This is a genomic window from Paraburkholderia sp. DD10 (genome assembly GCF_049177125.1).
In the GTDB taxonomy this organism is placed as follows: domain Bacteria; phylum Pseudomonadota; class Gammaproteobacteria; order Burkholderiales; family Burkholderiaceae; genus Paraburkholderia; species Paraburkholderia terricola.
Genome location: NZ_CP185393.1, coordinates 1146726 through 1262068 on the forward strand (window position 1 = coordinate 1146726; position 115343 = coordinate 1262068).

At 64.6% G+C, this 115343-nt stretch carries 96 protein-coding genes and 6 pseudogenes (2 of these 102 cut by a window edge); 56 read left to right on the forward strand and 46 right to left on the reverse strand.

The annotated features are described in order from the left end of the window. Positions 1–51, reverse strand: partial view of a hypothetical protein gene (locus tag ACOCG7_RS20565; RefSeq protein WP_143326606.1) — the beginning only. Its footprint begins 174 nt before the window's first position; the window shows 51 of its 225 coding nt (coding positions 1–51); the start codon lies at positions 49–51; the stop codon falls past the left edge of the window. Between ACOCG7_RS20565 and nirB the strand changes: the two genes are divergently transcribed. From nirB to ACOCG7_RS20590, 5 genes are all read left to right on the forward strand, one after another. Continuing rightward, positions 28–2568: a nitrite reductase large subunit NirB gene (gene nirB / locus ACOCG7_RS20570; protein ID WP_421379761.1), complete on the forward strand. Its 2541-nt coding sequence runs from the start codon at positions 28–30 to the stop codon at positions 2566–2568. The two genes, ACOCG7_RS20565 and nirB, sit on opposite strands and share 24 nt — an antisense overlap. A gap of 45 nt (positions 2569–2613) precedes the next feature. Next, on the forward strand, positions 2614–2967 hold the full coding sequence (gene nirD / locus ACOCG7_RS20575) for a nitrite reductase small subunit NirD (RefSeq protein WP_073432585.1): 354 nt from the start codon (positions 2614–2616) through the stop codon (positions 2965–2967). A gap of 55 nt (positions 2968–3022) precedes the next feature. Next, positions 3023–7249, forward strand: a complete 4227-nt coding sequence (locus ACOCG7_RS20580) for a bifunctional nitrate reductase/sulfite reductase flavoprotein subunit alpha (protein WP_347143828.1) — start codon at positions 3023–3025, stop codon at positions 7247–7249. A 241-nt stretch (positions 7250–7490) separates the two neighbouring features. After that, positions 7491–8858, forward strand: a complete 1368-nt coding sequence (locus ACOCG7_RS20585; RefSeq protein ID WP_073432583.1) for an MFS transporter — start codon at positions 7491–7493, stop codon at positions 8856–8858. A gap of 97 nt (positions 8859–8955) precedes the next feature. Further along, a complete protein-coding gene (locus ACOCG7_RS20590; protein WP_083083733.1) occupies positions 8956–9630 on the forward strand; it encodes a type IV pili methyl-accepting chemotaxis transducer N-terminal domain-containing protein in 675 nt (224 codons plus the stop codon). A gap of 112 nt (positions 9631–9742) precedes the next feature. Here ACOCG7_RS20590 and ACOCG7_RS20595 read toward each other — a convergent pair. Further along, positions 9743–10500 (reverse strand): IS5 family transposase gene (locus ACOCG7_RS20595; protein ID WP_421379767.1). Its coding sequence is split into 2 segments (ribosomal slippage): positions 9743–10185 and positions 10185–10500, totalling 759 coding nucleotides; the frame shifts between segments, so codons are not numbered across the junction. Positions 10501–10566: 66 nt separating this feature from the next. On the opposite strand from ACOCG7_RS20595, the gene ACOCG7_RS20600 reads away from it, so the two are divergent. The 3 genes from ACOCG7_RS20600 (at position 10567) to ACOCG7_RS20610 (ending at position 14790) form a co-directional block, all read left to right on the forward strand. Further along, positions 10567–11028, forward strand: coding sequence for an SRPBCC family protein (locus ACOCG7_RS20600; RefSeq protein WP_347143826.1), 462 nt, complete (start codon positions 10567–10569; stop codon positions 11026–11028). A gap of 121 nt (positions 11029–11149) precedes the next feature. After that, positions 11150–11464, forward strand: a complete 315-nt coding sequence (locus tag ACOCG7_RS20605; RefSeq protein WP_073432588.1) for an ArsR/SmtB family transcription factor — start codon at positions 11150–11152, stop codon at positions 11462–11464. Positions 11465–11700: 236 nt separating this feature from the next. Continuing rightward, positions 11701–14790: an acetoacetate--CoA ligase gene (locus ACOCG7_RS20610; RefSeq protein WP_416448135.1), complete on the forward strand. Its 3090-nt coding sequence runs from the start codon at positions 11701–11703 to the stop codon at positions 14788–14790. 7 nt (positions 14791–14797) lie between these two features. Here ACOCG7_RS20610 and ACOCG7_RS20615 read toward each other — a convergent pair whose 3' ends face one another. Then, entirely contained in the window at positions 14798–15163 is a 366-nt protein-coding gene (locus ACOCG7_RS20615; RefSeq protein ID WP_073432579.1) for a hypothetical protein, read from the reverse strand. Between the two features lie 158 nt (positions 15164–15321). Beyond that, positions 15322–16152 (reverse strand): oxidoreductase, encoded by an 831-nt coding sequence (locus ACOCG7_RS20620; protein ID WP_347143825.1) that lies wholly within the window; start codon positions 16150–16152, stop codon positions 15322–15324. Between the two features lie 249 nt (positions 16153–16401). On the opposite strand from ACOCG7_RS20620, the gene ACOCG7_RS20625 reads away from it, so the two are divergent. From ACOCG7_RS20625 to ACOCG7_RS20640, 4 genes are all read left to right on the forward strand, one after another. After that, the gene (locus ACOCG7_RS20625) at positions 16402–17346 is read left to right on the forward strand and encodes an AraC family transcriptional regulator N-terminal domain-containing protein (protein WP_416448134.1); all 945 of its coding nucleotides are present in this window, start codon (positions 16402–16404) and stop codon (positions 17344–17346) included. 154 nt (positions 17347–17500) lie between these two features. Next, the gene (locus tag ACOCG7_RS20630) at positions 17501–17755 is read left to right on the forward strand and encodes a hypothetical protein (RefSeq protein WP_073432577.1); all 255 of its coding nucleotides are present in this window, start codon (positions 17501–17503) and stop codon (positions 17753–17755) included. 124 nt (positions 17756–17879) lie between these two features. Continuing rightward, positions 17880–18503 (forward strand): glutathione S-transferase family protein, encoded by a 624-nt coding sequence (locus ACOCG7_RS20635; RefSeq protein WP_347143823.1) that lies wholly within the window; start codon positions 17880–17882, stop codon positions 18501–18503. 192 nt (positions 18504–18695) lie between these two features. Next, positions 18696–19322, forward strand: coding sequence for a TetR/AcrR family transcriptional regulator (locus ACOCG7_RS20640; RefSeq protein WP_347143822.1), 627 nt, complete (start codon positions 18696–18698; stop codon positions 19320–19322). Positions 19323–19366: 44 nt separating this feature from the next. Here ACOCG7_RS20640 and fabV read toward each other — a convergent pair whose 3' ends face one another. After that, on the reverse strand, positions 19367–20563 hold the full coding sequence (gene fabV, locus ACOCG7_RS20645; protein WP_347143821.1) for an enoyl-ACP reductase FabV: 1197 nt from the start codon (positions 20561–20563) through the stop codon (positions 19367–19369). Positions 20564–20737: 174 nt separating this feature from the next. Between fabV and ACOCG7_RS20650 the strand changes: the two genes are divergently transcribed. Next, positions 20738–23281 (forward strand): penicillin-binding protein 1A, encoded by a 2544-nt coding sequence (locus tag ACOCG7_RS20650; RefSeq protein ID WP_347143820.1) that lies wholly within the window; start codon positions 20738–20740, stop codon positions 23279–23281. Between the two features lie 117 nt (positions 23282–23398). On the opposite strand, the gene ACOCG7_RS20655 is transcribed toward ACOCG7_RS20650, so the two are convergent. Next, a complete protein-coding gene (locus ACOCG7_RS20655) occupies positions 23399–23653 on the reverse strand; it encodes a hypothetical protein (protein ID WP_347143819.1) in 255 nt (84 codons plus the stop codon). Between the two features lie 291 nt (positions 23654–23944). Here ACOCG7_RS20655 and ACOCG7_RS20660 point away from each other — a divergent pair, with 291 nt between their 5' ends. Further along, the gene (locus tag ACOCG7_RS20660; RefSeq protein ID WP_347143818.1) at positions 23945–24220 is read left to right on the forward strand and encodes a hypothetical protein; all 276 of its coding nucleotides are present in this window, start codon (positions 23945–23947) and stop codon (positions 24218–24220) included. Between the two features lie 30 nt (positions 24221–24250). On the opposite strand, the gene ACOCG7_RS20665 is transcribed toward ACOCG7_RS20660, so the two are convergent. Both ACOCG7_RS20665 and ACOCG7_RS20670 read right to left on the reverse strand, forming a co-directional pair. After that, complete coding sequence (locus ACOCG7_RS20665; RefSeq protein ID WP_347143817.1) at positions 24251–24673, reverse strand: cupin domain-containing protein; 423 nt, start codon at positions 24671–24673, stop codon at positions 24251–24253. 59 nt (positions 24674–24732) lie between these two features. After that, on the reverse strand, positions 24733–25170 hold the full coding sequence (locus tag ACOCG7_RS20670) for a carboxymuconolactone decarboxylase family protein (protein WP_347143816.1): 438 nt from the start codon (positions 25168–25170) through the stop codon (positions 24733–24735). A 366-nt stretch (positions 25171–25536) separates the two neighbouring features. Between ACOCG7_RS20670 and dacB the strand changes: the two genes are divergently transcribed. Beyond that, complete coding sequence (gene dacB / locus ACOCG7_RS20675; protein ID WP_347143815.1) at positions 25537–27171, forward strand: D-alanyl-D-alanine carboxypeptidase/D-alanyl-D-alanine endopeptidase; 1635 nt, start codon at positions 25537–25539, stop codon at positions 27169–27171. 21 nt (positions 27172–27192) lie between these two features. On the opposite strand, the gene ACOCG7_RS20680 is transcribed toward dacB, so the two are convergent. After that, positions 27193–28848, reverse strand: coding sequence for a D-alanyl-D-alanine carboxypeptidase/D-alanyl-D-alanine-endopeptidase (locus ACOCG7_RS20680; protein ID WP_421379780.1), 1656 nt, complete (start codon positions 28846–28848; stop codon positions 27193–27195). Positions 28849–29190: 342 nt separating this feature from the next. On the opposite strand from ACOCG7_RS20680, the pseudogene ACOCG7_RS20685 reads away from it, so the two are divergent. The 4 genes and pseudogenes from ACOCG7_RS20685 (at position 29191) to ACOCG7_RS20700 (ending at position 34496) form a co-directional block, all read left to right on the forward strand. Beyond that, a pseudogene (locus ACOCG7_RS20685) lies at positions 29191–31889 on the forward strand (type VI secretion system Vgr family protein). A 19-nt stretch (positions 31890–31908) separates the two neighbouring features. Then, the gene (locus ACOCG7_RS20690; protein WP_310132611.1) at positions 31909–33066 is read left to right on the forward strand and encodes a DUF2515 family protein; all 1158 of its coding nucleotides are present in this window, start codon (positions 31909–31911) and stop codon (positions 33064–33066) included. Between the two features lie 106 nt (positions 33067–33172). Beyond that, positions 33173–34018, forward strand: a complete 846-nt coding sequence (locus tag ACOCG7_RS20695; RefSeq protein WP_310132608.1) for a hypothetical protein — start codon at positions 33173–33175, stop codon at positions 34016–34018. Positions 34019–34070: 52 nt separating this feature from the next. Then, positions 34071–34496: an SRPBCC family protein gene (locus tag ACOCG7_RS20700; RefSeq protein ID WP_347143813.1), complete on the forward strand. Its 426-nt coding sequence runs from the start codon at positions 34071–34073 to the stop codon at positions 34494–34496. 115 nt (positions 34497–34611) lie between these two features. Here ACOCG7_RS20700 and ACOCG7_RS20705 read toward each other — a convergent pair. Then, positions 34612–35124 (reverse strand): annotated as a pseudogene (locus ACOCG7_RS20705) (DUF1348 family protein). On the opposite strand from ACOCG7_RS20705, the gene ACOCG7_RS20710 reads away from it, so the two are divergent. Beyond that, positions 35033–35302, forward strand: coding sequence for a hypothetical protein (locus ACOCG7_RS20710; protein ID WP_347143830.1), 270 nt, complete (start codon positions 35033–35035; stop codon positions 35300–35302). The pseudogene ACOCG7_RS20705 and the gene ACOCG7_RS20710 sit on opposite strands and share 92 nt — an antisense overlap. Before the next feature lie 292 nt (positions 35303–35594). Here the strand turns inward: ACOCG7_RS20710 and ACOCG7_RS20715 are convergent, their stop codons facing one another. Together ACOCG7_RS20715 and ACOCG7_RS20720 are read right to left on the reverse strand one after the other, a co-directional pair. After that, positions 35595–36995, reverse strand: a complete 1401-nt coding sequence (locus ACOCG7_RS20715; RefSeq protein WP_421379785.1) for an ISNCY family transposase — start codon at positions 36993–36995, stop codon at positions 35595–35597. A gap of 315 nt (positions 36996–37310) precedes the next feature. Then, the gene (locus ACOCG7_RS20720) at positions 37311–38327 is read right to left on the reverse strand and encodes an IS110 family transposase (protein ID WP_176035837.1); all 1017 of its coding nucleotides are present in this window, start codon (positions 38325–38327) and stop codon (positions 37311–37313) included. A 271-nt stretch (positions 38328–38598) separates the two neighbouring features. Between ACOCG7_RS20720 and ACOCG7_RS20725 the strand changes: the two genes are divergently transcribed. Further along, positions 38599–38808 (forward strand): type II toxin-antitoxin system CcdA family antitoxin, encoded by a 210-nt coding sequence (locus ACOCG7_RS20725; RefSeq protein WP_154873825.1) that lies wholly within the window; start codon positions 38599–38601, stop codon positions 38806–38808. 38 nt (positions 38809–38846) lie between these two features. Here the strand turns inward: ACOCG7_RS20725 and ACOCG7_RS20730 are convergent, their stop codons facing one another. The 16 genes from ACOCG7_RS20730 to tssJ form a co-directional block, all read right to left on the reverse strand. Beyond that, positions 38847–43427, reverse strand: coding sequence for an RHS repeat-associated core domain-containing protein (locus tag ACOCG7_RS20730; RefSeq protein WP_244744179.1), 4581 nt, complete (start codon positions 43425–43427; stop codon positions 38847–38849). A gap of 20 nt (positions 43428–43447) precedes the next feature. Beyond that, positions 43448–44716: a hypothetical protein gene (locus ACOCG7_RS20735; protein ID WP_421379790.1), complete on the reverse strand. Its 1269-nt coding sequence runs from the start codon at positions 44714–44716 to the stop codon at positions 43448–43450. A gap of 14 nt (positions 44717–44730) precedes the next feature. Beyond that, positions 44731–46932, reverse strand: a complete 2202-nt coding sequence (locus tag ACOCG7_RS20740) for a type VI secretion system Vgr family protein (protein WP_244744176.1) — start codon at positions 46930–46932, stop codon at positions 44731–44733. A gap of 16 nt (positions 46933–46948) precedes the next feature. Continuing rightward, on the reverse strand, positions 46949–48058 hold the full coding sequence (tssG, locus tag ACOCG7_RS20745) for a type VI secretion system baseplate subunit TssG (RefSeq protein ID WP_244744174.1): 1110 nt from the start codon (positions 48056–48058) through the stop codon (positions 46949–46951). After that, a complete protein-coding gene (gene tssF, locus ACOCG7_RS20750; protein ID WP_244744172.1) occupies positions 48022–49887 on the reverse strand; it encodes a type VI secretion system baseplate subunit TssF in 1866 nt (621 codons plus the stop codon). Before tssF ends, tssG begins: the two co-directional genes overlap by 37 nt. Positions 49888–49892: 5 nt before the next feature. Then, positions 49893–50444, reverse strand: a complete 552-nt coding sequence (gene tssE / locus ACOCG7_RS20755) for a type VI secretion system baseplate subunit TssE (protein ID WP_154873831.1) — start codon at positions 50442–50444, stop codon at positions 49893–49895. Between the two features lie 16 nt (positions 50445–50460). Further along, positions 50461–50952 (reverse strand): Hcp family type VI secretion system effector, encoded by a 492-nt coding sequence (locus ACOCG7_RS20760; RefSeq protein ID WP_154873832.1) that lies wholly within the window; start codon positions 50950–50952, stop codon positions 50461–50463. Positions 50953–50983: 31 nt separating this feature from the next. Further along, a complete protein-coding gene (gene tssC / locus ACOCG7_RS20765; protein WP_244744170.1) occupies positions 50984–52483 on the reverse strand; it encodes a type VI secretion system contractile sheath large subunit in 1500 nt (499 codons plus the stop codon). Continuing rightward, positions 52476–53039, reverse strand: coding sequence for a type VI secretion system contractile sheath small subunit (tssB, locus tag ACOCG7_RS20770; protein ID WP_244744169.1), 564 nt, complete (start codon positions 53037–53039; stop codon positions 52476–52478). The genes tssC and tssB overlap by 8 nt, the downstream gene beginning before the upstream one ends. A gap of 90 nt (positions 53040–53129) precedes the next feature. After that, on the reverse strand, positions 53130–54191 hold the full coding sequence (tssA, locus tag ACOCG7_RS20775) for a type VI secretion system protein TssA (RefSeq protein ID WP_244745017.1): 1062 nt from the start codon (positions 54189–54191) through the stop codon (positions 53130–53132). 39 nt (positions 54192–54230) lie between these two features. Next, entirely contained in the window at positions 54231–56333 is a 2103-nt protein-coding gene (locus ACOCG7_RS20780; protein WP_244744167.1) for a serine/threonine protein kinase, read from the reverse strand. 93 nt (positions 56334–56426) lie between these two features. After that, entirely contained in the window at positions 56427–57137 is a 711-nt protein-coding gene (gene tagF, locus ACOCG7_RS20785) for a type VI secretion system-associated protein TagF (RefSeq protein WP_244744166.1), read from the reverse strand. After that, positions 57119–60757, reverse strand: coding sequence for a type VI secretion system membrane subunit TssM (gene tssM, locus ACOCG7_RS20790; protein ID WP_244744164.1), 3639 nt, complete (start codon positions 60755–60757; stop codon positions 57119–57121). Before tssM ends, tagF begins: the two co-directional genes overlap by 19 nt. Beyond that, a complete protein-coding gene (locus tag ACOCG7_RS20795) occupies positions 60754–62079 on the reverse strand; it encodes a DotU family type VI secretion system protein (protein WP_244744162.1) in 1326 nt (441 codons plus the stop codon). Before ACOCG7_RS20795 ends, tssM begins: the two co-directional genes overlap by 4 nt. 34 nt (positions 62080–62113) lie before the next feature. Continuing rightward, positions 62114–63484 (reverse strand): type VI secretion system baseplate subunit TssK, encoded by a 1371-nt coding sequence (tssK, locus tag ACOCG7_RS20800; protein ID WP_244744161.1) that lies wholly within the window; start codon positions 63482–63484, stop codon positions 62114–62116. Then, positions 63481–64014 carry a type VI secretion system lipoprotein TssJ gene (gene tssJ / locus ACOCG7_RS20805; protein ID WP_421380510.1) on the reverse strand — a complete coding sequence of 178 codons (534 nt, stop codon included), beginning with the start codon at positions 64012–64014 and terminating at the stop codon, positions 63481–63483. Before tssJ ends, tssK begins: the two co-directional genes overlap by 4 nt. Before the next feature lie 522 nt (positions 64015–64536). Here tssJ and ACOCG7_RS20810 point away from each other — a divergent pair. From ACOCG7_RS20810 to ACOCG7_RS20830, 5 genes and pseudogenes are all read left to right on the forward strand, one after another. Next, positions 64537–64929, forward strand: a complete 393-nt coding sequence (locus ACOCG7_RS20810) for a TssQ family T6SS-associated lipoprotein (RefSeq protein ID WP_374709922.1) — start codon at positions 64537–64539, stop codon at positions 64927–64929. A 51-nt stretch (positions 64930–64980) separates the two neighbouring features. Further along, entirely contained in the window at positions 64981–66366 is a 1386-nt protein-coding gene (tagH, locus tag ACOCG7_RS20815) for a type VI secretion system-associated FHA domain protein TagH (RefSeq protein WP_244745012.1), read from the forward strand. A gap of 12 nt (positions 66367–66378) precedes the next feature. Next, positions 66379–67134: a PP2C family protein-serine/threonine phosphatase gene (locus tag ACOCG7_RS20820; protein ID WP_244744159.1), complete on the forward strand. Its 756-nt coding sequence runs from the start codon at positions 66379–66381 to the stop codon at positions 67132–67134. Positions 67135–67422: 288 nt separating this feature from the next. Then, positions 67423–69561, forward strand: coding sequence for a hypothetical protein (locus ACOCG7_RS20825; RefSeq protein ID WP_416448067.1), 2139 nt, complete (start codon positions 67423–67425; stop codon positions 69559–69561). Positions 69562–69620: 59 nt separating this feature from the next. Then, a pseudogene (locus ACOCG7_RS20830) lies at positions 69621–69890 on the forward strand (DDE-type integrase/transposase/recombinase); the annotation flags it as partial. A 240-nt stretch (positions 69891–70130) separates the two neighbouring features. Here the strand turns inward: ACOCG7_RS20830 and ACOCG7_RS20835 are convergent. Both ACOCG7_RS20835 and ACOCG7_RS20840 read right to left on the reverse strand, forming a co-directional pair. After that, positions 70131–70276, reverse strand: a pseudogene (locus ACOCG7_RS20835) (transposase domain-containing protein); the annotation flags it as partial. A gap of 145 nt (positions 70277–70421) precedes the next feature. Beyond that, positions 70422–70890 (reverse strand): annotated as a pseudogene (locus ACOCG7_RS20840) (universal stress protein). Positions 70891–71144: 254 nt separating this feature from the next. Here ACOCG7_RS20840 and arcD point away from each other — a divergent pair. The 7 genes and pseudogenes from arcD to ACOCG7_RS20875 all read left to right on the forward strand — a co-directional run bounded on the left by arcD (position 71145) and on the right by ACOCG7_RS20875 (position 78213). Next, positions 71145–72626, forward strand: a complete 1482-nt coding sequence (arcD, locus tag ACOCG7_RS20845; protein WP_244744157.1) for an arginine-ornithine antiporter — start codon at positions 71145–71147, stop codon at positions 72624–72626. Between the two features lie 24 nt (positions 72627–72650). After that, positions 72651–73868 (forward strand): arginine deiminase, encoded by a 1218-nt coding sequence (locus tag ACOCG7_RS20850; protein ID WP_347142912.1) that lies wholly within the window; start codon positions 72651–72653, stop codon positions 73866–73868. Positions 73869–73905: 37 nt separating this feature from the next. Then, entirely contained in the window at positions 73906–74904 is a 999-nt protein-coding gene (gene argF / locus ACOCG7_RS20855; protein WP_114162456.1) for an ornithine carbamoyltransferase, read from the forward strand. Between the two features lie 10 nt (positions 74905–74914). Continuing rightward, entirely contained in the window at positions 74915–75823 is a 909-nt protein-coding gene (arcC, locus tag ACOCG7_RS20860; RefSeq protein ID WP_244744154.1) for a carbamate kinase, read from the forward strand. Positions 75824–75844: 21 nt separating this feature from the next. Then, positions 75845–76609, forward strand: a pseudogene (locus ACOCG7_RS20865) (type VI secretion system Vgr family protein); the annotation flags it as partial. A gap of 7 nt (positions 76610–76616) precedes the next feature. Beyond that, positions 76617–76976, forward strand: coding sequence for a hypothetical protein (locus ACOCG7_RS20870; RefSeq protein WP_244744153.1), 360 nt, complete (start codon positions 76617–76619; stop codon positions 76974–76976). Positions 76977–77055: 79 nt separating this feature from the next. After that, positions 77056–78213, forward strand: coding sequence for a glycosyl hydrolase (locus tag ACOCG7_RS20875; RefSeq protein WP_244745011.1), 1158 nt, complete (start codon positions 77056–77058; stop codon positions 78211–78213). A 205-nt stretch (positions 78214–78418) separates the two neighbouring features. Here the strand turns inward: ACOCG7_RS20875 and ACOCG7_RS20880 are convergent, their stop codons facing one another. Next, positions 78419–79108, reverse strand: coding sequence for a CBS domain-containing protein (locus ACOCG7_RS20880; protein WP_244744152.1), 690 nt, complete (start codon positions 79106–79108; stop codon positions 78419–78421). 231 nt (positions 79109–79339) lie between these two features. Between ACOCG7_RS20880 and adhP the strand changes: the two genes are divergently transcribed. After that, positions 79340–80365, forward strand: coding sequence for an alcohol dehydrogenase AdhP (gene adhP / locus ACOCG7_RS20885; protein ID WP_073431475.1), 1026 nt, complete (start codon positions 79340–79342; stop codon positions 80363–80365). Between the two features lie 122 nt (positions 80366–80487). Here adhP and ACOCG7_RS20890 read toward each other — a convergent pair whose 3' ends face one another. From ACOCG7_RS20890 to ACOCG7_RS20910, 5 genes are all read right to left on the reverse strand, one after another. Further along, positions 80488–80754, reverse strand: coding sequence for a UDP-glucose 4-epimerase (locus tag ACOCG7_RS20890; RefSeq protein WP_244744151.1), 267 nt, complete (start codon positions 80752–80754; stop codon positions 80488–80490). A 94-nt stretch (positions 80755–80848) separates the two neighbouring features. After that, positions 80849–81499, reverse strand: coding sequence for a BON domain-containing protein (locus ACOCG7_RS20895; RefSeq protein WP_244744150.1), 651 nt, complete (start codon positions 81497–81499; stop codon positions 80849–80851). A gap of 213 nt (positions 81500–81712) precedes the next feature. Next, complete coding sequence (locus tag ACOCG7_RS20900; RefSeq protein ID WP_244744149.1) at positions 81713–82273, reverse strand: hypothetical protein; 561 nt, start codon at positions 82271–82273, stop codon at positions 81713–81715. A 224-nt stretch (positions 82274–82497) separates the two neighbouring features. Next, positions 82498–83295, reverse strand: coding sequence for a potassium channel family protein (locus ACOCG7_RS20905; RefSeq protein ID WP_244744147.1), 798 nt, complete (start codon positions 83293–83295; stop codon positions 82498–82500). A gap of 13 nt (positions 83296–83308) precedes the next feature. Then, a complete protein-coding gene (locus ACOCG7_RS20910) occupies positions 83309–83443 on the reverse strand; it encodes a hypothetical protein (RefSeq protein WP_280519481.1) in 135 nt (44 codons plus the stop codon). 299 nt (positions 83444–83742) lie between these two features. On the opposite strand from ACOCG7_RS20910, the gene ACOCG7_RS20915 reads away from it, so the two are divergent. The 3 genes from ACOCG7_RS20915 to ACOCG7_RS20925 all read left to right on the forward strand — a co-directional run bounded on the left by ACOCG7_RS20915 (position 83743) and on the right by ACOCG7_RS20925 (position 86298). Next, the gene (locus ACOCG7_RS20915; RefSeq protein WP_244744145.1) at positions 83743–83982 is read left to right on the forward strand and encodes a hypothetical protein; all 240 of its coding nucleotides are present in this window, start codon (positions 83743–83745) and stop codon (positions 83980–83982) included. 47 nt (positions 83983–84029) lie between these two features. After that, positions 84030–85499, forward strand: coding sequence for an MBL fold metallo-hydrolase RNA specificity domain-containing protein (locus tag ACOCG7_RS20920; protein ID WP_244744144.1), 1470 nt, complete (start codon positions 84030–84032; stop codon positions 85497–85499). 112 nt (positions 85500–85611) lie between these two features. After that, the gene (locus tag ACOCG7_RS20925) at positions 85612–86298 is read left to right on the forward strand and encodes a nitroreductase family protein (RefSeq protein WP_244744142.1); all 687 of its coding nucleotides are present in this window, start codon (positions 85612–85614) and stop codon (positions 86296–86298) included. A 325-nt stretch (positions 86299–86623) separates the two neighbouring features. Here the strand turns inward: ACOCG7_RS20925 and ACOCG7_RS20930 are convergent, their stop codons facing one another. Continuing rightward, entirely contained in the window at positions 86624–87097 is a 474-nt protein-coding gene (locus ACOCG7_RS20930) for a universal stress protein (RefSeq protein ID WP_073431482.1), read from the reverse strand. A gap of 48 nt (positions 87098–87145) precedes the next feature. After that, positions 87146–87490, reverse strand: a complete 345-nt coding sequence (locus tag ACOCG7_RS20935; protein ID WP_073431522.1) for a hypothetical protein — start codon at positions 87488–87490, stop codon at positions 87146–87148. A 345-nt stretch (positions 87491–87835) separates the two neighbouring features. Here ACOCG7_RS20935 and ACOCG7_RS20940 point away from each other — a divergent pair, with 345 nt between their 5' ends. From ACOCG7_RS20940 to fnr, 7 genes are all read left to right on the forward strand, one after another. Beyond that, positions 87836–89467, forward strand: a complete 1632-nt coding sequence (locus ACOCG7_RS20940) for an oleate hydratase (RefSeq protein ID WP_244744140.1) — start codon at positions 87836–87838, stop codon at positions 89465–89467. A gap of 117 nt (positions 89468–89584) precedes the next feature. Then, complete coding sequence (locus ACOCG7_RS20945; RefSeq protein WP_244744139.1) at positions 89585–90433, forward strand: universal stress protein; 849 nt, start codon at positions 89585–89587, stop codon at positions 90431–90433. A gap of 37 nt (positions 90434–90470) precedes the next feature. Beyond that, complete coding sequence (locus ACOCG7_RS20950) at positions 90471–90986, forward strand: universal stress protein (protein ID WP_244744138.1); 516 nt, start codon at positions 90471–90473, stop codon at positions 90984–90986. Positions 90987–91246: 260 nt separating this feature from the next. Next, positions 91247–92593, forward strand: a complete 1347-nt coding sequence (locus tag ACOCG7_RS20955; protein WP_244744137.1) for a PAS domain-containing sensor histidine kinase — start codon at positions 91247–91249, stop codon at positions 92591–92593. Further along, the gene (locus ACOCG7_RS20960) at positions 92590–93237 is read left to right on the forward strand and encodes a response regulator (RefSeq protein WP_114162470.1); all 648 of its coding nucleotides are present in this window, start codon (positions 92590–92592) and stop codon (positions 93235–93237) included. The genes ACOCG7_RS20955 and ACOCG7_RS20960 overlap by 4 nt, the downstream gene beginning before the upstream one ends. A 238-nt stretch (positions 93238–93475) precedes the next feature. Further along, entirely contained in the window at positions 93476–93907 is a 432-nt protein-coding gene (locus ACOCG7_RS20965; RefSeq protein ID WP_244744136.1) for a response regulator, read from the forward strand. Next, positions 93900–94694: a fumarate/nitrate reduction transcriptional regulator Fnr gene (fnr, locus tag ACOCG7_RS20970; RefSeq protein ID WP_244744135.1), complete on the forward strand. Its 795-nt coding sequence runs from the start codon at positions 93900–93902 to the stop codon at positions 94692–94694. Before ACOCG7_RS20965 ends, fnr begins: the two co-directional genes overlap by 8 nt. A gap of 84 nt (positions 94695–94778) precedes the next feature. On the opposite strand, the gene ACOCG7_RS20975 is transcribed toward fnr, so the two are convergent. Together ACOCG7_RS20975 and ACOCG7_RS20980 are read right to left on the reverse strand one after the other, a co-directional pair. Next, positions 94779–95765: a zinc-dependent alcohol dehydrogenase family protein gene (locus ACOCG7_RS20975; RefSeq protein ID WP_244744133.1), complete on the reverse strand. Its 987-nt coding sequence runs from the start codon at positions 95763–95765 to the stop codon at positions 94779–94781. Positions 95766–95864: 99 nt separating this feature from the next. Further along, a complete protein-coding gene (locus tag ACOCG7_RS20980) occupies positions 95865–96149 on the reverse strand; it encodes a DUF1488 domain-containing protein (RefSeq protein WP_244744131.1) in 285 nt (94 codons plus the stop codon). Between the two features lie 238 nt (positions 96150–96387). Here ACOCG7_RS20980 and ACOCG7_RS20985 point away from each other — a divergent pair, with 238 nt between their 5' ends. Both ACOCG7_RS20985 and ACOCG7_RS20990 read left to right on the forward strand, forming a co-directional pair. Further along, positions 96388–96720 carry a c-type cytochrome gene (locus tag ACOCG7_RS20985; RefSeq protein WP_244744130.1) on the forward strand — a complete coding sequence of 111 codons (333 nt, stop codon included), beginning with the start codon at positions 96388–96390 and terminating at the stop codon, positions 96718–96720. 69 nt (positions 96721–96789) lie between these two features. Next, a complete protein-coding gene (locus ACOCG7_RS20990; protein ID WP_244744129.1) occupies positions 96790–97164 on the forward strand; it encodes a DUF3564 domain-containing protein in 375 nt (124 codons plus the stop codon). Between the two features lie 78 nt (positions 97165–97242). Here the strand turns inward: ACOCG7_RS20990 and ACOCG7_RS20995 are convergent, their stop codons facing one another. Further along, positions 97243–97674, reverse strand: coding sequence for a DUF2964 domain-containing protein (locus ACOCG7_RS20995; RefSeq protein ID WP_416448068.1), 432 nt, complete (start codon positions 97672–97674; stop codon positions 97243–97245). A 488-nt stretch (positions 97675–98162) separates the two neighbouring features. On the opposite strand from ACOCG7_RS20995, the gene ACOCG7_RS21000 reads away from it, so the two are divergent. The 4 genes from ACOCG7_RS21000 to pqqD all read left to right on the forward strand — a co-directional run bounded on the left by ACOCG7_RS21000 (position 98163) and on the right by pqqD (position 103446). Further along, positions 98163–100427 carry a LamG-like jellyroll fold domain-containing protein gene (locus ACOCG7_RS21000; RefSeq protein WP_416448069.1) on the forward strand — a complete coding sequence of 755 codons (2265 nt, stop codon included), beginning with the start codon at positions 98163–98165 and terminating at the stop codon, positions 100425–100427. A gap of 281 nt (positions 100428–100708) precedes the next feature. Next, positions 100709–102691: a sigma-54-dependent Fis family transcriptional regulator gene (locus ACOCG7_RS21005; RefSeq protein ID WP_244744128.1), complete on the forward strand. Its 1983-nt coding sequence runs from the start codon at positions 100709–100711 to the stop codon at positions 102689–102691. A gap of 311 nt (positions 102692–103002) precedes the next feature. Continuing rightward, the gene (gene pqqA / locus ACOCG7_RS21010) at positions 103003–103077 is read left to right on the forward strand and encodes a pyrroloquinoline quinone precursor peptide PqqA (protein WP_073431525.1); all 75 of its coding nucleotides are present in this window, start codon (positions 103003–103005) and stop codon (positions 103075–103077) included. 87 nt (positions 103078–103164) lie between these two features. Next, a complete protein-coding gene (pqqD, locus tag ACOCG7_RS21015; RefSeq protein WP_244744127.1) occupies positions 103165–103446 on the forward strand; it encodes a pyrroloquinoline quinone biosynthesis peptide chaperone PqqD in 282 nt (93 codons plus the stop codon). Positions 103447–103671: 225 nt separating this feature from the next. Here pqqD and ACOCG7_RS21020 read toward each other — a convergent pair whose 3' ends face one another. From ACOCG7_RS21020 to ACOCG7_RS21035, 4 genes are all read right to left on the reverse strand, one after another. Further along, on the reverse strand, positions 103672–104913 hold the full coding sequence (locus ACOCG7_RS21020) for a c-type cytochrome (protein ID WP_244744126.1): 1242 nt from the start codon (positions 104911–104913) through the stop codon (positions 103672–103674). A gap of 90 nt (positions 104914–105003) precedes the next feature. Beyond that, positions 105004–106743, reverse strand: a complete 1740-nt coding sequence (locus tag ACOCG7_RS21025) for a methanol/ethanol family PQQ-dependent dehydrogenase (RefSeq protein WP_073431497.1) — start codon at positions 106741–106743, stop codon at positions 105004–105006. A 500-nt stretch (positions 106744–107243) separates the two neighbouring features. Next, complete coding sequence (locus ACOCG7_RS21030) at positions 107244–107651, reverse strand: Hsp20/alpha crystallin family protein (RefSeq protein ID WP_244744125.1); 408 nt, start codon at positions 107649–107651, stop codon at positions 107244–107246. A 29-nt stretch (positions 107652–107680) separates the two neighbouring features. Next, complete coding sequence (locus ACOCG7_RS21035) at positions 107681–108118, reverse strand: Hsp20/alpha crystallin family protein (RefSeq protein WP_073431498.1); 438 nt, start codon at positions 108116–108118, stop codon at positions 107681–107683. Between the two features lie 343 nt (positions 108119–108461). Here ACOCG7_RS21035 and ACOCG7_RS21040 point away from each other — a divergent pair, with 343 nt between their 5' ends. Continuing rightward, complete coding sequence (locus tag ACOCG7_RS21040) at positions 108462–108848, forward strand: hypothetical protein (protein WP_244744123.1); 387 nt, start codon at positions 108462–108464, stop codon at positions 108846–108848. Here the strand turns inward: ACOCG7_RS21040 and ACOCG7_RS21045 are convergent. Then, positions 108838–109149: a hypothetical protein gene (locus ACOCG7_RS21045; RefSeq protein WP_244744121.1), complete on the reverse strand. Its 312-nt coding sequence runs from the start codon at positions 109147–109149 to the stop codon at positions 108838–108840. The two genes, ACOCG7_RS21040 and ACOCG7_RS21045, sit on opposite strands and share 11 nt — an antisense overlap. Positions 109150–109292: 143 nt before the next feature. On the opposite strand from ACOCG7_RS21045, the gene ACOCG7_RS21050 reads away from it, so the two are divergent. From ACOCG7_RS21050 to ACOCG7_RS21070, 5 genes are all read left to right on the forward strand, one after another. Next, the gene (locus ACOCG7_RS21050) at positions 109293–109553 is read left to right on the forward strand and encodes a hypothetical protein (RefSeq protein WP_347142932.1); all 261 of its coding nucleotides are present in this window, start codon (positions 109293–109295) and stop codon (positions 109551–109553) included. Positions 109554–110006: 453 nt separating this feature from the next. After that, positions 110007–111689 (forward strand): ATP-binding protein, encoded by a 1683-nt coding sequence (locus tag ACOCG7_RS21055; protein ID WP_244744120.1) that lies wholly within the window; start codon positions 110007–110009, stop codon positions 111687–111689. A 375-nt stretch (positions 111690–112064) separates the two neighbouring features. After that, positions 112065–113090: a cytochrome c oxidase subunit II gene (gene coxB, locus ACOCG7_RS21060; RefSeq protein ID WP_416448075.1), complete on the forward strand. Its 1026-nt coding sequence runs from the start codon at positions 112065–112067 to the stop codon at positions 113088–113090. Continuing rightward, positions 113087–115036, forward strand: coding sequence for a cytochrome c oxidase subunit I (gene ctaD, locus ACOCG7_RS21065; RefSeq protein ID WP_244744119.1), 1950 nt, complete (start codon positions 113087–113089; stop codon positions 115034–115036). The genes coxB and ctaD overlap by 4 nt, the downstream gene beginning before the upstream one ends. Further along, positions 115033–115343, forward strand: partial view of a cytochrome c oxidase subunit 3 gene (locus ACOCG7_RS21070; RefSeq protein ID WP_347142915.1) — the start only. 376 nt of this gene lie beyond the right edge of the window; only the first 311 of its 687 coding nucleotides appear in the window; its start codon is at positions 115033–115035; its stop codon lies off the right edge, out of view. Before ctaD ends, ACOCG7_RS21070 begins: the two co-directional genes overlap by 4 nt.

Consider the following 115343-nt stretch of genomic DNA (forward strand, 5'->3'; position numbering starts at 1 on the left):
GCCCAGCACATTGAGGAAAGCGCGGTCATGAAAATCATCGTTATCGGTCACGGGATGGTCGGTCACAAACTGGTCGAATGCCTCGCGCAGGACGCGGCGCACGGCCTCGACATCACGGTGCTGTGCGAGGAACCGCGTCCCGCCTACGACCGCGTGCATCTGTCCGAATTCTTCTCGGGCAAGAGCGCGGACGACCTGTCGCTGGTCGAACCCGGTTTCTTCGAGCGCCAGAACGTGCTGCTGAAGCTGAACGCGAAGGCCGTCTCGATCGACCGCGCCGCGCGCACCGTGACGGTATCGACCGGCGAGACGCTGCCGTACGACAGGCTGGTGTTCGCCACCGGTTCCTATCCGTTCGTGCCGCCGGTTGAAGGCCGCGAGCGCGCCGACTGCTTCGTCTACCGCACCATCGACGATCTGGAAGCGATGCAGGAATGCGGCGCGCGCTCGAAGACGGGCACGGTGGTCGGCGGCGGGCTGCTCGGTCTCGAATGCGCGAAGGCGTTGCGCGACATGGGCCTGCAGACGCACGTGGTGGAATTCGCGCCGCGCCTGATGGCCGTGCAGGTCGACGAAGGCGGCGGCCGCGTGCTGCGCACGAAGATCGAGGAACTCGGCGTGACGGTGCACACGCAGAAGAACACCACGGCGATCGTCGATGGCGAAAACGGCTCGCACCGCATGCAGTTCGCCGACGGCACGCATCTCGACACGGACATGATCGTGTTCTCCGCCGGCATCCGTCCGCGCGACGACCTCGCGCGCGACAGCGGCCTGACGCTCGGCGCGCGCGGCGGCATCGTGATCGACAACGCCTGCCGCACGAGCGACCCGCACATCTATGCGATCGGCGAATGCGCGCTGTGGAACGGTCAACTGTTCGGCCTCGTCGCGCCGGGTTACGACATGGCGCGCACGGTGGCGAAGCAGTTGCTCGGCGAGCCGGCCGAATTCGCCGGCGCCGACATGAGCACCAAGCTCAAGCTGATGGGCGTGGACGTCGCGAGCATCGGCGACGCGCATGGCACGACGCCGGGCAGCCGCGCCTACCAGTTCAGCGACGAGCGCAAGCAGGTCTACAAGAAGCTGGTGGTGTCCGAATGCGGCAAGTATCTGCTGGGCGGTGTGATGGTCGGCGACGCCAGCGAATACGGCACGCTGCTGCAGATGATGCTGAACCGCATCGAGCTGCCGGAAGCGCCCGAATTCCTGATCCTGCCGCAAAGCGACGGCAAGGCGAAGCCGGGACTCGGCGTCGACGCGCTGCCCGCGGCCGCGCAGATCTGCTCGTGCAACAACGTCTCGAAGGGCGATCTGTGCGCGGCCGTCTGCGCGGGCGCGACCGACATCGGCGCGCTCAAATGCGCGACCAGCGCCGGCACTTCGTGCGGCGGCTGCGTGCCGCTCGTCACGCAGGTGATGAAGGCCGAGATGAAGAAGCAGGGCCTCGCGGTCAACAACCACGTCTGCGAGCACTTCCCGTTCTCGCGCCAGGAGCTGTATCACATCGTGCGCGTCGAGGGCGTGCGCAGCTTCGGCGAACTGCTCGCGAAGCACGGCCGCGGGCTCGGCTGCGACATCTGCAAGCCGACGGTGGCGAGCATTCTCGCGTCGTGCTGGAACGAGTTCGTGCTGAAGAAGGAGCACGCGTCGCTGCAGGACACCAACGACTACTACCTCGCCAACATCCAGCGCGACGGCACCTACTCGGTCGTGCCGCGCATGGCGGGCGGCGAGGTGACGCCGGACGGCCTGATCGCGGTCGGCCAGGTGGCGAAGAAATACGGCCTCTACACGAAGATCACCGGCGGCCAGCGGGTCGATCTGTTCGGCGCGCGCGTCGAACAGCTGCCGTTCATCTGGGAAGAACTGATCGCCGCCGGTTTCGAATCGGGCCATGCATACGGCAAGGCGCTGCGCACCGTGAAGTCGTGCGTGGGCTCGACGTGGTGCCGTTATGGCGTCGGCGATTCGGTGGGCCTCGCGGTCGAGCTGGAGAACCGCTACAAGGGTCTGCGCACGCCGCACAAGATCAAGTTCGGCGTGTCGGGCTGCACCCGCGAGTGCGCGGAAGCGCAGGGCAAGGACGTCGGCGTGATCGCCACCGAGAAGGGCTGGAACCTCTACGTGTGCGGCAACGGCGGCATGAAGCCGCGCCACGCGGAACTGCTCGCGTCGGACCTCGATCGCGAAACGCTGGTGCGCTACATCGACCGCTTCCTGATGTTTTACGTGCGCACCGCCGACCGTCTGCAACGCACCAGCGTGTGGCGCGAGAGCCTCGAGGGCGGCCTCGATTATCTGATCGACGTGGTGGTCAACGATCACCTGGGCGTCGCGGCGGAACTGGAGTCGGATATGCGGCACGTGGTCGAGACCTACGAATGCGAATGGAAGAAGGCCGTGACCGATCCTGAAACGCGCAAGCGCTTCCGCCATTTCGTCAACAGCGATCAGGCCGACAACACCGTGACGTTCGTCGAGGAGCGCGGGCAGATTCGTCCGGCCACGCCGGTCGAACGGCAAGCGAAGCTGGTGTCGATTCCCGTGGTTGTCGAGACGGTCTGATTTTTTACCCCCACTCATTTTGCTCATTCACTGAGGAGTTCCGCGATGAACAACGACCGCCTGCCGCGCGCCTGGACACCGATCTGCACCCTCGACGACATCGTTCCGAACACGGGCGTCTGCGCGCTCGTCAACGGCGAACAGGTGGCGGTATTTCACGTGAACAGGCATGAGGAGGACACCGCCGTGTACGCGATCGAAAACTTCGATCCGGGCTCGCAGGCGGCGGTGCTGTCGCGCGGCCTGATCGGCAGCCTCGGCGAACGCATCGTGGTCGCCTCGCCGATCTACAAGCATCACTTCGATCTGCGCACCGGCGAATGCCTCGAATCACCGGAGTATTCCGTCAGCGCGTTCGCGACGCGGGTGGAAGACGGCCAGGTGTGGGTCGCGGTTTGAGCGTGCCGATTTCCTGTTTCCTGTTTCCTCTTTCTTTCGAACGACGCCATTTGCCATGTCCTCCACTAGCGTAAAAACCGTGTGCCCTTACTGCGGCGTTGGCTGCGGCATGGTGCTGCACGTTGAGGACGGCCAGGTCGTGAAGATCTCCGGCGACAAGGAGCATCCGGCCAACTTCGGGCGTCTGTGCACGAAGGGCCAGTCGGCGCACGTCGCGTTGCGCAAGTCGGGGCGTCTCGAAGACGCGTTCGTGCGTCATGCGCGCGACCGGGACCCCGCGCCGCTGCCGATGGCGCAGGCGATCAGCACCACGGCGGCGCGCTTGCGCGGCCTGCTCGACGAGCATGGACCGGACGCGCTGTCGTTCTACGTGTCCGGCCAGATGTCGATCGAAGCGCAGTACCTCGTCAACAAGCTCGCCAAGGGCTTCATCCGCACCAACAACATCGAGTCGAATTCGCGCCTTTGCATGGCGAGCGCGGGCAGCGGCTACAAGCTCTCGCTGGGCGCGGACGGTCCGCCGGGATCGTACGAGGACATCGACCACGCCGACCTGTTCTTCGTGATCGGCGCGAATATGGCCGACTGTCACCCGATTCTGTTCCTGCGCATGATGGATCGCGTGAAGGCGGGCGCGAAGCTGATCGTGGTCGATCCGCGCCGCAATGCGACCGCCGAGAAAGCCGACCTGTTCCTGCGGATCAAGCCGGGCACCGATCTCGCGCTGCTCAACGGCCTGCTGCATCTGCTGCACGAAAACGGCCATACGGATGCGGCTTTCATCGCCGAACACACCGAAGGCTGGGATGCGATGCCCGCGTTTCTCTCCGACTACACGCCGGAGATAGTCGCGGAGCTCACGGGTCTCGCCGCCGAGGATATTCGCCGCGCGGCGCAGATGATCGGCGCCTCGCGCGAGTGGATGAGCTGCTGGACCATGGGTCTGAATCAAAGCACGCATGGCACGTGGCACACCAACGCGATCTGCAACCTGCATCTCGCGACCGGCAAGATCTGCCGCCGCGGCAGCGGGCCGTTTTCGCTGACGGGCCAGCCGAACGCGATGGGCGGCCGCGAAATGGGCTACATGGGGCCGGGCTTGCCGGGTCAGCGCTCGGTGCTGGTCGACGAAGACCGCGCGTTTATCGAGAACCTGTGGGGCATCGCGCCCGGCACGCTCAGGACCGAAGTCGGCAACGGCACGATCGACATGTTCACGCGCATGGCCGCGGGCGACATCAAGGCGTGCTGGATCATCTGCACGAATCCGGTGGCGAGCGTGGCGAACCGGCAGAACGCGATCGCCGGCTTGCGCGCCGCCGAACTGGTGATCGCGCAGGACGCGTTCCTCGACACCGAGACCAACCGCTATGCCGACGTGCTGTTGCCCGGCGCGCTGTGGGCCGAGGCGGAAGGCGTGATGATCAACTCCGAGCGCAACCTCACGCTGATGCAAAAGGGCATCGAGCCGCCGGGCGCCGCGTTGCCGGACTGGCAGATCATCGCGCGCGTCGCGTGCGAAATGGGTTTCGCCGATGCGTTCACCTATGCGAGCGCCGAGGAAGTGTTCGCGGAAATCACGCGCACGTCGAATCCGACAACCGGCTACGACTTGCGCGGCGCGAGCCATCGCCGTCTGAAGGAAACGCCGCTGCAATGGCCGCTCGCCGACGACGCGGCCGAGCGCAATCCGCTTCGCTATATCAACGACGGCGTGAGCCAGCCGTTGAAGCAATGGCCCGACGGCAGCCGTCCGCGGCTCGTGTTTCCGACCGCGAGCGGCAAGGCCAGGTTTTTCGCGCGCGCCCATGCGGCGCCCGCCGAACTGCCCGATCGCGAATTCCCGATCGTGTTGAACACGGGCCGCTTGCAGCATCAATGGCACACCATGACCAAGACCGGCAAGGTCGCGATGCTCAACAAGCTGAACCCCGGTCCGTTCGTCGAGATTCATCCCGAAGACGCGGCCGCGCTCGGCATCAAGCCGAAAGATCCGGTCGAGATTCGTTCGCGCCGTGGCCGCGCGGTGTTGCCCGCGGTCGTCAGCGAACGCGTGAGCGCGGGCAACTGCTTTGCGCCGATGCACTGGAACGACGTGTTCGGCGACGACCTGTGCATCAACGCGGTGACGAGCGACGCGATCGACCCGGTTTCGCAGCAGCCCGAACTCAAGTTCTGCGCGGTCGCGCTGAGCCCGGTGGCGCTCGACAGCGCCGAGCCGATGTCGACCGGCGACGACGAGGCGCTTGCCGAAACGTCCGCCGTCGCGATGAGCGTTGCCGGTGACATGAGCGCCGCGAGTGCCGCGCCCGCGAACGCCGTCACGGCTCGCGCCGAGGATCTGGATATGCCCCGTATCAATGCCATCACCAGCCTGCTGCAGTTGCCGCAAGTGAGCGCGCCGTCGTTCACCGAAACAGAGCGCGCCTACCTCTCGGGCTTCGTCAGCGGACTGCGTTCGGCGGAAGCGCAAGGCATCGACCACGTGCCGGTTCTGCCGGGCAGCGCGCCGTTCGGCGCGACGAGCCGCCTCTATGTGGACGGCTTGCTCGCGGGACTCTATAGCCGTGGCGCGACGGCCGTCACGAAGCCGGCCGCCGCACGCGCCGAGGCTCACGCGGACGCCGCGAATTCGTCGGGCGTGCGCATCGTGCGCGCGCGTCCGAAGGTGACGCTGCTGTGGGCCTCGCAAACCGGCAACACCGAATCGCTCACGGAGCGCTACGCCACGCGTTTGATGGAATCGCGCTTCGAGATTCGCACCTCGTGCATGGCCGACTATCCGGTCGCGTCGCTCGCCAAGGCGCAATACGTGCTGCTGATGACGAGCACGTTCGGCGACGGCGATCCGCCCGACAACGCGCAAAGTTTGTGGACGCAATTGAGCGCCGCGAACGCGCCGCGTCTCGACGGCGTGCGCTTTGCCGTGCTCGCGCTCGGCGACCGCAACTACGATCAATTCTGCGGCCACGGCCGCCGCCTCGACGAACGTCTCGCGGAACAGGGTGCGCTGCGTCTGATGGAGCGCGTCGATTGCGACAGCGAGTATCAGGAGAGCGCCGACGCGTGGCTCGAACGCATCATCGTGCGCATCAACGAAGAAGATGCCGCGCTGCATGCGGTGCCGCCGGGCGGCATGATCAATGCGGTGGTGCCGGGCGCGGTGCCGACCAAGACGCGCCCGGCCGCATCGCGGCTCGTCACGAACCTGCGCCTGAACAAGCCGGGCACCGCGAAGGACACGCGCTACTTCTCGCTGAGCACCGAGGGCTCCGGCCTCGAATACGAAGCGGGCGACGCGCTCGGCGTATGGCCGAGCAATTGCCCCGAACTCGTCGACGAATTGATCGCGCTGAGCGGCCTGAGCGCGGAGGCTTCGGTGCACGTGCCGGGCGCGGGCGACCTGCGTCTTGCCGACGCGCTCGGCAAGCACTATGAGATCGCGCGCCCGAATCCCGATGCGCTCGCCTTCATCGCCTCGCGCAGCAGCAACGGCGCGCTGCGCGATCTGCTGACGCCCGAGCGCAAGGCCGACCTCAAGCAATGGCTATGGGGACAGCAACTCGCCGACGTGCTGCACGAGTTTCCCGTGAGCCTCACGGCCGCCGAATTGACCGGCATGCTCAAGCGTTTGCAGCCGCGTCTGTACTCGATCGCGTCGAGCCCGAAGGCCCATCCGGGCGAGGTGCATCTGACCGTTTCCGCGGTGCGCTACAGCAATGGCCGCCGTCATCGCAAAGGCGTGTCGTCGACTTTTCTCGCCGACCGTGCGGGCGACGTGAACGTGCCGGTGTTCGTGCAGAAGTCCGCGCATTTTCGTCCTCCGCACCACGCCGACACGCCGATGATCATGGTCGGCCCCGGCACCGGCGTTGCACCGTTTCGCGGCTTTCTGCACGAGCGCCGTGCACGCGGCGACAAGGGGCGCAACTGGCTGTTCTTCGGCGAGCAACATGCGGCGAGCGACTTCTACTATCGCGACGAACTGGAAGCGCTGCGCGACAGCGGCGTGCTCACCCGGCTCGATGTCGCGTTCTCGCGCGATCAGGCGGAAAAGATCTACGTGCAGGACCGCATGCGCGAGCAGGGCGCGCAACTGTGGGCGTGGCTCGAGGAGGGCGCGCACTTCTACGTATGCGGCGACGCGAGCCGCATGGCGAAGGATGTCGACGCGGCACTCAAGCAAGTGGTCGCGCGGCACGGCGGCATGAGCGACGAGAAGGCGCTCGACTACGTGAACCGTCTCGCGCAGGAAAAGCGCTACATGCGCGACGTTTATTGACGGTTCAGCGGGCCGGCGGACTCGCGGTTAAGCGGCTTGAAGACGCTTCCGAAGCGAGTTCAAAACGATTTCAAAGAGCACGTAATACAGCATCAAAAGAGGGACCCTGATGGCATGGACGTTGCATGTTCAGGCGGGTTTTCAACATCGTGATCGTTCCGGTGCGTGGCGCTCGAAACCCAATCAGTGTAATGAGCGCAACGAGCCGGATAGTGAACAATCAGTTTGACGAGGATGTCTGATGAAAAACGTGATGAGCTCCCTAAAGAGCGGAGATTGGCGCGCACTGGTAGCGTGTTTCCTCTATTTCGACACCGGCTTTACCGTGTGGGTTCTGTATGGACCGCTCGCGCCGTTCATCAGCAAGAGCATTTCGATGTCGCCCGCGCAGCAGGGTTTGCTGGTTGCCGTGCCGGTATTGTCCGCGGCGATCCTGCGCGTGACGCTGGGTAATCTGTATCAATCGGCGCACGGCAAGCGCATTGCGTTGATGGGCGTGCTGCTGTCGGCGGTGCCGACCATCGTGTTGCCGCTGTTGCCGTTCGTGCCGTCGTACACGTTGCTGCTGGTGCTCGGCGTGTTCCTCGGCGTGGGCGGCGCGAGCTTCGCGGTGGCGTTGCCGATGGCCGGCAGCAACTATCCGCCGAAGGTGCAGGGCCTGGTGCTGGGTCTCGCCGCGGCCGGCAACATCGGCGCGGTGCTCGACGGCTTCATGTTCCCGCAACTGGCCACGCACTACGGCTGGCAAATGGCGACCGTCGGCGCGTTGCCGCTGCTCGCGATTTCCGGCATCACGCTGTACTTCTGGGCCAACGATGCGGGCGTGAAGTCGGGCAGCGTGCTGCGCGCGTTCGGCAGCTTCGCGATCACGCTGGTCGGTTTGATCGCGCTGGTGCTGCTCGTCGAAGCCGGCTTGTTCGGCTCGGGCAAGACCGGTGTGCTGCTGTTGCCGGTGATCGGCTCGCTGCTCGCCATCGCCGTGCTGCCCAAGCGCTATCGCGCGGTGCTGACCGAGCGCGACACGTGGGCGATCATGCTGGTGTACAGCATCACGTTCGGCGGTTTCGTCGGCATGTCGTCGTATGTGTCGCTGCTGCTGACCAACCTCTATCAACTCTCGAAGATCGACGCGGGCCTGTTCATGGCGCTGCTTGCCGCGACCGGCGCGATCGTGCGTCCGCTCGGCGGCCTGATCGCCGACCGCGTCTCCGGCGTGCGCGCGCTGACCGTGCTGCTCGCGATCATCTCGCTGTGCGACTTCGTGTTCGCCGCGGCGATGCCTTCGATGGCGGGCGGCATCACGCTGCTGGTGTGCCTGTACGTGGCCTTCGGTCTCGGCAACGGCGCGACCTTCCAACTGGTCCCGCATCGCTGGGCGGGCCGCACGGGTCTGATGTCGGGCATCGTCGGCGCGGCGGGCGGCATCGGCGGCTTCTATCTGCCGGTGGTGATGGGCATCGCGAAGGAAAGCACCGGCAGCTATCAGATGGGCTTTGCGACGTTCGGCGCGCTGGCCGCTTGCGCGTTCCTCGCGATCGTCGCGCTGCGCCGTCCGTGGATGGCGTGGTCGATGCAAACCAGCGGGATTCACGCGCACGCCACAGAGTAATACAACCGGGCATCCGCGCCGGCGCGTGCATGTTGAACGCTCGCGCGGTGCGGATGCCGATGGCGCGACGGGCCGATCGATAAAATAAAAAACCGATATGAGCATCACGAAAGAACGGCTTCATGCGCCGCCGTCCGACACGGACGTTTCCGGCGAGGTCCTGGGCTCGTTGATCAACATGGCGGGGCGTCAACGAATGCTGTCGCAACGCATCGCGCTCAAGGCGATGCTGGCGTTCCAGCAGTTCGACGGCGCGCTCGCGATTGCACGCGACACGTTGCGCACCTTTGCCGACACCCACACGGTGCTGGTGCAAGGCCGCGACGGCTTGCCCGGACTGTTTTCTCCCGCGCTGCGCGAGGCCTTTCACGGCGGCGAGCACGTCGCGAGAAAGATCACCGACTTCATCGCGCTGGCCTCGACGGCGATCGACGCGATCGGGCGCGCGTCGCCCGCTGCCGAAGACGCGTTGAAAGCGTTGATCGGATCGGTGGACCCGCTGCTGATGCATCTGCACGCGGTGACCGCGGTCTACGAGCAGGAAAGCCGGCGCATTGCGCGGGCGCAGAAGAAAGAGCAGCGCGACCTGATCGAACGGATCAGCTCGATCGCGAAGGAAGCGCATATCGTCTCGTTCAACGGGCAGATCGTCGCGAGCCGGTCCGATGTGACCGGCCGCGAGTTCGCCGTGGTGGCCGGCGTGATGACCGGCATCACGAAGGAACTGGAAGCCGTGGTCAATGCCTTCGTGAAAAAAACCTCGGCCGCATGAGCGGTGGTCTCCCGTTCGCGTTTCCTTCAATCGTTTCCCTGCGGAAACGGCGCAAGGAATAGGCAGGCAAGCACTTGCATATTGCGCGTCGCGCTCCTAGGGCGTGTTCACACTACCTGAGTCCATCGACGATAAGCGCGAAATTGATGAAGGCGATGAACATCACATCCAGTTTGTCGAATCGCGAGAAGATGCGGCGGAAGCCTTTGAGTCTTCGAAACAGTCGCTCCACTTCGTTTCGACGTTTGTACATTTCCCGATCGTATTCCCATGGTTCAAGGCGATTGCTTTTTGGCGGGACAACGGGGATGAAGCCCAGGTCAAGCGCGAGTTGTCGCGTCTCGTCGCCCTCATACGCCTTGTCCATTAGCAAGTGCAGTGGCCGATTCGGTGGCCCGAGGCTTTGTAGCAACGCTCGTCCCTGGGGGGCATCACCGGACTGGCCGGGGGAAAGTGCGAACGTTATGGCTGTTCGAGCATCTGCGGCAACCATATGAATCTTGGTAGTCCATCCGGCTCGGCACTTGCCGATGGCCTGGGGTCCGTTTTTTTTAATGCGCCAGTCCCATCTGGATGCACCTTTACGATCGTGCTATCCAGCGAGACTGCCTCGATCCTGACACGAACGATCTGGGCACGCTGCAATTCGGTAAATACGCGATCCAGCACGCCGCTTTTGGACCAACGGTTCATCCGCGTATAGATCGTGTGCCACCGACCAAAGCGCTTGGGCAAACCACGCCACTTGCAACCATGCTCAGCAACATAAAGAATCGCATTCAACACTTGAAGGTTCGACATGCTGATGTTGCCACGTTGACGCGGCAAACAATGTTCGACCTTTTGAAATTGGGCTTCGGTGAGTTCCATTCCCGAAGTTTACAGGTAAAAACCATTAGTGTGAACAGGCCCTAGTATGCAGGCAGGAGGCTGCCTATGACCACATCAACCGATCGCATCGAAAAGCAGATTCTGCTGAAGGCGCCGCGCTCGCGCGTCTGGCGCGCGTTGTCCAACGCCGAGGAATTCGGCGCATGGTTCGGCGTGAATTTCAGCGGCAAGCAGTTCGTCGCCGGCCAGTCCGTGCAAGGCAATATCACCTATCCGGGCTACGAGCATCTCGTCATGGACGTGACGGTGGAGCGGATCGAGCCGGAACATCACCTGTCGTGGCGCTGGCATCCGGCCGCGGTCGACGTGTCGGTCGACTATTCGATCGAGCCCACTACGCTGGTGGTGTTCGAACTGACCGAGGTCGATTCGGGCACCTTGCTGCGCGTCGTCGAATCGGGCTTCGATCAGATTCCCGCCGCGCGCCGCGACGAGGCGTTTCGTATGAATAGCGGCGGCTGGGAGCAACAGCTAGTCAATATCGAAAAGCATGTCGCCGCGGGTTAAGACGGCCGCCGCCAGGGCGGCCACGACGAACGCGAACGCGAAGGCGAAGGCGAACGCGAATGCCAAGGCGAACGCGAACGCCAAGGCGGTGAAGTCGAAAACGGCGAGCCTGAAGGCCGCCATGCTGAAAAGCGCCGCGCCCATTTTCGCGGCGCTCGGCGACGAGACGCGCCTGCGCCTGATCGCCGTATTGTGCGCGGGCAGCGCGATGTCGATCGCGCAACTCACCGCCGGAACCGACATCACCCGGCAGTCCGTCACGCAGCACTTGCAGGTGCTCGCCAACGCGGGCCTCGTGCGCGACGTCAAGGTCGGCCGTGAACGCTTGTGGGCGTTCGAGCCGGCTCATCTCGACGAAGCGCGGCGCGCGCTCGAAGCGATCTCGCGGCAATGGGATCATGCGTTGCTGAGCCTGAAGGCGGCAGTGGAAGAGTAGAGGCGTCCTCGCCGCCCCGCGCCTCGCGCCACGCCATTGCGCGTCGTTGGTGCGATGTCGAACAGAGCTACCACGGTGCAGTCATTAGCCTTCAGAAGTAGTAGACGAAGGCTCCTCAAGAGCTTGCCCAGGCAGCGCCGGGCAGGACTCGTCCGATTGGGGTTTTCCGTCGACGCAACGAATCATGCGAGGCGTGTCCCGGCGAGGATGGCGCGCGCTTGAAGGGGGAGCTTCTGATGGATCGCATGGATCTGGTCGGCGCCTCGTCGAGCGCCGCATCGCGCCTATCGTTCCATGAGATCCAGCCCGATCGCGCCGCGACCTCGCAGATGACGGCATTCACGCGCGCGCTCGAACGCCACACCGGGCGCAGCTTCGCGGACTATCAGGCGCTGCACGATTTCTCGGTGCGCGACTATCGGACCTTCTGGTCATTCCTGCTGCGCTGGTCGGAAGATATCGACTGGTCGGGCAGCGCCGAGCCGGCCTGCATCGGCGACGAATGCGAGCACGCGCGTTTCTTTCCGCGTGTGCGGCTCAATTATGCGGAGGCGTTGCTGAACCTGGCGGTCGCGCCGGCGCACATGCCCGCGCTCACCGTGTGTCACGCGAACGGCCCCACGCTGCACCTGACTCGCGGCGAATTGCGCGAGCGCGTGGCGCGGCTGGCCGACGCGCTGTCGGCGCTGGGCCTGGGCGAGGGCGACCGGGTGATCGGCGTGCTGCGCAACGACGCCGACGCGGTCGTGACCGCGCTGGCCGTCACCGCGCTGGGCGCGACGCTGTCCACCGTCGCGCCGGAAATGAGCGCCGAGACCATGCTCGAACGTTTCCAGCCGCTCGAACCGCGTTTCATGTTCGCGCACACCGCCGCGCAGCCGTTCGACATCGGCGTGCCGGTGGAGGCGAACGTCGCCGTGCTGGCCGCAGCCTTGCCGTCGCTGCAACATATCGTCGTGCTGGACGGCGGCAGCTTGCCGGACAGGGTTAAGCCCACCGTGCATGCGATGGCCGACCTGATCGCGAACGGCGACGCCGCGCGCTTCGTGTGGCGGCAGTTCCCGTTCAACGAGCCGCTCTTCATCATGTTTTCGTCGGGCACCACCGGCAAGCCCAAATGCATCGTGCACGGCGCCGGCGGCACGCTGCTGGAGCATCTGAAGGAACACCGCCTGCATAGCGATCTGCGGCCCGGCGAGCGGCTCTTCTTTCACACCAGTTGCGCGTGGATGATGTGGAACTGGCAGTTGTCGGCGCTCGCGTCGGGCGTGGAGATCGTGACTTACGACGGTCCGATTTCCACGGTCGACACGCTGTGGCGGCTCGTCGCCGACGAGCGCGCCACCGTGTTCGGCACGAGCCCCGCGTACCTGAAAATGAGCGAGGAGGCCGGGCTCGTCCCAGGCAGGCAGTTCGATCTGGGCGCGTTGCGGGCGATGCTGTCGACGGGCGCGGTGCTGTACGACGCGCAATTCGCGTGGGTGCGCGATCACGTCAAGCCCCTGCCGCTGCAATCGATCTCGGGCGGCACGGACATTCTCGGCTGCTTCGTGCTGGGCAATCCGACGCTGCCCGTGTACGCGGGCGAGGCGCAATGCCGGAGCCTCGGGCTCGACGTTCAGGCATGGGAGCAGGGCAAGCGCACGGACGGCGTCGGCCAGTTGGTCTGCGCGAACCCGTTCCCGTCCCGTCCGCTCGGTTTCTTCGGCGACACCGACGGCGCGCGCTTTCACGCCGCCTATTTCGCCGACAACCCCGGCGTGTGGACGCACGGCGACCTGATCGAGGTGTCGCGCGAAGGCTCCGTGCGCCTGCACGGCCGCTCGGATGGCTTACTGAACGTGCGCGGCATCAACGTCGGTCCCGGTGAGATTTATCGCATCCTCAACGACATTCCCGAGATTCACGAATCGATGGTCGTGCAGCAGCATGCGCGCGTCGCGCCGGCGGACGGCTCGAGCGCCGTGGCGAGCGAACCACGCGTGGTGTTGTTGCTGGTGTTGCGCGACGGATGCGTGCTGAACGGCGCCCTGGCCGCGCGGGTGCGGCACGACCTCGCGCGGCGCGCGTCGCCCGCGCACGTGCCGGATCGCATCCTCGCCGTGGCCGAGTTGCCGGTCACGCACAACGGCAAGCTGTCCGAGGCGTCGGTGCGCAACGCGGTCAACGGCTTGCCCGCCGGCAATGCGGCCGCGCTGCGCAACCCGGCCTGCCTCGACGCGATTCGCCATCATCCCGCGCTGCACCTCGCCACGCGCGAGATTCCGCCGCCGGGCGAGACGCTCGAATCGCTGGAAAAGCATGTGCAGGCGCATTGGGAGCGGCTGTTCGAGTTCGCGCCGATCGGCCGCGACGACAACTTCTTCGAGCTGGGCGGCCATTCGTTGCTCGCCGCGCGAATGCTCGCGGAGATCCATCAGACCACGGGCCGCGCGATGCCGCTGGCGACGCTGATGATCGCCCCGACGATCGCGCGCCTCGCCGCCGCCATCGACGAAAGCGCGCGGCAACCCGCGTCGTCGCCGATCCTGCTGCAAGTGCGCGCCGGCGAGGGCACGCCGATTTTTCTGGCGCACAGCGTGAGCGGTTCGGTGATGGAGTGTTTGACGCTGGTGAATGCGCTGCACAGCCGGCGTCCGGTGTATGGCTTGCAGGCGCACGGTCTGGACGGGGAGCAGCCGATGCACCGACGCGTCGAGGACATGGCCGCGAGCTACGTCGAGCAGATGCGCCGCGTGCAGCCGAGCGGACCCTACGCGATCGCGGGTTTTTCATTCGGCGGACTGGTGGCGTTCGAGATTGCGCAGCAGCTATCGCGCGCGGGCGAGCGGATCGAACTGCTGTGCTTGCTGGATACCTACGTGCATGAGCATTTTCTGCCGCTGCACGTGCGCTTGCGGCACCACTGGCGCATGGCCGGCGGGCAGTTGCGCGAACTGCGCGCGGTGCCGGCCGCCCGGCTGCCCGGTTATCTGGCCGGCAAGCTGGTGCACGCGACCGACCGGATACGCCGCCGCACCGGGCGCAGCGCGCGCCGCCCGGACCCCTTCATCGCGAGCTTGCCGCCGACGTTGCGGCGCATTCGCGAAACGATGGGCACGGCGATGCGGACGTATCGCCCTCGTCCGTATGAGGCCGGGCCGATTCTTTATCTGCGCGCGGCGATTGCGGAGCGGGAGCGGGGCGACCCGATGCCGTTATGGCGCAGCATCGCGCGCGGCGGTCTGGTGGTCGCCGAGGTGTCGGGCGGACACGGCGACATGATCGTGGAGCCGAACGTGCAGCGAGCCGCGGCCGTTCTGGATGAACGGCTGGCGAGCGCGTGAAGAGGGATCAATCGGCGATGCGCTTGTCCGCGAGGGCGCTCTGGCAGTCCGCCAACACCTGGCGGACCAGCCGGGCTTGCGGATCGAGTTCGTCGGTGTCGAGAATTTCCTCGACCGCGTCGCGCGCCCACTCCGCATCCACGAACCTTGCGTGGCGCCGCGCGATTTCGAGCGCCAGCGCCGACAGCCTCGCGATGCTCAGCCAGTCCGCCTCCCGAGAGCGGCGGTCGAGCCACTTGTGGGCGGCCTGCACGTGGAACGCCGCGTCGGGCCAGTCTTCATTCAGGTAGTAGGCGCCGAGGCTCCCGCATGTGAGCCAGCACAACAGCTCCAAACGGTCACGTGGACTCAGATGATGGCGTACATCACTCATGGCGACGCTCGCTGCTGTAATTTGCATTCCGGTGAGGGCGGCGGGCGCCGTCCTGCGCTTGTATCCAACAATATCACGCAGAATTCACGCCCGGCAATTCGTGACGTACCCTGGCTGTTGCGCTGCGGAAAACTCGAAACGGCGAGGGCAAGGCGCGCTCACGAGAAATCGGTCGAGCGTGACAGCGCTTCCCACGTCCCGATCTCCGCGCCCAGCGCCGCCAGCTTCGCCGTGACCAGCTCGACGGCGTCGTTGCCGAGCAGCAGATGCACAGGCGGATTGGGCGCCGCCACGATCTCCAGCAGCGCTTGCGCGGCTTTGCGCGGATCGCCCGCCTGCTTGCCGCTTTTCGCCTCGCGCGCCGCGCGGACCGGGTCGAATACGGCGTCGTAATCGGCGATGCTCCGGCCCGCGCGGACCATCGAGCGTCCGGCCCAATCCGTGCGGAACGAGCCGGGTGCAACCGCCGTGACCTTGACGCCGAAGCTCGCGACCTCTTTCGCCAGCGTCTCGGAGATGCCTTCGAGCGCGAACTTGCTGCCGCAGTAGTACGCGATGCCCGGCATCGTGATGAAGCCGCCCATCGACGTGATATTGACGATATGGCCCGAGCGGCGCTCGCGCATGCCGGGCAGCACGGCCTTGATCATCGCCACCGCGCCGAACACGTTGACGTCGAATTGACGGCGCAAATCGTCGAGCGGCGACTCTTCCAGCGTGCCTTCGTGCCCGTATCCCGCGTTGTTGACGAGCACGTCGAGCGCGCCGACGGTTTCGGCGAGCGTCGCGACTGCGGGGGCGATCGCGTCGAAATCCGTCACGTCGAGAACGATCGCGTGCGCGCGTCCGGGCGCGAGCGCCTCGAACGCGTCCCGCGCCGCGCGATTCCGTACCGTGCCGGCGACCGTATGACCCGCATCGAGCGCCGCTTGCGCGAACGCGTGGCCGAAACCGGAACTGACGCCGGTGATCAGAAACGTTTTGCTCATGGTGTTGCACTCCTTTATTTCAGGTGGTGTGAAGGCGCTTTCGGGCGAAAACGCATGGCGTCGGCGGAACCCGGCCCGAGGCTGAATGGTAGGCGCGCCGGCGGCGCACGCGAATGCCGGTTCGTCTGCGGTGCTTGCCTGATCGTATGAGTGCATGGATTTTTCGGCGCGCCGGTGGCACGCTAGCGGCACGTTCCAATCCGGCTCGCAATCAGGCGCAATCCGGCGCACTCCTCGCGCTCCTCACACGTGATGCTCAAACACAATGATCCGGCGCGGCAACGCATGGTGGCGTTGCTCGAAAGGCTCGCGCCGCTCGAAGGCTACAACCTCACCGCGCTGCCCGACGTGCGCTTTCTGCGCTCGAACCGGCCGCTTCGCCGCACGCCCGTTCTCTACGACCCCGGCATCGTGATCGTCTGCCAGGGGCGCAAGCGGGGCTTTCTGGGCGACACGGTCTACGTGTACGACGCACAGCACTATCTGGCCGTCTCGGTGCCGGTGCCGTTTTCGATGGAGACCGAGGCGAGCGAGGCCGAGCCCTTGCTCGCCATCTATTTCCGGCTCGATTTCAAGGTCGCGGCCGAGTTGATGCTGCAACTCGGCGATAGGGCAGCCGGCGCGCCGGCCAAGCCGCGCGGCATGATGTCGACGCCGCTCGATGCGAGGCTGAGCGCCTCGGTGCTGCGTTTTCTCGAAGCGATGAGCGTGCCGCTGGAAGCCGAATTGCTCGGCCCCGCGCTGGTGCGCGAAATCTACTTTCATGTGCTGACCGGCGAGCAGGGCGGATCGATGCGCGCCGCGCTCACCGCGCAGGGGCAATTCGCGAGAATCGCCAAGGTCATCCGCAAGATTCACGCGTGCTATCGCGAACCGCTCGACGTGGAGCAACTGGCGCTGGAGGCGAACATGAGCGTGCCCACGTTTCATTCGCACTTCAAGGCGGTGACGCGCACTTCGCCGATGCAATATCTGAAGTCGACGCGGCTTCATCAGGCGCGTCTTCTGATGGTGAGGAACGAGATGACAGCGGCGCTCGCATGCGTCCAGGTGGGATACGAAAGCGCCTCGCAGTTCAGCCGCGAGTTCAAGCGTTTGTTCGGGCGCAGTCCGGTGGAAGAGGCGCAGCGGATGCGCAGGAGCTTCGCCGTTGCGCCGCCCGCGCCGGGCACGATCTTCGTGGCGTCGCATTGATGCGTCGCTGGGTGGGCGCGACGGGGCGACGTGGCGCGTCGTTTCGTTCGCTGTTTCGTTCGCTGTTTCGTCATTCCGTTGTTTTGCGCGGCCGGGAATGCGGGTTGCTGCTCGATGTCGTTGTCCGCTTAAACGCGAGCGAAGGAGAATCGCCATGCAGGAAGTCCACACCCATCGCGGCTTCGTCGTCACGGTGCTGGCCGAGGACGATCCGGCCGGCGGCTCGTCGGTCACCACGCGCATCGAACCCGGCAAGGAGCATCCGCTTCCCGACGACGGCACCGACTGGAGCGCGCCGCACCTTGCGCGCTCGCCGTATCGCGGCGCTGCCGCGATCGGCGCCGCGTTCGACGAGGCGCGCCGGCAAATCGACGCGGCGCTCGGCGACCCGGACCCGATCGAGGACTAGCTCATCGTTCGACGTTACCGTTCGACGCCGCCGCGCGCGAAACCCGCGCGGCTTACTGGCCTGGTACGCAGGCAACCCACTGCCCCTGTGCGTTTTCGCAGGCAGGCGCTACGCTACGAGTCCCATGCTGCAAATACTCGGCAAGACCTCATCCATCAATGTCCGCAAAGTCCTGTGGACCTGCGCGGAGCTCGAACTTCCATTCGAACAGGAAGACTGGGGCTCGGGCTTTCGTGCGACCCATGTCCCCGAATTTCTCGCGCTCAATCCCAACGGCATGGTTCCTGTCATCAAGGACGGCGAGTTCGTGCTGTGGGAATCCAATTCGATCATCCGTTATCTGGCGGGCCGCTATCACGGCGAGGCGCTTTATCCGGCCGATCCTTGTGAGCGCGCGAAGTGCGATCAATGGATCGACTGGCAGGCGAGCGAACTGAACCGCTCATGGAGCTACGCGTTTCTCGCGATGGTGCGGCGTTCTCCGGCTCATCAGGATCCGCGGGAGATCGATGTGTCGTGGGCCAACTGGACGCGTCATATGGCGATCATCGAGCGGCAACTCGAATTCACCGGCGCGTTCATCGCGGGTCCGTCGTTCTCGCTCGCCGATATTCCGATTGCGCTGTCGGTTAACCGTTGGCTCGAAACGCCCTTGCGGCACGACGATTTTCGCGCTGTCGCGGCGTACATGGAGCGGCTCGCCACGCGCGAGGGCTTTCGCGAGTATTGCCGGAACGGCACGCCCTGAGCCGCGGATTCGAACCTGCAAACGGTATAAGGGCTGCACGCACAGCGCGCGGCGCGGCGGGCTGCGGCTTTCTCCCGCGTCCATTCGTATTCGCGGCAACCCACCGATCATCGATCGCGATTCGCGCGCGCCGGACCCGCGCTCGGCTTTTAGAATACGAGCCATCGTTCACATTGACGCCTCGTTTTGCCCATGCCCAAATCACCCGCCGCGCAGCGGCTGAAGCCCCGCAAGTCTCCGGTTCAACAGCGTTCGGCGCGCACCGTCGAAGCCGTGCTCGAAGCGGCGGCCCGCATTCTCGAAACGCGCGGGCTGGCCGCCTGCACGACGAACGCGATCGCGGAGCGTGCCGGCGTCAGCATCGGTTCGCTCTATCAATACTTTCCGAATCGCGATGCGCTGACGGTCACGCTGATCGAGCGCGAAACCGCGCAACTGGTGGCGGATATCGAGGCGGCGTCGCGGGTGGAGCATTCGCGCGACAGCGTGCTGGCGATGGTGCGCGCGTCGGTCGCGCATCAGATGCGCCGGCCGGTGCTCGCGCGTCTGATCGATTTCGAGGAGCGCCGCTTGCCGCTCGGCGAGCGCGAAGCACGGCTGGCCGACCTGATTCAGGCGGCGCTCGTCGGCGCGCTCACCGTGAAGCCGGGTGCGCCCGAACTGGACGATGCGAGCCTGGTGGCGCGCGATCTGCTGGCGATCGTGCGCGGCATGATCGACGCCGCGGGCGAGCGTGACGAACGCGACGCCGCGGCGCTGGAAGCGCGCGTGATGCGCGCGGTGGACGGCTACGTGGCGCAGTCGTGCAGGGTGAACTAGCGCGCCGCGGGTGTGCCTGGCCCGCTGGTGCGCCGCGCATCACCTTACATTTGCACGAGCTTCGGGATCGGCACGTCGGGATTCACATCGGCTTCATAGTCCACGCCCGCGATCTCGAATCCGAACAGACGCAGAAAATCGGTCTTGTAGCCGCTGAAGTCGGTGAGCTGGTAGATGTTGTCGCTCGTCACCTGGCCCCACAGTTCCTGAACGCGCGCTTGCACCTCGGGATCGAGCTCCTTGTCATCCGCGCGCAGACGGCCTTCTTCATCGATGCGCGGCGCGTCGCCGTACATGCTGTCCTTGTACAGACCGTAGACCTGCTCGATGCAGCCTTCGTGCGTGCCTTTCTCCTTCATCACCTTGAAGAGCAGCGACAGATACAGCGGCATCATCGGAATCGCGGAACTGGCCTGCGTGACCACCGCCTTGAGCACCGAGACGCGCGCGTCGCCGCCGCTGGCCGCCAGTTTCTCGCGGATGCCGAGCACCTTCTGGTCGAGATCCTTCTTGGCGGCGCCGATCGAGCCGTTCCAGTAGATGTCGTGCGTGATCTTTTCGCCGAGGTAGGTGAACGCGGTGGTCTGCGCGCCGTCGGCGAGCACGCCGGCCTCGAGCAGCGCGTCGATCCACATCTGCCAGTCCTCGCCGCCCATCACCGCGACGGTGTTGTCGATCTCGGCTTGCGTGGCGGGTTCGAGAACCGTTTCCTTGACCACTTCCTTGTCGGTGTCGATGCCGCGCAGCGCGACCGCCTTGCCGACCGGCTTCAGCGTGGAGCTGAACACCTCGCCGGTTTTCGGATGCGTGCGCTTGGGCGCGGCGAGGCTGTAGACGACCAGATCGACCTGGCCGAGATCGCGCTTGATGATTTCGATGGTGCGCGCCTTGACCGCATCGGAGAACGCGTCGCCGTTGATGCTCGTCGCGTACAGGCCTTGCGCGTGGGCGAATTTCTCGAAGGCGGCGGTGTTGTACCAGCCGGCCGTGCCCGGTTTGGTTTCGCTGCCGGCGCGCTCGAAGAACACGCCGAGGGTGGCGGCGTCCGAACCGAACGCGGCGCTGATGCGCGCGGCGAGGCCGTAGCCGGTGGATGCGCCGATCACGAGCACCTTCTTCGGCCCGTTGACGATGGCGCCGCGTGCCTTGACGTAGTCGATCTGCTCCTTGACGTTGGCTTCGCAGCCGGCCGGATGAGTAGATACGCAAATGAAGCCACGCACGCGCGGTTTGATGATCATGAAGCACCTCTTGTCGGAATTGGCGACATTATAGTGGGCCTCGATTTTTGCCGGCGCGGCGCTTGGGCGGGCACGCCAGGGGTCACAGGGATCGACGCAAGAATCGGCGCAAAAATCGGCTGGCGGCTCGCATCTTGGTAGGATTCAGCCTTTCCAAGCAGACGGTAAGCCAGTGTGACGCGCCTGATCAACCGATTCCTACAGACCCTCGACAAAGGGCTGACCCTCGCGAACCCGCTGGTCGCCGGCGCCTGGTGGCATATGCGGCATCCCACGCGCCGCGGCGTGGCAAGGGCTTGCGCCGCGCTTCCGGTGCTGCTGCTTCTCTACGTGCTGATCCTGATTCCGTTCACGCCTGGCATCGGCGACATCCGCAAGGCGAAGAGCGAGCAGCCCGCGCAAATCCTGTCGGCGGACGGCAAGCTGCTGGCCGAATTCAAGCCTTCGAACCGCGAGTGGGTCAAGCTCAAGGACATCTCGCCGAATGTGGTGAACGCGCTGATCGCGACCGAAGACCATCGCTTCTATCAGCATTTCGGGCTCGACTGGCGGCGCACGGCCTCGGCCGCGCTGCATACGTTTTCCGGCGACCGCCAGGGCGGCTCGACCATCACGCAGCAGCTCGCGCGCAATCTTTATCCCGACGAAATCGGCCGCGCGCCGACGCTGACCCGCAAGCTCAAGGAAGCGATCACGGCGTTCAAGATCGAGGCGCTCTACACCAAGGACGAAATCCTCGAAACCTACCTGAATACCGTGCCGTTTCTCTACAACGCCTACGGCATCGAGATGGCCGCGCGGACTTACTTCGACAAATCGGCTTCGGAACTGAACGTGCTGGAAAGCGCGACGCTCGCCGGCATGCTCAAGGGCAACAGCTACTACAACCCGGTGCTGAACCCCGAGCGCGCCTTGCAGCGGCGCAACACGGTGCTCGCGCAAATGGTCAAGTACGGCAAGCTCACGCCCGCCGCCTACGAGACGCTCAAGCGCCGCGCGCTGCGCATCGATTTCGAGCGGCAGACGGAGCCGCCCGGACCCGCGCCGCATTTCGCGCAGCAATTGCGCAAGTGGCTCGCGGCCTGGGCCGATCGCAACGACTACAACATCTATTCCGATGGGCTGGTGGTGCGCACCACCATCGATTCGCGCTTGCAGACCATGGCGACCCAGGCGGTGATTCTGCAGGGCAACCAGTTGCAGGGCATCGCGAACTCGGCGTGGGGCACGCGCGCCGGTTGCGCGAACGGCCGGGACCTGTTGCCAACGTTCCTGCGCGAAACGCCCGAGTATCGCGCCGCGAAAGACGCGGGCATGACCGACGAGGACGCGCTGAAGCGCCTTTCGTCCGACCATCACCTCGTGCAGGCGCTGTGCGAGAGCAAAACCCGCGTGCAGGCCGACTTTCTCGCGATGGACCCGCGCAACGGCCAGATCAAGGCGTGGGTCGGCAGCCGCGACTTCAGCCAGGACCCGTTCGATCACGTTCAGCAGGCGCGGCGTCAGCCGGGATCGACCTTCAAGCCGTTCGTCTACGCCGCGGCCTTCGAAAGCGGCGCGAAGCCGACCGACACGCTGCCCGACAAGCCCGTGGAAATCGCGCTGGCCGGCGGCGAGATCTGGCGTCCGAGCGACGAGGACGAACCGAGCGAACGCGCCATCAGCCTGCGCGACGGCCTCGCTTTTTCGCGCAACCGCATCACCGCGCAACTGATGGAGACGGTCGGTCCGACCAAGGTCGCGAGACTGGCGCGCGCGATGGGCGTGCGCGACAGCACGCTCGATCCGGTGCCGTCGCTCGCGCTCGGCACGAGTCCCGTCACGCTGAAGGAAATGGTGTCGGCCTACGGCACGATCGCCAACCTGGGCGGCTACGTGGAGCCGGTGATGGTCACGCGCATCGAGGATCGCAACGGCGAGGTGCTGGCCGAGTTCGCGCCCGCGCCGCCCAGACAGGAACTGTCCGCCGACGCCGCGCGCACGCTCGTCGACGTGATGCGCGACGTCGTGAGCCGCGGCACGGGGTCGAGCATTCGCAGCCGCTTCGGCGTGCGCGGCGACGTCGCGGGCAAGACGGGCACGACCCAGGGCAATGCGGACGGCTGGTTCATCCTGATTCATCCGCAACTCGTGGCGGGCGCGTGGGTCGGGTTCAACGACAGCCGCGTGACCTTGCGCAGCGACTACTGGGGGCAGGGGGCGCATAGCGCGCTGCCGATCGTCGGCGATTTCTTCCAGCGCGCGCAGCGCTCGAAGCTGGTCGATACCCGCGTGAAGTTCGAGACCGAGCAGGAGCCAGGCTGGTTTGCCGAGCGCACCGACCGGCTGCGGGCGTGGTTCGAGCATCTGTTCGCGGCGTCGCCGGGTCAGAGCGAGGCGCCGGTGGTGCGGCGCGAGCCGGCGCGCCGTGCGCCTGGCGGGTCTGCGGCGAGTGCTGCGTTGGGTGTGTCCGGTGCTTCGGCGGCGTCCGGCGCGTTGGGTGCATCCGGTGCATCCGGTACATTGGCTGAGCCGCGCGAAGTGCCGCAACCGCCGCTGCTTTCCGCGCCGGCATCCGCGCCGAGGTTCGCGAGCGGGGCGGTCGATGGCGAGGTGCGTGGCGGCGGCGAACCGGCATTGGCGCCGACGCCCACGCCGGACGACGTGACCCCGCCCGATGCGGGCAGCGCGGCCAATGCGCTGCAGGCTGCGCCGGCAAGCGCCGGTGGCGCGCCGTGAGGTGAGACGACGCCTCGGACCGTTGCCGCAGTTGCCGATGAACGTGGCTCATTCGGCTCCGCGCTTTCGACTCGGTCTACGGCATTGATGCGCGACAGATGATGGATCTGTCGCCCTTCATACCCGGCTTCCGACAGCGAGCGCCTTGAAGGCCGCGGCGTTCTTCCATTCAGGCTGCATGGCCGGCTCCGCGCGCAACGCGGGTGGCGCGGGCGCGGCATCGACCGTGGTTTTCGGGGTGACGTTCGAGCCGGGCGCCTTGCAACCCGCGGCGCCCAGTGCGACGAGTGCGACGACTGCAACACACAGCGCACTCGCCGCAACCGGACTCGCGGCGCATTTCAATCGGTTCAACGGGTAGTTCGCTCGCATGGCGACCTCCACTTTGATCATTCGATTCTATACCCGCGTGTCCCACACGACAGGCGACGCGCGCGCGATCCGACAGCGCTACGGCCGATGATTGTTCAGTCGAGCGCAACAGTGTTTTCGGAGGGCGGGGCTGATCTCTCGCGCACGATTGGCGATAATTTCGAAACGAAAATCGGCTAATAGCGCAGGTGATACATGTTCAACGTTTTCTCAGCCCGCATGCCCGACAAGGACGGTGCAGCGGGCGGGCCTCGACGGCGAAGCCCGTTCTCCGACCGCTTGCGCAACCTCATGATGGCTGTGGCAATGGGCGCTTCGCTCGCCGGATGCGCGTCCGCCACCGACGTGGTCGCCACCGACAAACCCGGCACCTATACGGTGGCCGCGAGCGCGACGGGCGGGCGGATGGCCTGGGCCCGCGCGCACGAGCACGCAGTGAGCGAGGCGCGCGACTACTGCGAGCGTCGCGGCATGCAGAGCCGTGTCATGAACGAAACGGTAAGCGGCGTGGAAGTAATGACCACGCACGCGTCCTCAGTGAATTTCGAATGTCATCCGAAGTTCTAGCGCTGTCGCCCGGCGCTCGTCGTTGGGCGTTCACTTCTTGTCGAACGTGACGAGGTTCTTGTCCTTCGTGTCGGCCACGAAGATCGCCAGCAGCTTCGCCGGTTCGGTATCGCTCGCGTTCTCGCTGACCATGTGATGCGCGCCGGGCTTCTCGGTCCACGATTCGCCCGCGCGAAAGACGCGCTCCTCGCCGTTATCGATGCGGCTGCGAATCGCGCCCGAGAGCACATAAGCAACCACGAAAGCCTGTCCATGCCGATGCGGCGCGGACTTGCCGCCCGGCACATACTCGACCACCAGCGCCGTCATCGTCTTGCCGGGGACGTTCGCAATCGCCTCGGCGAAAGCGGGCGTGACCGTTTCCCGCGTGGCAGGCGCATCGGCGGCGAAGGCGGGCTGCACGCTCGCCGCGAGCGAAAGAGCGGCAAGCGCGATCAGTGTGGGTCGTTTCATCGTGTGACTCCTGGACAAGCTTGGGCGAGCGTCGTGATTTCCTGTCGGTGCGCCGGCACTCACTCGGGCAGCTTGCGGAAGCCGATCGCGAAACGGTTCCACGCGTTGATCGCCGAGATCAGCAGCGTCAGGTCGACCAGTTCCTCGTCGCTGAAATGCGGGCGCACGGCTTGCCATACCGCATCGGGCACGTGCTCATGCGAAACCAGCGTGAGCGCTTCGGTCCATTCGAGCGCCGCGCGTTCGCGATCCGTGAAGAACGGCGTTTCGCGCCACACCACGACGGTCGCGAGACGCCGTTCGCTTTCGCCGCCCTTGCGGGCGTCCGTGGTGTGCATGTCGACGCAATAGGCGCAGCCGTTGATCTGCGACGCGCGCAGACGGACCAGTTCAGTCAGCGATTTTTCGAGCGCCGATTTGCCCACCTGCTGTTCGATGCCCATCAGCGCCTTGATCGCGGCGGGGTTGGCTTTGTAGAAGTCGAGGCGTTGTTCCATGATTCACTCCTTGGGTCGGTTGGACGCATTCAGTGATGCGGTGAGTGAAGATTAGGCCCGCAGGTGGATTTATGAAATGACCGATTCCGGCGATTTTCAGGTAACCACTTGCCCTGAATTTCACGCCTGGCAGGAAGCGCGAACGATCGTGCGCGTCGCGGCTCGTCTCTCCTTTTTCGGTCAATTGCCTTTGCCTAATCGCAACGCATGCATTAACTGCATGCATCCCGCGAAGTACGTTCTATAGTTGCTTAGCGAGCGTTGCATGGCGAGAACCGAGCGCGGCACAGCGGCCAGATCGCCGGCTTCGACACTTCGTGCGAGCTTTTCGAACGACAAAGACAAAACCAAATCTGGAGACCTGAAATGAACGCGTCTATCGACCGGCAGCGCAAACGCTGCGCCGTGATTGCAAGCGCATTTCTGCTGGCCTCGTGCGGCGATTCGCTCGACTCGAACATGAGTGTTCCCGATCCGATCACGCAGGTGATGCAAAAATCCGCATACAAGGATGCAACCTGGTCGATGCAGGCGGTCGATCTCGACTCCGGGCGCGTGATCTACGATCTCAACTCCAGCTCGCAGATGTTCATCGCGTCGGTGCGCAAAGTCTTTTCGACCGGCAACGCGCTCAACGCGCTCGGCGCACAGCACCAGTTCGTGACGCCGGTCTATCGGCAGGGCACGGTCGCCGCGGACGGCACGCTCAACGGCAATCTGATTCTGGTGGCAAGCGGCGATCTGACGATGGGCGGCCGCGCAAACGCCGACGGCACGATCGCGCTCACCAGTTTCGATCACAACGAAGCCAACGCGCTGGGCAATGCGGTGCTGTCCGCGCCCGATCCGCTCGCCGGGTACAACTCGCTGGCGGCACAGGTGGCCGCCGCGGGCATCAAGACGATCAACGGCGATGTCGTGATCGACGACCGGCTCTTCCAGCCGTTCAACTTTCGCGACGAGTTCGAGGTGCGGCCGATCTTCGTCAACGACGACGTCGTCGATGTCTCGTTCAATCAGAGTGCGGAAGGCGCGGTCCTGCCGTTCGACTACCGTCCGAAATCGGCGGCGTTCACCGTGCAATCGACGCTGAAGACCGGCAGTGCGGCGTCGGCGCTCGACATCGAACTCGCTCCTGAGCTGCCGCCGTGCATCGGCTCGGCGAATTGCGTGGGCACGGTGAGCGGAACGGTGCCGGCGGACTTCGTGCCGCCTCTGACGGACGCGTATCCGTTGATCCGCACATTCCGCGTGACCCAGCCGTCCAACTACGCGCGCACGGTTTTCATCGAGGCGCTGACGCGCGCGGGCGTGACGGTGACGGCCGCGCCCGTCGCGGCCAACCCCGCGCAGTTGCTGCCCGCGCAAGCGTCGTATGCGAGCGCGCAGCAGATCGCGCGACTGGTGTCCGCGCCGTTCGTGCAGGACGTCCGGTACGTGAATAAAGTCAGCTACAACATCGGCGCCGACGTGAGCCTGATGCTGTTCGGCCTCGCGAAGAACGGCTCGACGACGATGGCCGCTTCGCTCGCGGCGGAGCAGAGCGAGCTGTCGTCGACATTCGGCATTTCGCCGAGCCAGTATCACTTCATCGACGGAAGCGGCGGCGGCGACACGACCGCGAACGGCATCGCCGTCGTCGCGATGCTGCGCGGCATGCGCTCGAAGCCCGACTTCGCGGCCTATGTGGATTCGATGCCCGCGCTGGGCGTCGACGGATCGCTCACGACGATCACGAACTTCGAAGCCGACGCGACGCTGGCGGGCGCGAAAGGCCAGGTGCACGCGAAGACGGGCACCTACGTCGGCGTGAACGCGTCCGCGCCTACCACGCCGATCCTGAAAGGCCAGTCGCTCGCCGGCTATATCGACGCGAAGAGCGGCCGTCGGATCGTGTTCTTTCTGACGGTGAACAATGTGCCGATCACGGGCATCCCGGACATCCTGACCGTCTTCCAGGACCAGGGCACGATCGCGGCGCTGCTGTGGAAGCTGCAATGACGCTTTACGTTGCTTGCCCGCTCAGTATTTCGCATAGACGATGCCGAGAATCCGCGCTTCGTCATCGAACACCTCGAGCGTGTCGGTGAGCGCGGCGACGGGACCGGCGTTGTTGACGAAGAGCGCATAGGCGAGGCGGCGTCCGCTTTTCGCGTCGATGTAGCCCGCCATGTTCATCGCGATCATCTGGCCGTTGGAGACGGTCGCGCCGCTCTTCACGAGAATATGCTGCTTGCCTTCCACATCGTTGCCGATGGCCGCGAGGGAACCGTCGACGCCGAGAATCGGCAGGGCGTTCCGATACGCCGCCTGGATCGGCCGGCGGCTCATCGTGGCCAGCAGCGTCGCCGTCGTGCGGGCCGTCGCGCGGCTGTCGGGCGTGCCGCTGCCATTGCTCGGAAAGTCGAAGCCCGCACCGTCGAGGCCGAGCGTGCCCGTCAGATACTTGCGCTCGGTGGAAAGCGCGTCACCCACGGTTCTGACGCCTTGCGCAAGACCCTGATACATCAGGCTCAGGTTCGCGCCCGTGTTCAGGCTCACCTTCAGAATCAGTTTCGAGAGTTCCGAATAGGGTAGGGACGTGAAGCTCGCGACCTGTGTGGCGGCCGAGTAGGTTTGCGCCGAGGGCAAACGGGCCGACGCGTTGCGCTGCACGGCGGGCGCCGACACTGTCACGCCGGCCCGCGCCAATGCATCGATGAATGCGGTGCGGGCAAAGGAAGGCGGATCCTCGACGCGCAGATTGCTCACGTACAAAGGGTTGCCGACGAGCGGCGACACGTAGCCGAGAGAAATCGACGCCGGCGAGCCGAGGCCGGCCTCGCCCGATACGGTTGCCGTGCAGCCGGGCGCAGCCAGACAACTGAGCGGCCCTGCATCGAACGCGTCGCCGGATACGACGATGTCCGCCGCGCCCATTGCGCCGCCCCCGCTTTGCGCCGCCGTCGTGATGGTGGTGCCTTGCAGGGTCATCGCGCTGGTGCGTGGCCGCCAGTCCAGCGCGCCGGGCTGTCCCGCGCTCGCGCCCGGAGCCAGCGTCACGTCGATCAGGTTTTCGTTGACGAGGATCGGCGAGATCAGCACGTTGCCGTTCGGCACGCGAAACGCATCGAACAGACGGTCATCGACGATGACATCGCCGCTGACGGCCGTGATGCCGGACGCTCGAACCTGCGCGGCCAGATCGTTCAGCGCGGTCAGCGGATCTTCGGGCGTCAGGATTGCGCCGTTAAAGCCGCGCGCCTCGTTGTGGTCGAAGTCGGTGAAATCGATGGTGCCGTCGGGTTTTTGCCGTCCGCCGAACGTCAGGTCGCCGGACGCTTTGAGGATCAGGTCGCCGGTCAGCTTGCCGGACGCGTCGAGTGTGCCGTTCCGGTAGACGGGCGTTTGAAAGCGATGGTCCGCGCCGAGCAGGTCGAGCGCCGTGCCCACCGAGTACAGCTTGCGCACCGAGCCCGTCAGGAACAGGGTGTCCGGTTGCAGCGAGTCGAGCACCTGGGCCGTGCTCGCGTCCATGACCACCATCGACCATTGTGATTTCGCGCTCGTGTAGCGCGGTTTGTTCATGATCTGCGCGATGGGATCGACCGGAGGAACGACCGAGAGGTCGCTGCCGCAACCGGCGACGAGCGCGCAGGCGACCACCAACGCCAGAATTGGCGGGAACTGTGCGCGCATGGGTATTCCTGTCGATCGTGATGGGGAAGCTTCAGCTTAGGATGGTGGTGGGGGAATGGAAAGCGTGGGGCGTGGGGGTGGGTGCGGTGGGGCACGGAGGGGGGCGGCGGGTTCTTCGACCAAGGTCGATTTTCGAGTGCAGCAACGTGCGTTACTCGAAAATTAGAAATAACTTAAAAATAGCGAGTTTTACACTGGCCTTATGCGTGATGCATGCTTACTCGCGAGAAATAAATGCCATTTAAAACGCAAACAATATCAACTCTATAGTCGATCCATCTGAAGTTTTGTAGAATCGCGCGATCGCGGCATGGCTTGGTCAGCTAAAAAAGACGAGGTGATATGGGCGCGCAGGACATGATCGGGGCAATCACTGGCGGACTCATCCAGAGTGATCGCCTGTGAAGCTGGATACTGCTCTGGGAAATAATGTCCTCGTGCCCCAGCGGGTTGTCGGTCATTCGCGAATCGGCCGCCATTTCGAATTCACCGTTGACGTCGTTTCCACATCTGCAACGATCGAACTCAAAACGCTGATCGCCCAGCCTGTCACGCTCTGGGTCCAGCAGACTGACAGGTCCTATCTGCCTCATCACGGCTATGTTCACACCGTCCGCCGTCTCGGGTCGGATACTGGCCTCACGAGCTATCAGATCGGCTTTGCATCGTGGATGCACTTTCTGCGCTTTCGCAAGGATGCGCGGATCTGGCAGGACAAACCGGCCGATGAAATCCTGACTGATGTATTCAACATGCACCCGCAGGCCCAGGGGGCATTCCGGTTTGCGTTGAGCAGGCCCCTGCCTCCGCGTTCGTTCTGCATGCAATACGAGGACGACTGGAATTTCGTCCACCGGCTGATGGAAAGCGAAGGCCTGTTCGGCTACTTCGAACAAGCCGGCGACGGCAAATCGCATACCCTTGTCGTCACAGACAACCTCGATACATTCGAGCCGCTTTCGCCCCGGACCGTCGGGTTCTATCGCGCGGGCACGAATAGCGAAACCGATGCACTGGTTCAATGGTCGGGCACACGAACACTTCAAAGCACAACACTTACGACGCGCACGTTTGATTACAAGGCACCGGCTTCGTCAGCCAACCCGAAAGGCACAAACATCCCGACGCTTCCCAAGGCGGGAAACCTGCCCCAGCAAGCCGAGGTCTATGAGTACACGGGCGCTTACACGTACGGTAGCCAGGACCGGGGCGATACCCTTTCAAAAATCCGCATGGAAGAATGGGAATCGCGGGCAAAGCGTTTTTATGGTTCCGGCGGTGTGCGAGGTACGGATGCCGGTCGCTGGTTTGAACTGGATGACCACCCCGGTCACGCCACGGATAGTGGGCAGAACCGGCAATTCGCCGTTATCGAGGCGGCATGGTTCATTGAAAACAACCTGCCGGTGTCCAGTCAGACCGCCGATTTTCCGCACAGCCTGAAAGGCGACCTGGCGACGGTCAGCGCGAGTCACGCCACTGACGAGTCATTGAAGGTCGGACACGCCGATGGCAGCGAAGGCTTCTTCCTCGTTGAAATCGAGGCGCAACGCAAGATCGTGCCGTACCGTAGTCCGTTTGAACATCACAAGCCGAAGATGCATCTGCAGTCGGCAATTGTCGTCGGTCCGGCTAACGAAGAGGTCTATACCGACCAGCTCAATCGCATCAAGGTGCGCTTTCACTGGGACCGGCTCAATGACGGCGACGAAAAAGCATCCTGCTGGGTGCGGGTTGCCATGTCCGATACGGGTGGCGGATACGGCGGCGTGCATGTGCCACGTATCGGCGAAGAAGTGTTGATCAGCTGGGTTGACGGCGATTGCGACAGGCCGCTGGTCACGGGCCGCGTCTATAACGGCGCGACACAACCGCACTGGCATTCCAACGGGCTGCTCTCTGGCTACAGGTCGAAGGAATATCAGGGCAGCGGCTACAACCAGATGGTGATGGATGACTCGACGGGCCAGAACCGCGTTCGTCTATATTCGACGAGCACCAATGCGCATTTGCATCTGGGTTACCTGATCGACCAGAGCGGCAACTCACGTGGACCATACCTCGGCAGCGGCTTCGATCTGAAGTCCGACGCTTACGGTGCAGTGCGTGCCGGTCAGGGTCTGTATGTCACGACCTATCCGGCAACCAGCCAGCCGCTCGATGCACGGCAAACCACCTCGCAACTGGTGAATGCCGAAAGCGTGCTGGAATCGATGTCCGACGCCAGCACCGCGCACCAGGCGGAAAGTCTCAGGGACGGCTACGACTCGCTGAAGGCATTCACCGACGCGACACGGAGCAACGTGTCGGGTTCATCGTCAGGCGGGAACACCGCAGGCGGTGGAACAGGAAGCGCAAATGCGTTCATGGAGCCTGTCATGCTCTTTGGTAGCCCTTCGGGCATCGCCCTGTCCACGCAGCAGTCCGTTCACATCGCGAGCGATGCACAGACCAACCTCGTGAGCGGACAGAGCACGCACCTCGCAACGGGCAAATCGCTAATTGCAAGCGTTGCGGAAAAGCTCAGCTTGTTCGTGCAGAACGGTGGGATGAAGCTGTTTGCGGCTAAGGGCAAGGTCGAAGTGCAGGCGCACTCGGACAACATTGAGATTACTGCGCAGAAGACGTTGAAAATCTTGTCTTCGACCGAGCGGATCGAAATTGCGTCGGCAACGGGCATCCTGTTGACGAGCGGTGGCGGCTATATCCGCCTCAAGGACGGCAACATCGAGATTCATTCCCCCGGTGTGGTCGACATCAAGGGGGCCGCGCACATGTTTGCGGGTCCGGCGCAGATGCGCACCAACCTGGGCGCGTTCAAACAATCAGACGGACCGTACGACGAGAAGTTTGTGTTCAAGGATGAGCTCGGGCGTCCCATGCCCAGCATGGCGCATCTGCTCGAAATGCGCAGCGATCAGTTGGAGAACATCACCGATCAGGACGGCGCGGTTTCGCGCATGTTCACGAGCAATCCGGAGAAGATCTCCGCGTTTCTGCATTTTCCCAATATCACGAGCGGTACTGACTCGCTCAGCTAAACGGTGCAAGAGGGGATTCATGGCTAATGATTCGGTCGTCAACGACGGCGAAGGTACGGCCTATCTGAAGGGCAGGCAGGTTGGCCAGGGCACCACCAATCAGATGCCGGACTCATGCGTCGATTGCACGATAAAGTGCGAGGATCTCTGGTCTGTCGCGCAAATGAAAAACATCGGCTTCGAAGCGGAGAGTGGCCGTTTCATCGAAGACGCAATGCGTCGCGCGAAGCGCACCGCCGGTAACTATGCGCAACTTTTCCTCGCCGACGAAGGCACGGACAAGGCAGGACGTTTCTACTGGCCCGGTCTCGCCGCGTTTGCCGCGAAAGAGGTCGTGGCCGGGATGGATCTTGCGATGCAGTTCATGTCGGTGCAGAAGCCTCAGGCAGCGCTCGGTATGGCGCGCGATTCGGCACGCGTGACGTTCTACTATCTTGCGAAGGGCAATCTCTGGGTCTTTCTCGAAGTGACCACGTGGCACCTCTTCTACCGGGACTACGGCAAGGAACTGTTCGAACACTGCAAGGAAAAGCGCGACGTCGGCACATATGATCCGGCGGTCAAGAAAATTATTCAGAGCCTGCCTTGGGCGAGCGGCCCGAACAACGGATTGATCGAAGCGCTGCGCAAGAAAATCGTCGTTTTCGGTGCGGCCGAAATCATGGACGGATCGGCGCTCACAGAAATGAATCAATGCAAGCTTACCCCGTATCTGAACAATGGCTTTGGCCTGCTGGCGCAATATGAAGCATCGAGTGCCAAGGGCCGGCCTCCGCTTGCCCGCTCCGCAGCATGGCAATTTCTGCTACACGAGCAGACGCTTCATTTGCAGAAGATGGTGTATGACCACAAGGAGTTCCGCGATGCCATCGATATGAACGATTTCGGTCGGTTGCCCGTGTTACGTTCGTTGTCGGGAGCGAAGGACCCCACGGTGTTTTTCAATGCCTCGGCAGACGTTACGCCAAGCATCGAAGAAACGGAATTGAAGCCGTATGACCTGCAAACGGATGACATCAAGGTGACAATGGACACTGGCAAGCTTTATGACACGACCGACCGGATGGGCTACGTCACGAAGATCCTGAACAAATACCATTACCTGATGACGTCACCGCGATATCGACCGTACATGATCGAGCAGATTCGAACAATCGGCGGGTGGAAGGATGCTTAAGCGACGGATCGCGACGATAGCCGCATGCGCCGTTATTGCATTGGGTTCGACCCACACGTGGTCTGCAAAAGGCGAAGCAACGAACGTTCAGCAAGGAAAACATGTGATGCAGGCAAACCTCTCCTTCGGATTAGGCGAGAACAGCGACGAGATCATGCGCAAGTCCGCCGTGCCGATCAGGAAATCAACGGTGTCCACGGCGTTGATGTACGACGCGAGCCGTATCGCGACTGGCGTCGAGCCGGTCTTTGAGTTCAAGGATGACCGGTATGGCGTGCTCTTTCCGCAGGCAACTAGCATCGAATTCATGTCGGACTCGGAGGAAGGCGCGCGCGTGCGCAATATCGAGGTGACCTTCAAGGTTCCTGGACCACCGCACGACATCAAGGATCAGGCGGCGCTGAGTGCGTACGACGACGCGATCTATCGCTATGTCATGGATGTCATCGCGCGTATCAACCGGGCCGGCTGGAAGCGCTTCATCGCAGCGGATTCGCCGCGGCTCAGCGGACTGGACACGTATGTTTTCGACGCACCCGTGAGCGGCCAGAAATATTCCCCGCCGCCTGGCATCGACTATGCGGACCCGACCTACCCGCTGACGCTCGAGCAATGGACACATCTAAGGGCAGGAGGCACGGTCATTTGGAGCTGGCACGTCGACAATATGTTTATCGATCTGCAATATACGAAAGACTTCCGTGCGGCAGACGCGCCACTGGTGGTTGGCGATCAGCTGAGCGCAACGATCAGGACCGACGAAACGTGGCTCGACGCGTTCGGCAAGGATGGCGATGTCACGCCCGACGCCTTGCGTGCTCGCTACCGCAGTGCGCTACCGGAAATGCTGGCGACCCGCAGAAAGGCGGAGACGATGGCACGTGCTCAGGGCGCCACGATTCTCGATCATTGGAATGAGGCCGTTATCTCCGGCGTTCCTGTTCACCAATGACCGGCGATCCGTTACCCGATATTGCCCGATGGTAAGCCGATTGATTTTTCGCATGCCTGCAACATCGGCAGAGGTATTTGAGGCGTTCCACAATCACGACACGCGTCTGCGCTGGGACACCTTGCTGAAGCAGGCAACGCTGGACGGTGGCCATCGTTATCCGTACGTTGGCGCCGTTTCTATCAACGTCGGACGTGGATGGAGGGGGGTGTTCTGTTTGCGTACGCGTTTTATTGCCTACGATCCACCACAACTCGCCGCGGCGACGATCGACCAACCTGTAGGCATTTTCAACGAGTGGAGTGCGTCGATACGCCATCGCGATCGCGACGACGGTACATCGGATCTCATTTACACCTTTAAACTGGGCTTACGCCCGCGATGGTTCCATCGGCTTTGCGTGGACGCAGTGACTGCGATCTTCGAAGAAGAAACACGACGACGTTTCGAGTCGCTAGCTGCCTTTCTCCGGCAATAGGTCTCATCTCTTGATGAGCCTATCGAATTTTTGAATTGGTCGCGAAATGCTCACTGGTCGCAGCGGCGGTGTTCATGTCGATGAGGCTCCTGCATGGTTGCGAGCGTGGGTTTTTTCAGAGACCTAGATCGCTGAGTCCGGGGTAATCGTCCGGCCGGCGTCCGAGCGGCCAGAAAAACTTGCGGTCGCTCTCCCTGATCGGCAGATCGTTGATGCACGCATAGCGGTGATGCATGAGTCCATCGGCGCCGAACTCCCAGTTCTCGTTGCCGTACGAGCGATACCAGTTCTGCGCGTCGTCGTGCCATTCGTAGGCGAAGCGCACTGCGATGCGCTCGCCGCCATACGCCCACAATTCCTTGATGAGCCGATAGTCGAGTTTGCGTTGCCATTTGCGGGTCAAGAGGGCGACGATCGCCGGGCGCCCCGTTGCGAATTCGGCGCGGTTGCGCCATACGCTGTCCACGCTGTAGGCGAGCGACACTGTCTCGGGATTGCGCGAGTTTCAGCCATCCTCGGCGAGACGCACTTTCTCGATGGCGGTTTCGAGCGAAAAGGGCGGAAAGGGCGGTCGCGCCGCGTTGACGCGCCTGTCGACGCTGATCGAGTGCCGGACGCTGATCGTCATGCAGCCGGGGCGCTCGCTGTCCGAGAACGGCAAGGAGTTTCTCAAGTTCCTGCGGCTGCAACTGCAGCAGGAAAGCACGCAGATAGAAGCCGTTCTGGATCTGCGGCACGATGGGCAGCCGGGACAACCTGCGCGGTCGGGTAAGGCGACGAATGCGCCGGCGTCGGCCGTTCGCTGACGCTCACGCCGCGTTTCAGCGTGAAGGTTTATCGTGCGCTTCCGTGTGCGAACGGGTCTGCGGCGCGCGCACATCTGAACTTGGCTGGAACACGACATTCTCATATTGCTGCTACATGTTTGTCGAGGCCATTCTCAAATGTCGTGGCGGCAGCTAAATACAAATGTCGTGTTTTCAGGGTTAAAAGGTCCTTCTTTCATCGGTTACTGATCATCCAGTGTCGAAGGATCCGCCGTGAATGGGCAGGGCGCTGACGTCTGTTTCGACTGACCCTGCAGACCACCGGCCAGGTTTACGGGTTGCGGGTTATCTGTCTTTGCTGGGCAAGATCCACGATCACATGCTCGATGTCAGTCTGCGTGAATTCGCGTTCTTTCTTCTTGCCCGGCGAGCTGCCCTCAGCCCTGGTTGCAACCCCCAGATGCGTTCGTGAAGGCGCCTTGCCGATCCGGCTGTTATCGCGTTGAGCCTGAATCACCTGCGCGACCTGCAGCACGTGGCTCAAGCGTTTATGCTCGACGATCGCGCCCTGATCGATTTCTGTCAGCCGGTCATACTGCCTGCACGACAATGCACCGCCATCTGCCCGAAGTTCGATTCGCCCATCCGGATACTCCCAGACCTCGATATACCGGTCGATCAGCTTGCGATGCGCCGGCGTATCGTCCAGCAGATACATGACGCGGTCGTACTGCACGGTCAGCGCCTTCGTCACCTTGCGCGGCTCGCGCCACGTGAGCACGAGTTCAAGGTTCTCGTCAGCCCTCGGCGGACGGTGTGCGTCAAAGTCGCTCTTCGGAGGCTTTGCGAAACGCGCGTTGTAGGCCGCCATGAAGGAGGGCACCCAGGCATTGGCCGCAGCGATCGTGCGGATGTCGCGCAAGCGCATTTCCTTCACCATCCGGTCCTGCAGCGTCAGGTGCGCGCGCTCGACACGGCCCTTGGCCGCGCTACTGTTTGCACAGATCGTGTCGATGTTCAGCTCGTACATCGCGCGACCAAACTGCGTCACGCTATTGCCGGTCCTGCTTGCGGCCGTGTTCCGGAACACGCTCGCCTTGTCGCTGTAGAACGCCACCGGCTTGCCGTGACGCTCGATGTACGCACGCGTCGCCTCGAAGTAGCTGAAGGTCGATTCCGTGGCCGTGAAAAGCACGTGCATCAGCCGGCTCGTTGCGTCGTCGACGTACACCAGCAGCGTGCACTGCGGCGCCCGGTCCTCGAACCAGGGATGCTCGCTGCCGTCGATCTGGATCAGCTCGCCCAGGCACGACCGCCGCGCGCGCGGCTGGTAGACCTTCGGCGGCCGCTGCCGGCGCGGCACCCATAGGCCCGCGTCCGTCATCAGCCTGCGGACCGTTTCCTTCGCCAGACGTATGCCGTGGCATTCGTGCAGCTTCTCGCAGGCCAGCGTTGGGCCGAAATCGGCGTAGTACTCGCGGATAATCGCCAGGGCGCGCTGGGCCTCGTCGTCGTCCAGCCGCCGGTTACCCGGTCGGCTGCGTTTGCGTGAGACCAGGCCCGCTGCGCCTGATTCACGATACCGGATTACCAGCCGCTCGATCTGCCGCACCGTCAGGCCCAGACGGTCGGCAGCACGTCCAGGTTTCAGACTGGTGTCCACCACAGCCTGGATCACCTTCAGTCGGTCGAGTTCGCGCATGTTCAATGTCACCAGTGTCGCTGGATGCATGGCCGGCTCCGTAATCCCGCGGGGAACCGGCAAGCATACCCAGAGCAGAACACGACATTTCTTATATGGTCGCCTCCCATTTGCAAGGAGATATCGTTGTTGGCGAGGAGGGTGGTTGCGGACTTATATCCGGACTCGATTGCGGAACATACCCGCCGGCCCCGATGGATTTCGCCGCAAAGGTCCTAATCTAAATAACGGACTCGAAGTCCGAGAAATGTCTCAGGCTTGCCTTTGCGCGGTCCAACCTGTCTTGCCATCGTTCAACATCACCAATGCAACCGTGAGTGGGTTTGTATCAACTACAACGCATTTTCAGGCTGGCGCAGCCGTAGGACACTGATACGTTCGACCGTATGCAAGCAATGCCCAGATTATTCGCGCAACCTTGTTCGCCAGTGCGACAGCCACGACGTTCGTGGGTCGTCGGGCAAGCATGCTTCGCATCCGTTCAGGCAGATGTTTTGAACTCGATATGACGGATCGGGCGCCGTGGATCAGCAACGTGCGTAAATAGACGTCGCCGCGTTTGCTGATGCCGCCCAGCTTGACCTTGCCACCGGAGCCATTCTGTCTCGGTACCAGCCCGAGGTAGGCGGCGAATTCTCGCCCGGACCTGAACGCGTGTGCGTTACCGATGACGGCAACTGCAGCCGTTGCAGTCAACAGACCGACACCAGGAATCTCGGAGATGCGACGGCATGCTTCGTCGCCGCGATGCCATTCAGTGATGCGTTGTTCGATGTGCAGGATCTGCTCGTCGAGGGCTAACAGCCTTGATAGCTGATCTTGCAGACTGTCGATTAACATGGCTGGCACTTGATCGGCGATCGATGCGAGCGATGCTTTGGCCGCGTCAATTGAGGCACGCCGGCCTTGCGGCAGGATCACGCCAAACTCGTACAGCAGGCCGCGCAACTGGTTCACCTGCATCACGCGGAATCTCACGAGTTGCTGGCGCATCCGGTGTAAAGCAAGCATGGCCTGCTGATCCTCCGATTTGATGGCGACGAACCGCATACCGGGTCGTTGAGCTGCCTCCCAGATTGCTGCAGCATCCGCAGCATCGTTCTTGTTGGATTTGACGAATGGACGGACGAACTGCGCTGCAATTAACCGGACATCGTGGCCGAGCGCCGCAAGCTGTCGGGCCCAGTGATGCGCGCTTCCACAAGCCTCCATCACAATCCGGCATTGGGCACGGTTGGCAAAGAACGGCGTGAGTTGGGCGCGCTTCAGGGCCTTACTGTGGATTACGCCAGTTCCCGGTTCAACGAAATGGATCTGGAATACGCGTTTGGCCAAATCGATGGCAATGGTTGTGGGTTCCATCTGGTTTCTCCTTACCGCATGACCTTGCGGAAACGATACTGTTGCACATCGCCCGCGCCAGGATATTGGCGTCCAGACGGCGGCCTTCAGATGACCGCTAAGGCGGGAGGCGACCATTCCATCTATAAAGCTACTACAGTCCGAAATGTTGATAATTTGTATTATGTACAATCATGTGCAGCACACGGACCTGATTCGCCTGCGCTGGCACGCGCCCGCCGTTTTCGACTATGCACGGATGCGCGATACTTATATGCCATAGGAGTTGTCCATGATTTCGCACAGATCCGGCAGCCTGGCGAACCCCACATCTCAACCGGCGCGCAAGTCCACGCGCAAGTCCACCAATGTGTCGTTGCCAGCCGACCTGCTTGACCGCGCGAAACGGCTGGACGTCAACATCTCGCGCGCCAGCGAACGGCGCCTGCGCGAGGAAGTTCACGAGGCCGAAAGCCTCGCGACGTTGCCGGCAAAGGCGTAAAACCAGCGCCGCGCAAACCTCGTCCGCTTACCTGATGACTAGGGATTCGGAAAACTCCGAGTCACGGGAACGATCAACCCGTTGAGCATTCTCGTGTACTTGTATCTGATTTCAACCGGTCTCGTTGGGGAGCCGTTGCCGAATATGTGAGTCTGTTCAAAATCCGCAGACCATCCGCTGGTGACATCCGTGGCTATGTCTCCTTCGAAAGCACGGAAGAGGCCACGATTGATACCGGGTGTTTGGGGGAACACATAGTCCTTTCCGCCGCTGCCCCCCAACAGGCATCCCCGTGTGTGGCCCGCGTCGTCGGTCGCGCGGCCAAGGCTGCGCGCCCAGGCGCGGGACGTCGCATTCGTGCCCGTGCCGGTACGAATGTGCGCGGGGTCGATCGTCCCAGCGACGGAAAGAATCTGCCCGGCACTTCCGCGCACAAAGATGTCGCCACCGCTGGCATGCAGCCCCAAGGGGTCGATCCAGGTGATAGAACTTTTGGCGTAGTTGTACAAGCCGGTAGCACCGGCCAACCCGATGGGATCGCAACTCACAAATCTGCCGACGTGCGGATCGTAGTACCGGTAGCGGTTGTAGTGCAGACCGCTTTCCTGATCAAAATACTGCCCCTGCAGCCGGAAAGGTTGATCGAGCGTCCCCGTGCCTCGTTGATATGCCAGTCCCCAGGCCGAATATCCGGCTTCCCAGACAACGCTACCGGCTGCGTCGATCGTGCGGACCGGCGCACCGTTGAAACCGGATTCGAAGAAGTACATATCGTTTGATCGCGATGCCGATTCCACCCTTGCCAAGGGTCGAAAGCTGCCCGGATAGTAGACCCACTCCGCGGATTGAACTGGTCGCGTGCTCGTCCACTGCGGCCCACATTCGTTCCGCGCCGGACCGTCTTCTTTTTCCGCGAAAATGTGCGGCTCCACGCCGAGGCTATCGACAACGGATTCCGCCACCAGCGCATCGTCTTCCCAAAAGAAGTCAGTCGTGCGCAGCGATGGTGCCTGATCAAACGTGGCATCGTTCAGGACGCGCATCGTTTTCTTTGTACGGCGATGAAACACGTCGTACCCGTAGCGTGTTTGAATGCTCAGCGTGCCTTTCGGATGTCCAGACTTTGCCGATACCGGACGCCTCGCCAGCGTTTCGATCAGTAGCCCGTCGCTGTCCCAGCGCAGCATCAGATCCTGTTGCGCGTCCTGCTTGCGCACCAGATTGCCGCCGCGGTCGAACGCGTAGTAGCAGCCGTCATGTTCGCCTTCCCGGATCCACGTGCCGGTCTGCGGGCCCTGGCCGAACACGCCGGGCTGGCTGCCCCGGCGAATTCCCGTCTTCAGCAGATCGCCCGCCGGGTCGTACAGGAAGCGATGCAGCTTGCCCGCCGGATCGAGGTGTCCGGTCAGCTTGCCCACAGGATCATATTGGTAATGCTCGATGCCGAGACGGGAGTCGCGCTTCCTGAGCATTTCTCCGTTGGCGTCATACGCGTATTCGCTGGCGAACAAGGCGCCGGTGCCGGAAAGCAGCGTCTGCGTCGCCAGTAACCCCTCCGACGTGTACGACAGCTCGCGCCGCAACCCGGAGCCAAGATGCTCGACGCAAATCTGCCCGAGCGCATTGCGCTGGAAGGTGATCGGCGCAGCGTCGTCGATCTGGATCGAGCTGACCGCGTCGAGCGCGTCATACTCGCAGCGAACCGTATGCGTGATGATCTCTCCGCCCGGGTTAAGTTGGGTCCGGCGTTCGATCCGATTACCCGCCACGTCGTACGCATGGGCGATCACGAAGTCGTCGCCCTGCTTTTCCTCAACCACTCGACCAGCCGCGTCGTACGCCAGTTCGACCCGGCTATCCGGATTCGCCGCGACGACCAGGTTGCCACAGCGATCATACGCAAACGTTTCGGTACGGATCCCGTCGGATTGCCGTGGATCGGGCACGCGCTTCTGCACGATACGGCCGAGCGCATCCGTTTGGTAGTCGATCGCCTGGCCCAGCGGATCGGTGCTGCGCAGCAGTTCGCCCATCGCCCCATACTCATAACGCCGCGGCTGCCCCCAGTAGTCGATCTCCTCGACGATCCTCCCAATCGCGTCTCGCTTCAGCTGATACAGTTCGCCGCGCTCGTTGACCACGCCGACCAGTTGCTGCTCTGTGTCGTACCGGTATTCGACCACGCCCCCGTCCGGCGCCAGCCGTTTGGTGATCTGTCCCAGGGCCGAATATTCGAGTTGCGTGACCTGGCCATTGGAGTCGCGATAGCGCGTCAGGTTGCCATCGGCGTCATAGCTGCAAAAGATTTCCCGTTCTCCCGGATCAATCGCCCGCGTCAGATTGCCGTTGCAATCGTATTCGTAGCGGCTTACCTGACCCAGCGCGTTGACGGCCTGGATGACGTTGGCCCGTGCATCGTGCGTGTACCGGGTGCGATGCCCGAGCGCATCGATGACTTCCGCGAGATTGCCATCGTGATCGTGGCCGAAGCGCGCTATCGCGCCACGGGGCCCCGTATGCGCGGTGAGTTGACCGTGCCGGTCATACTCATAGCGTGCACTGGCCTGCCCCGGCGTCATCTGCGCGAGCAGATTGCCACGCTCATCCCACGCATAGCGCCACTGCCTGTCGCCCGGTGCAGTCACGCACACCGGTTGATGCTCCGCGTTGTACTCCGCACGCACAACGCTCCCGTCCGGCAGCGTCTGCGCAAGCAGATTGCCGTATGCGTCGTACGTCCACGTGGTGGTGCGGCCAGAGGGATCGGTTTCCGCGCTCGTGCGCCCCTGCGCGTCGTACCGGTAACTCGTCACGCCCCCCAGCGGATCGATCCGCGCGACCGGCATGCCGCGCTCGTTAGCCTGGAGGATCGTTGTGTGCCCAAGCGAGTCGGTGATTCTCGTCTCGCGATGTTCGACATCGTAAACAAAGCCGTAATCAAAAAGACCGTTGTCGCCCCACGCATGATCGACCCGCCACACCCCGTCATCATGCCGCCGGTGGCTGTAGTAGAAAGACACCCCCCGGGCGCTCGTGTGGCGCACCATCCGGTGACCATCGGCGTACGCGAAGTGATGCGGCTGGCTCATCGCATCGAGTGCGGCAACCAGATTCCCGTTCTGGTCGTGCTCGTAACCGACGAGCGGATGTGCGCGGCCGCCGGCATCGATCAGCGTCAACGCAGTGAGCAGACTCACGTGATTCCCGATCTGGCTGCCTGCACCCTCCTCGCACTCGATCATGCGGCCGGTTGCCTCCCCACCCTTCCACTCGGCCAGGCGCGCCAGACTGCCTTCCGGTCCGCGCTCGAACACCCACGCATTGCCGTTGAGGTCAACCATCCGCCCGACGGGCAGCGTCAACGTTGCATCTTCCGCGAGCCCCTCCAGCGCGTGTTGCCAGTGCGCGGGCAACGCAAACTCATGTTCGATCCCGGCACGCGTGCGCAGGATCAGCCGGTCGTCCCGCCGGTACAGCGCGTGCCCGTGCTGCCAGTCATACGCGCGCGCCGGCCACCCGGCTGCATCCGGCATCACATCGAAAGCCGTCGCATGATCAGGGAAATACGCCGCCACACCAATCGCACCGTCATGCCGCATCAGCTCCAGGCGAATATCGGCGGGCGTCTGCCACCCCACACCAGTCGCCCCGCATCGCGTATCGTGGCTCGCGTAATAGCGGTCCCACACGAGCGGCAGCCGGCCGGGCACGGTGAAGTCGTTCTGCTGCACGACCACTTCGCCTGTCGTCACGTCGACCGGCTCCGCATCCAGCACCTTACAGCGCAGAAACCCCGGTTTCAGATGCAGCCTGTCGGCCAGCTTTTTCGCCCACTTCGAGCCACGAAACGCCTTGAAGAGCGACGCCCCCAGCGCCGCCATGTTCATCACCGGTGGCCCGCCCACCAGCACCGGTCGCCCGGCCGGGATGGGCAGCATCACTGAGGTCGGCATCGACAGGGCGGTTCGCTCCGTGTGTGCACCGTTATGCGGCGGCGGTTCCAGCCCGACCGACCAGCAGCTCATCGCCGGCAGCGCCATGAACGACAGCGGATCGTTGTTCGCTAGCACCGTCCTGCTGCCCATATACGATTCCGCGTCGTTCGACGGCAGTTCGGGCGCGAACGACTCGCCCAGTGGAAAATGCAGGCCCGGCACGTGAAACGAATGCGTGCCCACCGTGGCGCGCAGGAAGCCGTTCACGAACACCGGGCGGCCCGCCGTGCCCCCCATGCCTGTACCGGCGCCCGTCGCGCTGGCGATATCGCCAGCGATCGACGCCCCTTCCTTGCCGAGCTTCACGCCTTCGGCCGCCAGCGGGTTGCTCATCAGCTCGGCGTTCGCCTGCTCCAGACCGGTTGCCGCCGCGTCAAGCGTGCTGTCCAGCTTCCTTGCTACGTCAGGGTTGTCCTGAAGATAGTCGATCGCCTCCTCCTCGATGAAAGTGAACACGATGCTGCCGATCACCCCCTTCGCGGCCTCGACGTATTCGCGCAGATCGAGCACGAAGCCGACATACGGATGCGGCAGAAAGACGGGTGCCGGTTCCGGCGCGATAATCACCGCGTGGACGTCCACGCCGATCACCGGATCCAGATGCCTGACGGCAGGCAATGCCATGATTCTCTTCCTGATCGCGCTCAGCGCTCGCCGAGCAAGGCGTTGACCTTGTCGCTCAGCTCACTGCGGCGCCGGTCGAACCCGCCGATCTGCTTCACCATCCATTCGACGACCAGCCGCAAATTGCTGTTCACACGCAGCGATGCGTCGATCATCAGTCCCGCGTCCAGTGCGTTGAAGCCCGCCTCCAGCGCCAGTTCGCGCCCGCCCGCCTTCTCCCAGCAGACCGCGCTCAGGCGCCACGCTTCCACCGTCAGGATCGCGTCCTTCGCTGCAGTCGCGGAAGCCGCCGCCTGTTCATAACAGCAGGCGGCCATCGCGAAATCCTTGCGCATCAGATGCACGCTCGCCTCTCCGAACAGGCCGTTCGCCACCAGCTTGTGTCCGGCGTCATGCCCGGCACCCACCGCGCGTCTGCCGTCCTCCGATGCCTCGCGATAGCCGGCAAGCGCCCGGCCGTAGTCCCGCCGCTTCAGCCAGCCCGCCGCGGCAACCAGATGCACGACCACGCATTGGTCGAACCAGCCCTCGCGCCCGGCAATCTGCAACGCCCGCGCCCGCAGCTCTTCCATGCCCTCGACGTCGTCCCGGCTGATCGTCTCGCCCAGTTGCACGAAGAGCCGCCTGAACTCGCCAGCCGGTCCGCGTTCCCCCGATGCGGCCAGCAACTCGCGCGGCACGCCCGACATCGCGTACCGCCCGCGCACCGCTCGAACGGCGTCGGGATGCCGTTGCCCGAGCGCTGCCGGCGGCGGTCCGTCACCGATGCGCGGCATCACAAAGCGCAGCCGTTCGGTGAACTGCGGCGACGCCGCGCTGAGCGACAGCAGGATATCCAGCCACCGCTCCATGGCGGCATGATCGCTGACCTGTGCAGGGGTGAGCACCAGCACCATTGCGGGAAAGATGTCGGGGTGATGGCGCATCAGGCTGTTGACGACCATCAGGAAATGCAGCGTCGGATCGGTGCCGGCGTCAGGCGGCGCCTGCCAGTCGGCACGCATGCCTTTTGCGATCGATGCTTCGCGCCGGCTGTCGTAGAAGCCGGTCAACTCCGCGGTCAACGCACGCGGGTAGTGCACGCCGTCGACGAAGTCGGAGCGCAGGCCAATCACCGCGCTGGACATTTCTTCCTGCGTCTGGAAGTACAGTTTGACCAGATGGGCATCCGCCTCATCGGTCTGCCAGATCATCAATCGCGCAGATGCGTCCTTCGCGAAACCAAGCCAGTCATCATGGGCGAGCATCAGCCGGCGTTCGACAGGGTTACGGGGTTGCCAGTTTTGCATTGCCGTTTTGCCCGTTACGGATTGAGCTTCAGCACGGTGCCTTCAACCGTGTGCTCGCCGGTAGCCGACGAGGTCACCGTCTTGCCATTGACGCTGTGGCTATCGGAGCCGGTTGACTGCACCTTGACGCCCTGGATCGTGATCGTGCCGTCGCTCTTCATCGTGATGCTCGCCTTGCCGCATACGAGATCGATTTCGTCCCCGGCATTGATCCGCACATGCCTCCGGACGTTCATCGTGTGGCCGTGGTTCACGTTGACCACCTGCGCCCCTCCTACATTGGTGACATGTGCGTTTGCGATGTTCGACGTCCGCGTGCCGATCTCCTCGATATGCGCCCCGTTTACGCTGGTTTTCATGCTTGCTGCCGAGGTGTGGTAGTGCTGCACGACGGTGAGCGTCTTTCCCTGTCCAACCGTTTCCGTTTTCGCCTTTGCGACCGTCTCGATGTGGTTGCCGCCGATCGTGGCCTCCCGGTTGACGCCGATCGTCACCGTCTCGTTTTTTCCGACATTTCTCGTGCGATCGCCGCCAACCCCATGCGTCTCATTCCCCCCGATCTGCGCAACGCGATGCTGCCCGACGTTCACCGTCTCGTTCTGCCCGACGCTGCGCTGACGATTGTTTTTCACGCTCAACGTCTCGTCGTTACCGACCGAATGCGCATGGTCGTGCCCGACCGATAGCGTGTGATCCTGTTCGGTCTCCGCGTCGAAGTTGCGCTCCGCGTGCATCCACAGCTGCTCCGCGCCCTTGCGGTCCTCGAAGCGCATCGCGTTCGCGTGTTCGGTCGTGCCGCCCGGCGTCGAGCGCGACAGGATCCCGCTTTGCGTCGCGCTCGCCGGCAACCCCCACGGCGGCATCCGCTCGCCGTTGTACACGCGGCCGGTCACGATCGGATAATCGGGGTCGCCGTTCAGGAAATCCACGATGACCTCGTCCGCCACCCGCGGAATCTGTACGCCCCCGAAGCCGCCGCCTGCCCACGGGTTCGACACCCGGATCCAGCACGACGAGTTCTGGTCGCGCTGGCCGTATCGGTCCCACTGGAACTGCAGCTTCACGCGCCCATACGGGTCGGTCCAGATCTCTTCTCCCGGCGGGCCGACCACGACCGCGGTCTGCGGGCCGCTGGTGCGGGGCCGGGGCGTCACACGCTGCGAACGGTACGGCAGGCTGGTCGGCTGCGCGACGAGCTGCGTGTCGTGCATCACCTCGTCGTCACCACCGCTCGCGTACACGTTTTCCTGGAAGCGGTAGCTGCATCGAACCACCAGATACTCGCGGTTCTGATCGTCGCGCGGACAGTTCTTCAGCGTGAACAGATACCCCGGCGCGGCGCCGCGGACATTCGTGTGTCCGGCCGCGCGCTCATGTTCGGACTGCAGTTCCTCGAGCCTCACGCGGGTGTATCGCTCGCCGTGCGCGTCGTCACGATATCCGCCTGGCCATTCGTAGACCGGCAGACTGTCGTGGCTGTGCCCGCGAGGATCGGCACGGCGCACCGACAGATCGGCTTTGGGCTTCGTGAAATCGTAGTCGTCGGCCTCGTGCCGCCCCGCGTTGATCTCCTTCGCAGGCACCCAGCTATCGATATGTTCTTCGTCGGCGATCGTCGCCCGGTCGTGACCGAGGTACGGGATGCTTGCATATCCGGGCGACGGATGGTGCGACGACATTGAATCGCACAGCACCAGCGTGTGCTTGCCGGATGCGTGCTCGAAGTAATAGTAGATGCCCTCATACTCGATCAGCCGCGAGACGAAATCCGCGTCGGTCTCGTTGTACTGGACGCAATACTCGCGCGGCGCATAGTTGTCGGTCAGCCTGTTCTCGATCTGGAAGCCGTACGGCGCGAGCGTCTCCTGAACGATCTCCGGCACACTGCGCATCTGGAAGATCCGGTAATCCGTGCGGCGCGTCGCGAGCCACAGCCAGGGCCGCACGACGAGTTCGTAACGGTAGTGGCGCGCGGCATCGCGTCCGGCCAGCGCCGCCCGCGCGACCACGCCGTTCAGGTAGCGCGTCGCGCCGCCCTGCTCTTCGATATGCACGGTGACCGATTGGCCCAGCAGCGCCTGCAGCGACAGACTATGGCTGTCGGCGAGCGCGTCGATGCGAAACTCGAACATCCGGCCGAGCTCCTCGTCGCCGCACAAGCTGCGGAACTTCAATTGATCACCCAACGGACTGTCCAACGTAAAGATGCGTGACACGGATGCGTCTCCAGGTTCAATCGAGGCTGCCCGCCGACGCCGCGCAATCCTTCGCATCGCGCGGCGCCGGCCGGATCGTGGCGTGATCGATGACGACGTCGCCCGCCGGTGCGCCGCTGCAGCGCGTGCCGAGCCAGGTGCTACGTCCGAGCCCCTCCTCGCGGCCCAGCATCAGCGCAGGCACCTGATCGGGCGCGAGCTCCAGTTGCAGTTCCCATGCGAACTCCGCGCCAATGTATTCGCGAACCCAGTGCGCGAGGCTCGCCGCGTTCGTGCCGCCGGGCAGGAATGTGCGATACGTACCGAGCGGCATGGGCCCGAGCACGATCCGAAAGCGTGACTGAGCGCCGCGTACCGCGCGGCCGAGCACGGCGCCACCGCCGAGGCGTAGCGTGGGCGCCGTCGCGTGCAGCGTCGTGCGCAGCGGTGCGCTGATCGGCGTCCAATGCACGACGTGTTCGACGATGCGCACCGGCACGCCAAACTCGCGCCGCAGAATCTGGACGAGACCCTCGGGATTGCGCGTCTGCCGTACCCAGTGGCCCGCGTGAAAATACTGCGCGTGCGCGTGGCCGCGGGTCTCAACGGAATCGACCGCGCGTCCGATCAGACTCGCGACATACTGGTCGAAGCGCGATCGCCCCGGCCGGTCATGCCCGGCCACGGGCTGCGCATCGGCCCACGCGCGATAGAACAGCAGGATCAGCCGGTGATGAAACCAGTCGGCGAAAGCGGACATCGTGCGATCGTCGAACGCATTCGCCCGTTCGTGGGCGTACTCGGTCAGATGATGCGGCAGCGGCCCGTTCGGCCCGAACAGTCCGAAGCCGTGAATCGTCACGCGCGGCACGGCGCCCGCGTCGCGCACGGCAGCGATCATCGACGCCGCGAACGCAAGCGACGGCTCCTGGCCAAGCCGCAGCGGCTCGTCGCGCGGCTGCGCGGCCCGTCCGAGCGGCGCCGCGTGCTGGGACAATGCGTCGAGCCAGCGTAGTGCATTGAACAGGTCGTGTTCCTCCGGCGCGGCGCTCAAGCGCGTCAAATACGCGTCGTATCGTGCCGCGGCGCTCGCCGGTGGATCGCGGTGCGTCATATTGCCGGCCTCCGCCCGACACGTGCGGGCCATTGCGCGAGCTCGCCACGCTGAACCGAATGCAACGCGAACTCGGTGAACGCGTTGATCGACGCATGCCGGGCAAAAAACTGTTCGAGCACCGCACCGAGCAGATACGGACTGTCGCCGGCGAATGCCTGCTCGTCGACGGTCAGCGTCACGCGCACTCCGCGGCCAAACACGATGGGGCCGCACTCCGGCAGCCGGCGATAAACCGGTTCGCAAGCGAGCCGCTGAAGCGCCCCGGTCTGCTTGCGCGTCGCCGCATCTCCTTGTTGCGCATACAGTCCCAGCAGTTCGCGCAGCGCGCGCGCACCGGCTTCATCGTCGATATCGGTCAACGGCTGGTAGTTCAGGCCGAGGTGACTGATGAGCCGCCACGCCGCCGCGTCCTGCGCGAGCGGCGGCCGCGGGCGCGAGGGGCCGCGCAGCACCTTGATGTGCTCGAGCGGCGCGGAAATCTTCGGCGTGAAATCGCTCGCCGCGCCGCGCGGCAGCAGGAGCGGCAGATCCCGGTTCGTACACAGGGTGTCGGCGGAAAGCTGCCGCACGCGTTCGTCGAACGGAGCCTGCTGCCGGTCGACTAGCGAGACGAACACTTCCGTGCCGGGATAGCTGGTGCGCGCGCCGTTGGCCCGCATCTGCGCGGATGCAACCCGTCCCTCGCGCCGGATCGAGTAGTACGCACCTGACCCGCCACTGTCGACGCCGTTCGATGCATAGAACGGATGGAAGTCGCAATCGCCCGCGTCGCCGATGCGATGGCCCGTGACGCGTGTCACCGCATACACCTCGTGATCGAGCGGCCGCACGCGGTCGACGACCAGATGATATTCGTGGGTGCGCGGCGTCACCGGAATGCGGTCCGTGCGCCTCGGAAACAGATTGACCGCCGGCGTGCAGTTCAACGCCAGATGACGCGTGTCGACCTCGGATGCGAGCGCCGCGTCATCCCGGTCGAGCAGCAGCGTCAACTCGAATGCGTTGCCGCCGCATTGCGCGAGTGCGCGCCGCAAGCCGCTTACGCTGAAAAACAGATAGCGCGCGGGGAACGCGAAGTATTCCTGGAGGAGCCGGTAGCCTTCGAACATCCGGCCGTCGTTCGGCAGCATTGCCTGCGACGGATGGAATCCCTCGTGCGCGATCGCATCCGCGTCGAGCACGCCGGCGTTGCGCGCGGCATCGCCCGGTGCATGAACGACGACGCCGGCCACGTGAGCGGTGACCAGTTCGATAAGCCGCGCAGCCTGAGACTCGGGGCCCGAAAGATAGAAGGTCAACTGATCCAGCGGCAACTGGTTCGCCAGCGCACCGGCCGTCACCTCGATCCGGATGCGCAGCGCGGCGCGCGCGCCGTGTCTGAGCGCGCCGGACGGCAGATCGACAGGAACCCCGGTCATCCGCACCTGGGAAATCGCGAGCGGCCACAACACGAGATCATGCGCGGTGCGGAATTCGCATGGCGTCACCTCGCCGCTCGCGACCTTCGCCTGCAGCGCGGTGCCGGCCGGCACGGCGAAGCCTCGCACGAGACTGCCTTCGTTCTGATCCGGTGTCATCTGCACGATCGCCATCGCCGGCATCGGCGCGAGCGCGTTCGGATAGACGACATCGAGCAGACGCTGCGAAAAGCGCGGAAACTCCGCATCCATCTTCATCTGCACGCGCGCGGTCAGGAAGCAGAATCCTTCGAGCAGCCGTTCGACGTAGGGATCGGCAACGTCGACACCGTGCATCCCGAGGCGGCCGGCGATCTTCGGAAACTGCTGCGCGAATTCGGCCCCGAGCTGCCGCAGATAGGTCAGTTCCCGGTTGTAGTAGTCGAGAAATCGCTCGTCCATCGGCGCTATACCCCCGTGCGTTCCGTGACCGACACGACACCCGATTCGAGATCGAGATCGGACAGCAGCAGAATCTCGAGTGGATACGGCACCGACCACAGCCTCGCGTGGATCTCCAGCGTCAGCCTGTTCTGGTGGTTGGCACCGCGTGGATCCGTCACGCAACGCACGTCGATGCTGTCGGCGCAAAACCTCGGCTCGAACTGCACGAGCGCATCGCGGATCCAGCGCTCGAGTGCGGCGTGGTCGATACCGGACATCTGCAGGCCGGCAAGCGGCGGAACCCCGTAGTTGACAACCGAGCGCACCACTTCAGGATGGGCCGCCGGATCGATCCCATCCTGCAGGTTCGCGGTATTGAACAGCCAGCCCAGATCGCGCAGCACCGCGGCGCGCAGCTTGCGCTCGTCGATCCAGTGCGCCGGCAAAGCTTCCGCGCGATCGCGGGGCGCCGCGTCGGTGAGCCGGTCGAGCAGCGCGGGCTGCAGCCGGTCACGCGCGCCATGCCGCCGCGCGCCGGGCGGCCGGTCCTTCGGTTGAGCATCGGTTTCCGGCATCGTCGCGGCCTCCCGGCTACATCTCCTTGTTCTTCTTGATGTCCCACCCCATCGTCACCTCGGCCCCCTTGCCGCCGTTCGCGTTCTGCTCCCAGTACTGCTTCTTGACACGCGCGGCCTGAAACGCATAGCTCATCAGCAGCCGGTCCGCCGCGTCAGCCGGATCGGTGCCGGCAACCTGCGCGGCGGTGACGAGCACTTCTTCGAGCGTCACCCGTGAGAACTCGATCTGCGTGCCACCGGTCTTGCACGAGGAAATCTCGACCTTGTCGAGATGCTTGCCGCTCGCGCAGCATTTGATGATCGCCGGCGCCGCCTTGTCCATGTACGCGGTCACGGCCAGATCGTTGAAGCTGGCCTTGCCGGTACCGCCGCCGCCGCCCACCGCCATCGCCGCGGGCTGGCTCGCGCCCCACGAGAACGACTGGATGTCGGTCCATCCCTGATGCTGCTCGTCGGCCGACTCGCCTGTCGTGCCGTCCACCTTCATGAACATTGCCACCGCCATTACAGCCTCCGATTGAAATGAGCGCCACGCATCACCGGTCCACCGTCTTGACCGACGGCAGCTTTGCCACGAGCCGTAACGACACCGTCAGCCCTTCGAGCTGATAGTGCGGACGCAGGAAGAACTTCGCCGCGTAGTAGCCGGGGTTGTCCTCGACCTCCTCGACGACGACCTGGGCAGCCGCGAGCGGCTTGCGCGCCTTGGTCTCCTGCGATGAATTCCCGGGGTCGCCGTCGACGTAGTTCATGATCCAGTCGTTCATCCATCGCTCCATGTCGCTGCGCTCATGAAACGAACCGATCTTGTCGCGCACGATGCACTTCAGGTAGTGCGCGAAGCGGCAGCATGCGAACAGGTACGGCAGCCGGCCAGACAGGCGCGCGTTGGCCGACGCGTCGGCATCGTGATATTCGGGGCTGTTCAGCAGCGACTGCGCGCCGATGAATGCGGCAACGTCGGAGTTCTTGCGATGCACGAGCGGCATCAGTCCGTTTTTCGCGAGCTCGGCTTCGCGCCGGTCGCTGATCGCGATCTCGGTCGGGCATTTCATGTCGATGCCGCCGTCGTCGGTGGGAAACGTGTGGCACGGCAGATTCTCGACGACACCTCCCGACTCGACACCGCGAATCGACGAGCACCAGCCGTAGAGCTTGAACGAACGGTTGATGTTCGCGGCCATCGCGTAGGCGGCATTGGCCCACGTATAGCGGTCATGGCGCGCGCCGTCGGTTTCCTCCTCAAAGTCGAATTCGTCGACCGGATCGGTGCGCGCGCCATACGGCAGGCGTGCAAGAAAGCGCGGCATCGCGAGGCCGAGATAGCGCGCATCCTCCGACTCGCGCAAACTGCGCCATGCGGCGTACTCGGTGTTCTGGAAGATCTTCGTCAGGTCGCGCGGATCCGATAGCTGCTGCCACGACTCCATCTGCATCAGCGCGGGCGACACCCCGCCGATGAAGGGCGCATGCGCCGCTGCGGAGATTTTCGCGAGCTCGCCCAGCATCTCGACATCGGGCGGTGAATGGTCGAAATGGTAGTCGCCGATCAGACAGCCGAACGGCTCGCCGCCCAACTGTCCGTACTCGTTTTCATAAACCTTCTTGAACAGCGGACTCTGGTCCCATGCGACGCCCTTGTGGCGCTTGAGCATGCGCGCGACTTCGCGTTTGCTCGCCGGCAGCACGCGGATTTTCAGCAGCTCGTCGGTTTCGGTGTGATTCACCAGATATTGCAGGCCACGCCAGGCGCCCTCGAGCTGCTGAAATTCCGGGTGATGCAGGATCTGATTGATCTGCTCAGTCAGCTTCCGGTCCACTTCGCCGATCAACTGCGCGATCGCGTCATAGGCATCGGACGACAGCATGGCCGTATTCTCGAGCGCTTGATGGGCCAGCGTGCGCACCGCATGCCGCACCGCGACGCGCGCCTGATCGGTCTTCGGTTTGACTTCCGCGTCGAGCAGCGCGGAAAACCGCTCGTCCGTCAGCGTCGCCTCAACCACTTGCGTCAGCGTCGGTGCACTCCTATTCATGATCTTCTCCTCCTTCAAGACGCGGGGCCTCCCCGGCCTGCGCCGTCCCGTCGCTCGCCCCCCTTCCGGCAAGGGCCGCGAGCAACGCGGGATTCGCGAGCGCCCGCGCGATCAGTTGCTCCGCGCCGCGCTTGCCGTCGATATACGACAGCAGGTTCGCGAGCTCGGTGCGTGCCTCGAGCAGCCGCCGCAGCGGTTCGACGTGACGCGCGAGCGCCGCCGGCGCGAAGTCGTCCATGCTTTGAAACGCGACGTCGACCTTCAGCCTCCCGTCGCCGGTCAACGTGTTGTCCACCTCGAGCGACAGCGCCGGGGCGACCGCCTTCATGCGCTCGTCGAAGCTGTCGACGTCGATCTCCATGAACTTGCGCTCGGCGAGGTCGGGCAGCGGCGTGGCCCGATGTCCGGCCAGATCGGCCAGCACGCCCATCACGAACGGCAGTTGCACCTTCTGCTGCGCACCGTAGAGTTCGACGTCGTATTCGATCTGGACCCGAGGCGCGCGATTGCGCGCAATCTGTTTCTGTCCGCTGGATGAAAGTTTCTGACGTGACATTCGCTCGTACTCCCCGCGCACCCGATGTGCGCTAATCCTGGTTCAACGGTAAGCGGCATGCGGCCATTCGCCGGCATCGCACGCCTCGCACTACGCCTCCGTGCGACGTCCGCTCAACAGCTCGACCTGTTGCAGACTTTCCGGCGCAATGTCCCTGACGATCTCGTAGAAATCGAGCGTCAGGAGACGCTGCACGCGGCGCAGCAGCAGCGGCGCCGGATGGCTCGGTTCGTGGTTCTCGAAATAGCGGCACATCTTGTCGAGCGCGAGCCCGACGTCGGCCCGGTTGGTGAAATCGGCGTCACGCCATGTGTGCGGCAGCACGGCGCGAGGGTCATTGCCGCGCCCGGTGCGCTCAGCCTGGCCGGCAGCGGCGTCGCCGTGCGCGGCCGCCTCGCGTTGCGCGGCGCCGGCGTCAGGCGCGTCGGCCGCCGGCGGCTCGCCGAGTTCGTCGCATATGCGCCGCAGCGCCAGTTCGCAACGGCTCGGCTCGGGCATCCATGACGAGCCGAGCCGGGCCGTCACGATGGTTCGAATCGCCTCGAGTCCATCGAGCACCGCATGCGCGGCAAGCCACTCGCGCCCGCCTTCGTCCCGCAATCGCGCCAGTTCGCGCTTCAGGCGCTCGGGCCCGCCTGGATACTGGCCCGCATCGGACACGCGGCCGTCGAGCACGTCGGCAACCTCGCGCACCCTGAGCGTGCCGACGAGCAACTGCTCGCGCGCGGCCCCGGCACACGCATGGGCGCCGACGAGCTCGGCGAGCGCGTTCATGCGCGGCGCCGGGTCGGTCTCGCCGTCGACGGTCAGCATCGGATGCAGTTCGTCCCAGTCATCGTCGAGCCATGTCCGCACGAGCGCCATTCCGTCCGCATAACCTTCGAGACCGCGAGAGTCGAGCCACGCGCGCACCAGCGGCGGCACGATGCGCAGATCTTTCGTGCGCGCGAGTAGCGACTTGGCGAGACGTTCGACTTCGGCCCAATCCGGCGCCTCGGCCGCGATGAGCGTCGCGCCGTACTGCTGCTCGGGCCGGCCCGCCGCGGCCTGTTGCAGCCGCAGAAATTCGGCGTCGTACTCCAGATTGGGCCCGCATCGGGAGTTCGGATCGACGGGGGCAAGAAAGCGTTCAATCATGTCGGTGATTTCCAGTGCAAGGCGCGTGCGCCACGCGCAAGGTGGTAGCGCCGGTCATTCGAACCTGTAGCTGATGCTGACCGGTCCGCCGCCGGCATCGAGCCGGACCGTGCGCCGCATCGGCGGCAACTGGCCATTGCGAATCTCGATGTCGTAGGTGCCGGGCGCAAGCGCGAGCGTCTTCAGTGGTGGGCTGACGCCGCGCTTGACACCGCCGACATAGACTTCGCCCCACGGATAGACCTGGAACCGGACCGGCACGGGCTTTGTCATCTTGCGATCTTCATCGGCGGCAATACCCTCCCCCGACGCGCCGGTAACGGAGGCCGGCTGCGTGCCGTCAGCGATCGAGTCAGGCGCCGACGCAACCGTGCCGGGCGCGGCAGCCGCATTCGCCTGTTCAGCCGGCTCGCGAGGCGCGGCCCCGTTCGCGCCGGACGCTTGCGCGGTGCGCGGCGGTGCGGCCGGAGCGGCCTGCGCAGGGAGCGGCGGCGGCTCGCGTGGGACGATCACGACAGGTGCGTGAGTCTCGGGCCTCGTCGTCGCGGCCGAGGGTCGTTCCGGGGCTCGAATGGCGAATTGCAGCAATTCGAATGTGCCGACGCATGCCGCGACGATCAGGGTCAGCGCACCCGCGATCACATAGGGACGGCGGCCGTCCGCGCGCCGCGTGCGCGCGGACGCCCATCCTCGCGATGCGGCGACAAGCGTATGTAACGCGCCGGCAAGCTGCGCGACGCCCGGAATCGGGCGCCGCCGCGCGTCGACGCTGCGGCCAGGCACATCGGCGAGCGGCTCGCTGCCGGCGGGGGTGTCCGCGGGGGTGTCTGCGGGGGTGTCTGCGGGGGTGTCTGCGTGGGTGTCGTGAACGCCGCGTCGATGATCATCCGGTTGCGCATCGGCAGCCGGCCGGCTCCGCGGAACCTCGGGTGTTTCGCCGATGACGCTCGCTTCGCTGCCCGGTCCTTCGTCGAGGAGCCCCGTCGCGCCCTCGATCACCGCGCCGCTCTCGCCTTTGTCGCCAGCATGAGGCGTGTCTGACGAACGTGACGATTCGTCCGCGGAAGACGGCTGCGGGATGCCCGGCAAATCATCGACGCCCGGCTGAGGTTCGTCGGCTTGCACGGCGGATTGCGCCGCGGCTGTCGCAGCGCCGGCCGCCGTGTTCCGTTGCATGCCGTCCGGCATCGCCGCGACCGCACCCGCGTCTTGCGAGCGATCGCCCACGGTATACATCCCCGCACCCGCTTCGCGCAGTCCAAGCAACTGTGCGAACGCGGCCGCGGAGTCCGGCCGGTCGGCGATGCGCAGCTGTAATGCATGGTCGATCGCCGCCAGAAAGGTTCGGCTATATCGTTCGCGGCCGGAAAATTCACGCGACGCCAGCGGCTGCCAGGTATCCTGGATGCTGCGCACGACCGCGGCGGCCGGCGGCTCGCCGACGATCATCGCGTGCACCAGCGCGCCGAGCGAATAGATGTCGGTCCACGGCCCCTGCACGAATGCGGGGTCGTCCGTGTACTGCTCGATCGGCGCATAGCCGGGCTTGAGCATCACCGACGTTTCGTCGACGGCGTCGCCGATCGACTTGCGCGCCGCGCCGAAGTCGAGCAGCACGGGTTTTCCGTCGGATCTGATCAGCACATTGTCGAGCGAAATGTCACGGTGAAAGCATTGCGCGCGATGCAGCGTGTCGAGCGCGCCGAGCAATGCGGCAAGCAGGCTCATCAGCTCCGCTTCGCTCATCGACGCATGCGTCGACGCGCGCTGCTTCAACGTCTGTCCCTCGTAAAACGGCATCACCATGTACGCGGTGCCATGGCTTTGCCAGAACTGCAGCACCTTCACGAGATCGGGATGATCGAATTGCGCGAGCAGCCGCGCTTCATTCAGGAAGGCGGCACGCCCCGAATCGAATGCCTGGGCAAAGCGGTCCGCGCGCAGGCATACGGTGAAATCGCCGCCGCGCCGCGCGAGCAGCGAGGGCATGTATTCCTTGACGGCGACCGCACGCTGCAGCGTGCGATCGAACGCCCGGTAGACGATGCCGAAACCGCCGATCCCCAGCACCGAGTCCAGTTCGAATTCGCCCAGCCGGTGCCCGATCGGCAGCGGCCGTGATCCGCCTGCCTGCGCTTCACCGGAAGCAGCCGTCATGCGTTCTTTAAACAACGGGTCCATCATCCACGACCTCTCATCAATACCGCTTCGGGCTGGCATGCGGGCATGCCGCCAGGCGTCGCCGCCGCGTCAATACGCATCGCGCGACGGCACGCCGAAAAGCGTCTGAAACAGCCGCGCATCGAAGCTGCCGGTATGCGCGTGCGTTTTCGGCAGCACATCGTCTGCCTGATAGGTCCACCAGAAGCTCGTCATCCCGTGGGGGTCGAAGTATTCGGCCAGATTGGGCCAGGCCGCCGCGTGTTCAGCCGTGCGTACCACGCCATCTGCCTGCACCCCGCCATCCCGTTCCACGAAGACCCCTGTGTCGCGCGGAAGCCGTACGCGGCCCAACGCCAGATCCAGTTGCTCGGGCCCATGCGCATCACGCACGGCGTCGAGCAGCGCCGCCCCGACCTGGCGGAAAAAACCGCCGGCCGACGCGGTCGTGTGGCTCGAATAGCCGGCCGCGTCGAGAGCAAGCGTCGCGATAACCGGGTAATAGCGGCCGACGCGGTCACAACTCGGCGCGAGGCTGCCGAGCTGAACACAGTCGGCGCCGGCGCCCGCCGGGATCACGAAATTCCACACTGGCGCAATCGCGAAATGGCGGCTCAGTCCGTCCGGCGCGCCCTGCCGAAGCGTATCCATCCCCTGCTGAATCCAGCGGTCCCACCATGCGGCGAGCCCCGCGGACACCCCCCGGTTGACGAAGTCGCCCGCCCCGGGCACCTTGCCGTACCAGCCGGGCCACGACACGTGGCCGTTCGCCTCTGCGATCCTCATGACTTGCCCGGACATGTGAACGACTCCATTTGTCCCAAACGGAACGGGTTGTGCACGGAATCCGCGGTGAGCTCGACCTTGAACTGCTTGCCGTCCACCGCAAAGCTGGCGATCAGTTCCTCAGGTGCGTGGCCCCGTTCGAGCCGCGCATGATCGAACAGGCGATACAGCGCCCAGGGCCCATCCGCGACCCATCCGTCGGTCGCGCCCGATTGCGCGACGACCTGCAGCCGAACCTGATTGCTGCCGCCCGATGCGGGCCATTGCACGGTGACCGGCGCTTGCGGACCGTGCGCGTAGCGCACGATCTGGCCGCCGACATCGAGCGCCCACTCGGATATCGCCGGGTCCATGTCCAGCGGCTTGACCTGCACCTTCACACCGGGATCGCGCCCGCCTCCTGCAAAGAACACATCGCGGATCACGGCGGCCTTCTCGAACGACGCGAGGAACGGCGCCGCATTGCCCTCTGCATTGCCATTGCCCGGCGCCGTATTGAAACGCCAGGGGCGAGTCGCCGTGTCGACGCGACCCTGCAGGTTCTTGCGGAAGAAGTCGTCCATCAATCCGGACGGCGCGAATAGCTGCGCGAAGTCGCCAAGCGCGACGTCGCGCGACGAGCCGTGGGCAAACGGATAGCGCCCCGCGATCGCCTGACGGCAGAAGTCCCCGATGTCGGCCGACGCGCTGCGCGCGATATTGCGCTGCGCGAGCGACGCCACGCTGCCGTTCGCGGCATCGGCCAGGTCGCCGAGCATCTGCCTGAACGGCGCCGGCATGCGGCCAGCCTGTGCGCGCACCTTGTCCGGCACATCGGACGGTGGCGGCATCCCGCCGCTGCGCAACGCGGAGTCGGTCGCGCTCAGGTACGTGTAAAGCTCGTCGACCAGTTTCAGCGCGGCGTCGATGGGCGCGGAGTCCTGGCGCTCGGTTCCTCGCGCGAACTGCCGCAAACCGGCAAAGTGGTTGTCGACCACGGCCTCCGGCTTGTCGGCGGACACCGGCGCGCCATCACTCGCGGGCGCGTCGGCAAAGATTCCAGCCAGCGCGTGGCGCGCACTCTCCACCTTGTCCTGCGCACGGTCCGCGAGTCCTGCGCCGGCCGTGCCCGTGTCGCTGCGGGTCAGCGCGGTCTGGCGCGCGGCTGCATCGATGAGCCGTGTCAGCGGCGAATCCGGCGCCGACAGCACCCGCGCGGCCTGAATGCTCTGCCCCAGCGAATCGCCGGTTTGCAGGCGGATGTCGCCCAGGTACGCGTCCCACACGCGCACGTAGTCGTTCAAATACAGCGAGCGGATATCGCGTGACCACGACTCCTGCGCGGCGCGATTCGGCACTTCGGATTCTTTCAGATTGAGCACCCACTTTTCTTCCGCCGCGAACGCATCGATCGAATCGTCCAGCCGCTTGTCGAAAACGTCCCAGTAGCCTCGATACGTGTACAGCCCGGGCAGCCCGTCATTCAGGCTCTGGCCGCTCGCCCGCCGGAACACCAGCGCGGCCGACGGGCCGGCGGCGTGCGCGACGTCGAAGCCATAGGACGCGGTGCTGGTGCGCAGCGTGTGCGTGAGTTGCGCATAGAGCCGTTGCGCGAAGGTGAGCCGCTGCAACCTGTCGCGCGTATCGGCGACGAGCCGCTCGTCCATCGCGAACGGCGACAGCACGACGCGGTCCGCGAACAGGCTGGCCAGATGAGCGCTCAACGCCGCGCGTTGCGCGGCGGTCAGCGGCCGCGGCAACGCGCGCTCGAATTCGAGGTCGAGCACGGCCTGCACGAAGGCGGGGTCATAGTGCGTGCTGTCGTAAAGCATCAGATAAGCCTTGAGCGCTGCATAGGCGAACGCGGGATCGTCCTGGCGCGCGTCGCGCAACGTCTGTTCGAGACGCCGCGCCGCGAGCGGCAGCAACAGTTCGTCAAGCGCGCGGTGATAGACGCCGCTCGCTGCCGCCTGCGTCTTGTCGCCCTGAAACAGCCCCCAGCGATACGCAAGCGGCGGCGATGCGGGATCGACACGACCGGTGCGCGCCAATCCTCTCAGTTCGTCGAGCACCGGCAGCACCTGCCCCATGCCGGCGGCGTCGGTAATCGACGTGCGCTGCAACTGCCTGTCGAGCACGCTCACGCGCTCACTCATCTGCTGGAGATAATCGCTGTTGTTCGCGTAGCTGCGTATCCACAGCGCAAGCGCTGCGCACAGCAACACGGCCGCCGCCCCATAGCCCGCGATGGTCAGCACGCGTTGCCGCCTGTGCCACCGCAAGTTCATGCCGGCGAGCGAGGTCTCGCTGAAGATCAGCGCCTGCAGCAGGTCTTTGAGGAAAAAGCTGCGCCCGTTCGCCCCGCTGTGGGTGGCGGGCGGCACGCCCTCGATCTGCAGAAACCGCTTGATGCCACCCATCACGCGATCGAACACCGTGCCTTCCTGGGTCCCGCTCGTCAGATAGACGCCGCGCAACAGCGGAAGCGAGTCGAACTTCGACCGCGAGAATACTTCGCCGATCAGTTGGCCGAGCACGTCCTGCAGCAACGCGAACTGCTGCGGCAACGAATAGATCAGCTCACGTTGGCGCACGTCGGATTCAGCCGCCAGCAACTCAGGCAGTGCGTCGTTCAGGCGCCGGTGCAGCAACTGGTACTCGCGATCGAACGCCGCGCGCAGATCGAAGTCTGGCTTGTGAGTCTCGTCGAGCCGGAACGTGAAGCCCCAAACCTGAGCCCGCTGCGTGCGCCCGAGCGCGGCGAAATATTCGCTGAAGCCGGCCAGCAGATCGGCTTTGGTCACCAGCACATAGACGGGAAACTGAATGCCCAGTTGCTCGCGTAATTCCTGAAGCCGTTTGCGCAGCGACATTGCGTGCTCGGTGCGCTGCGCATCGGAGGCCCCGAGCAGATCCGCGACGCTGATCGTCAGCAGCGCGCCATTGAGCGGCTGGCGCGGCCGGTACTTCCTGAGCAGGCCGACGAAGCCCCGCCACTCCTGCTCGTCCAGCGCGCGATTGCTTTCGTGCGTGGTGTAGCGCCCGGCCGTGTCGATCAGCACCGCTTCGTTGGTGAACCACCAATCGCAATGCCGCGTGCCGCCGACGCCTCGAATCGCGGCACGGCCGAACTGCTCGGCCAGCGGAAAACTCAAGCCAGAATTGACCAGTGCCGTGGTCTTGCCCGAACCGGGCGCGCCGATAAACACATACCAGGGCAATTGATACAGATAGCGCGGCGAAAAACGTTCGATCCATCCGGCGATCCCCGTTCGCGTGCGCTCGCCGGAGGTGAGGCGCATATTTTTCAACAATGCCGCGGCTTCATTGAAGCGCTGGTGCAGTTCGGTCAGATGGGCGGGATCAGCGTCCTGATCGGCCGGCGCCGGCCCACTCGCGCGCAACTGATTGAGCAACTGGGCGTTCAGATGTACCGCGCGCCAGCGGCGGTACGCGACGCGCAGGCCCCAGGCGGCGAACAGCGCGCAGATCAGCAGCGCGCGTGCACCGCTCGATTCGAGCGGACGCCAGGTGCCGAAGGCAACGAGCGGTCCGGCAACCCAGATGAGCACGGCGAGCGCGACGAGCCCGACGCACACCCAGAAAGATCGCACGAGGAACGGCCGGGACGGCGGCGATGAAGCGAACGAACTCATGGCGCCCCCTGCGCGGAGGACGCTGCGTGCGCAGGCGCCGTCAGCAACGTTATCTCGACGCGCCGGTTGCGCGCGCGGTTGGCCGGCGTATCGTTCGCGGCGACCGGGTCCATTTCGCCGCGCCCTTCTGCGCGGATGCGCCCGGTTTGCGTCATGCGCGACGCAAGCATCTGCGCGACCGCCTGCGCGCGCGCCTGCGACAGATCCCAGTTCGACGCGAAACGCGCGCTGCGGACCGGCACGTTGTCCGAGTAGCCCGCGACCACGACGTTGCCCGGCACATGCTCGAGCGCGTCGGCCACGCGTGCGAGCACCGCCGCATAGCGGTCGATCACCGACGCTGAACCCGACTCGAACAGTCCGTCTCCGTGCAGCGTCACGACACTGCGTTCAGCGTCGTCGCGAACCGAGACGAACCCCGCCCGCACCTCGGGATCGAGGAACCCCGCAAGACGCGGCGCCGCGGCGGGATGAACGGCCGACGCCGCAGCCTGCTGCTGCAAATGCGGCACGCGCACGCGGTCGATCGCCGTGAACACTTCATCGGAGCGGCGCGCGAGCGTCAGATCGAAGGCGACGAACGCACCGAAGCCGATCAGCCCGGCGACGGCGGCCCACGCCCATACCGGCACGGCCAGGCGGCGCGCACGTTCGGCCGGAATCTCGTCGCGCCAGTGCGGCGAGAGCGGCGCATCGAACTCGCCGCGCGTCTGGCGAATCAGCTGCGCGACGCGGTGCATCAGCGTGTCGAGCTGGGCACGGCCGTTGTCGAGCACGCGGTAGCGCCCCTCGAAGCCGAGCGCGAGACAGTAGTAGAGCAGTTCGATCAGATCGAGATGTTGCTGCGGCTGTTGCGAAAGACGCGCGAGCACCTGGAAGAATTTCTCGCCGCCCCAGGTCTCGTTATGGAAGGCAACCAGCAGGCTGTCGGCCGACCATGCGCCGCCGCCGCCCCACGGCGTCAGCGACGCCGCCTCGTCGAGCGCGGTGCACAGGCAATAGCGTGCGCCAACGATCACGTCGAGCGTGATTCCCACGCGTTGCGCGCGCATTTCGAACTGCCGGACCTCTGATGCGAGATGCTCGCGCAGCCAGCGCGGATTCGGATGATGCACGGTCCAGCGAATCTGCGGTACGAGGCTCAATAACGGATTGGCCGCCGCGACGAGCGGGTTGCTGCCGCTCGGCGTCACCCGCTCCGGCAGCGGCCCGCCATGAGCCATGCCCGCGCCGGCAGCGTCGGACATTGGCGGCGCGCCTCCCGGGTTCGGCGGCACGAAGCCGCCGGGCGTGCCTGCAACTGCATCATTCCAATGATTCATGAGTCGTTTCCGTCCGTCATCCGCCTCGCCCGCATCAACCGCGGATTGCCCAGAAAGCCATCGACAAGCCGGGAAACTCGCCGGCAAGATGAAGCGCGAGCCCGCCTGAACGGTCGAGTTGCCGCCACAGATCGCCGCTCTTGTCGAGCTCGAAGTACGCATAGCCCGCGTGATAGGGAATCTGCCGCGGCGCGACCGGCAACGCGCGCACGCCGATGCCCGGCAATTGAAGCTGCACGAGATCGCGGATCCGCTCGACGGGTCCGAGCTTCACCTGAGCGGGAAAGCGCGTGCGCAAGGCGTCGGCCGGCACGTCCGCGTGCACCGCCAGCACGAATCCGGCATCGCGCATCAATTCCGTATCCGACATGATTGCCACGCGCACGCCGTTGCCTGCATCCCTCAACTCGATCTGGATCGCGTTCTGCTCGAGCATGGTCGCGAGCGAGCGGCGCAGCTCGTTCATCAGATCGCCGAACGTCGTGCTCAGATCGTCGTGGTCGTAACGGGGCAGTACTTGCGGACTGTGCGTGCTCGACGTGAACGTGCTGAGATCGCACGCGAGTTTCAGCCAGTCGCGATACAACGTCTCTGGATGAATCGCAACCGGCTGCTGCGCATGCCACGTCACGGCGACGTAGCGGTTGATCAGTTCGAGCAGCAGAAAATCCGCCACTTCGCCCACCCCGGAGCGGCCCGGCTGCGTCAGGCGGCTTGCCAGTGCTTCGCCGCGCTGCGTGAGCAGCCGGTGCAATTCACTCATGTAACTTGCCAGCACCGGGCTCGTTTGCGCCGCGAGCATCGGCGGAATGTAGCCAGGCTCGACAATCACGCGACGGTCCGCGCGGCGCTCGACGATGCGCATCACCCCCATCGCCTGCCAGTCGGACGAGAGGTCGGATTGCGTCATCAGCCGCAAGTGCAACTTGCCGATCTGTATCAGCGCCGGACCAAGGCCGATCGTATTCACGTCGGCGACCTCGGTCTCCGTGGCAACGTAACGCGACAGCGGCGACACACTGTCCTCGTCGAACGAGATCTGCGCATTGTCGCCGCGCCACGTCGGCACCGCGAGCATGACCGTCTCGTTCGTCACGTCGGTGCGGATATCGAGCGGCGCCGGGGCGTCGCCGCCGTCCGCAAAATCAAACGGCGTGCCATCCGGCATCACGCCCGATGCCGCGAGCAGTACGACCTTGCCCTGGGCAAGCGCCTCGGTGTCGATGTCGAGCGCGCTGAACCCCCAGAACAGACCCTGAACAGGCAGGCAGCGCAGTTGAACGTAGCGTTCGAAATGGCGCTCGAGCTGCTGGAAATGCTGGGGTCTCAGGAACATGCCCTCGGACCAGACGACCCGGTGGCGCAGCGCCGCACCTGAACCCGGCGGCAAATCGATCGTGCTCATCGGTTTGCTCCTGTCTGGTCGACGATTTGCATTCCGCCGTTCTTCACGGCAATCGAGAGCCGGATTTCTCCCGGCGAGGTTTGCCAGAATTTCAGCAGATTCGTTTCCTTGGCAGCCGGCAGCGGCAGGATCAATTTCCAGCGATTGCGCTCGAGCGTGCGATAGCCCGCGACCACACCGACATTGCGGGCATCGAGATCACCCGCATAACGGACCATGCGCGACTCGCCGGGACGCAGAATCAGCCGGTCCACGCCCACCAGTTCGCCGGCCAGCGTGCTTTGCGTCTTGCTCTGAAGCGAAAAGAAATCGGCGCCATCAAAACTTGCAGCGGACTTGAGCCGGAATATCTGCAAAACGATTGGCGACGGCCTTGAATTTCCATCAGGATTCACGTCGGGTGCCACCTCAAAGGAAATCGCGTACGGTATCGGCAGCGATTTGTTCGCCGCCGCGCAACTGCTTAGCAGCATGCTGGCCAGCACGATTCTCACGAGCGGCCAATGCGCCTGTTTAATCGACACTTGCATCATCTCTCTCGCGTTCGCCAGAACGGCATGGCTGTGTAGAGGCTGTCGCGCCGATATCCGTGGAGGTCCTTTGAACGTGCGGACCCATCGGCAGCAGAAGCTCTGCTCGAAAGAACATGGCTCCGCCGTGCGCGACTTTTTACGTTCGTGCATGCACAGATAAGACCGGTTATTCAGCGTAATTCACCGCCGAACTAAATAGCAAATCTGGTTTACCATTATTTAAAAAATAGATATTTGTATCGTCTTTCTAATATTTTTTTATTCCATTATTCTGGCATGAATTTAGCTAAAGCATTGACTTGCAACAAGATATGAATTTCCATCATTGCAATATGGCAATTGTGAGTTATATAGTAAATGGCGACTACCGCGCGCATCACCCAATATGAATATTTCCGTTATCTCAGCAGGTGTGGCTCTATTTAATTGCATGAAAAAACTACCTGCCATCTGGCAATTGATGAAAAAATGCCTTATTCGGATAATGCCCGATTTTCCATTTGCGACGGTGACCCCATGATGCTCAGTGGCATTGTCCCTATCGTATTGGCGCTCTCCATCCCTGTTCTTGCGGGTTGCTCGAGCTTTTCGCCGCAGCAGCGCACGGCCACTGAGACCGTGCAGAACGCGCGCAGCGCTTATTCGAGCGGCGATTACTCACGCACGATCCAGTTACTGAGCCATGCCAGTGAAATCGACCGGTCGGACCGCGCCACACAGATCGAGGCGCACAAGCTCATGGCGTTCAGCTATTGCGTCACCGGCAAGGTGTTGTCATGCCGTGCCGAATTCCGAAAGATTCTCGATATTGATCCGCGCTTCGAGTTGTCCGCAGCGGAACGCGGGCATCCGACCTGGGGCCCGGCATTCGAAGCAGCGCGTCGGCAACGTGCGGCGGCTTCATCGTCATAGCACAACGTGCCATGCGCCGGGATATCTGCACAATCGAGTCAAGCGTCCATCATGCAATTGACTGTTATTGAACACGCCGGCCAACCCATTCAACGCGGAACCACCGCAGTATTCAGGCCGCCTGGCGGCACCATTGGCCGCAATGCGGACAATCATCTCGTGTTGCCTGACGAAACACGGCAGATTTCGCGGCTGCAGGCGCTGCTGCAGATCGAGGGCGAGCGCTGCGTGCTCAGGAATCTCAGCAGCGTGCTGGTGGTCGAGGTCAACAGCACACCGTTGTCGTGCGCGGACGAACACGCGCTGAAGGCAGGCGATGCGATTCGCATCGGAACATATCTGTTGCGCGCCGAGCGTGACAATGTAAAGGCGGATACCAGCGGCGCGCCGGCATCGCAGAACCGCGACGATTTCTGGCATACGCTTGAATCACGCTTCGGCGGCGGCACGCACCCAGCCGCCCAGCCCGGCGCACGCGAACGGACCTCGCCTTCCGCATCGCGCGGTGGCGGCGATGGGGGGCAGCGCGCTGTCGCGTTCGACGAATTGCGCAACGTTCCATCCGATCCGCTTGATTTGTTTGGTCCGGCCGACAGCACAGGCGACGGCCTCTTTGAACCGTCTCCGAGCAACCTCGCGCAACCGGCAGCGCCGTTGCCGCAGGCGCCCGGCAACCTTGATCACCCATCCGGCGCGCGGAGCGCGGCATCGGATCATGCAGGCGAATGGACGCAGACGATTCGCGCCCGCCCGCTTGTACCGGACACGCCGGACACCATGCGAGCCGTCGAGCAGCCCGGCAGGAGCGGTGACGGAGATGCCGCGACTCGCCTTGACGCATCGGCTCAGCCTCTGCTGATGGCATTTATGCGAGGCGCGGGTCTCGACACCGCGAGCGACCAGTGGACGACCGACCAGCTCCACACCGCGGGTCAACTGCTTGCACTGTTCGCCAACGGTACCGTGAAGCTGCTCTCATCGCGCAGCATTCTCAAACGCGAAGTGAAAGCTGACATGACGATGCTGCTCGACCGTGAGAACAATCCACTCAAGCTGCTTCCGGACGGTGGCGCAGTGCTCAGGCAGATGTTCGGCCTGCCTTTTCCCGGGTTCATGTCACCACAGGGCGCGGTCAGCGACGCCTTCAACGATCTGCACGCACATCAGATCGGCATGGTGGCCGGCATGCGCGCGGCGCTCACCGAACTGCTGCGGCGTTTTGCTCCGGAACGGCTGGAGCAGCGTACCCCGATGCAGCAGTGGCTCGATCGTTATGTGCCGATGCGGCGCAAGGCCCGGCTATGGGATGAATATATGAAGCTTCACCGCGACACGCTGCTCGCCGTCGAGGACGATTTCAGCGCCGTGTTTGGCAGTGCGTTTCTTGCGGCCTACGACGCGGAGGTCACACAGTACCGCAATAGCTGCCGCGGCTGAAGCGGCGGGCACATGGATATTTCGTATGCCTGGTTCTCGTGCACGGGAGGCCGCTCGGGCAACCAGGACGTCATCGGCCATGTGGTGGCAGAGGGGCACGCATGTTTCGTGGTGAGCGACGGCATCGCCGGCGAACCGGGCGGCGAGGTTGCGGCCCAATGCGCGGTGAATCATATCCTCGCGTACGGCAGCGCCCGCCCGATGACCTCTGTGGCGATCGAGGCCTGCATCAGGGACGCGAACGACGCGATTCTGGCCGAACAGGCGCGCGATGCGCGCAACCAGAAGATGGGGGCCACTGTCGTCGCGCTGTTCATCGATCGCACGGCGCGCACCGCGCAATGGGCACACCTCGGCGACAGCCGGCTTTATCACTTCCGGCGTGGCGTGCTGATCCATCGAACGCGCGACGACAGTCTGCTGCAGCGCATGGCCGACGCGGGCCTGCCATTCGACGGAATCAGCCCGAATCTTCTCGATCGCGCGCTTGGCGTACACGGCGACATCACACCTTGCGTCAGCCCGATTGAGTCGCTACATGACGGCGACGCCTTTCTACTATGCACGGATGGTCTATGGCATGCGGTGCCCGACGCAAGCATCGAGCAGCATCTGCGAATCGTCAACAAGGTGGACGACTGGTTGAGTCTGCTGCGGCACGCTGTTTCACACCAGCACACGCACGGCGCCCCAATGGACAACTACTCGGCACTAGCAGTGTGGGCTGGTCGTCCGGAAGACGTCACCTTGCAGCGGATCAAGGAATAGATCAGGCGATGCCCGGGTCAAGGCTTCTTCGTCCTGGATACCGCAGGATTTCAGCATGTCGCGGACGAACGCCAAAATCGTCTGATGTCCCTGGATCATCCGCCTATGCTAATGCCGCTCGATGACCCGAGCCGCTTCATGCGGAGGCTCCATGGAACTTCGTGATCTGGCGGGAGCGCCCGGAAACGATATTAGCCAGATTTTCCTTGTCAACGTTCTCGGCCATGCCGATTGGCACTCCGACGTGGATGGGCAACCCGATAAACCAGATGAGACACGGAGGCGCCAGTGAACCTGAAACTCCACGCTCGTGCAATTTTCATTCTGTCGATGTTGACTGCTCTGCTGAACGGCTGTTCCGGCGGCGATGGCATCAGCTCGCCGCAAGGTGGCGACGCCTCCGCGCTCACGTTCAGAATGGACGCCGGCGGGCAGATCAATCAGTTCTATCGCGAGGGCAAAATCTCGGCTCATCTCCTGATGCGCTCGTCGAAGAAACCGAGACTGCTGGTCGTCTTTCCTGCCGGAAACAGCGGCACCGGCCTGTGGTTCGATGACACCGTACAAGCCGTCAACTGGAGCCTCGATGCGCCGCTCACACCCGCCGTCAGTCGCGACGAACTGGGACGGAGTCTCTACGGCATCACAGCCGATGTGTCTGTCGACGCCAGCCAGCTGACCCTGCGGCAAGCCCTGCTCAGCTCAGTGCGGTTCCTCCGCGATTACAACGGCGGCAACGCCGTGCCGCCGGACATCCTGACCGCGGCCGCTGTGTCGGGCACCGTGGCGACATGGCGGCGCAACCGGGTCGATGGCGCGCCCGGCTACGCGCTCAGCGTTGCGGTGACGGGTGGCGGCACGCTCGCCGCCGGTACGAACGGCACGCTGCAACTGCGCGCCGCGGCAGGCAGCACCACGCTGCATCTTCATGTTCAGGCGATGAGCGGTGAAACACCGCTGACGCCGATCACACGTGCCGACCTCTTCAACGAGACGGTGAACCCCGACACGCAAAGCCAGAACGTGGTCGACTTCCTCAGCTATCAGGACAAGCTGCTCGCCGGCTCGTGGCAGTACAACACCTATTTCGGTCGCGATACGCTGATTTCCGTCCGGATGTTGATGCCGGTGCTGGAGCCCACCGCGATCGAGGCCGGGCTGAGTGCCGTATTAAACAGGCTGTCGCCGGACGGGAAAGTCGCGCACGAGGAAGGCATCGGCGAGTTCGCGCTGATCGACAACCTGAAGAACGGCCGCCCGAACGACGCGACGCCCACCTACGACTACAAGATGATCGACGGCGACTACATGCTGGGTCCGATCATGGCCGCGTGGCTGATCGACGATTCGCGCGGCCAGACCCGTGCCGCCGCCTATCTCGCGCAGACCGGAAGCGGCGGACAGACGCACGGAAGCCGACTCGCCGGCAACCTCGTGTTCGTCGCCAACACGGCCCGTGCGTTCGCGCAGCAGAGCACCGCGTCGAACCTGATCCACCTGCGTGCCGGCGAGATTGTCGGCAACTGGCGGGACAGCACCAATGGCCTCGGCGGTGGCGTGTACCCCTACGACGTGAACGCTGTGCTCGTGCCGGCCGCATTGCGCGCGGCAAGCCGGTTTGTCGAAAGCGGCCTGCTCGAGCCGTACCTGAGCATCGACCAGCGTAACGCGCTCGTCGATGCCGCGCAGGAAGCGTCGGTCTGGGAATCGGCCGCGCCCGCGCTCTTCGCCGTGACGGCCACACCCGAGCAGGCCGCAGCGCAACTGCCTGCCTATGCGGCGCAGGCAGGCGTGCCGGTCGGCACGGTGCCCGTCGCGCCGGTATCCTTCTACGCGCTGTCGCTCGACGAGCAAGGCAATCCGGTCCCGGTGATGAACTCCGACGGCGGCTTTGCGCTGTTGTTCGGTACGCCCTCCGCAGACACGCTGCAGCGGATCGTGACCGATATCGTGCAGCCCTTTCCAGCCGGGCTCATCACCGATGCCGGCATGCTGATCGCGAATCCCGCGTATGCGAGCCAGTCGCTGTGGCCGCGCTTTTCGAGTGCCGCCTATCACGGCGCGGTCATCTGGTCGTGGCAACAGGCGATGTGGGTCGCCGGGCTGGACCGGCAACTCGCCCGCCAGGATCTGCCCGATCCGGTCCGGTCGCTGCTCAGCGATGCCAGACTGCGTGTCTGGCAGGTGATCGCAAACGCCAGGGACATGCGGGCCTCCGAGATGTGGTCATGGTCGTACGCGAACGGCCACTACCAGAGCGAAGCGTTCGGCACGCGAAGCGCGGACGTCACCGAAGCGAACGCTGCCCAGCTGTGGAGTACGACCTACCTCGCAATCCAGGACCCGAACCTGCGCGCAGCGAAATACTGGTGGCAGGCACAAACCGGAACGAACGGAGTCGTGTTGGGCCGCGCCGGGATGCCTTGATTTCGGAATCTGTCGCATTAACGGGTTCTGTCGCATTAAGGCGGTGCGATATGATTTGCGTCGATAAGTCGAAGACCGTTGATTTCCTGCTGCGAGCCCAGCGTGACAAGACTGCGGCGCAACGTTATTTCGAGAAGTCGATTGACCAGAACGGCGAACCAGAGACGATCACGATCGACAAAAGTGGCGAGAATCTGGCCGCGCTGGAGAGTCTGAACGCCGAGAGCGACATTCCGATCAAGATCCGTCAAAACAAGTATCTGAACAACATCATCGAAGTGCGACACGAGGTCGCTTACAGAAGTTGTTCTCCCTTCTCGCCGTATCGAAGGAGAGAACCACCGGTGTCACCCGGTGAATCCAGGGGCCTGAATCAAGAGCGGCTCTGACAACGTAACGAAGCGCCGCAAGGCGCGGGGTATCAATCGCGAGAGGCGTACCCTTCTGGCAGCCATACGCCGGATGAGTGCCAGATAGTCGGTATGGTGAAAACATTTGAATCTGCAGTAGGGTCGTTACGTTGAACGTAAGCGCGGCACCAGCAACGTCTTGACTGGAGATCGCGATCTTCAGACTGTGGTGCGGAGCTGAGCGGCAACGACCCACGGTGCAAGTTCGTCGATGCGATTGATCGCATGGTCGGCGATGCGTGCAAGCACGTAGCGCAGAACGCCTGAGGTTCGATGCCGTTGAGTTTTGCGGTCCCAATGAGGCTCTGCCGCTTGAACTTGACCGAGAAATTCGGTCGCTTGGACCGTTTGGATTGGTGAGGGCTGTCCACTGTAGCGTCCACCATTCGTTTGGTGGGCACCAAAGTAGCCAAACTCAACAAGTAAATCTACACGGTAATGAAGACGCGCTTACGGTATTCCATCCAGATCCCTCGGAGATCTCACCACAAGCACCGGAACGTCCGCGCGCCGCAAGAACGCTTCCGCGACGCTGCCGAGCAACAACCCGCCCTATGCCGTGCCGGCCTTGCGTACCCATCACCACCAGACCAGCACCCTGGCGTTGCACGCAACGGCCGAGGCAGTGAGCGACATCGTCCGCGGCATTTTCTGTTTCCTCGATCTCCGTGTCGCCGGGCACGCCACGTTCGGTCATGGCCCGGCGCGCTTCGTCGAGAGCAATGCGGCCGTCTTCACGTAGCACGTTACGAAGCTGATTCGAGTCGACATAGCCCGCATACCTGGACACGCCCCAAGGATGCACGATGTACACCGCGTGAAGCCGCGCCTGCGTAAGCTGCGCCATGTCGAGCGCTTCGTACAGCGCCCATCTGGACGACTCGCTGCCATCCAGCGCCACGACGATCTTCTGATACATGACCCGCTCCTCGTAGACGTTGCAGGAATCCCGCTCGACGGCCGGATACCTGCGTATCGCCACAGCTAACTGGATCATCGGCGCGAATGCGTTCGGTCGCCTGACCTGCATCAAGCAAGCGCGTGACAGATCGTCCGACTTCGCGTTCTCCCAGCCCGACCGGTCCGCGGTCGTCGGGTGAATGATCCAGATCAATGGACCCATCGCCATGAAGTGACCTAATCCACTTACCAAAAAAAACGGCGAGGTCCGTCATGAAAAACCTGGCAGATTCACTCCCGGCCTCCGCTTCCGCGAAGCCGGCCGACAGCCCTGCGAGCGTGGGCGCCAAACCATTGCGCCTCGGCTTGCTCACCGCTCTGGTGATCGGTTCGATGATCGGCAGCGGCGTGTTCTCGCTACCGCAGAACATGGCCTCGGGCGCCGGCGCCGCCGCCGTGCTGATCGGCTGGCTGATCGCCGGCGCGGGCATGTTGATGCTCGCGTTCGTCTATCAGACCTTGACGACGCGCAAGCCCGAACTCGACAACGGCATCTACGCCTATGCGCGGGCCAGCGCCGGCGACTTCGTCGGCTTCAATTCGGCGTGGGGCTACTGGGTCAGCGCGTGGATCGGCAACGTCGGCTATCTCGTCATCGTGTTCGGCACGCTCGGCTACTTCTTTCCCGTATTCGGCGACGGCAACACACGTGCCGCGGTGCTCGGCGCATCCATCACCCTGTGGATCATGCACGCGGTGATCCTGCGCGGCGTGCGCGGCGCGGCGGTGCTCAACGCGATCACCACGGTCGCCAAGATCATCCCGCTGCTGTTGTTCATCGTGCTCGCGGCAGCCGCATTCAAGGGCCATGTGATCGCGCAGGACTTCTGGGGCAACGTGAAGCTCGGCAGCGTGTTCACGCAAGTCAAGAGCACGATGCTCATCACCGTGTGGGTGTTCATCGGCATCGAAGGCGCGAGTGTGTTCTCGGCCCGCGCGCAGCGGCGCGAGGATATCGGGCGCGCGACCCTGCTCGGCTTCGCCGTCGTCCTGGTGCTGCTGATGGCGGTCTCCTTGTTGTCGCTCGGCATCGTCCCGCAAGGCGAACTCGCCGCGATGAAGAACCCGTCGATGGCCGGCGTGCTCGACCGCGCGGTCGGCGCCTGGGGCGCGGTGCTGATCAGTCTCGGTCTGCTGGTGTCGGTCGGCGGCGCATTGCTGGCCTGGACGCTGTTGGCGGCCGAAACGCTCTTCACGCCGGCGGACGGCGGCGTCATGCCGAAGTTTCTGGCCCGGGAAAATAGTCACGGCGTGCCGGCCAACGCGCTGTGGGTCACCAACGGACTGGTGCAGTTGTTTCTCATCATCACGCTCGTATCCAGCGCGACTTATCAGGCGCTCATCTCGCTGGCGACTTCGATGATCCTGGTCCCGTATCTGTTCTCCGCCGTCTACGCGACTCGCATCGCGATGCGCGGCGAAGTTTATGCGCCGACGGACAACACGCGCATCCGCGATCTGCTGATCGGCGCGGCCGCGACCGTTTATTGCGGCTGGCTGCTGTACGCCGCCGGTCCCAAGTATCTGCTGCTCTCCGCCCTCCTCTACGCACCCGGCGTGCTGCTGTACGGCTGGGCGAAACGCGAACGCGGCGCGCGTCTTTTCAAGCCCTTCGAAGTGGTGATCCTCGCGGCCCTGCTCGTTCTCGCCGCCGTGGCGGCATGGCTGCTGTCCACCGGCGCGCTCGGCCTTTGATCCGTCAATCCCAGGAGAATCACAATGACATTCGGCGTTTATTCAGAAATCGGCCCGTTGCGCAAGGTCATGGTCTGCCGCCCCGGCCTCGCCCAGGCGCGCCTGACACCGGCCAATTGCCGCGAGTTGTTGTTCGACGACGTGCTGTGGGTATCGCAGGCGAAGAACGATCATTACGCGTTCGTCAGCACGATGCAGGAGCACGGCGTCGACGTGCTCGATATGCACGATCTGCTGACCGACATTCTGCGCGGCCGCGAGGCGCGCGAGTGGGTGCTCGAGCACAAGCTCGCGCCGGGCACGGTGGACGATGAACTGGCCGAGCAACTGCGGCCCTGGCTCGATGAAATGAGCGCTGACGAGCTGGCCGAACGCCTGATCGGCGGAATCGTTCGAGCCGAGTTGCCGTTCGAGCCCGCCGGTCTGCTCGCGCAATGCACCCCGCCCTCGGGCTTCATTCTTCCGGCGTTGCCGAACACGCTTTTCACGCGCGACAGCAGTTGCTGGATCAACGACGGCATCGTGCTCGGATCGATGTACTGGCCGGCCCGGCAACAGGAAACGCTGCTTGCCGCCGCCATCTACCGGTTCCATCCGCTCTTCAGCGGCGGCACGCGCATCTGGTGGGGCGACCCGGACACGGACCACGGCGGCGCCACGCTCGAAGGCGGCGATGTGATGCCGCTATCGCGCGACGTCGTGTTGATCGGCATGGGCGAGCGGACCTCGCCGCAAGGCGTCGCGCAACTCGCGCGGGCGCTGTTCGCCCGCGAATCGGTCAAGCAGGTCATCGCCGCGCAACTGCCGCGCTCGCGTGGCGCGATGCATCTCGACACCGTCTTCACCTTCTGCGACCACGACCTCGTGACGATCTTTCCCGAGGTGGTCGATGCGATCCGTTGCACGACCTTGCGCCCCGGCAGCATGCCGGGTCAGCTCGACGTGCGGCCCGAGAGCGCGCCGTTCCTCGACGTGGTCGCTAGGGCGCTGGGCATCGCGACGCTGCGCACCGTCGCCACCGGCGGCGATACGTGGGAGTCCGAGCGCGAGCAATGGGACGACGGCAATAACGTGATCGCGCTTGCGCCGGGCGTGGTCGCCGCCTACAACCGCAACGTCTACACCAACACGCTTTTGCGCAAGGCCGGTGTGGAGGTCATCACGATTCCGAGCGGCGAACTGGGCCGCGGCCGCGGCGGCGGCCATTGCATGACCTGCCCCATCGAACGCGCCCCCCTCTGACGCCCGCGCGCGCGTCGCACTCCTGGAGAATTCACTCATGGCATTCAATCTACGCAACCGCAGTTTGCTGAACATGCAGGATTTCACGCCGCGTGACATCCGCTTTCTGCTCGACCTCGCCGCCGAACTCAAGCGCGCGAAATATGCAGGCAACGAAGTGCCGCGCCTCACCGGCAAGAACGTGGCCCTGATCTTCGAAAAGACCTCGACGCGCACACGTTGCGCCTTCGAGGTCGCCGTGCATGACCAGGGCGGCCACGTCACCTACATCGATTCCAGCAGTTCGCAACTCGGCCGCAAGGAGTCGCTCAAGGACACCGCGCGGGTGCTCGGACGCCTCTACGACGGCATCGAATACCGCGGCTTTCATCAGAGCATGGTGGAGGATCTCGCGACCTATTCGCACGTTCCCGTATGGAACGGCCTCACCGACGAATTCCACCCGACGCAAGTGCTCGCCGATCTGCTGACCATGCAGGAATTCGGCGAAAAGCCGCTCCACGAACTGTCGTTCTGCTACCTCGGCGACGCCCGCTTCAACATGGGCAATTCGCTGCTGATCGGCGGCGTGCAGATGGGCATGGACGTGCGTATCGCCGCTCCGCGCGAGTTGTGGCCGAACGACGAACTGGTGGAACAGATGCGGCATCTCGCCGAGCGAACCGGCGCGAGCGTGACGATCGTCGAGGACCCGCATGAGGCCGTGAGCAACGCCGATTTCATCTACACGGATGTGTGGGTGTCGATGGGCGAACCGGTTCAGGCGTGGGGCCCGCGCATTGATCTGCTGCTGCCCTATCAGGTCAACGCCGCGCTGATGAAAGCCACCGGCAAGGCGCGCACGCGCTTCATGCACTGCCTGCCCGCCTATCACAATCTCGACACGGAAACCGGCCGCATGATCCACGAGCATTTCGGCCTGTCCGAACTCGAAGTGAGCGACGAAGTGTTCGAATCGAATGCGTCGATCGTGTTCTCCCAGGCTGAAAACCGCATGCACACCATCAAGGCCGTGCTCGTGGCGACGCTCGCGTAAGGGACTTGAGATGCGCATTCTGATAGCACTGGGCGGCAACGCGCTGCTGCGCCGCGGCGAACCGATGACGATGGCGCACCAGATCGCCAATATCCGCCGTGCCGCGACGCAGATCGCGCGGCTTGCCGGTGAGCATCAACTGGTGGTCGCGCATGGCAACGGTCCGCAGGTCGGGCTGCTGGCGTTGCAGGCCGCCAACGGCAACGCGGAGGACGCAGCGCCGCTCGATGTACTCGACGCCGAATCCGAAGGCATGATCGGCTATCTGCTCGAACAGGAACTGGCGAACGCGCTGCCGGCCGCGCGGCAGGTGGCCACCCTGCTCACGCGCGTCGAGGTCGATGCCGACGATCCGGCCTTCACGCATCCCACCAAACCGATCGGCCCGGTTTATACGCAGGTGCAGGCCGAACTGCTTGCGGCGCGCAATGGCTGGCGTATCGCGCCTGATGGAAGCGGCTTCAGGCGGGTCGTGGCGTCGCCGAAGCCTCGGCGTATCGACGCGCTGAAGCCGGTTGAATGGCTGCTGGAGCACGACGCGATCGTGATCGCGGCCGGTGGCGGCGGCATCCCGGTCACGCTCGCGGCGGACGGGCGAACGCGTACCGGCATCGAGGCCGTGATCGACAAGGATCTGTGCAGCGCGTTACTCGCCGCGAATCTGAGCGCCGATCTGCTGCTGATCGCGACCGACGTGGATGCCGTCTATGCCGACTGGCATACGCCGACCGAGCGGGCGCTGGGGGAGATATCGGCGGCGGCATTGCGGTCGATCGTGTTTCCCGCCGGATCGATGGGCCCCAAGGTGGAAGCGGCGTGCGATTTCGTCGCGCGTACCGGCAAGCGCGCGGTGATCGGCTCGCTCGAGCAGATCGAGGAAATGGCGGCGGGAACGGCGGGTACGCAGGTTACGCGGTGAGTGGGAGCGTGCGGTGTGGTCGTGCAGTCGGCAATCGTCGTCGGCCCGGCGAACGAAGAGGTCTACACCGACGCGCTCAACCGCATCAAGGTGCGCTTCCACTGGGACCGGCTCAACGATGGCGACGAGAAGGCGTCATGCTGGCTGCGGGTCGCGATGTCGGATACGGGCGGCGGCTATGGCGGCGTGCATGTGCCGAGGATCGGCGAGGAAGTGCTGATCGAATGGGTGGATGGCGACTGCGACAGGCCGCTCGTCACGGGCCGGGTGTATAACGGCGCGACGCAATCGCACTGACATTCGAACGGTCTGCTGTCGGGCTACAGGTCGAAGGAATATCAGGGCAGCGGCTACAACCAGATGGTGATGGACGATGCGACCGGCCAGAACCGCGTTCACCTCCATAGCAGCAGCACGAATGCGCATCTGCATCTGGGTTATCTGATCGCGCAGACCGGCAACACACGCGGCGCGTATCTGGGCAGCGGTTTCGACCTGAAGTCCGACGCCTACGGCGCGGTGCGCGCTAGTCAGGGCCTGTACGTCTCCACGCATGCGAAACCGGCAGCGGGCCAGCAACTCGACGTGCGCGAGGCGAACTCGCAACTGGTGAATGCGGAAAGCGTGCTGGAGGCGCTGTCCGGGGCGAGCACCACGCATCAGGCTGAAAGCCTCGGGGACGGACACGCGGCACTGAAGTCGTTCACCGATGCTACCCGGAACAATGTTGCGGGCTCGCCGTCGGGTGGCAGGACCGCGGGCGGTGGAACAGGCAGTGCCAATGCAGACGAACATGGAAGATGGCTTACGCCAAAACATGGAGCATGATGGTATTCAAATGGACAGTCTGAAACCAGGGAACGGCAGCATCGACTTTCCGGTGCAACGGTACATGCTTGAGCTTGACGACAATACCTTCAAATCCTTCGCATTCAAGACGCATCCCTTAGCATATCTGGATGGAGGTCTCGCAGATCTTCCGATTCTGGATTTGGTAAAGATCTCGGCGCAACCGAACATCCAGGAATGGGGCGACATACGAACGTGGGAGCAGGCCGTTGACAGCGGCAAAGTGGTTCTGCCGCATATGATTAACCATTCTGACATCGACGATCCAGTCGGCAAGGCACTCGGTCGCCTGCTGGCAAAATGACATGCAAAAATCGAAACGCTGGACGATGCTATTAGGCGGTCTTGCTTTGCTGGCCGCTTTAACCTACGGATATCAGAGCATGACAACAGGCTGGGAAACGGTCACGACATCTTTTGCAAAAGGTGACAAACCCTATGGCGGGGGCGCATTTCGTATTCGCGGCGACGACATCATCAGCCTCAAGACTGCAGGACCGGAACTGAAGTTCAAGCCGGCAAGTGAACTCAAAAATCCCGAGGTCGCGGAGTTTACCGAAGCGTGGATGGATGATTCTTCCGAACGGCTAAATCGACGCACAGTAGCTTTCCTGAAAGGAACGTTCAGTGGTGGCTTGACGCGCACGTTCCAGCAACGCGGTCAGAATGCCGTCTGGTGGTATTCAAAAGACTGGCGCACGGTGTACGTCAGCACCGGGTGGATGGATTACAAGGTACCGCACGCTGCTGACGAGCAGGCCCCGCAGATCACCAAACTCTGGCGCTCCAGCGACGGCGGCCAGAACTGGACCCAACTGAACTGGCAAGAGGACCACAACATCGGCCAGTTGCTGTTTCTCGATCCGCAGCGTGGTTATGCAATCGGCTGGGGACCCCACGTATGGCGCACGGCCGACGGCGGTCAGTCATGGCGAGAAATAAAGGTGCCGCCGCTAGCCAACACCGGCAAGCCGCGCAAAACCTTCGACGCGGTCAATCTCGGCGCTGATGGGGTGCTGCGTGTTGCCTACTACGTCGAACAATTGGGCGAGCTCAAAACATCGAGTCTTATCTACCGAATGACGTGGGACCAGCAGGACTTCGAGCAGGACGTGGTGCTGCCGAACCAGACGGTGGTCGACCTGCAATCGTCACCGGAGACGACCGGCGGCTATTCGCTGTACGCGTTATCCCGCTTGGGCACGCCGCGCAACTGGGACGACCCGAGCGACAAGGGACACCGCACGGGCGCACTCTCGGTATGGGCGAACGTCCAGCGCCCCAACGTGCAGCAGTTGCATACGTTCGACGACCGCCTGATGCTCGATGGCCTCAGCGCGGGAAGACAAGGCGTGCTGCTGGTCTATGCCACTGATGCGACGGGCGACGGTGCGCCGGCCGATCTCACTTTCATCAGCAAGGATTCCGGCAAATCGTGGAACGAACTCAATGATGGCGCGGCCCAGGGCGGCTATTTCGACCCGGATACCAATACCCAATACGCACTGTTCGCCTACACGTTGAAGAAGCGGAAACTGTAGCGATTCAACCCAATGCGCAACGCGCCGTAAAACCGCCGTAAAACCCTAACCCTTCCCCCGCGACAGGCGCCCGAGCGCAGCTTTCGCTAGCTCACAACCGCTCCCACCGTCTCACAGAGACAACGACCGCCCCGCGAAACCTCGCGGGGCTCGTTTTGCACTCATCCCACACTACCCATCCTCATCCCCGCAGCAGCACCCACACTCAAATCCCCGGCATCATCTGATACGGCTCCGTGTGATCCTCCACGCCCTTGACACCGGGTATGTTCTGCGCCGCCACACGAACCGCATCGACCGCTTCCGTCGATTGAAACACGCCCCACAGATGCACGACGCCGTCGCTGACGACGATATTGCGGCCCGCGAACGCCCACTTGCGGCCCGCGAGTTCGCCCATCAACATCGCGCGGATCTCGCCGTCCGACAGCGCGACATCCGATGCCGGCTCATCCGGCACGCTCGCCAGCGCCTGCACGAGATTGGCGCGGCTCACGATCCCCACGAGTTGCCCCGCCATCATCACGGGCACGCGTTTGATGCGCCGCGTTTCCAGAATCCCGGCCACTTCGCCGAGCGGCGTGTCGGGCCGAACGCTCAGCACCTCGGCGGTCATCACGTCGCGCACCTTGGCGCCGTGAGTCTTGACGTAATCGCGTGCTTCATGGTCCGCGGACCAGAGATCGAGCCACGAGGTCCGCGTGCGCTCATCGGTGCCGATTTCGCTGCGGCGAAGCAGGTCGCCTTCGCTGATCATGCCGACGACATCGCCGCCGGGGCCCAGGACCGGTGCGCCGCTGATGCGGTTATCGACGAAAATTCTGGCGACCTCCCGCACGGTCATGTCGGGTGAGACGGATATGACATTGGTGGTCATGACATCGGATGCGCGCATGGTAAGCCTCCTCAACGGTTGGATACTTGAATTCGCGGAACCGGCCGTCGGTATCGAACGCCGGTTAAGCCCTCTTGTGCCTTGAGATTAGGCCGATGCGGGGTCGTCCCGTTTGACGTGGATCATCCCGAATGCTGGCGCGCGCATCCACCGACAGATGACTCAGGTCAATTACGCCGCATCCGTGAAGACGATACTGGTTGCCACGCAATCTTCGTCTGGAGAAAGGTCATGGCCCAAGTTATGAAAGCTGCTGTCGTTCACGAATTCGGCGCTCCGCTGCGGATCGAGGAGGTCCCCGTTCCGAAGCCCGCGCGCGGACAGATCCTCGTCAACATCAAGGCGTCGGGCGTCTGTCACACGGATCTGCACGCGGCCGACGGCGACTGGCCGGTCAGGCCCACACTGCCCTTCATTCCCGGCCACGAGGGCGTCGGCTATGTCGCCGCCGTCGGCGAGGGCGTCACGCATGTCAAGGAAGGCGACCGCGTCGGCGTGCCGTGGCTGTATACCGCCTGCGGTCATTGCGAACATTGTCTCGGCGGTTGGGAAACGCTTTGCCACGAGCAGCAGAACACGGGCTATTCGGTCAACGGCGCCTACGCCGAGTATGTGCTCGCCGATCCGAATTACGTCGGCCATTTGCCGTCGAATGTCGCCTTCGAGGATATCGCTCCGATCCTCTGCGCCGGTGTCACGGTGTACAAAGGCATCCGCATGACGGACACGCGGCCGGGTCAATGGATCGCGATTTCGGGCATCGGCGGCCTGGGCCACGTCGCGGTTCAATACGCGATCGCGATGGGCCTGCGCGTGGTCGCGGTCGACATCGCCGACGATAAGCTCGCTCTCGCCCGTGAACTCGGCGCGGCACTCACGTTCAACGCCGCCGAATGCGACGCCGCCGCGGCGATCCAGAAGGAAATCGGCGGAACGCACGGCGTGCTCGTCACCGCCGTATCGCGCGGCGCTTTCGCTCAGGCACTGGGCATGGTGCGCCGCGGCGGCACCGTCGCGCTGAACGGCCTGCCGCCGGGCGACTTCCCGCTGCCGATCTTCTCGACCGTGCTCAACGGCATCACCGTGCGGGGTTCCATTGTCGGCACCCGCAAGGACTTGCAGGAATCACTCGAATTCGCCGCCGAAGGCCGCGTGCGCGCGCGGATTCATCTGGACCGGCTGGACAACATCAATCATGTTTTCGCGGAACTGAAGAGCGGTCGGGTCGATGGCCGGATCGTGCTGAAGCTCGATTGATCGGTGGATTCGCAGGGGAACGACGCGGGGCACAACGCGGGCGCGAGCGCTTGACCGGCTCGCGCCCGGCACGAAGTCATGGACTCATGGCGAAGCGGTGAATCACGAACGAGAGCCGGCAATCACGCCGCCCCGGCAGAACACTCGCGTGGCACGGCCGACAACGTGTTCGACATCTTGAGTCCCAGCCATTGCATGCCTTCGCGCAATCCTGCCAGTACGGCTTCGCGCTCCGTGGGAAAAATACTGCTGTGCCTGAACTCGTGCCTGAACACTCCCGCTGGCGTGCGATGGCTGAGTTCGATCGAGCAATCGAAGCCGCCCGCCGCGCAATGCGTGGTGGCGGCGACCGACCAGTCGCCCTCGCCCGCGTTACCCGAAATCGTCATGAGTCGTTCCTCGTTGATGCGTCGCCGGCAATGCGTCGCGCACGGCGACGGCTGCATGAGCGGCGTCGGCCATGTCGCGGCGAGTTGGCGGTGCCTACCTCACCGTCAGATTGTCGATGACCGCATGCACGCCTGGCGCCGACCATGCCGCGCCGCGCGCGGCCGAGCGCTCCGCCAGGGAGCCGACCGTGCCCTCCAGCGTGACGGTTCCCTCGTGCACCTTCACGCCGATGTGCTTCGCCTCGCGTTCGGCGTGGCGTTGCAGCGCACGGCCGATCTGCTCGCCGATATCGTGCGCGGCCGCATCGCCCCCTATCCGGATGAGGTTCGAAACCCCCGTCACGCCGCGCATGTGCGAAATCGTGCGCGTGGCGACGTGGCTTTGATACGCCCAATCGACTTCGCCGCCCAGCGTCACCCAGCCCTTCTCGACCTGCACCTTCACGGCCTCTTCGCTCAACCCGACGGTCCAGTGCAGAATGGTGCGGACCGCGCTGGCGATTTCCTCGTCGCTGCGAACGTCCTTGTGCGGCAACCGAATCGCCATCTCCACGACGACCGCCTTCACGCCGGCCACGCGCTGCGCGGCCTTCTCCGCCGCGAGCTTTTCCGCATAGCTGACCGGGTGGCCCGACAGCGTCACGACCCTGTCATGCACTTCGACACCGATGTCCGCGACGTTGACCGCCGGATCCCAGGCCAGTTCGTCTTCGACCTGCCGTTTCAATTCCATGTCCGACTTCATTGCATGCTCCTCGTTTGCGTGCAGCCATGCGCCGTCGTGCGGCGAATCACGCGTTCGCGCTCTTTCATATCGTGGCGGGCGTGCCGTATCACTGACTTTAGGCGCGGCGGCGAGACGCCGATTGACGTGCGTCAAGCACCCCGCATCGTGAAGACGCCGGCTGAGCGCGGCGGCGAATCACCTCGATGCCGCCGGCGATGCAAGCAGCGCGGCCTAGCCGCCATGTCGTTGGCCTCGCCGCTCGCGACCGCCGGACGACGACGGCGGCTGGATCGAATTCGCCGAATTCGCCGAATTGGCCGGCGCGGCCTGACTGGCGCCGCCGCGGTCCGCGCGCCGGTAAGGCATGCCGGCCGCCGCGCCTTGCATGTACTGCAACCACTCCTGCCACGGCTGCATGACCGGATTCATGGGGACGTGCGTCGGCCATTGCTCGCTCCACGCCGACTGCCACGTTGCCAACGCTTCGCGCAGTCCCTCGCCATAGCCGCTTTGCAGCCGCACCGCGGAACCCAGGCCTTGCTGCCAGAGACTGGCGGTGGTTGTCAGGTACTCGCGCGCCACGCTCTGGCAGGACGCCGCGAATTCATTCCAGTCACGCGCTGTCGAGGCCGCATTGCGAATCGCCTGCGCCGCCGCCAGGTCGCGCCGGACGCGTTGCATGTGGAACTCGCCGGCCTGTTGCCGCGCTTCGTGGCCGAAGCTCAGCATTTGCAGCGCGAATGCAAGATTCGCGCGGTACAGATCGAACGGGGTGACGGATGGGTCTGTCATGATGAATCTCCTGACGTAATGAAGCGGTCCGCATGCGGGCAGCGAGACGCTGCGGCGAGTGCTTGCGCGGCAGCACTGCGTCCAATGTAGGCGCGGGCGTCTGAAGCCCGTTGACTTGCGTCAATCGCGCAAGGGCTTGCCCTCGACGTGAGCCGTCTGCGCGTGCCGTGAGACCTCCTCCTCTCCACACGTCGGCCGGCGCGTGGCGCAAGACGCGAGGCGCATTAAGGCGGATCGGCAACGCGTGTTTCGCCGCCGCGCGCCTGCACGTCTTTTCTCAGCGCGGCAATCTCGCCGCGCAGCGCCTTGATGTCGCGATGCATTTCGCGCCGCAGAATGCGCTCTTCCCGTTCGACGATAGTCGCGGCAATGCTGGCGAAAACCAGCGACAACAGTCCGTAGCCGAGCAGCACCACGAAGGCGGCGAAAACGCGCGAGGCGGGCGTGGTCGGCGCCATGTCGCCATAACCGACAGTCGCGCTACTTTCGAACGCGAGCCAGACGCCTTCGCCGTAGGTATGCACGCCGGGTTCGAGCCAGTAAAACCCCGCTCCCGCGCAGGCGAGCAGTATCGCGGCTGCGATGAGCAGCAGCCACAGGCGGCCGGGCGAGAAGAACCCTTGCAGCGACACCACGATGCGCACCGCCACGAGCCCCACGAACAGGATGCGCAGCACCCATTCGGCCGACGACCACGGCGCCATGCCCCACGCCACACCGCCCGCCGCGGCCAGCGCAATCAGCACGTCGTAGCCATTGCGCGTGAGAAAGCGCCGCGGTTTGCGGCTCAGGCAGGCCATGCGGACAAGGACCGCCGCGAATCCGGCGGACATGCAGGCATAGAGCGCACGTCCCACGAGATGAAACCCGGCTGCGGCAGCCAGTTCGAAATAGAACGCCGGAATCGCGAGCAGGCTGAGCGCGAACAGCGCCCACTGCATCCAGCGCCATGCGTGCACGGCGCGCGCGTCGTCGTGAGGATCGACCCCGGCGAGACCCGCCACGCGCAAGCTTTCGTTCAAGGCGACACCGTCTCTATACGCGCGCGAGATCGCGCGCCTTCTCAAGCGTGATTTCAGTGTCGCGATGTGCTGCAATGCGGGCTTCGGTGCTGCAGCCGGCAACACGGATCGTCAGCAGCGCAAGCGCCGCGCGCCATCGGTTTTTCATCACAGTCCGCCCATTTTCGGGTGCAACGCCACGGATGCCGTTGCAACCACTTGTCTTTTTAAAAGTATGGGCAGGACGTGTCCAGACATTTGACGTGGATCATGATCTGTCGTGAGAGGGGCCACCGTGTAGGGAAACGCTGACATCCGCGCAGGAACACCTACCGCAGTCTCAGCGAGACCTGATTTATCCGGCCTGTTCGATGACCAATACTGAATTCATCGGAGACCGCAATCGACCCATCCGCGCAGCGGTAAAAACCGCCGCGCCATTCCTGTCGAGCGCTTCAGGAGACCATCATGACGACCCACGCTTCTTTCGATGCCGGGAAGGCGCCGGCTGACGGCCAGTTGCGCGATGCGCTCGACGCCGGCGATCTCAATCGCATCCTCACGCTCGCTCGCGAGGCGGGCATGCTGGTCACGCTGGACGGTCGGATCGGCCGGGAGAAGTACCCAGGCATCGCCGGCTCGCTCAACGCGTTCCGGCGCGTCGCGCAAGCGCTTCGCAACGCCTCCCTGCAAGCCTCGGCGCGCTGAAGGAACTCCCGGCCAATGCGGCCACTCCCGACTGCGAGGTGCGCGACATGAAGCTGACCTTTCTCGGTGCGGCGGAAACCGTCACCGGTTCGAGATATCTCCTCGAAGGCGCGGGGCTGCGGATTCTGATCGACTGCGGTTTGTTTCAGGGCACGAAGAATCTGCGTCTGCACAACTGGCGTCCCCTGCCCGTCGATATCCACACGCTGGATGCGGTGGTCTTGACCCACGCGCATCTGGATCACAGCGGCTACCTGCCGGTGCTCGTGCGAGCGGGCTATCGCGGACCGATTTACTGCACGCGCGGCACCCGCGACCTGTGCCAGATCATGCTGCGCGACAGCGCGCGCTTGCAGGAGGAAGAAGCGGCCTACGCGAACCGCCACGGCTTGTCGAAGCATCATCCGGCGTTGCCGCTGTACACGCTGGACGACGCCGAACGCGCGCTGGAACTGCTCGAGCCGCGCGACTTCGACGTGCCCAAGCGCTTGAACGAGCACGCGTGTTTTCGCCTGCTGCCGGCCGGGCACATTCTCGGCGCGGCGAGCGTGGTGCTGTGCGTCGAAGGCAAGGTCATCGCGTTCTCGGGCGATCTCGGCCGGCCGGACGACCCGATCATGCGCGCGCCGATGCCGCTCGCGCACGCCGACTACCTGGTGGTCGAATCCACCTACGGCGACCGTCTGCACGACACAGCCGATCCCGCCACCGAGCTGGCGGAAGTCTTCGCGAAGACCTTCCGGCGTGACGGCGTTGTCGTGATTCCGTGTTTCGCGGTGGGGCGCGCGCAATCGGTGCTTCATCACATCGCGCGACTCAAAGCCACCGGCCGGATGGCGAATGTGCCGGTCTTTCTCGACAGCCCGATGGCGACGAGCGTCACGCAGCTTTATTTGCATCATGTCGGCGAGCACCGGCTGAGCTCGACCGAGGCCAACGCGATCAGCCACGCCGCGCAGAGGGTGCGCAGCGTCGACGAATCGAAGGCGATTCTGACGCGGCACGGCCCGATGGTGATCATCGCGGGCAGCGGCATGGCGACCGGCGGCCGGGTCGTGCATCACCTGAAAGCCTTTGCGCCCGATCATCGCAACACGATCGCGCTGGTCGGCTATCAGGCGGCGGGCACGCGCGGCGCGGCGCTGGCGGCCGGCGCGCCGACGATCAGGATTCACGGCGACGACGTGCCGGTGCGCGCCTCGGTGGCGAGCCTGTCGTCGTTGTCGGCCCACGCGGACTACGCCGAGATGCTGTCCTGGCTGCATTCGATACCGGAGCCGCCGCGGCGCACCTTTGTCACCCACGGCGAGCCGGCCGCCGCCGATGCGATGCGCCGTCACATCGAAGAGACGTATCACTGGCGCTGCGACGTGCCGGTCTACCTGGAAAGCGTCGACTTGCCGGCATCCGCGGAATACGCGGGCGTCGATCCCTGCGTCGCCGTCGCGAATACGGCGACGGTGCGCGGCGTGCCGGCGCCCGATGCCGCGAGCGGCGCTCCATTGAATTCGAACTGATCCAGATCAATCCGCGCACGGCGCAGCCTGACACAGTGGGCGTATGAAAGCGTGCAGGAGACCACGACATGAACGCCCGGCGGCTGCCCCACCCGTGTTCGATGAGACCGCGATGAAACACTTCTTCAGACTCGGCACGGCAACGCGCGACCCGGCTCGCCCCCGCCCGGTGACAGGTCCATCGGCGCCGCGTATCGCCCTGCCCGCGCCGATGTCGAGCGGCGGCCTGCCCATCATGGAAGCCTTCTCGAAACGGCGCACGACGCGCCGCTTCGCCACGACGGAACTCGACGAAGCGACCCTCGGCCAGTTGCTCTGGGCCGCCAACGGCGTCAACCGCGGCGATTCGGACGGCAACGGCGGACGCACGGCGCCGTCCGTGCTCGCCTTGCACGAGATCGACGTTTATGCGGCGCTCGCCTGCGGCTTATACCGCTACGACCCGTTGCAGCATTGCCTCGATCTGGTGAGAGCCGCCGATCTGCGCGGCTTGACGGGCTATCAGGACTTCGTCGGCGAAGCGCCGGTCGAACTGGTCTACGTGGCCGACCTCGCGCGCATGCACGACATCGCGCCGTCGCAGCGCGAGCCGTTCGCGTATGCGAGCGCGGGCGCGATCGTGGAGAACGTTTATCTTTTTTGCGCCGCCGCGGGGCTGGCGGTCGCCGCCCGAAGCTGGCTCAACCGCAGCGCGTTGGGCGTCGAGATGCATCTGTCGCGCGACAGCGTGCCGGTTCTCGCACAAACCGTCGGGCACTTCGATCGTTCCGAGCCTGGGGATGCGGACGATATCTCCTGAGGAGTGCGCGAGCCGAGCGCGCGTGCGCGTACTGGGCCGCGCTACGGTCGGTGTCTGCATGGCATGCCGTGAGACCGGGGCTGTTTACTGAGCGGCATCGTGTCGTGGTGCAAGCGGGACGCACGGCTGCCACTCGGTGCTTGAGTTGTCGCCCGGTGTTGTGAATCGCCTTGTCCAAATCGCGCGCTGACACACGAGCGCGCCCCTCGCCGGGCAGCGGCGCCGCCCCTGCATGATGCCGAGCAACGCATCCGTCGCGGCATCACCGGCCACTTCACTTGAAAGAAGCGTCAGCCCGCACCCGCGCAAACCGGAGAAATGCTCATCAAGCCGCCGCCTGCTGACCCGTATCCCCCGCCTCACGGATCAGCAGCACGGGGCACGTCGCGAAGCGGACGAACCGCTCGGCCACGCTGCCGATCACCATGCGCCGCAAGCCGCGGCGTCCGTGCGTGCCCATCACGACCAGATCCGCACCGCGCCGTTGCGCACAGCGCAGCAAAGCGCCGGCAATGTCCTCGCCGATGCCTTGCGTCTCCACGATCTCCATATCGCCCGTGACATTGAACTCGCGCATCTGCGCGAGCGCGTCATGCAGCAAACTCGTGCCGACCTGCCGCGCGGCGTCCGTCAGCAGATGCGGATCGCAGGCGCCCGCGTAGGTGAAAGCCGCCGACTGATCCAGCACGTACACCGCCGTCAACTTGCCGCGCGAGAGCTTCGCGAGCTGAACCGCCTCGGCGAGCGCGCGCTTCGCGGCTGCGCTGCCGTCGATGGCCACCACGATGTTCGAATACATGACTGCCTCCGGGACTAGGAATAAAACGTTGCGACAGGCGTTGGACGTTCAGACCCGCGTAACGCCGCGTTCGAGCAGGCGTTCGGCCGCATCGAAAGCCGCGCGCACGGCGGCGTCGGGGTCGGCGCTCTGCCGATGTTCGAGCGGCACCAGTTCGCCGTTGCGCAGAACCAGATCGAGTCGCGCATCGAACATGAGGTGATTCGGCGTGGCGTCGAACACCCCGCGTGAGGTGCCATCCGGCGCACGCTCGCGAATCGCCTCGATCGCGAGATGGCAACCAGAAATGGATTTGCCGAAGCGCTCGAGCCGCACGAACTGAACGGCGGCTTCGGCCTCGATTTGCGCGGACCCCGCAAACCCGAAGTACACGATCTGCATATCGATTCCCATGCCGCCTCCGAGCGTGCCTTGATACTCATCGGCCGTCGCGGCGTCAGTCGCCAGAACGGAAGCCGCGAACGACAGCGAGCCGATGAATACATGATCGGCGCTATTCGCGTCATGCGATTGACATGCGTCAACGGCGCGGCAGTGCCGCGCAGCGCCTGTGCGAACGCGGGCGCGGAATGCCGCGGACGGAATCCGGCGGCGTGAGCGTGGATCAAGCACGGATCACGCGCACCGCACCGGCGAGCGCGGGTCGCGCTCCGGTTGATCCAACGCAACGCGCCTCTGCGCCGCGCGCGTATGGTCCGGGTAATACGTCCACGGCCATTACCCTTCGGGGAGCATCACATGAACGATTCCAACTCTCTCCCTGCTCATCCGCTCGCGGATCAGGCTCGCGACGACGCGAGCGCCGCCGGCCATGTCTATCTGATCGGCGGCGGTATCGCGTCGCTAGCGGCCGCGGCGTTTCTGATTCGCGACGCCGATATGCCCGGCTACCGCATCACGATTCTCGAAGCGCTCGACCAGCCGGGCGGCAGCCTCGACGGCGCCGGTTCGTCGCGGGAAGGCTACGTCGTGCGCGGCGGCCGCATGCTCGAAAGCAAGTATCTGTGCACCTACGACCTGTTCGACTCGATTCCCACGCTCGACGGCCACGGCAGCGTCACGAAGGAAATCTTCGACTGGAACGAGACGCTGCGCACCTCGTCGAAAGCGCGGCTCGTGCGCGACGGCCGGCGCGAGGACGCGCCCGCCTACGGGCTCGCCGACACGCATCTGCTGACGCTCGGCCGCCTGTCGCTCGAACCGGAAATTCTGCTCGGCGACAGCCGCATTTCCGACCACTTCGAACCGGACTTTTTCGACACCAACTTCTGGACCATGTGGTGCACGACGTTCGCCTTCCAGCCGTGGCACAGCGCCGCCGAATTCCGCCGTTACCTGCTGCGCTTCGCGCATATGACCTCGGGCTTCAACCAGTTGCACGGCATCATGCGCACGGTCTACAACCAGTACGACTCGATGGTGCGGCCGCTGCGCAAATGGCTCGACGAGCATGGCGTGGCGTTTCGCGCCAACACGCGCGTCGTCGATCTGCGGTATGACCAAAGCGGCGAACTGAACCGCGTGTCGGGCATCGTCTGCGAACACGACAAGCGGCGCGTGGAGATTCCGGTCGGCGCGGCGGACAAGGTCATCGTCACGCTCGGCTCGATGACGGCGGGATCGAGCCTCGGCGGCACGCACCGCCCGGCCGTGTTCGATCATGCCGACAGCAGCGGCGCGTGGGCGCTGTGGAAAACCATCGCGGCGGGACGAGCCGAATTCGGCCACCCCTCGGTGTTCGCCGATCATGTCGACGAATCCAAATGGCTGTCCTTTACAGCGACGCTGCGCGATCCGACGCTGTTCCGCCTGGTCCGCGATCTGACCGGCAACGTGCCCGGCGAAGGCGGCCTGATCACCTTCCCGCAATCGAACTGGCTCGCCTCGATCGTGCTGCCTCATCAGCCGCATTTCATCGGCCAGCCGAAGGACGTCCAGGTGTTCTGGGGTTATGGGCTCTTCATCGACCGGCCCGGCAACTTCGTCGGCAAGCCGATGGCCGAGTGCACGGGCCGCGAGATCATGACGGAGCTGCTCGGCCATCTGCACATTCAGGCGGAAGCCCCCCGCATTCTCGACGACGCGATCTGCATTCCGTGCCTGATGCCGTTCGTCACCAGCCAGTTCCTGCGGCGCAAGCGCGGCGACCGGCCGCAAGTCGTGCCCGAGGGCTGGGCGAACCTCGCGTTCATCGGACAGTTTTGCGAGCTGCCGAACGACGTCGTGTTCACCGTCGAATATTCGGTTCGGTCCGCGCAGACCGCCGTTTATACGCTGCTCGGTTTGAACCGGTCGGCGCCGCCCGTGTACAAAGGCCAGCACGATGCGCGCGTGGTGTACGGCGCGGCGTCCGCGTTGCGCGGGCACTGAGCGGGCCATGCACGCCACCCCTGCCGCCATTGATCTGCATCAACGGGGCCGCCGCGATCGTTGCTGGACTCAGGCTCAACGATCCGTGCGTCACCGTCTCTTTCCGGAGCGACTGCCATGAACTACAAAACCATCGTTGTTCACCTGGACACCAGCGAGCGCGCGCATCCGCGGCTCGAAATCGCCCTGCGGCTCGCCAAACAGTTCGGCGCGCATCTGACGGGCGCCTATGCCGTGTTCTCGCCGGATCCGCGTTCGCTCCATGTGATGGCGGGAACCGCGGAGTATTACCGGGAGCAGGAAGCGCGGCGCACCGAGCGGCGCGCGGCGCTAGAGCGCCTCTTTCACGCCGAACTCCGGCGCGCCGAGGTGCCCGGCGAGTGGATCGCCATCGACGCGCCCGCGAGTCTCGCGATTCCGCGCGCGGGCCGCTGCGCCGACCTGATCGTGGCCGGCCAGGACAACCCCGCCGATCCCGAGTCGTATGTCGGCGACTTCTTTCCGGAAAACCTGATTCTGACGAGCGGCCGGCCGGTGTTGCTGGTGCCGTATGCGGGCAATGACAGAGCCACGGGCAACCGGGTTCTGGTCGCGTGGGACGGCAGCCGCGAAGCCACGCGCGCCGTGCACGACGCGCTGCCGTTCCTGCGCGCGGCGGCGAGCACCACGATCCTCACCGTGAACGGGATGCGCGCGGGCCGGCACGATGACGAGCGCATCCGTCTTCCCGGCGCGGACATCGCCACCGTGCTCGCGCGGCATGGCGTGCAGGTCGAGGTCGCCGATATCGAAACCGGAGCGGGCGGCTCGGTCGGCGAGGTGCTGCTCTCGCAGGTCGCCGACGGCGGCGTCGATCTCCTGGTGATGGGCGCCTACGGCCATGCCCGCTGGCGTGAACTCATGATGGGCGGCGCCACGCGCACGATCCTCAAGTCGATGACCGTGCCCGTGCTGATGTCGCATTGAGCCCGGCAGATTGCTTTCCCGTTCAGGAGTGTTCGCCATGTATAACAGGATTCTGGTCGCGGTCGACGGCAGCGACACCTCGTCGCGCGCGCTGGCGGCCGCCGTCGAACTGGCGCGCGAGTCGAGCGCGCAACTGCAGCCGCTCTATGTGGTCGACGTGCCGCTGATGGTCTACGACGTGCCCGCCTATGACCCGTCCTATGTGCGCAACGCGCTCGTCGAGGAAAGCGGGCGCGTGCTCGCCGACGCCGCCGCGCGGATGGCCGGCGCGGGCGTGAAAGGCTCGCCGCGCATGATCGAAACCGACCTGACGGGCGACGACATCGCGCACCGCATCCGGCTCGCCGCGGACGAGTTCGACGCCGACCTCGTGGTGATGGGCACGCACGGCCGGCGCGGCGTGCGGCGGCTGATGCTCGGCAGCGTCGCCGAACGTTTTCTGCGCATCGCCAACCGTCCGGTGCTGCTGATCTCCGCGCATTGCGCATCCCCCGCGGCGAGCGCGGCTGACGCCACCCCGCCCGCGAGCGAATCGGTCAAGGAGCCGTCATGAACCGCACAACGCTGCTGGTGCATCTCGACGACAGCGCCCGTGCCGCTGCCCGGCTCGACTATGCGCTCGCGCTGGCATGAAGCGGGCGTTTCACGGACAATGAACGCAAACACACACTTTCCGCGCGGTGTTTCCGCGGCCTGCGGCCACATGAATCACGGAATCACCCGGAACCAGCGTGTTTGCCGCGCGCACCGCTGCACCGAGCTCGTCGGGCGGCGCGCCCCATTCTTGTCCGTTGTCATTCCAAAGAGGCGCACATGCCCGTTAGCGGTAAGACGCCCATGCCGCCCAGTGCCGCTTCACGCGAGCGCCTGGGCTCGCTGGCGGCCCGGCCCGCGGTCGCGGCCACGGCCGCGTTCGTCGTGACGCTGGCCGCGATGCTGGCGGCGCGGCGCTGGTTCGACCCGGTGTTGTTCATTTGCGTCGCCGCCGCCCTGCTTCTGGCCACGAGCGCGTTCCTGCTCGTGCGCGCGCGTCGCGACGGGTCGTCCGCACACAGCGAGGCAAGCCCCGGAAGCAGCCACGCCGGCGTGAACGAGGCTCGCATGATGGCGATCATCCGCTCCTCGATGGAAGCGGTCATCACCATCGACGAACAGCAGCGCATCGTCATCTTCAATCCGATGGCGGAACAGGTGTTCGGCTGTTCCGCCATGGACGCGATCGGCTCCTCGCTCGACCGCTTCATCCCGCAACGGTTTCGCGCGGCCCATTCGCGGCATGTCGAGCAGTTCGGCGAGACAGGCGTGTCGGACCGGCAGATGGGCAGGCAGCGGCTGTTATCGGGCTTGCGCGCCAACGGCGAGGAATTCCCGCTGGAGGCGTCGATCTCGCAGATCCGCGACGGCAACACGCGCCTTTACACGGTGATGCTGCGTGACGTCACGGAACGCGTCAGGGCGGAGCGCGCGCAGCAGCAGGCGCGCGAGGAGCTGCGCGAACTGTCGGCCAATTTGCAGAACATCCGCGAAGACGAGAAAACGCGCATCGCGCGCGAACTGCACGACGATCTCGGCCAGCAACTCACCGCGCTGAAAATGGACATCTCGTCGGTCGAGCAGGCGCTGGATGCGTCGGCGAGCGCGCCGGTGCGTGAACAACTGCAAGGCATGCGCCGGCTGATCGACATGACGGTGGCCTCGGTGCGGCGCATCGCCGCCGATCTGCGGCCGGTCATGCTCGACGACCTCGGGTTGATTCCTGCGATCGAATGGCTCGCGAACGACTTCACCAACCGCTACGGCATCGACGTGGAGCGCGACATCGAAACCGGCGACGCGCGCTTCACGCCGGCGGGCGCCACCGCGCTGTTCCGCATCGTGCAGGAAGCGCTCACCAATGTCGCGCGCCATGCCGACGCCACGCTGGTCACGCTGAGCCTGCGCGCGGCGGAACAGACCTTCGTGCTGCGCATCGCCGACAACGGCCAGGGCGCGCAGCAGGCAGCCGAGCCGGCCGGCAAGTCGTTCGGCTTGCTCGGCGTGCGCGAACGCGCGCACATGCTGGGCGGCGCGGTCGACATTCATACGGCGCAAGGCGAAGGCTTCGTGCTGAGCGTCACCATTCCGGCGGAAACCGTGCAAATGCAGGAGATGCAAACATGACCCGCGTCCTGATCGCCGACGACCATGCGCTGGTGCGCGACGGTCTGCGCCATATCCTGGAGGGCGCAAGCGGCTTCGAAGTGGTCGGCGAAGCGAACGACAGCCCGAGCACCGTCGCGCTGATCCGCGAGCGGGCCGCCGACGTGCTGGTGCTCGATCTGTCCATGCCCGGCCGCAACGGCGTCGAGTTGATCAAGCAGATCAAGGAAGAAAAGCCGACGCTGCGCATTCTCGTGCTGACCATGCACGCCGAGCAGCAATACGCGGTGCGCGCGTTCAAGGCCGGCGCGTCCGGTTATCTGACGAAAGAAAGCGCGAGCGCCGAGCTGGTGGCCGCCGTGACCAAGGTCGCCGCGGGCGGTGTCTACGTGAGCCTCGCGATGGCCGAGCGGTTCGCGCAGAGCCTGAACGAACCCACCGATCTGCTGCCGCATCAGCGTCTGTCCGATCGGGAATTCGACGTGTTGAAGCGCATCGCCACCGGTCAGACGATCACCGAGATCGCGGCCGAACTGTGCGTGAGCGCCAAGACCGTGAGCACCTATAAGACGCGCATCCTCGAGAAAATGCAGATGCCGCACGACGCCGCGCTGGTGCGCTATGCGATGCGTCACAAGCTGGTCAGCGACGAGGACGACATCTAAACGCCCGCGTGACTCGCATCGGCTTGCGGGTCACAACGCGCACGGACCCCGCCGCCGCGCGTTTTCGCTCCTGCCGCCCATCGCGACCCACCGCGCACTCCGCGCACTTAGCGCACTCGCCGATCCCCGCTCCGCTCCACCCGCTGTAGGAAACGCCCTACAGCGCCTCCCTCTCGCCTACTCGAAGTTCATTCGACGCCGATTTCATTTAGATACGGCGCGACCGATACTTCGAGCCATGAACTCAAGCACTGACCACCCCGCCCTGCGCGTCTTTCTCGTCGACGATGCCGCATTGGTGCGGCACCGTATCGCCGCGCTGTTCGGCGCGCTCGACGGCGTCGAGATCGTCGGCGAAGCCGAGGAGCCCGGCGCGGCATTCGCGGGCATCGCCGCCGGCGCGGCCGATCTGGTCGTGACGGAACTGCATCTGAACGGCGGCACCGGCATGGAGTTGCTCGCGTTGCTTGCCCAACGCATGCCGCATGTGATCGTCATGGTGCTGACGAACCGTTCAGGCGCCTGGTTCCGGCGCGCATGCCTCGCGAGCGGCGCTCACTACTTTTTCGACAAGACCAGCGAATTCAATCTAGCGCGCAACGCGATCCAGCGGATCGCCGGCGAACATCGCGCGCGCACCCTTCCTCAACCTGGAGCACATCATGTCTGACGTTGCCGTCTATTCCGTCACGTCGCCCTCGCTTAAGATCCGGCAAGCCTCGCCCGCTCCCGCTCCCGCAGCCGAGCCGGCAACCGCACGGGCGCCGCGCAACGACGCGGTACGTTGCACGGCCTGCTCGATGCGCTCCATCTGCATGCCGCAAGGGCTGACATCCGAGGAATTGCAACGGATGGAATCGCTCATCTGCCCGTCCCGGACCATCAAGCAGGGCGAGACCCTCTACCGCGCGAACGATTCGTTTCAGAGCATCTATGCGGTACGCGCCGGCTCGTTCAAGACGGTCGTCATGCATCGCGACGGCCGCGAGCAGGTGACCGGTTTTCATCTCGCCGGCGACTCGCTGGGACTGGACGGGGTGTGCTCCGGCCACCATAGTTGCGACGCCGTGGCGCTCGAGGACAGCAAGGTCTGCATCATCCCGTTCCATCTGCTCGAAGCCATGTGCCGCGAGGTCAAGGCCGTCCAGCAGCACCTGCACCGGATGATGGGCGGCGAGATCGTGCGCGAATCGTCACAGATGCTGCTGCTCGGCACCATGTCCGCCGACCAGCGGGTGGCGACGTTCCTGCTGAACATGTCGGACCGCCTGCGGCTGCGCGGGTATTCGCCGGCGGAATTTCATCTGCGCATGACGCGCGAGGAAATCGGCAGCTACCTGGGCATCAAGCTCGAAACGGTGAGCCGGATGCTCTCCAGGTTCCAGCGCGACGGACTGGTCGACATACGCGGCAAGGATATCCGGATCGTGGATCACGCGGGCCTCGTGCGGGTGTGATTCCGGGGTTGATCCGCAGTGCGGTTTTCGCCCGAACGCACCGCAAAACGCGGGGCGACGCGGACCACGCCCGAACCGCTCACGCTAGCGAATGCTGAGCACGGCCGCGCCCGTCAGTCTGCCGTCACGCAGGTCGCTCAGCGCGCGGTTGGCATCCGTCAGCGGATAAGTCGTCGTTTCGATCGTGAGGCGCGTCTCGTGCGCGATGCGCATGAAGGCGAGCCCGTCGTCGCGCGTCAGATTGGCGACCGACACCACGCGCCGCTCGCCCCACAGGAACGCGTACGGGAACGACGGAATATCGCTCATGTGAATTCCGCCGCACACCACCACACCGCCTTTCGCCACCGCTTGCAGGGCTTGCGGAACAAGCGCGCCGACCGGCGCGAACAGCAACGCGGCATCCAGTTCGTCGGGCGGCGTCTCATCGCTGCCGCCCGCCCAGGCCGCGCCGAGACGCAGCGCGAGTTGCCGGGCCGCATCGTCGCCCGGACGCGTCAACGCGTACACCGTGCGCTGCTGATGACGCGCGACCTGCGCGACGATATGCGCCGCCGCGCCGAAACCGTAGATGCCGATCCGCCGCGCGTCGCCCGCCATGCTCAAGGTGCGATAGCCGATCAGGCCGGCGCACAGCAGCGGCGCCGCCTCGATATCCGTGTAGTGCTCCGGCAGATGAAAGCAGTAGCGGCTGTCGGCGACGGTGCGCTCGGCGTAACCGCCGTCGATCGTATAACCGGTGAAGCCGGCCTCGTCGCAGAGATTTTCGCGCGCCGACAGGCAGTAGCGGCAATGCCCGCAGGTGCGGCCCACCCACGGCACCCCCACCCGGTCGCCGACGACGAAGCCCGTCACGCCCGCGCCGAGTTCGGCCACCGTGCCGACGATTTCATGGCCCGGAATCACGGGCTGTTTTGGGTGCTCCAGCTCATGGTCGATCAGATGGAGATCGGTGCGGCACACGCCGCAGGTATGAACATCGATCAGGATCTGCCCAGGGCCTGGCGTCGGATCAGGCATATCCCGCTCACGCAGCGACGACGCGCTGCCGTCGAATACCATCGCACGCATCAGAGTCTCCTCGAACCGGGGCGGCCGGCGCATCGAAACGCATCGAAACGCATCCGAACGCATTGAAACAGGCCGCGCGCCCGGCCGCCTCACGCGAAGTCAGTCGCAAAAGCGGAAATACCCGCTGTGCATGAGCACCGGCTTGGCGCCGATTTCGTGCAGCAGTTGCGTTGCCGCGTGTTCGATCGGATGCCGGTTCGAGTCGAATGCGGCGATCAGATCGTCCTCACGCAGCGACGCGGCGCCGAAATGATCCTCGAGCGCTTCCGCGGTGATCGCGCACTGCACGCGCACGCCATCCACCTCGGCCGGAAACGCGACGACGAGATCGCGCGCGCAATATTCCGGACGTTCCTCGGGAAAATGAATCTTCATCATCACCACCTGGTTCCTTGCGCAGAATGCGAGGCTTGGGCGGCGTCTCCGCCCACCCGCGCATCGCGCACCACGCGTCGAGGCGGCCCGGTCCGTGGGTCGCCCCGCCCCGCACCGCCTGTCATCAGCATAGGAGCCTGGCGCGATTCGTCAAACTCAGGCCCTGCGTCCTCGTTGACCGAGGTCAATCGCACCCGGAGCGCGGCCCTTACACTGGGTTCATCCCCGTCGCCAAGGAGCGCGTGCCGTGAACGTCCTGTCCAGAAACTATCTGGTGGCATGTGCCGGGTTCGTGCTGGCCGCCGCCGCGCACGCCGCGCCGGAACCGGCCGCGCTGGTCGATCAGCATCACTGCATGTTTTGCCACACGCGCGATGCGCCGTTCCTCGCGCCGTCGTTTCAGCAGATCGCCGAGCGTTACCGCGACGTGCCGAACGCGCAGTTCATGCTCGAACACAAGCTGCGGCTCGGCGGCAAGGCGCATTGGGGCGATACGCCGATGCCGCTGCCGGCCGACCGCGGCGGCCCGCTGTCCCCGGAGGACGCGCACACGCTGGTGCAGTGGGTGTTGAGTCAATGACCCGCTTTTGAATCATGACTTCCGCGGTCTGCTCCGCCTGAACCGGACCGCCCGTTTCGGAGAATTTTCATGCGCCTCACTGTCCACCTCGACGCCTTCGACTGTACCCGCCCGATGGCATTTGCAATCCTCTGGCTGGACAAGGACACGCGGCAATGGTCGCGCGAAGGCCACCACGGGCTCGACCTGCCCGAATGGGGCACGCTGCGGGTGGATGGCGGCAATACCCTTATGTGCGGCCCGCGCGACGCGACGCCCCTCTGCGTGCTCGAAGGCCTCAGTCTGAAAGACTGCAGCGGGCCGTTCGAAGGCGAGACCGGACGCGCGCAGTGCTGCGCGGAACGCGGCCGCCTCCTGATGACCGGCCACTGGCATGTGCAGTGTGTCGACAACGAGCAGGCGCAGCCGGAACACGGCTTGTTCGCTGCCGGCGAGGAAGCGTAACGAAGCAGCGTAAAACGCCGGCTGGCGCCGGCCACCCGCTCGCGGCGCGGCGACGATCGCCCCGCGCTTACCCTACGTTTACATATCGCCGTTGCGCGTCGGATTGAGCAAGAGCACAAAGCACGCGACACCGCCAATCACGGCCGCGACACCGTAGTGGAAGAACTGCGGCGCATCGAACAGCAAACCGCGGATCGACGCAGCAATGCCCGCCAACGCCACGAATACGGCAATGGCCGAAAAAACGATTCTGCTTTCTGAGCGGACCATGATGCCCTCCACGGAGCCTGGACGGAGTGATAAAGACATCATCGCTCTCGCGGGCTGATTTCGCTTGACCGATATCAACATAGTCGGCATGCGCCGGAAAGAACACGAAACCGGCAGGCCATGGCGTCTCCCCGATGACCTCGCGAAGCCCGATGCGCTCGTCGCATCGCGGATGCAATTGGCCGCTTTTCCGTGTAAGGCAATCCTGATTCCCATATAGGGAATCCCTGTTTTTTTCATTGCGCCTTTGTATTAATGCAATTGAAAATCGGCGACCGGTCCGATCCAATAAAATAGCGTCCGGTTTTGCTCTTCAGAACCCGTCGTCGTGGCCGTATACCTTGGATATGCGCTTGGATACGCGCTTGGACACGTGCCTCTTATCGCTCGACAGGATTGGAGCGATATCCGAATTCCATTCATCGCAGCAGCACGAGCCGCGCATTCATGTAAGCGAATGGAAAGCGAATGCCGGCAAATCAGTTTTATACGAATTAACGCGTATGTCGCAAATCGCGAGTCATTGAACCGCAGCACGAATAAGCCACGATGATGTCGTTCGCCGGCGCATGCCGGCAACACGGATCGCGGCCGCAAAAGCAAACGTTTGCCAACCATCGGCGGCCACCGCAAGGGTTCATGAACCCACCCCGGAGCCGTCCCAATCAGGAGCGGAGAAGCGCATGAAGCGGGCGAAATCGAGCAAGGCCGTTGCACCAGAGGCACACATGAATTCAGCTTCGCCTGAACCGTGGTTTGAACCATCGGACAGCCTCGCCAACGAGGCGGATATCGCCGAAGGCATGTCGCGCCGCACCTTCCTCTACAGCCTCGGCGCGTTGGCGCTGTCCGCCTGCGGCGGCGGCGCGGAAGGCGGCGCGTCCGCTGCGGCCTCGGCGCAGTCGTCGACCCAATCATCGGCGCAATCGTCGACCCGGTCGACGCAAGCCGTGGCGAACAGCGCGTCATCCGGCGCATTCGTGCATCCCGGCCTGCTGCATACCCAAACCGACTTCGACCGGATGAGCCAGAAGGTCGCGGCGCAAGCGTCGCCGTGGGTCGACAGCTGGAACATCCTGATCGCGAACAGTCACGCGAGCCTGTCATGGACGCCGCGTCCGCAAGCGGTGGTCTACCGCGGCGACGACGGCGTTCACCCGCAGAACTACTCGCTGCTGTTCAACGACATCGCGGCCGCCTACGCGTGCGCGCTGCGCTGGAAAGTGACGGGCAACACGGCGTATGCGGACAAGTCGGTGCAGATCATGAACGCGTGGTCCTCGACGTTGACCGGCCTCGGCGGCTCCACGGACGTCGATCTCGCGGCCGGCATCTACGGCTATGAATTCGCCAACGCCGGCGAAATCATGCGCACGTATTCAGGCTGGGCCGCCGCCGACCTCGCGCGCTTCCAGGCGATGATGCGCAACATCTTCTATCCGATCAATCACGACTTCCTCAACCGGCACAACAACACCCAGGCGACCCACTATTGGGCCAACTGGGATTTGTGCAACATGGCGTCGATCATGGCGATCGGCGTGCTATGCGACGACCAGGCCCTGTTCGACGAAGCCGTGTCCTACTTCAAGAGCGGCGCGGGCAACGGCGCGATCTTCAACGCGGTGTACTACGTGCACCCCGGCTATCTCGGTCAATGGCAGGAATCGGGACGCGACCAGGGGCACAACACGCTCGGCATCGCGCTCGGCGGCGCGATCTGCGAGATGGCCTGGAACCAGGGCGTGGACCTCTACGGCTACGACAACAACCGCTTCCTGATGGGCGCGGAATACGTCGCCAAAGGCAACCTGATCGAATCGGGCACGACGTATTACACCGTGCCCTATGTGCGCTACAACAATGTCGACAACGTCAATCAGACGGTGTTCTCGACCGCCTCTCAAGGCACGATCCGGCCCTGCTGGGCGCTGGTGTACAACCACTACGTCAACCGCAAGGGCCTGGCCGCGCCGTATACGCAGAAATTCGCGGCGCTGGTTCAACCGGAAGGCGGCGGCGGCAACTACGGCCCGAACAGCGGCGGTTACGACCAGCTCGGCTACGGCAGCCTCACCTGCACGCGCGATCCGATCGCGAGCGGCGCGGCGCCGAGCGGACTCACCGCGACCGTCAGCGCGGGGCAAGTCATCCTGTCGTGGTGGGGGACCGCCTATGCGACGAGCTACAACGTGAAGCGCGGCAGCACGGCGGGCGGTCCGTACACGTCGATTGCGAGCGGCGTCACGGATCTGCTCAGTTACACGGACAGCGCCGTGGCGGCCGGCACCTGGTACTACGTCGTCACGGCCACGACGCCGTCCGGCGAAACGGCCGCGTCGAACGAGGCGGTGGCGGTCACCGCGGTGCAACTGCAAACGTGGCTCGCCTTCGACGAAACGAGCGGCACGAGCGCGGCCGATTCGAGCGGCAACGGCCATGCCGGCACGCTCGTCGGCGGGGCGAGCCGGGTGCCCGGCAAGAAAGGCAATGCCGTTTCGCTCGACGGCAGCACCGGCTATGTCAGCTTGCCCGGCGACCTGGTCGCCGACGTAGCCGACTTCACGATCGCGGCCTGGGTCTACTGGAACGCGGCGCGAACCTGGGAGCGCGTGTTCGACTTCGGCGCCGGCACGGGCCGCTACATGATGCTGACGCCGCGCGCCAACAACGGGCTCGCGCGCTTTGCGATCACCTTGAACGGTGGGGCCGGCGAGCAGGATATCAACGGCAATGTGGCCCTGCCCACCGGACAGTGGGCGCACGTCGCGGTGACGTTGTCGGGCGGCGTCGGCACGCTGTACCTGAACGGCGCCGCGATCGGCACCAACACGGCGATGTCGTTCGCGCCGTTCCGCCTGGAAAGCACGAGCCAGAACTGGATCGGCCGCTCGCAATTCGCCGATCCGTATTTCAACGGCTCGATCGACGAGTTCCGCGTCTATCGCAACGCGCTCAGCGCCGAGCAGATCACGGCATTGATCTCCGCGTAGCGACGGGCCGGCATCTCGACGGGCACCTCCTCGACGCAGCGTCAGCATTGAGCGCCCCGCCTCGGGCGCATTCAATGCGCGCTGCGTTGATTCAGGTCAATCCCTGGGTTGCGTTCAGGAACAACATGCAACGCATGGGCCGCGCGTGAGCGGCACTTGGGCCGCGCATGAACCATGCATTACGCGGCTCAAAAAATCGCGAACTGGCGCGCGATTTGCTTTAAGCGATGTGCCCATACGGTTCTGGCGATCGACCAGACCTGACCAGCAGGAGGAGACAAATGCGCGATGCCGTTCATCACGCCATGACCCCAATCGCCCCGCATGAAGCGGGCTGGCTCACGCCATCCATTCAGAAGTCCCACGAGCGTTCGCAGACGTTCGGCCTCAGTGCCTTGATGCGGCCCGACTACGACGTCCTGCCGGCCGCGGAACTCGCGTTGCGGCTGGAACAGAGCCGCATTCTGTGCGCGCATGCCACGCCGGTGATGGAAACGCTGCATGAGCAGATCGTCAACACGCAAAGCATGATCGTGCTGACCGACGCCGAAGGGCTGATTCTTCATTCGATCGGCGACGACGAGTTTTTGCGCCGCGCGGAGAAGGTGGCGCTGCGCCCCGGCGCGAATTGGGCCGAGGACCGCCAGGGCACCAACGCGATCGGCACCGCGATCGCCGAATGCTCGCCGACCGTCGTGCATGGCGAGCAGCACTATCTGGCGGCCAACCGCTTTCTGACCTGTTCGAGCGTGCCGATCCTCGATCCGTATGGCGATCTGATCGGCGTGCTCGACGTGAGCGGCGACCATCGCAGCTACCATCAACACACGATGGCGCTCGCCAAGATGTCCGTGCAGATGATCGAGAATCATCTGTTCACCAATACCTTCCGCGAGACCTTGCGGATCGCCTTTCACGGCCGGCCGGAGTTTCTCGGCACGCTGATGGAAGGCATCGCCGCGTTCACCTGCGACGGCCGCTTCCTGTCCGCCAACCGCAGCGCGCAGTTCCAGTTGGGCCTGCCGCTCACCGCCTTGCGCGCGCATACGCTGTTCTCGTTGTTCGGCCTGACGAGTCCGCAGTTGATCGACCGTCTGCGTGCGGGCGGCGACCGGAATCTGTCGTTGAATCTGCATAACGGCGCGGTGGTTTGCGCGCGCGTCGAATTCCGCCGCGCCACGCTCGCCGAGGACGGCGTGCCGCCGCCTGCGCCGCGCGCGGAGAAGCCCGCGCCGCGCCCCGACGCGCCGCCGCCGGCGGTGGCCGCGGGCGCGCTGTCGAGACTGAGCTATCTGGACACCGGCGATCCGCAGATTGCCACGGTCATCACCAAGGTCCGCAAGGTGCTCGGCAAGGACATCCCCATTCTGATCACCGGCGAGACGGGCACCGGCAAGGAACTGCTCGCGCAGGCGATCCACAACGATTCGCCGCGCAGGTCGGGGGCGTTCGTCGCGGTGAACTGCGCTTCGATACCGGAAAGCCTGATCGAATCCGAACTGTTCGGCTATGAAGAAGGCGCCTTCACCGGCGCGCGCCGCAAGGGCGCCGCCGGCAAGCTGCTGCAGGCGAACGGCGGCACGCTATTTCTCGACGAGATCGGCGACATGCCCTACCCGCTCCAGGTGCGGCTGCTGCGCGTGTTGCAGGAGCGTCTCGTCAATCCGCTCGGCTCGACCAAATCGATTCCCGTGGATATCGCGATCATCTGCGCGACCCATCGCGATCTGCGCGACATGATCGCGCAGAACTGTTTCCGCGAGGACTTGTATTACCGCCTGAACGGTCTGGTGGTGAAACTGCCGCCGCTGCGCGAGCGCACGGACCTGCTAGCCGTGATCCAGAAGATGCTGCATTGCGCATCGCTCGATGAGCCCGACGGCCGGCGTCTGAGCGTCGCCGCCGACGTGATGGCGCTGTTCGAGCAGTGCGCGTGGCCGGGCAACTTTCGTCAGCTCGGCAATCTTCTGCGCACCGCGGCCGCAATGGTGGACGAGGACGGCGAGATTCGCCGCGAGCATTTGCCCGACGACTTCTTCGACGACTTGCGCTGCGCCCCGTCGCCCAGCGCGCGCCCCGCCGAAGCCGCTCCCTTGCAGGGCGAGCGCTTGCGCGACGTCACCACCAGCGCGATCGCCGCGGCCATCGCGCAGCATCGCGGCAACGTGTCGGCGGCGGCCCGCGCGCTGGGCGTGTCGCGCAATACCATCTACCGCAAATTGCCGGCGCTAGCCAGCACGGATGACACCGCGGGCGAGGCCTGACAGCGGGCAGAGCGCTACGGACCTCGCGCGACGGCACGTGTTCAACGGTGTTCCATATTGCAACAGGCGTGTTCTTCGATTGAACAGCGCGCGGTTCAGCGCTGCGCTGTTCGACGCGCCAGATCCGCGCAAGCAGCAAGCAAAAGCGGTTGATGCCGCGTTGATTCCAACGGCCGCGTTATCGCTGCGCGGCTAACCGCTTCGATACTCCGTTTCGCTCCATCCGGCATGGACATTGCGTTTAATGACGCGGCCGCTTAGCTTTAACCATGCGGTTTTTCCCATCACATGCCATACCCCAGGAGACAGCCATGCAGTGGACCACCCCCGCCTATACCGATCTTCGCTTCGGTTTTGAAGTCACGATGTACATCGCCGTTCGCTGAAGCAACGATGAAGCGCGGCGCGCACGTTGCAAGTCGTCATCGTGCGCGGCGGCGCCCTGCTCATCGTTCAGCCACACCCCGCTTCCCATGACCGCCCCGAACATCCGGCGCTACCTCAGCTTGCGGCCGCGCCTGCGCGCGATATTCCGCCTGCAATGGGAAGCCGGGCAGCATGCCTACGTGTTGCTCCATCCCGAAGGTCGGGTGACGCTCAATCCGAGCGCGGGCGAAATTCTCTCGCGCTGCGATGGCACGCGCGAACTGGACGACATCATCGGTGAACTGGAGGATCTGTTTCGCGCGTCCGATCTGGCCGCCGATGTCTATCGCTTCATCGACCATGCACGGCAACGCGGCTGGCTCGATTGACTCGATTGACTCGATTGACAGGGGTTGATGCGGGCATCGTGGGAGGGCCGAGCGGTCTTTGCTCTTGCAGGTCGTTAGGGCGGCTGTTGGTACGGCTCACCCGACCTCTCGCATCGCGTGTGTTTTCATGCGCCGCGCACGGCATCTTCTCTAACACGCAATCGCTCTTGAACCCGCCCCCCGGCGCTCGCCGCGCAACCACACGGCGAGCGCCGGGCCTTCGCACTATTGCGCGGCGCGCGCGTTGAGCGGCGTCGTCGACGCTTTCGCGGCGTCGTCGGTCAGCTTCGTCTTGCCGGCTCCATAGCCGTTCGAATACAGCAGGAACGCCATGATGTCGGCGTAATCCTGCGGCTTCATCTTGCCGGGACGATCCGCCGGCATATTGCTCGCCATGTAGCCGTACACCCCGCCGATCGTGAGCTTCGCATTCGCGGCCGGCGCGAACGACGGCCCGCGCAGCGCGGGCGCATTCAGCCCTTGCAGATCGGGACCGTGGCACTTCGCGCACGAACTGGAGTACAGCGTCTTGCCGTGCGCGACCTGGGCGCGGTCGAAGCCGGGCGCCTCGGCGGGTGCGCTCGCATCGACCTTGACAAAGCGGCCTTGCGGCGACTCGCGGCCGCCCGCGCGCATCATCCGCCCCACGTCGTTGCCGCGCGCGGGGCCGTCGCGATAGGCGAACGTGGCCGCCGGTCGCGCGGCGGCCAGCGCCGTTTCCGGCAAACGCCATGCGCGGGTCAAGGCGGCGAGCCTGCCGTCGGCGGCCATCTTCTCCAGCGCGGCGTCGATACGCGGGCGCAACGCGGCGCCGTTCGTGCCGAACGCGAAGGTCAGATGCCAGTCCGCATACGGCGAGTGCGTGCCGGCGATCTGGAAATGCCGCTCGGGATGCGCGATCGAATAAGCGACGACCGCCGGATACCAGACGATCGCGCGCCGCGCATGGCCGCGTGCCACGGCATCGACGGTCAGTTCCGCCGTGTTCTCCAGGTCGAGTTCGATACCGGGTTGCTGCACGGCGATCAGTTGCGCGGGACTCGCGTAAGTCGCCGCGACCACTTCGGCGTCGCCGGCCTGCGCCGACGAGCCGCGCGACGTGACGCTCACATACCCGGACTGTAGATAACCGCGCGAGAACGTGAGCTTGCTGGCGGCGCCGTCCGCGACCTCGGAGCGCGGGAAGCCCGCGATCACGTCGCATTTGCGCGCCAACGCCTTGTCGAGTTCCTTTAGCGACACGCCGTCGTCGTCGCTGCTGGCGAAGCCGCCCGGCGCGAGCGACAGTGCGATGCCGGCGGTGCGGAACGCTTCGCGCGCCACCGCCTCGTCGAGCGCCGTGGAGGGACTGCCGGGGAACGTGCAGACGCGCACGCTGGCCGTCCCGGCAAGAGCGGAGTGAGGCGCGAGCGCGCCGGTCGCCAGCAACGCGCTGGCGAGAGCAAACGAATGGAGTGAAGTCTTCATGATCCTGCTTTCCGGAAAAGGCCCGGCCGCCACGACCGCAGGGCGCACGCAAGCTGCGTGGCGCAAACCGGCGCGGCGGCCATGTGGAGTTCAACCCTTGTTGAGCGCGAACACGTACAGCGTGCCGCCGCGTGGCACCTTGTCCGCCGCCTTGGACATCGGGCCGCCCCAGATCGGATTGGCGCCGCCGTAGCCGGCGAGGATCGCGACGTACTCGCGGCCGTCGACCTCGAACACCGACGGTTGCGCGATGATCCCGCTCGCGAGTTTCGGGCTTTTCCACAGCACCTTGCCCGTCGTCACGTCGAACGCATACAGGTAGCCGTCGAGCGAGCCGCTAAATGCCAGGCCGCCCGCGGTGGTCGCCACGCCGCCGTTCCACGGCAGCTTGCTCCAGTGGCTCCAGAGCTTCTTGCCGGTATCGACGTCGATGGCCTGCAACTCGCCGTAACCCTTGCTGCCGGGCTCAGGCTTGATCTCGAAGCCCTCGCCGAGATATGGCAGCCCCTCCATGTAATTGACCGACTTGCCGGACAGCGACATGCACGCATGCAGCGCGGGCACGATCGCGATGTGCTTTTGCGGATCGTATGACACCGACCACCAGTTCTTGCCGCCAAGGAAACTCGGGCAGGTTTCGATCGTCGTGCCGGCCTTCGGATACTTCGACTTGTCCTGGATCGGCGCGCCGTCCTCCGTATAGCCCGTCACCGAGGTCGCCTTGACGAAGGGCTTCGCGTAGATCAGCTTGCCGGTGCCGCGATCGATCGCATGGAAATAGCCGTTGCGGTCGGCGTGGATGATCGCGTCGTAATCCTTGTCCTGATACTTGATATTGGCGAGCACCGGTGTGTTGACGCCGTCGTAGTCCCACGTATCGTTTTTCGTGTACTGGTAGTGCCATTTGAGATCGCCGTTTTTCGGATCGAGCGCGAGCAGCGAGTCGGAGTACAGGTTGTCGCCCGGACGCAGATCGGCGAGCCACGGCCCAGGATTGCCGACGCCCCAGTACAGCGTTTTCGACGCGGCGTCGTAAGTGCCCGTCAGCCAGGCCGGCGCGCCGCCATGCTCCTGCATGCCCTTCGGCCATGTGTCGGCGTGCTTCTCGCCGGCTGCGGGGACGGTAAAGCGCTTCCACAGCACCTTGCCGTCGGCGGGATCGAGCGCGGCGATGAAGCCGCGCGCGCCGTATTCGCCGCCTGCGCTGCCGACCACCAGCGCGCCGTCGAGCGCGAGCGGCGCGAGGGAGAACGCGTAGCCGAGGCCCGGCTCGAACATCGACTTGCGCCAGGCGAGCGCGCCGGTTTGCGCGTCGAGCGAGACGACCTCGCCGTTGAGCATCGCGACATAAACGTTCTTGCCGTACAGCGCCACGCCGCGGTTGATCACGTCGCAGCATGCGGTCTTGAACGACTCGGCGCCGAGCTTGGGCTCGAATTTCCAGAGCTGCTTGCCGGTCGCGGCATCGAATGCGTACACGTTGTCTTTCGGCGTGGTCACGAAGAGATAGCCGCCATTGACGATCGGCGTCGCCTCGAAACCTTGCTGCAGATCGGCCGGAAACTTGTAGCTCCAGACCTGCTTGAGTCCCTTCACGTTGGACGTGTCGATCTGCTTGAGCGGCGAATGCGCCTGGCCGTTGTAGGTGCGGTAATACGTGAGCCAGCCGGGGTCGCTCTGCGCCGCCGTCAACCGCTCGTACGTGACCGGCGGATAGTCGGCCGCTCCCGCCGCTGATCCCGCTGCCGAGGCGAGCATCAGACCGATCGCCGTGGCGATGCTCATCGCGAGCGCCGTGGGCCGCGTCGCCGAAATTGGACGTGCTTTCATCCTTGTCTCCTGTGTGGACCGGCGTTCGCGCTTTCGAGCGTGACGCCGGTCCCATGCAGATTGCTGTGGAATTATTCGACGCGAGGCCATGCGGGCGGCGTCATCGTCTAGTGAACGCAGACTGGCTGCTGACCGTTCAAGGCAAGTCGCATGCCATTGGGACGCGGCGTCTCGGGAAGCCTTGACGGCGCGTGAAAAGGAACAGGGGTGCTCGTGTGACAGCTTGCCGCGGCGTGCCTCGCGGTGTTGCACGCTGGCGCAAGCAAAAGGGGAATGTGTTGCTAAAGAGGACAGTTATCGGCCGCGAATCGGCCGCGAGAAGAAGACAGCGCGGGATCAGCGTCGGCGGGCCGGGAATCGGGTGTCGGTTGGAAGGAGAAGCCGCGGTTGACGCGGTTGAGCGGCGGTCCGCCGCAGCGTTAAAACCCTGCGACGGACCCCACCGCCTCGCGGCTAAGACTACGCCACGAGGCGGCCGCGGCGCACTAGCGCCGCCGGCTTCAATCGACGCTCACGTCGATGCGCCGCGGACGCGCTTCTTCCCTGCGCGGAATCGTCAGCTTGAGCACGCCGTCCTTCAGGCTGGCGTCGATCTGCGCGGTGTCGAAGTCGGCGCTCAGCGTGAACGCGCGCGCGAAACGCGGCTGCTGCAACTCGGTGTGATGCACGCGCAATTCGGCGGGCATGGGCACGGTGGCTTCGGCCTCGATGAAAAGGTTCGGCCCTTCCACGCGCAGGTCGAGCTTTTCTCGCGTGACGCCCGGCAAGTCGGCCCACAGCGTGATGCCGTGCTTGTCCTCCACCACGTCCACCGCGGGCACGACGGCCGGCGTCTTCGACGAGCGCTCGCCCGTGCGTTGAGCGACTGCGCTCGTGTCGCGCTCGGTCACTTGAGTTTTGTCGTTCATGGCAAGCTCCTTGATGAAAATCGCAATGCTCACTGAATCGCAATCGAGCGGGGTTTCGACGATTCGCGCTTACCCACGGTGACGATCAGGCAACCGTTCACGTAGCGCGCCCGCACGTTGTCGGGATCGGCGTCGCGCGGCAACTCGACGGCGCGCCGGAAACTGCCCGTGAAACGCTCGCGCGCGTAGCTGCGGCTCTCGCCTTCCGCGTCCGGCGCCGCTTCACGTTCACCGTTGATCGTGAGCAGGCCCTTGTCGACCGTCACTTCGAGTTTCGCGGGATCGATGCCCGGCGCGAAGGCGACGATCTCCACCGAATCGTCCGTGCTGCCCAGGTTGATCGGCGGGAACGCGCCGAAGCGGCCCGCGCGAATGCTGACGGGCGCGCCGGTCAGCAGGTTGGTCATCTGGCGTTGCAGACGCTCGAAATCGTCGAACAGGGGAAGTCCAAAAAAGAAGTCACTCATGGCTTGGGTCCTCCGTAAGCTCCTTAATTAAGGCAAGGCGACGAACGGGCAAACGCGCTCCGGGTTCATCCGCCTTACCGCCGACAAATAAGTTGAAACGCGAGTTGAAACACGAGTCGAAACACGAGTTAAACCCGCAGCGCGATGCACGCAACGCAGGACGCGAACGCGAGACGCGACTGCACGATGATGACCGGAAAATAGGTCGAGGCCAGGCGGTTTCAAGAGCTCGCCCGGCGAAATTTTTTGAGCGAAAGCGGCCCTCGCCGCCCTTGAAAATCGTTGGCCCATCCCTACACTCTCCCCCGATTCCCTTGCAACCCGATTCACCCCTGGAGGCATCATGAGTTTTGACGCGGAATGGGTCACTTTCGGCAAACACCGGACTCGCTTGCGCGCGACCCGCGGCTTTCCGACCGCCACGCTGCGCACGCTCGCCGAAGTCGCGAAGCTGGCGATCGAGAACAACATGAGCGCGCGCGCCCGGCTCGTCGAGGTTCTGCTGAGAGACGAGGACGGCAGCTTCGAGATCACGGTCGCCACCACCGTCGAGCAGGATCTGGCGAGCGCCGCGCCGATCGAAGTCGCGCTCTCCACGGTCTTCGGCCTGCCAGCCGAGAAGGTCACGCTGAGCATCGAACGATTGAGCGAGCAGGAGGTGGAACTGCGCTTCGGCGTCTATGAACGCCTGCTCGCGCAGAAGACCGGCACCGTGCCGCCTATTCAGTGATCGCGGTGACCGGCGGTGCCGCTGAGCGGGCGAGCGGCGCCACGCCGCCGGCCGTTCTGGACGCGAGCGCATCGTCGGCCAGCACGGCCAGGCCGATGGCGATCTCGCGAGCCATGCGCGCCGCGATGTCGAGCGCATCGCCTCTCGGCACATGTCCACAGGTTCCTCTCCTTTCGAGAATCGACCGGTGTTCCGGATTCCTTTCCGTGACGAACACGGCCCATAGAAAACCGCCGTCGGAATCGGGCATGGCAGTCGAGGTCACCAGCAGGTTCGCAATGGCTATCGTCTGTACTCGCATGTGAACCTCCTGCCTCGTGGGCCTTTTGACGACAAGGCCGCATTGCCCATGCCCGGTGCGCCAAGCCGCGCGCCGCGCCGCCGCAAAGGCGGGCTTGATCGTTGCTCGCAGCGCAGGCACCCTCAATCTCGAAGGAGAGAATCATGGCCACGCAAGCACAAAAGCCCGATGAACCCAATGAGCCCGCTGAGCCCGCTGAGACCGATGAGCCAGGCCGTGCATCGCCCGATGTGGAGACCGGTCAACCAGGGCGTGCATCCCCCGATGAAGAGGCCGGCGAACCGGGCACGTTCAAGACCGATGTGTCGGAGACCGACGACGAAGGCACGAGTGTGCGCGAAGCCGAAGTTCGGGACGACGATTTGTCGGAAACCGGGTCCCCGGAGTCGGATGAGGAAGCATGAAGAACCCGTAGCCGCCGTGGCCGCGCGGGCGTCATGCGGATGGAGGCGCATGACCGGGCCGGCCGCGCGGCAGCAACGGCAGCAACGGCAGCAACGGCAGCAACGGCAGCAACGGCAGCAACGGTGACACGCGACGCAGTTCCTGCCTGCAAGCTTGTAGTTTCTTCCCCGCGTGCGCCGGCTGATCGACACGCCGGCGACAAGGCCGCGACCACGCAGAGCCCACCGTTTTCGAACGGCGCCAGGCCGCGGTTTCCTCTTCACATACGACGTCTGCTCGCGCGCTCTACGCGACATCATTTCGTCGGCAACGACAGCCCCTCGTTCACCCTGTGCGCTCGCGCACGAAACCCCCGGAATTTTTCACGGCTTCAGCTATATTGATTTGTGGAGGCGGTCAACGAAGTCCGTCTGCCCGCTCGCCGCCAGTTCCCCGACCGTTTGGATAATCGCATGCACGACGATGCCGATGAATTGGCGCGGCGCCCGGCCAGGGCGGCCGACCACGCCAGGGAAAACCTTGCCCTCCTCCGTCTTGCGCGCGCTCAAACCGGCTCGCGCGACGCGCTGCTGCAAGCGATCGCGAACGAAGCGCTGGCATTGTGCAATGCGGGCAGCGCGGGCATCAGCCTGCTGGAAGGGCCGCCCCACAACCGCTCGTTCCGCTGGCTCGCCGTGGCCGGATCGTGCGCGGGCCTGCAAGGCAAAAGCACCGCGTGGAACGAGTGCCCGTGCGGCGTGACGCTCGACGCCGGCCGCCCGCGGCTCTTCGTGCGGCCCGAGGAACAGTTCGGGTGTCTGCGGTTCGCGGGCATCGACGTGCATGAAGGCATCGTCGTTCCGATTCCGTCGGACAGCGGTCAGCTCGGCGCGATCTGGGCGATGTCTCACGACGCGGCCTGCCGCTTCGACGGCGAGCACGCCCGCGTGCTGTCGAGCCTCGCTGTCGTCGCCGGCGCCGCGCTGACGATGGCGAACGTGCGCGACGACGGCGCCGAGAGCGATCGCCGACACAACGAGTTCATCGCCATGCTCGGACACGAACTGAGAAATCCGCTCGCGCCGATCGACGGCGCGATCTCGGCCGCGAAGCGCCTGTGCGCCGCGAACGAAAAAGCCGACGCCGTGTTGACCATCGCGCAACGCCAGATGAAGCATCTGCGCACGCTGGTCGACGATCTGCTGGATGCGGCGCGGCTCAAGCACGGCAAGCTCGCCATCAAGCTGAGCGATACGTCGCTCAACGAGATCACGTTCGACGCGGTCAGCGCGGTCAAGCATCATCTCGAATCGCGCAGGCATACGCTGAAACTGAGCGGCCTCGAAGCGCCGGTTCACGTGCGCGCGGATCATGTGCGGCTGAGCCAGGTATTGGGCAATCTGCTGCTGAACGCCGCCAAGTACACGCCGGCGGGCGGCAAGATCGAACTGTCGGTTCGTACCGAGCATGCCGCCGGTTCCGGCGAGCCGGGGTGCGTCGTCATCGAGGTCAGGGACAACGGCATCGGCATCGATCCGTCGATCCAGCCGTACATGTTCGAGCTATTCGCGCAGTCGACGTGCGGCAGCGCCCGCTCCGAGGGCGGCCTCGGCATCGGGCTCGCGGTGGCGAAACGTCTGGTGGAATTGCACCACGGCAGCATTGCGATTCAAAGCGGAGCGGCCGGCGCGGGCACGCTCGTCACGGTGCGCCTGCCGATCCTGCGCAGCGCGCCGGCCCAGAAACCCGCCATGACGATGCCCCAGGTGCGCCCCACCCGCCTGCTGCTCGCCGACGACAACCGCGACGCGCTGGAAGTGCTCAGCGTCCTGCTCGAACTGGAAGGCCACCACGTGAGCGCGACGGACAATGGACACGATGCGGTGCGCCTGATCGGCGAGACGCATCCCGAAGTCGCGATCATCGACGTGGGCATGCCGGACATGGACGGTTTCGACGTGGCGCGCGCGGTTCGCGCCGACCCGCGCCTCGACGACGTGACGCTCGTCGCGTTGACGGGCTACGCGTCGGAGTCCAACAAATCGCGCGCGCTGGCGGCCGGTTTCGATTACCACCTCACCAAGCCGCTGTCGCTGGAAAAGCTTCAGCACATTCTGGAGAACCGCACCGAGGGGCGGGTTCAGGGAATCGTCTAGCGGCGCGTGTTCATTGCGCGTCATTGCGCGTCATTGCGCGTCATTGCGCGTTCAGTGCGCGTTCAGTGCGCGTTCATTGCGGATAAACCGCCGCGCCCCGGCTGGGGAACGGTAATTGCTGGCGCTCGGGCACACGATCCAGTCCCCCGCGCGATGAAAACCCGCAACGCATGCACCATCGAGCAATGGCGTCCTCTACGGCAGCGGCGGCTTGTCCGCCGGGGTTCGTGGTTCGCCGCGCTCGATTGCGCGCTTGCACGGAAGCCGCGGCTCGTCCGTTCGGGTTCGGGGTTCGCCGCGCTGCTTTGCGCCGTTGCCTGTCTCCCGCCCCACGCCAATGGCGAGCCGGCTCAGAATGCGCTGCGTCCCGCCGGTGTGCAGGCCTTGCACATCTTCAACTTGTGGAATCTCACGCTCGCGGTGTGCTCGCTGGTGTTCGCCGCCGTGCTGATTGCGCTATTGATCGCGATGCTGCGCGCGTCGGCTCGCAAGCGGAAGGCGGGTCTTGAACCCGCGCCGTGGGAGTGGTCCGAAACGCCGCCTGAGCCGAGCCCTGACAGTCGCGCCGAGGCGGGCCATGAAGCGGGCCACGAAGCGGGCTATGAAGCGGGCCACGAGTCGAGCCAGGAAGCACGCACACGCCGCGTGGTGACCGGCGCGAGCATCGCATCCGTCGTGCTGCTGTTCGGCCTGCTGCTCGCCGACGTGATGACCGACCGCGCGCTGTCGCGGCTGCCCGTCGCCGATGCGCTGCATCTGGAGATGACCGGCCATCAATGGTGGTGGGAAGCGCGCTACGGCCGCGACAGCGCCGGCGACGCCTTCGCGGTCGCCAACGAATTGCACGTGCCGGTCGGCCGGCCCGTCGTCATTTCGCTGAAAGCGGACGACGTGATCCACACCTTCTGGGTGCCGAACCTGCACGGCAAGAAAGACATGATCCCCGGCCGCGACGCGACCATCGAATTTCGCGCGGACCGCGCCGGCACCTATCGCGGTCAATGCGCGGAATTCTGCGGCCTCGAACATGCGTTGATGGCGTTCTCGGTGGTGGCCGAGCCGCCCGCGCGGTACGAAGCGTGGGCCGCACATCAGCGCGAGCCCGCGCCCCAAGCCGTGACCGACATGCACAAACGCGGCGAGCAGCTATTCACGACCGGCGCGTGCGCCAATTGCCACACGGTGCGCGGCACGTCGGCCGCGGGCCTGCTCGGCCCGGACCTCACGCACCTGATGAGCCGGCCGATGCTCGCGGCCGGCACCTTCGACAATACGCCCGCCAATCTGGCCGCCTGGATCGCGGCGCCCGGCAGCATGAAACCCGGCACGTCGATGCCCGCGAGCCGGTTCTCGCAACAGGACATGGCCGCCCTCGTCGCGTGGCTCGGAACCCTGCAATGAGCGACCCTCCATCCGCTTCGTCGACGCCCGAAACGCGCCTGTTCGACGGCCCCGGCGCCACGCCCGAGGTGCGCGCCGCGCTCGCGCGCACCTGGAGCGATCGTCCCGGCTGGTTCGGCGCGCTCGCGGCGGTCAATCACAAGACGGTCGCGCGGCGCTTCGTCGTCACCACGTTCGCGTTTTTTCTGCTGGGCGGCCTGCTCGCGCTCACCATGCGGCTGCAACTCGCGCGGCCCGGCAATCGCCTCGTCGGCCCCGAGTTGTACAACCAGCTTTTCACGATCCACGGCACGACGATGATGTTCCTGTTCGCCGTGCCCGTCATGCAGGCCGTCGCCATCTGGCTCGTGCCCTTGATGATCGGCGCGCGCAGCGTCGCCTTTCCGCGCATGAACGCCTACGCCTACTGGGTGTTCCTGTTCGGCGGCCTGACGCTGTACGTCGCGTTCGCGCTCGGCGCGGGCGCGAACACCGGCTGGTTCAGCTACGTGCCGCTCGCCGGTCCCGATTACTCGACCGGCAAGGGCGTCGACATCTGGGCGCAGATGATCACCTTCACCGAACTCTCCGCGCTGCTCGAAGCCGTCGTGCTGATCGCGACCATCTTCAAGCTGCGCGCGCCGGGCATGTCGCTCAACCGCATGCCGCTGTTCGTGTGGGCGACGCTCGTCACGCAGTTCATGGTGCTGTTCGCGATGCCCGCCGTGATGCTCGGCAGCACCGCGCTGATACTCGATCGCCTCGTCGGCACGCACTTCTACAATCCGGCGCGCGGCGGCGACGTGTTGTTGTGGCAGCACCTGTTCTGGTTCTTCGGCCACCCCGAGGTTTATCTGATCTTCATTCCGCCGCTCGGCTTCATCTCGTCGATCATCGCGACCTTCGCGCGGCGTCCGGTATTCGGCTATCCGGCGATGGTGCTCGCGCTCATCGCCACCGCGTTTCTCGCCTTCGGGCTGTGGGTGCATCACATGTTCGCCACCAGCATTCCGGCGCTCGGCAAGAGCTTTTTTACCGCGGCGAGTTTGATGATCGCGATACCGTCGGGCGTGCAGATCTTCTGCTGGCTCGCCACGCTCTGGCGCGGCCGCCTGAATCTGAAAACGCCGCTGTGGTTCGTGCTCGCGTTCTTCTTCATCCTCGTGCTCGGCGGTCTGACGGGCGTGATGCTCGGTTCCGTATCGCTCGATCTGCAGGTGCACGACACATATTTCGTGGTCGCGCATCTGCATTACGTGCTGCTGGGCGGCGCGGTGTTTCCGCTATTCGGCGCGTTCTATTACTGGTTTCCGAAAGCGACCGGCCGGATGCTGGACGAAACGCTCGGGCGCTGGCAGTTCTGGCTGTTCTTCATCGGCTTCAATGTCGCGTTCTTTCCGATGCACGTGCTCGGGCTGCACGGCATGCCGCGCCGTGTGTGGACCTATCCGCACGGCATGGGCTGGGACGGCCTGAATCTGGGCGCGACGCTCGGCGCATCGACCATCGGCGTGAGCGTACTGGTGTTCCTCGTCAACGTGGTGCGCAGCTATCGGCGCGGCGCGCTCGCGGGCGCCGATCCGTGGGGCGCCGGCACGCTCGAATGGAGTACGGCGAGCCCGCCGCCGCCGCATAACTTCGATGCGCTGCCGGTCGTGCACGGACGCGATCCGCTCTGGGAGCCGGGCGCGCAGCCGGCCTATGTGAGCGGTCTCGCGGCCGACGCCCGCGAAGTGCTGTCGACCACCGCGCTCGACGCGCTCCCCGATCTGCGGCCGCTGTTTCCGTCGCCGTCGATCTGGCCGTTCGTGAGCGCGGTCGCCACCACCGTGCTGTTCATCGGCTCGGTGTTTACGCCGTGGGCGGTCGTGTGGGGCTCGGTGCCGGTCGCCGTCGCGCTGATCGGCTGGTTCTGGCCGAATCGCGGCGAAAACCGCCGCGCGCTCGAACTGGAGCAGCGGCCATGACGGAGCTTCGCAAGGTGCCGGCGAGTGCCATGAACGCCATCAACGCCGCGCACGCCAACGACACGAGGCACACCACGCGCGATGCGCCCGACATCTTGACGCTCGACGTGCGCCGCTTGCCGAGCTTCGGCTTCAGTCATCGCAGCCTGATGTGGTGGAGCACGGTCTGCCTGATGCTGATCGAAGGCACGGTCTTCGCGATCGGCGCGATGATGTACTTCTATCTGCGCAGCCTCACTGCGATCTGGCCGCTGAACGCCGCGCCGCCCGCGCTCGTGTGGGGCAGCGTCAACACGGCAGTGCTGCT

Coding starts and splice junctions, on each gene's coding strand:
- nirB (WP_421379761.1), top strand. CDS start 28: ATGAAAATCATCGTTATCGGTCACGGGATGGTCGGTCACAAACTGGTC.
- nirD (WP_073432585.1), top strand. CDS start 2,614: ATGAACAACGACCGCCTGCCGCGCGCCTGGACACCGATCTGCACCCTC.
- ACOCG7_RS20580 (WP_347143828.1), top strand. CDS start 3,023: ATGTCCTCCACTAGCGTAAAAACCGTGTGCCCTTACTGCGGCGTTGGC.
- ACOCG7_RS20585 (WP_073432583.1), top strand. CDS start 7,491: ATGAAAAACGTGATGAGCTCCCTAAAGAGCGGAGATTGGCGCGCACTG.
- ACOCG7_RS20590 (WP_083083733.1), top strand. CDS start 8,956: ATGAGCATCACGAAAGAACGGCTTCATGCGCCGCCGTCCGACACGGAC.
- ACOCG7_RS20600 (WP_347143826.1), top strand. CDS start 10,567: ATGACCACATCAACCGATCGCATCGAAAAGCAGATTCTGCTGAAGGCG.
- ACOCG7_RS20605 (WP_073432588.1), top strand. CDS start 11,150: ATGCTGAAAAGCGCCGCGCCCATTTTCGCGGCGCTCGGCGACGAGACG.
- ACOCG7_RS20610 (WP_416448135.1), top strand. CDS start 11,701: ATGGATCGCATGGATCTGGTCGGCGCCTCGTCGAGCGCCGCATCGCGC.
- ACOCG7_RS20615 (WP_073432579.1), bottom strand. CDS start 15,163: ATGAGTGATGTACGCCATCATCTGAGTCCACGTGACCGTTTGGAGCTG.
- ACOCG7_RS20620 (WP_347143825.1), bottom strand. CDS start 16,152: ATGAGCAAAACGTTTCTGATCACCGGCGTCAGTTCCGGTTTCGGCCAC.
- ACOCG7_RS20630 (WP_073432577.1), top strand. CDS start 17,501: ATGCAGGAAGTCCACACCCATCGCGGCTTCGTCGTCACGGTGCTGGCC.
- ACOCG7_RS20635 (WP_347143823.1), top strand. CDS start 17,880: ATGCTGCAAATACTCGGCAAGACCTCATCCATCAATGTCCGCAAAGTC.
- ACOCG7_RS20640 (WP_347143822.1), top strand. CDS start 18,696: ATGCCCAAATCACCCGCCGCGCAGCGGCTGAAGCCCCGCAAGTCTCCG.
- fabV (WP_347143821.1), bottom strand. CDS start 20,563: ATGATCATCAAACCGCGCGTGCGTGGCTTCATTTGCGTATCTACTCAT.
- ACOCG7_RS20655 (WP_347143819.1), bottom strand. CDS start 23,653: ATGCGAGCGAACTACCCGTTGAACCGATTGAAATGCGCCGCGAGTCCG.
- ACOCG7_RS20660 (WP_347143818.1), top strand. CDS start 23,945: ATGATGGCTGTGGCAATGGGCGCTTCGCTCGCCGGATGCGCGTCCGCC.
- ACOCG7_RS20665 (WP_347143817.1), bottom strand. CDS start 24,673: ATGAAACGACCCACACTGATCGCGCTTGCCGCTCTTTCGCTCGCGGCG.
- ACOCG7_RS20670 (WP_347143816.1), bottom strand. CDS start 25,170: ATGGAACAACGCCTCGACTTCTACAAAGCCAACCCCGCCGCGATCAAG.
- dacB (WP_347143815.1), top strand. CDS start 25,537: ATGAACGCGTCTATCGACCGGCAGCGCAAACGCTGCGCCGTGATTGCA.
- ACOCG7_RS20680 (WP_421379780.1), bottom strand. CDS start 28,848: ATGCGCGCACAGTTCCCGCCAATTCTGGCGTTGGTGGTCGCCTGCGCG.
- ACOCG7_RS20690 (WP_310132611.1), top strand. CDS start 31,909: ATGGCTAATGATTCGGTCGTCAACGACGGCGAAGGTACGGCCTATCTG.
- ACOCG7_RS20695 (WP_310132608.1), top strand. CDS start 33,173: ATGCAGGCAAACCTCTCCTTCGGATTAGGCGAGAACAGCGACGAGATC.
- ACOCG7_RS20700 (WP_347143813.1), top strand. CDS start 34,071: ATGCCTGCAACATCGGCAGAGGTATTTGAGGCGTTCCACAATCACGAC.
- ACOCG7_RS20710 (WP_347143830.1), top strand. CDS start 35,033: ATGGCGGTTTCGAGCGAAAAGGGCGGAAAGGGCGGTCGCGCCGCGTTG.
- ACOCG7_RS20715 (WP_421379785.1), bottom strand. CDS start 36,995: ATGCATCCAGCGACACTGGTGACATTGAACATGCGCGAACTCGACCGA.
- ACOCG7_RS20720 (WP_176035837.1), bottom strand. CDS start 38,327: ATGGAACCCACAACCATTGCCATCGATTTGGCCAAACGCGTATTCCAG.
- ACOCG7_RS20725 (WP_154873825.1), top strand. CDS start 38,599: ATGATTTCGCACAGATCCGGCAGCCTGGCGAACCCCACATCTCAACCG.
- ACOCG7_RS20730 (WP_244744179.1), bottom strand. CDS start 43,427: ATGGCATTGCCTGCCGTCAGGCATCTGGATCCGGTGATCGGCGTGGAC.
- ACOCG7_RS20735 (WP_421379790.1), bottom strand. CDS start 44,716: ATGCAAAACTGGCAACCCCGTAACCCTGTCGAACGCCGGCTGATGCTC.
- tssG (WP_244744174.1), bottom strand. CDS start 48,058: ATGGCCCGCACGTGTCGGGCGGAGGCCGGCAATATGACGCACCGCGAT.
- tssF (WP_244744172.1), bottom strand. CDS start 49,887: ATGGACGAGCGATTTCTCGACTACTACAACCGGGAACTGACCTATCTG.
- tssE (WP_154873831.1), bottom strand. CDS start 50,444: ATGCCGGAAACCGATGCTCAACCGAAGGACCGGCCGCCCGGCGCGCGG.
- ACOCG7_RS20760 (WP_154873832.1), bottom strand. CDS start 50,952: ATGGCGGTGGCAATGTTCATGAAGGTGGACGGCACGACAGGCGAGTCG.
- tssC (WP_244744170.1), bottom strand. CDS start 52,483: ATGAATAGGAGTGCACCGACGCTGACGCAAGTGGTTGAGGCGACGCTG.
- tssB (WP_244744169.1), bottom strand. CDS start 53,039: ATGTCACGTCAGAAACTTTCATCCAGCGGACAGAAACAGATTGCGCGC.
- ACOCG7_RS20780 (WP_244744167.1), bottom strand. CDS start 56,333: ATGACGGCTGCTTCCGGTGAAGCGCAGGCAGGCGGATCACGGCCGCTG.
- tagF (WP_244744166.1), bottom strand. CDS start 57,137: ATGTCCGGGCAAGTCATGAGGATCGCAGAGGCGAACGGCCACGTGTCG.
- tssM (WP_244744164.1), bottom strand. CDS start 60,757: ATGAGTTCGTTCGCTTCATCGCCGCCGTCCCGGCCGTTCCTCGTGCGA.
- ACOCG7_RS20795 (WP_244744162.1), bottom strand. CDS start 62,079: ATGAATCATTGGAATGATGCAGTTGCAGGCACGCCCGGCGGCTTCGTG.
- tssK (WP_244744161.1), bottom strand. CDS start 63,484: ATGAGCACGATCGATTTGCCGCCGGGTTCAGGTGCGGCGCTGCGCCAC.
- tssJ (WP_421380510.1), bottom strand. CDS start 64,014: ATGCAAGTGTCGATTAAACAGGCGCATTGGCCGCTCGTGAGAATCGTG.
- ACOCG7_RS20810 (WP_374709922.1), top strand. CDS start 64,537: ATGCTCAGTGGCATTGTCCCTATCGTATTGGCGCTCTCCATCCCTGTT.
- tagH (WP_244745012.1), top strand. CDS start 64,981: ATGCAATTGACTGTTATTGAACACGCCGGCCAACCCATTCAACGCGGA.
- ACOCG7_RS20820 (WP_244744159.1), top strand. CDS start 66,379: ATGGATATTTCGTATGCCTGGTTCTCGTGCACGGGAGGCCGCTCGGGC.
- arcD (WP_244744157.1), top strand. CDS start 71,145: ATGAAAAACCTGGCAGATTCACTCCCGGCCTCCGCTTCCGCGAAGCCG.
- ACOCG7_RS20850 (WP_347142912.1), top strand. CDS start 72,651: ATGACATTCGGCGTTTATTCAGAAATCGGCCCGTTGCGCAAGGTCATG.
- argF (WP_114162456.1), top strand. CDS start 73,906: ATGGCATTCAATCTACGCAACCGCAGTTTGCTGAACATGCAGGATTTC.
- arcC (WP_244744154.1), top strand. CDS start 74,915: ATGCGCATTCTGATAGCACTGGGCGGCAACGCGCTGCTGCGCCGCGGC.
- ACOCG7_RS20870 (WP_244744153.1), top strand. CDS start 76,617: ATGGAAGATGGCTTACGCCAAAACATGGAGCATGATGGTATTCAAATG.
- ACOCG7_RS20875 (WP_244745011.1), top strand. CDS start 77,056: ATGACAACAGGCTGGGAAACGGTCACGACATCTTTTGCAAAAGGTGAC.
- ACOCG7_RS20880 (WP_244744152.1), bottom strand. CDS start 79,108: ATGCGCGCATCCGATGTCATGACCACCAATGTCATATCCGTCTCACCC.
- adhP (WP_073431475.1), top strand. CDS start 79,340: ATGGCCCAAGTTATGAAAGCTGCTGTCGTTCACGAATTCGGCGCTCCG.
- ACOCG7_RS20890 (WP_244744151.1), bottom strand. CDS start 80,754: ATGACGATTTCGGGTAACGCGGGCGAGGGCGACTGGTCGGTCGCCGCC.
- ACOCG7_RS20895 (WP_244744150.1), bottom strand. CDS start 81,499: ATGAAGTCGGACATGGAATTGAAACGGCAGGTCGAAGACGAACTGGCC.
- ACOCG7_RS20900 (WP_244744149.1), bottom strand. CDS start 82,273: ATGACAGACCCATCCGTCACCCCGTTCGATCTGTACCGCGCGAATCTT.
- ACOCG7_RS20910 (WP_280519481.1), bottom strand. CDS start 83,443: ATGAAAAACCGATGGCGCGCGGCGCTTGCGCTGCTGACGATCCGTGTT.
- ACOCG7_RS20915 (WP_244744145.1), top strand. CDS start 83,743: ATGACGACCCACGCTTCTTTCGATGCCGGGAAGGCGCCGGCTGACGGC.
- ACOCG7_RS20920 (WP_244744144.1), top strand. CDS start 84,030: ATGAAGCTGACCTTTCTCGGTGCGGCGGAAACCGTCACCGGTTCGAGA.
- ACOCG7_RS20925 (WP_244744142.1), top strand. CDS start 85,612: ATGAAACACTTCTTCAGACTCGGCACGGCAACGCGCGACCCGGCTCGC.
- ACOCG7_RS20930 (WP_073431482.1), bottom strand. CDS start 87,097: ATGTATTCGAACATCGTGGTGGCCATCGACGGCAGCGCAGCCGCGAAG.
- ACOCG7_RS20935 (WP_073431522.1), bottom strand. CDS start 87,490: ATGGGAATCGATATGCAGATCGTGTACTTCGGGTTTGCGGGGTCCGCG.
- ACOCG7_RS20940 (WP_244744140.1), top strand. CDS start 87,836: ATGAACGATTCCAACTCTCTCCCTGCTCATCCGCTCGCGGATCAGGCT.
- ACOCG7_RS20945 (WP_244744139.1), top strand. CDS start 89,585: ATGAACTACAAAACCATCGTTGTTCACCTGGACACCAGCGAGCGCGCG.
- ACOCG7_RS20950 (WP_244744138.1), top strand. CDS start 90,471: ATGTATAACAGGATTCTGGTCGCGGTCGACGGCAGCGACACCTCGTCG.
- ACOCG7_RS20955 (WP_244744137.1), top strand. CDS start 91,247: ATGCCCGTTAGCGGTAAGACGCCCATGCCGCCCAGTGCCGCTTCACGC.
- ACOCG7_RS20960 (WP_114162470.1), top strand. CDS start 92,590: ATGACCCGCGTCCTGATCGCCGACGACCATGCGCTGGTGCGCGACGGT.
- ACOCG7_RS20965 (WP_244744136.1), top strand. CDS start 93,476: ATGAACTCAAGCACTGACCACCCCGCCCTGCGCGTCTTTCTCGTCGAC.
- fnr (WP_244744135.1), top strand. CDS start 93,900: ATGTCTGACGTTGCCGTCTATTCCGTCACGTCGCCCTCGCTTAAGATC.
- ACOCG7_RS20975 (WP_244744133.1), bottom strand. CDS start 95,765: ATGCGTGCGATGGTATTCGACGGCAGCGCGTCGTCGCTGCGTGAGCGG.
- ACOCG7_RS20990 (WP_244744129.1), top strand. CDS start 96,790: ATGCGCCTCACTGTCCACCTCGACGCCTTCGACTGTACCCGCCCGATG.
- ACOCG7_RS20995 (WP_416448068.1), bottom strand. CDS start 97,674: ATGAAAAAAACAGGGATTCCCTATATGGGAATCAGGATTGCCTTACAC.
- ACOCG7_RS21000 (WP_416448069.1), top strand. CDS start 98,163: ATGAATTCAGCTTCGCCTGAACCGTGGTTTGAACCATCGGACAGCCTC.
- ACOCG7_RS21005 (WP_244744128.1), top strand. CDS start 100,709: ATGCGCGATGCCGTTCATCACGCCATGACCCCAATCGCCCCGCATGAA.
- pqqD (WP_244744127.1), top strand. CDS start 103,165: ATGACCGCCCCGAACATCCGGCGCTACCTCAGCTTGCGGCCGCGCCTG.
- ACOCG7_RS21020 (WP_244744126.1), bottom strand. CDS start 104,913: ATGAAGACTTCACTCCATTCGTTTGCTCTCGCCAGCGCGTTGCTGGCG.
- ACOCG7_RS21025 (WP_073431497.1), bottom strand. CDS start 106,743: ATGAAAGCACGTCCAATTTCGGCGACGCGGCCCACGGCGCTCGCGATG.
- ACOCG7_RS21030 (WP_244744125.1), bottom strand. CDS start 107,651: ATGAACGACAAAACTCAAGTGACCGAGCGCGACACGAGCGCAGTCGCT.
- ACOCG7_RS21035 (WP_073431498.1), bottom strand. CDS start 108,118: ATGAGTGACTTCTTTTTTGGACTTCCCCTGTTCGACGATTTCGAGCGT.
- ACOCG7_RS21040 (WP_244744123.1), top strand. CDS start 108,462: ATGAGTTTTGACGCGGAATGGGTCACTTTCGGCAAACACCGGACTCGC.
- ACOCG7_RS21045 (WP_244744121.1), bottom strand. CDS start 109,149: ATGCGAGTACAGACGATAGCCATTGCGAACCTGCTGGTGACCTCGACT.
- ACOCG7_RS21050 (WP_347142932.1), top strand. CDS start 109,293: ATGGCCACGCAAGCACAAAAGCCCGATGAACCCAATGAGCCCGCTGAG.
- ACOCG7_RS21055 (WP_244744120.1), top strand. CDS start 110,007: ATGCACGACGATGCCGATGAATTGGCGCGGCGCCCGGCCAGGGCGGCC.
- ctaD (WP_244744119.1), top strand. CDS start 113,087: ATGAGCGACCCTCCATCCGCTTCGTCGACGCCCGAAACGCGCCTGTTC.